This window comes from Janthinobacterium sp. GW821-FHT03A03 (assembly GCF_059421435.1).
On sequence record NZ_JBWKUZ010000003.1, the window covers coordinates 114,155 to 229,497 of the forward strand.

83 protein-coding genes, 1 tRNA gene and 1 pseudogene (2 of these 85 running past the window's edge) are annotated in these 115,343 nt (G+C 61.9%); 30 read left to right on the plus strand and 55 right to left on the minus strand.

Annotation, left to right across the window (positions count from 1 at the left end; all coding sequences use genetic code 11):
• From murI to AC07VI_RS10125, 4 genes and pseudogenes are all read left to right on the plus strand, one after another.
• Positions 1-699, plus strand: partial view of a glutamate racemase gene (gene murI, locus AC07VI_RS10110; protein WP_086145077.1) — the 3' portion only. It extends 102 nt beyond the left edge of the window; the window shows 699 of its 801 coding nt (coding positions 103-801); its start codon lies off the left edge, out of view; its stop codon occupies positions 697-699.
• A gap of 133 nt (positions 700-832) precedes the next feature.
• Positions 833-908 (plus strand) — tRNA-His (locus AC07VI_RS10115).
• Between the two features lie 289 nt (positions 909-1,197).
• The gene (locus tag AC07VI_RS10120) at positions 1,198-1,410 is read left to right on the plus strand and encodes a type II toxin-antitoxin system RelE/ParE family toxin (RefSeq protein ID WP_494808790.1); all 213 of its coding nucleotides are present in this window, start codon (positions 1,198-1,200) and stop codon (positions 1,408-1,410) included.
• A pseudogene (locus tag AC07VI_RS10125) lies at positions 1,410-1,707 on the plus strand (addiction module antidote protein). Before AC07VI_RS10120 ends, AC07VI_RS10125 begins: the two are co-directional and overlap by 1 nt.
• Positions 1,708-1,735: 28 nt before the next feature.
• On the opposite strand, the gene AC07VI_RS10130 reads toward AC07VI_RS10125, so the two are convergent.
• Positions 1,736-2,182 carry a response regulator gene (locus AC07VI_RS10130; protein WP_157792379.1) on the minus strand — a complete coding sequence of 149 codons (447 nt, stop codon included), beginning with the start codon at positions 2,180-2,182 and terminating at the stop codon, positions 1,736-1,738.
• Between the two features lie 286 nt (positions 2,183-2,468).
• On the opposite strand from AC07VI_RS10130, the gene AC07VI_RS10135 reads away from it, so the two are divergent.
• From AC07VI_RS10135 to AC07VI_RS10145, 3 genes are all read left to right on the plus strand, one after another.
• On the plus strand, positions 2,469-4,589 hold the full coding sequence (locus AC07VI_RS10135; protein WP_492992742.1) for a TonB-dependent receptor family protein: 2,121 nt from the start codon (positions 2,469-2,471) through the stop codon (positions 4,587-4,589).
• Between the two features lie 328 nt (positions 4,590-4,917).
• Positions 4,918-5,583: an FxDxF family PEP-CTERM protein gene (locus tag AC07VI_RS10140; RefSeq protein WP_099374711.1), complete on the plus strand. Its 666-nt coding sequence runs from the start codon at positions 4,918-4,920 to the stop codon at positions 5,581-5,583.
• A gap of 260 nt (positions 5,584-5,843) precedes the next feature.
• Positions 5,844-6,293 carry a hypothetical protein gene (locus AC07VI_RS10145; RefSeq protein WP_086144991.1) on the plus strand — a complete coding sequence of 150 codons (450 nt, stop codon included), beginning with the start codon at positions 5,844-5,846 and terminating at the stop codon, positions 6,291-6,293.
• A 320-nt stretch (positions 6,294-6,613) separates the two neighbouring features.
• On the opposite strand, the gene AC07VI_RS10150 is transcribed toward AC07VI_RS10145, so the two are convergent.
• From AC07VI_RS10150 to AC07VI_RS10245, 20 genes are all read right to left on the minus strand, one after another.
• Positions 6,614-6,997 (minus strand): hypothetical protein, encoded by a 384-nt coding sequence (locus AC07VI_RS10150; RefSeq protein WP_086144990.1) that lies wholly within the window; start codon positions 6,995-6,997, stop codon positions 6,614-6,616.
• A gap of 176 nt (positions 6,998-7,173) precedes the next feature.
• Positions 7,174-7,746, minus strand: a complete 573-nt coding sequence (locus AC07VI_RS10155) for a hypothetical protein (RefSeq protein ID WP_099374712.1) — start codon at positions 7,744-7,746, stop codon at positions 7,174-7,176.
• A gap of 167 nt (positions 7,747-7,913) precedes the next feature.
• Positions 7,914-8,240, minus strand: coding sequence for an energy transducer TonB (locus AC07VI_RS10160; RefSeq protein WP_086145075.1), 327 nt, complete (start codon positions 8,238-8,240; stop codon positions 7,914-7,916).
• A 148-nt stretch (positions 8,241-8,388) separates the two neighbouring features.
• Complete coding sequence (locus AC07VI_RS10165; protein ID WP_099374713.1) at positions 8,389-10,140, minus strand: methyl-accepting chemotaxis protein; 1,752 nt, start codon at positions 10,138-10,140, stop codon at positions 8,389-8,391.
• 534 nt (positions 10,141-10,674) lie between these two features.
• On the minus strand, positions 10,675-11,139 hold the full coding sequence (locus AC07VI_RS10170) for a hypothetical protein (protein WP_492992739.1): 465 nt from the start codon (positions 11,137-11,139) through the stop codon (positions 10,675-10,677).
• Positions 11,139-12,134: a tRNA dihydrouridine(20/20a) synthase DusA gene (gene dusA / locus AC07VI_RS10175; protein ID WP_086144986.1), complete on the minus strand. Its 996-nt coding sequence runs from the start codon at positions 12,132-12,134 to the stop codon at positions 11,139-11,141. The genes AC07VI_RS10170 and dusA overlap by 1 nt, the downstream gene beginning before the upstream one ends.
• 119 nt (positions 12,135-12,253) lie before the next feature.
• Positions 12,254-14,086, minus strand: coding sequence for a translational GTPase TypA (typA, locus tag AC07VI_RS10180; RefSeq protein ID WP_086144985.1), 1,833 nt, complete (start codon positions 14,084-14,086; stop codon positions 12,254-12,256).
• Positions 14,087-14,441: 355 nt separating this feature from the next.
• Positions 14,442-15,377 carry a tRNA pseudouridine(55) synthase TruB gene (gene truB, locus AC07VI_RS10185; RefSeq protein ID WP_492992736.1) on the minus strand — a complete coding sequence of 312 codons (936 nt, stop codon included), beginning with the start codon at positions 15,375-15,377 and terminating at the stop codon, positions 14,442-14,444.
• A 2-nt stretch (positions 15,378-15,379) separates the two neighbouring features.
• Entirely contained in the window at positions 15,380-15,796 is a 417-nt protein-coding gene (gene rbfA, locus AC07VI_RS10190; RefSeq protein ID WP_076569135.1) for a 30S ribosome-binding factor RbfA, read from the minus strand.
• A gap of 116 nt (positions 15,797-15,912) precedes the next feature.
• Positions 15,913-18,771 carry a translation initiation factor IF-2 gene (gene infB / locus AC07VI_RS10195; RefSeq protein ID WP_086144983.1) on the minus strand — a complete coding sequence of 953 codons (2,859 nt, stop codon included), beginning with the start codon at positions 18,769-18,771 and terminating at the stop codon, positions 15,913-15,915.
• Between the two features lie 46 nt (positions 18,772-18,817).
• The gene (gene nusA / locus AC07VI_RS10200; RefSeq protein ID WP_086144982.1) at positions 18,818-20,383 is read right to left on the minus strand and encodes a transcription termination factor NusA; all 1,566 of its coding nucleotides are present in this window, start codon (positions 20,381-20,383) and stop codon (positions 18,818-18,820) included.
• The gene (gene rimP / locus AC07VI_RS10205; RefSeq protein ID WP_086145074.1) at positions 20,380-20,868 is read right to left on the minus strand and encodes a ribosome maturation factor RimP; all 489 of its coding nucleotides are present in this window, start codon (positions 20,866-20,868) and stop codon (positions 20,380-20,382) included. The genes nusA and rimP overlap by 4 nt, the downstream gene beginning before the upstream one ends.
• Positions 20,869-21,210: 342 nt before the next feature.
• Positions 21,211-23,271 (minus strand): 23S rRNA pseudouridine(2605) synthase RluB, encoded by a 2,061-nt coding sequence (gene rluB, locus AC07VI_RS10210; protein ID WP_193068903.1) that lies wholly within the window; start codon positions 23,269-23,271, stop codon positions 21,211-21,213.
• Complete coding sequence (scpB, locus tag AC07VI_RS10215; RefSeq protein WP_086146826.1) at positions 23,264-24,052, minus strand: SMC-Scp complex subunit ScpB; 789 nt, start codon at positions 24,050-24,052, stop codon at positions 23,264-23,266. Before scpB ends, rluB begins: the two co-directional genes overlap by 8 nt.
• Before the next feature lie 398 nt (positions 24,053-24,450).
• A complete protein-coding gene (locus tag AC07VI_RS10220; RefSeq protein ID WP_086146827.1) occupies positions 24,451-25,470 on the minus strand; it encodes a glucokinase in 1,020 nt (339 codons plus the stop codon).
• Between the two features lie 350 nt (positions 25,471-25,820).
• Positions 25,821-26,783 carry a VTT domain-containing protein gene (locus AC07VI_RS10225; protein WP_086146828.1) on the minus strand — a complete coding sequence of 321 codons (963 nt, stop codon included), beginning with the start codon at positions 26,781-26,783 and terminating at the stop codon, positions 25,821-25,823.
• A 27-nt stretch (positions 26,784-26,810) separates the two neighbouring features.
• Positions 26,811-28,502 (minus strand): ABC transporter ATP-binding protein, encoded by a 1,692-nt coding sequence (locus AC07VI_RS10230; RefSeq protein WP_086146829.1) that lies wholly within the window; start codon positions 28,500-28,502, stop codon positions 26,811-26,813.
• 9 nt (positions 28,503-28,511) lie between these two features.
• Positions 28,512-29,621 (minus strand): ABC transporter permease, encoded by a 1,110-nt coding sequence (locus tag AC07VI_RS10235; RefSeq protein WP_492992732.1) that lies wholly within the window; start codon positions 29,619-29,621, stop codon positions 28,512-28,514.
• A 9-nt stretch (positions 29,622-29,630) separates the two neighbouring features.
• A complete protein-coding gene (locus AC07VI_RS10240; protein ID WP_076569117.1) occupies positions 29,631-30,569 on the minus strand; it encodes an ABC transporter permease in 939 nt (312 codons plus the stop codon).
• 28 nt (positions 30,570-30,597) lie between these two features.
• Entirely contained in the window at positions 30,598-32,424 is a 1,827-nt protein-coding gene (locus AC07VI_RS10245; RefSeq protein WP_492992730.1) for an ABC transporter substrate-binding protein, read from the minus strand.
• 677 nt (positions 32,425-33,101) lie between these two features.
• Here AC07VI_RS10245 and AC07VI_RS10250 point away from each other — a divergent pair.
• From AC07VI_RS10250 to AC07VI_RS10260, 3 genes are all read left to right on the plus strand, one after another.
• A complete protein-coding gene (locus AC07VI_RS10250; RefSeq protein WP_492992728.1) occupies positions 33,102-35,831 on the plus strand; it encodes a TonB-dependent receptor in 2,730 nt (909 codons plus the stop codon).
• A 179-nt stretch (positions 35,832-36,010) separates the two neighbouring features.
• Entirely contained in the window at positions 36,011-38,689 is a 2,679-nt protein-coding gene (locus AC07VI_RS10255) for a TonB-dependent receptor (RefSeq protein ID WP_492992726.1), read from the plus strand.
• 356 nt (positions 38,690-39,045) lie between these two features.
• Positions 39,046-41,697, plus strand: coding sequence for a TonB-dependent receptor (locus tag AC07VI_RS10260; RefSeq protein WP_492992724.1), 2,652 nt, complete (start codon positions 39,046-39,048; stop codon positions 41,695-41,697).
• A gap of 74 nt (positions 41,698-41,771) precedes the next feature.
• Here AC07VI_RS10260 and aroG read toward each other — a convergent pair whose 3' ends face one another.
• Positions 41,772-42,836 carry a 3-deoxy-7-phosphoheptulonate synthase AroG gene (gene aroG / locus AC07VI_RS10265; RefSeq protein WP_086146852.1) on the minus strand — a complete coding sequence of 355 codons (1,065 nt, stop codon included), beginning with the start codon at positions 42,834-42,836 and terminating at the stop codon, positions 41,772-41,774.
• 497 nt (positions 42,837-43,333) lie between these two features.
• On the opposite strand from aroG, the gene AC07VI_RS10270 reads away from it, so the two are divergent.
• Positions 43,334-46,180 (plus strand): TonB-dependent receptor, encoded by a 2,847-nt coding sequence (locus AC07VI_RS10270; RefSeq protein ID WP_492992722.1) that lies wholly within the window; start codon positions 43,334-43,336, stop codon positions 46,178-46,180.
• 171 nt (positions 46,181-46,351) lie between these two features.
• On the opposite strand, the gene tldD is transcribed toward AC07VI_RS10270, so the two are convergent.
• Genes tldD through AC07VI_RS10285 form a run of 3 tightly spaced genes read right to left on the minus strand, consistent with a single transcriptional unit; the run spans position 46,352 to position 52,831 of the window.
• A complete protein-coding gene (gene tldD / locus AC07VI_RS10275; RefSeq protein ID WP_086146834.1) occupies positions 46,352-47,812 on the minus strand; it encodes a metalloprotease TldD in 1,461 nt (486 codons plus the stop codon).
• Between the two features lie 24 nt (positions 47,813-47,836).
• Positions 47,837-48,637 (minus strand): carbon-nitrogen hydrolase family protein, encoded by an 801-nt coding sequence (locus AC07VI_RS10280; protein WP_086146835.1) that lies wholly within the window; start codon positions 48,635-48,637, stop codon positions 47,837-47,839.
• A 36-nt stretch (positions 48,638-48,673) separates the two neighbouring features.
• Entirely contained in the window at positions 48,674-52,831 is a 4,158-nt protein-coding gene (locus AC07VI_RS10285; RefSeq protein WP_492992719.1) for a YhdP family protein, read from the minus strand.
• Between the two features lie 285 nt (positions 52,832-53,116).
• On the opposite strand from AC07VI_RS10285, the gene glnE reads away from it, so the two are divergent.
• The 4 genes from glnE (at position 53,117) to AC07VI_RS10305 (ending at position 57,580) form a co-directional block, all read left to right on the plus strand.
• On the plus strand, positions 53,117-55,873 hold the full coding sequence (gene glnE, locus AC07VI_RS10290) for a bifunctional [glutamate--ammonia ligase]-adenylyl-L-tyrosine phosphorylase/[glutamate--ammonia-ligase] adenylyltransferase (RefSeq protein WP_086146836.1): 2,757 nt from the start codon (positions 53,117-53,119) through the stop codon (positions 55,871-55,873).
• Between the two features lie 99 nt (positions 55,874-55,972).
• Positions 55,973-56,449, plus strand: a complete 477-nt coding sequence (locus AC07VI_RS10295; protein ID WP_086146837.1) for a cache domain-containing protein — start codon at positions 55,973-55,975, stop codon at positions 56,447-56,449.
• A gap of 27 nt (positions 56,450-56,476) precedes the next feature.
• Entirely contained in the window at positions 56,477-57,253 is a 777-nt protein-coding gene (locus AC07VI_RS10300; protein WP_086146838.1) for a YoaK family protein, read from the plus strand.
• A gap of 138 nt (positions 57,254-57,391) precedes the next feature.
• Positions 57,392-57,580, plus strand: coding sequence for a hypothetical protein (locus AC07VI_RS10305; protein WP_086146839.1), 189 nt, complete (start codon positions 57,392-57,394; stop codon positions 57,578-57,580).
• A gap of 67 nt (positions 57,581-57,647) precedes the next feature.
• Here the strand turns inward: AC07VI_RS10305 and gap are convergent, their stop codons facing one another.
• The 3 genes from gap to AC07VI_RS10320 all read right to left on the minus strand — a co-directional run bounded on the left by gap (position 57,648) and on the right by AC07VI_RS10320 (position 63,716).
• Positions 57,648-58,658: a type I glyceraldehyde-3-phosphate dehydrogenase gene (gap, locus tag AC07VI_RS10310; protein ID WP_010395244.1), complete on the minus strand. Its 1,011-nt coding sequence runs from the start codon at positions 58,656-58,658 to the stop codon at positions 57,648-57,650.
• Positions 58,659-58,736: 78 nt separating this feature from the next.
• Positions 58,737-60,734 (minus strand): transketolase, encoded by a 1,998-nt coding sequence (tkt, locus tag AC07VI_RS10315; protein WP_492992716.1) that lies wholly within the window; start codon positions 60,732-60,734, stop codon positions 58,737-58,739.
• Between the two features lie 243 nt (positions 60,735-60,977).
• Positions 60,978-63,716 (minus strand): TonB-dependent receptor, encoded by a 2,739-nt coding sequence (locus AC07VI_RS10320; RefSeq protein WP_086146841.1) that lies wholly within the window; start codon positions 63,714-63,716, stop codon positions 60,978-60,980.
• Between the two features lie 537 nt (positions 63,717-64,253).
• Between AC07VI_RS10320 and AC07VI_RS10325 the strand changes: the two genes are divergently transcribed.
• Positions 64,254-64,979 (plus strand): 16S rRNA (uracil(1498)-N(3))-methyltransferase, encoded by a 726-nt coding sequence (locus tag AC07VI_RS10325; RefSeq protein ID WP_086146842.1) that lies wholly within the window; start codon positions 64,254-64,256, stop codon positions 64,977-64,979.
• 119 nt (positions 64,980-65,098) lie between these two features.
• Here AC07VI_RS10325 and AC07VI_RS10330 read toward each other — a convergent pair whose 3' ends face one another.
• Together AC07VI_RS10330 and AC07VI_RS10335 are read right to left on the minus strand one after the other, a co-directional pair.
• Positions 65,099-67,774 carry a TonB-dependent receptor gene (locus AC07VI_RS10330; protein ID WP_492992713.1) on the minus strand — a complete coding sequence of 892 codons (2,676 nt, stop codon included), beginning with the start codon at positions 67,772-67,774 and terminating at the stop codon, positions 65,099-65,101.
• A gap of 963 nt (positions 67,775-68,737) precedes the next feature.
• Positions 68,738-71,743 (minus strand): TonB-dependent receptor, encoded by a 3,006-nt coding sequence (locus AC07VI_RS10335; RefSeq protein WP_157792381.1) that lies wholly within the window; start codon positions 71,741-71,743, stop codon positions 68,738-68,740.
• A 1,100-nt stretch (positions 71,744-72,843) separates the two neighbouring features.
• Here AC07VI_RS10335 and AC07VI_RS10340 point away from each other — a divergent pair.
• Positions 72,844-74,475 (plus strand): NAD(P)/FAD-dependent oxidoreductase, encoded by a 1,632-nt coding sequence (locus AC07VI_RS10340; protein ID WP_086146845.1) that lies wholly within the window; start codon positions 72,844-72,846, stop codon positions 74,473-74,475.
• A gap of 88 nt (positions 74,476-74,563) precedes the next feature.
• Here AC07VI_RS10340 and AC07VI_RS10345 read toward each other — a convergent pair whose 3' ends face one another.
• From AC07VI_RS10345 to glnA, 7 genes are all read right to left on the minus strand, one after another.
• Entirely contained in the window at positions 74,564-77,371 is a 2,808-nt protein-coding gene (locus tag AC07VI_RS10345; protein ID WP_492992711.1) for a TonB-dependent receptor plug domain-containing protein, read from the minus strand.
• A 295-nt stretch (positions 77,372-77,666) separates the two neighbouring features.
• A complete protein-coding gene (locus tag AC07VI_RS10350) occupies positions 77,667-79,034 on the minus strand; it encodes a GAF domain-containing sensor histidine kinase (protein ID WP_086146846.1) in 1,368 nt (455 codons plus the stop codon).
• A gap of 133 nt (positions 79,035-79,167) precedes the next feature.
• The gene (gene corA, locus AC07VI_RS10355) at positions 79,168-80,133 is read right to left on the minus strand and encodes a magnesium/cobalt transporter CorA (protein WP_086146847.1); all 966 of its coding nucleotides are present in this window, start codon (positions 80,131-80,133) and stop codon (positions 79,168-79,170) included.
• Positions 80,134-80,289: 156 nt separating this feature from the next.
• Positions 80,290-81,780 carry a nitrogen regulation protein NR(I) gene (gene ntrC, locus AC07VI_RS10360; protein ID WP_086146848.1) on the minus strand — a complete coding sequence of 497 codons (1,491 nt, stop codon included), beginning with the start codon at positions 81,778-81,780 and terminating at the stop codon, positions 80,290-80,292.
• Between the two features lie 49 nt (positions 81,781-81,829).
• Complete coding sequence (gene glnL, locus AC07VI_RS10365; protein ID WP_086146849.1) at positions 81,830-82,918, minus strand: nitrogen regulation protein NR(II); 1,089 nt, start codon at positions 82,916-82,918, stop codon at positions 81,830-81,832.
• Positions 82,919-82,923: 5 nt separating this feature from the next.
• Positions 82,924-83,412: a DUF4124 domain-containing protein gene (locus tag AC07VI_RS10370; RefSeq protein WP_319017192.1), complete on the minus strand. Its 489-nt coding sequence runs from the start codon at positions 83,410-83,412 to the stop codon at positions 82,924-82,926.
• A 175-nt stretch (positions 83,413-83,587) separates the two neighbouring features.
• Positions 83,588-85,003, minus strand: coding sequence for a type I glutamate--ammonia ligase (gene glnA / locus AC07VI_RS10375; RefSeq protein ID WP_070219258.1), 1,416 nt, complete (start codon positions 85,001-85,003; stop codon positions 83,588-83,590).
• 386 nt (positions 85,004-85,389) lie between these two features.
• On the opposite strand from glnA, the gene AC07VI_RS10380 reads away from it, so the two are divergent.
• The 3 genes from AC07VI_RS10380 to AC07VI_RS10390 all read left to right on the plus strand — a co-directional run bounded on the left by AC07VI_RS10380 (position 85,390) and on the right by AC07VI_RS10390 (position 86,639).
• Entirely contained in the window at positions 85,390-85,851 is a 462-nt protein-coding gene (locus tag AC07VI_RS10380) for a rhodanese-like domain-containing protein (protein WP_492992707.1), read from the plus strand.
• A 156-nt stretch (positions 85,852-86,007) separates the two neighbouring features.
• Complete coding sequence (locus AC07VI_RS10385) at positions 86,008-86,358, plus strand: type II toxin-antitoxin system RelE/ParE family toxin (RefSeq protein WP_099374725.1); 351 nt, start codon at positions 86,008-86,010, stop codon at positions 86,356-86,358.
• Positions 86,355-86,639: a helix-turn-helix domain-containing protein gene (locus AC07VI_RS10390; RefSeq protein WP_076569079.1), complete on the plus strand. Its 285-nt coding sequence runs from the start codon at positions 86,355-86,357 to the stop codon at positions 86,637-86,639. Before AC07VI_RS10385 ends, AC07VI_RS10390 begins: the two co-directional genes overlap by 4 nt.
• A gap of 13 nt (positions 86,640-86,652) precedes the next feature.
• Here the strand turns inward: AC07VI_RS10390 and AC07VI_RS10395 are convergent, their stop codons facing one another.
• Positions 86,653-88,011, minus strand: a complete 1,359-nt coding sequence (locus tag AC07VI_RS10395) for a TAXI family TRAP transporter solute-binding subunit (RefSeq protein ID WP_099374783.1) — start codon at positions 88,009-88,011, stop codon at positions 86,653-86,655.
• 131 nt (positions 88,012-88,142) lie between these two features.
• Here AC07VI_RS10395 and AC07VI_RS10400 point away from each other — a divergent pair, with 131 nt between their 5' ends.
• Positions 88,143-88,748, plus strand: a complete 606-nt coding sequence (locus tag AC07VI_RS10400; protein ID WP_086145162.1) for a glutathione S-transferase family protein — start codon at positions 88,143-88,145, stop codon at positions 88,746-88,748.
• A 7-nt stretch (positions 88,749-88,755) separates the two neighbouring features.
• On the opposite strand, the gene AC07VI_RS10405 is transcribed toward AC07VI_RS10400, so the two are convergent.
• From AC07VI_RS10405 to AC07VI_RS10435, 7 genes are all read right to left on the minus strand, one after another.
• Positions 88,756-89,136: a hypothetical protein gene (locus tag AC07VI_RS10405; protein ID WP_143450670.1), complete on the minus strand. Its 381-nt coding sequence runs from the start codon at positions 89,134-89,136 to the stop codon at positions 88,756-88,758.
• Between the two features lie 63 nt (positions 89,137-89,199).
• Complete coding sequence (locus AC07VI_RS10410) at positions 89,200-92,328, minus strand: transglycosylase domain-containing protein (protein ID WP_099419593.1); 3,129 nt, start codon at positions 92,326-92,328, stop codon at positions 89,200-89,202.
• Positions 92,329-92,692: 364 nt separating this feature from the next.
• Positions 92,693-93,478, minus strand: a complete 786-nt coding sequence (locus tag AC07VI_RS10415; protein ID WP_086145159.1) for a competence/damage-inducible protein A — start codon at positions 93,476-93,478, stop codon at positions 92,693-92,695.
• Positions 93,479-93,509: 31 nt separating this feature from the next.
• On the minus strand, positions 93,510-94,337 hold the full coding sequence (locus AC07VI_RS10420) for an EI24 domain-containing protein (RefSeq protein WP_086145158.1): 828 nt from the start codon (positions 94,335-94,337) through the stop codon (positions 93,510-93,512).
• Positions 94,337-95,377 carry a sterol desaturase family protein gene (locus AC07VI_RS10425; protein WP_086145157.1) on the minus strand — a complete coding sequence of 347 codons (1,041 nt, stop codon included), beginning with the start codon at positions 95,375-95,377 and terminating at the stop codon, positions 94,337-94,339. The genes AC07VI_RS10420 and AC07VI_RS10425 overlap by 1 nt, the downstream gene beginning before the upstream one ends.
• Positions 95,374-96,216 carry a polysaccharide deacetylase family protein gene (locus AC07VI_RS10430; RefSeq protein WP_413465898.1) on the minus strand — a complete coding sequence of 281 codons (843 nt, stop codon included), beginning with the start codon at positions 96,214-96,216 and terminating at the stop codon, positions 95,374-95,376. The genes AC07VI_RS10425 and AC07VI_RS10430 overlap by 4 nt, the downstream gene beginning before the upstream one ends.
• A gap of 11 nt (positions 96,217-96,227) precedes the next feature.
• On the minus strand, positions 96,228-97,199 hold the full coding sequence (locus AC07VI_RS10435; protein ID WP_086145177.1) for a YVTN family beta-propeller repeat protein: 972 nt from the start codon (positions 97,197-97,199) through the stop codon (positions 96,228-96,230).
• 197 nt (positions 97,200-97,396) lie between these two features.
• On the opposite strand from AC07VI_RS10435, the gene AC07VI_RS10440 reads away from it, so the two are divergent.
• The 3 genes from AC07VI_RS10440 (at position 97,397) to AC07VI_RS10450 (ending at position 98,725) form a co-directional block, all read left to right on the plus strand.
• Positions 97,397-97,753 carry an FKBP-type peptidyl-prolyl cis-trans isomerase gene (locus AC07VI_RS10440; RefSeq protein ID WP_034760263.1) on the plus strand — a complete coding sequence of 119 codons (357 nt, stop codon included), beginning with the start codon at positions 97,397-97,399 and terminating at the stop codon, positions 97,751-97,753.
• A gap of 200 nt (positions 97,754-97,953) precedes the next feature.
• A complete protein-coding gene (locus AC07VI_RS10445; protein ID WP_070219266.1) occupies positions 97,954-98,208 on the plus strand; it encodes an acyl-CoA-binding protein in 255 nt (84 codons plus the stop codon).
• Between the two features lie 46 nt (positions 98,209-98,254).
• On the plus strand, positions 98,255-98,725 hold the full coding sequence (locus AC07VI_RS10450; protein ID WP_086145156.1) for a GNAT family N-acetyltransferase: 471 nt from the start codon (positions 98,255-98,257) through the stop codon (positions 98,723-98,725).
• A gap of 91 nt (positions 98,726-98,816) precedes the next feature.
• On the opposite strand, the gene proX is transcribed toward AC07VI_RS10450, so the two are convergent.
• From proX to AC07VI_RS10470, 4 genes are all read right to left on the minus strand, one after another.
• The gene (gene proX, locus AC07VI_RS10455; RefSeq protein WP_099374729.1) at positions 98,817-99,875 is read right to left on the minus strand and encodes a glycine betaine/L-proline ABC transporter substrate-binding protein ProX; all 1,059 of its coding nucleotides are present in this window, start codon (positions 99,873-99,875) and stop codon (positions 98,817-98,819) included.
• Positions 99,876-99,887: 12 nt separating this feature from the next.
• Complete coding sequence (gene proW, locus AC07VI_RS10460) at positions 99,888-100,994, minus strand: glycine betaine/L-proline ABC transporter permease ProW (RefSeq protein WP_086145155.1); 1,107 nt, start codon at positions 100,992-100,994, stop codon at positions 99,888-99,890.
• Complete coding sequence (proV, locus tag AC07VI_RS10465; RefSeq protein WP_086145175.1) at positions 100,991-102,223, minus strand: glycine betaine/L-proline ABC transporter ATP-binding protein ProV; 1,233 nt, start codon at positions 102,221-102,223, stop codon at positions 100,991-100,993. Before proV ends, proW begins: the two co-directional genes overlap by 4 nt.
• Before the next feature lie 589 nt (positions 102,224-102,812).
• The gene (locus AC07VI_RS10470) at positions 102,813-103,097 is read right to left on the minus strand and encodes a polyhydroxyalkanoic acid system family protein (RefSeq protein WP_086145154.1); all 285 of its coding nucleotides are present in this window, start codon (positions 103,095-103,097) and stop codon (positions 102,813-102,815) included.
• A 198-nt stretch (positions 103,098-103,295) separates the two neighbouring features.
• On the opposite strand from AC07VI_RS10470, the gene AC07VI_RS10475 reads away from it, so the two are divergent.
• From AC07VI_RS10475 to AC07VI_RS10490, 4 genes are all read left to right on the plus strand, one after another.
• Positions 103,296-104,693, plus strand: a complete 1,398-nt coding sequence (locus AC07VI_RS10475) for a gluzincin family metallopeptidase (protein WP_086145153.1) — start codon at positions 103,296-103,298, stop codon at positions 104,691-104,693.
• A gap of 79 nt (positions 104,694-104,772) precedes the next feature.
• Positions 104,773-105,060, plus strand: coding sequence for a protealysin inhibitor emfourin (locus tag AC07VI_RS10480; RefSeq protein ID WP_086145152.1), 288 nt, complete (start codon positions 104,773-104,775; stop codon positions 105,058-105,060).
• 332 nt (positions 105,061-105,392) lie between these two features.
• Positions 105,393-105,716: a ferredoxin FdxA gene (gene fdxA, locus AC07VI_RS10485; RefSeq protein ID WP_010395176.1), complete on the plus strand. Its 324-nt coding sequence runs from the start codon at positions 105,393-105,395 to the stop codon at positions 105,714-105,716.
• 273 nt (positions 105,717-105,989) lie between these two features.
• Positions 105,990-107,210 (plus strand): polyhydroxyalkanoate depolymerase, encoded by a 1,221-nt coding sequence (locus AC07VI_RS10490; RefSeq protein ID WP_086145151.1) that lies wholly within the window; start codon positions 105,990-105,992, stop codon positions 107,208-107,210.
• Between the two features lie 67 nt (positions 107,211-107,277).
• Here the strand turns inward: AC07VI_RS10490 and AC07VI_RS10495 are convergent, their stop codons facing one another.
• The 3 genes from AC07VI_RS10495 to AC07VI_RS10505 all read right to left on the minus strand — a co-directional run bounded on the left by AC07VI_RS10495 (position 107,278) and on the right by AC07VI_RS10505 (position 111,429).
• Positions 107,278-107,955: a DOPA 4,5-dioxygenase family protein gene (locus tag AC07VI_RS10495; RefSeq protein WP_086145150.1), complete on the minus strand. Its 678-nt coding sequence runs from the start codon at positions 107,953-107,955 to the stop codon at positions 107,278-107,280.
• A gap of 42 nt (positions 107,956-107,997) precedes the next feature.
• Positions 107,998-110,562, minus strand: a complete 2,565-nt coding sequence (locus tag AC07VI_RS10500; RefSeq protein ID WP_492992698.1) for a TonB-dependent receptor plug domain-containing protein — start codon at positions 110,560-110,562, stop codon at positions 107,998-108,000.
• A gap of 126 nt (positions 110,563-110,688) precedes the next feature.
• Positions 110,689-111,429: a substrate-binding periplasmic protein gene (locus AC07VI_RS10505; RefSeq protein ID WP_492992696.1), complete on the minus strand. Its 741-nt coding sequence runs from the start codon at positions 111,427-111,429 to the stop codon at positions 110,689-110,691.
• A 330-nt stretch (positions 111,430-111,759) separates the two neighbouring features.
• Between AC07VI_RS10505 and rsxB the strand changes: the two genes are divergently transcribed.
• Both rsxB and nth read left to right on the plus strand, forming a co-directional pair.
• Positions 111,760-112,518, plus strand: a complete 759-nt coding sequence (gene rsxB, locus AC07VI_RS10510) for an electron transport complex subunit RsxB (RefSeq protein WP_099374732.1) — start codon at positions 111,760-111,762, stop codon at positions 112,516-112,518.
• Positions 112,515-113,162 carry an endonuclease III gene (gene nth, locus AC07VI_RS10515; RefSeq protein WP_086145146.1) on the plus strand — a complete coding sequence of 216 codons (648 nt, stop codon included), beginning with the start codon at positions 112,515-112,517 and terminating at the stop codon, positions 113,160-113,162. The genes rsxB and nth overlap by 4 nt, the downstream gene beginning before the upstream one ends.
• Positions 113,163-113,219: 57 nt before the next feature.
• Here nth and proB read toward each other — a convergent pair whose 3' ends face one another.
• The 3 genes in view from proB to obgE are tightly spaced (at most 27 nt apart) and all read right to left on the minus strand, a layout consistent with a single transcriptional unit that may run on beyond the window.
• On the minus strand, positions 113,220-114,338 hold the full coding sequence (proB, locus tag AC07VI_RS10520; RefSeq protein ID WP_086145145.1) for a glutamate 5-kinase: 1,119 nt from the start codon (positions 114,336-114,338) through the stop codon (positions 113,220-113,222).
• Positions 114,339-114,365: 27 nt separating this feature from the next.
• Positions 114,366-114,776: a hypothetical protein gene (locus tag AC07VI_RS10525; protein ID WP_086145144.1), complete on the minus strand. Its 411-nt coding sequence runs from the start codon at positions 114,774-114,776 to the stop codon at positions 114,366-114,368.
• Positions 114,777-114,789: 13 nt separating this feature from the next.
• A protein-coding gene (obgE, locus tag AC07VI_RS10530; protein ID WP_086145143.1) for a GTPase ObgE crosses the window boundary here: on the minus strand, positions 114,790-115,343 show its 3' portion. 556 nt of this gene lie beyond the right edge of the window; the window shows 554 of its 1,110 coding nt (coding positions 557-1,110); its start codon lies off the right edge, out of view; its stop codon occupies positions 114,790-114,792.

Sequence of the window (115,343 nt, forward strand, 5' to 3'; positions counted from 1 at the left end):
TATGGCGACAAGACGGAACAGCAAGTGGTCGACCGTTCGCTAGCGATCACCGCCTTTTTGTTGCAGCAAGGCGCGAAAGCGTTAGTCGTGGCCTGCAACACGGCCACCATCGCCGCCATCAAGGCGCTGCGCGCGCGCTACCCGGACCTGCCCATCGTCGGCGTCGAGCCGGGCCTGAAACCGGCGGCAAGCATCAGCCGCAACGGCAAGATCGCCGTGCTGGCCACGGAACGCGCCTTGCGCGGCGACAAGCTGCTGGCCCTGCGCGAACAGGTCAGCAGCGCGACCGGCGCCACGTTCATCCTGCAGCCCTGCATCGGCCTGGCCGACCGCATCGAGCAATGCGAGCTGGGCAATGATCCGCTCGACGCCACCAGCGCCATGCTCGAACGCTATATCGCCCCCATGCTGGAACAAGGCGTCGACACCCTGGTGCTCGGCTGCACGCACTACCCCTTCGTGCAGGACGCCATCGAACGCACGGTGCGCGCGCATACGCAGGAAACGATCACCCTGGTCGACACGGGCGACGCCGTGGCGCGCCAGCTGGCCCGCCTGCTCGACGCTGCCAGCTTGCGGCGCATCAATAACGACGCGCCGCGGCTGCAGGGCTACACGACGGCCAAGGTCGAATCCCTGGCGCAAGCCTTCGCCGGCTTGCTGGACTTGCAGCCGCCCGTGGCACACCTGTCCGTGTGAGGGAAAACGGGGCTTTTCAGGCAATCTTCCGATTCTTTGAAAAAGACTGCATTTAGATTTGCCACTTTGCCGAGTTCTTTGTATAATTCGGCACCTGTTCAGCAAAACAGCTAAACAGGCAAGTAAGACAGTGGTGGCTGTAGCTCAGTTGGTAGAGTCCAGGATTGTGATTCCTGTTGTCGTGGGTTCGAGCCCCATCAGCCACCCCACAGAATTAGCGGTAAATAAAAGGGTTACATGCTTCGGCTTGTAACCCTTTTTTCATTTCCGCGCACTTGCATGAGGCAGCTGCAGCCCTCGCCTGCGCGGCATGCCAGGCAAACGCATCAGCTAACAAAGCCAGCCTGCGCGCGGCAGTCAAACTTGATGCATACACTGAATTTTCCGTATCCCGAAAAATACACTGGTATGTGTGAAAAACCTCCATACCACCGCCACGTTCGATGACCGGTTCAGCAAGCTGAAGGATCGGAAAGCTTTTTCCGCATTCAGGCCCGTATTGATCGTGCCGAAGATGGCAACTTCGGTGATTGCAAGCCTGTCGGTGGCGGTGTTTCGGAAATGCGCATTGATTGTGGTCCCGGCTACCGCGTTTATTTCACTCAACGCGGCATGGAAATCATGATCCTGCTCGCTGGCGGCGACAAGTCAATGCAGGCGAAGGCTATCAAAACGGCGCAGCAGCTCGCGCAAGCACTCCAGGAGGTCTGATGGCACAGAAACTCAACCAATGGGATAGCGCACAGCATCTCAAAACCGAAGAGGATATCGTCGCCTACTTTGAAGCTTGCCTGGAAGAAGCTGGCGACGACGCATCCTTCATCGCCAAAGCGCTAGGCAATATTGCCAGGCGCACGCGGCATGACGCAACTTGCCAAAGACACGGGACTGGGACGGGAAAGTTTGTACAAGGCGCTGTCCGGCGAAGGCAAGCCGCGCTTCGACAGCGCTTGGAAGGTGACGCATGCACTCGGTTTGCAATTTCGCGCCGCAGCGCTGACCACTTGAGCAGCCATCAGCCTGGGCAGCGGAAAGGCTACCCCGCCAGCACCGACTGCACCGTCGTCGCCAGGTCTTCCATGCGCACGGGCTTCACGAGGAAGTGGCGAAAGCCCACGGCCAGCGCGTCGTCCATGTACATGGGCAAGCTGTGGCCGGTGACGGCGATCAGCACGGCGTTGGCCGTGTCGGGATTGTTGTGCAGGCGGCGGCCGATTTCGATGCCGCTGATGCCGGGCATTTCGATGTCGAGGTAGACGGCGTCGGGCACGCACAGCTTGACTTGCTCGACGGCCATCTGCCAGTTGCGCACCACCACGGCGTGGTGGCCCAGCGCTTCGAGCAGCATGGCCAGCGATTCGCCCACTTCCTGGTTGTCGTCGACCACCAGCAGATTGAGTTTGCGCGCGGCCGTGGCCGGCCTGTCGCCCTGGCGGCGCTCCACGGAGGAACTACCTGGCGTCGTTTCAGTTGTCTGGCTCATTGTACGTTCACGTCTGAGGGCTGCAAAAGCGGCAGTATACAAGAAGCGCGCGCAATGCCGCCGCACCCCAGCAATGGCGCCAAGCAACAATCCGGGCAACGGCTGTACCGCGCCAACAACACTTCCCCGCCCCATCGGCCATGCGCCTGCCACTACGCGGTATGCGCAATTGACGAATAAAATGAGAATCATTATCATTCTTATCCCCTTGCGCCGGATGCCTACGCCACGATGTTGTCGCGCCGCCTGAGCGAACGCGCAAACCTTGTCATTAGGAGATCCACGCATGGCCGCCACTTGTTCCCCACTGCCGTTTTCCCTGCGCCCATGCGCGCTGGCCATCGCCCTCGCCAGCCTGGGCGCTTCCCTCGCCGCGCAGGCGCAGGACGCCAATGGCGCCAATAGCGCCGATAACGCCGGCCCCATCCTGGAATCGATCCAGGTCAGCAGCAACCTGCTGGGCACCAGCATGGCCGCCAGCACGAAGAATTTCGCCGGCGCCCGCACGCTGGTGCAGAAGGACGACATCGAGCGCTCGGGCGCGTCCAGCGTCAGCGACGTGATGCGCCGCATTCCCGGCGTGCAGATCAGCGACAACTCGGGCAGCGCCGGCAGCGCCGTGTCGCTCAACATCGGCGTGCGGGGACTGGCCGGGCGCTATTCGCCGCGCAGCACGGTCTTGCTCGATGGCATACCGATGTCGGTGGCGCCCTATGGCCAGCCGCAGCTGTCGTTCGCGCCTGTCAGCCTGGCCAATATCGAGACGGTCGACGTGGTGCGCGGCGGCGGCGCCGTGCGCTTCGGCCCGCAGAACGTGGGCGGCATCATCAACTTCAAGACGCGCCGCGTGCCCGCCACGGCCGGCGTCACGGGTGACGCCACCGTGCGCTACAACGCTTACAGCGAAGTGGGCCACAATACCCAGGCCAGCGTGTTTGCCGGCACCCAGCTCGACAATGGCCTGGGCCTGGCCGTGCTGTACTCGGGCATCCGCGGCAGCGACTGGCGCGTGGCCAGCGACGAGAAGGTCAACGACTTCGCGCTGAAGTTCCGCTACGACCTCAGTCCCACGGCCGAGATCTACGGCAAGCTGTCCTACTACGACGTCAATTCGCGCACGCCGGGCGGCCTCACCGCCGCCCAATACCAGCAGGACCCGTTCCAGAACACGCGCCGCGGCGACTTCTGGAGCGGCGAGCGCAAGGCCTTCGACATCGGCTACCTGAATGCCATCTCGGGCACCCAGGAAGTGGAAGTACGCGCTTACTACAACAAGAGTTCGCGCCAGAGCACGCTGGTCAACGCCACCGGCACCGGCATGGGCCACCAGCCGCGCAACTATGAAACCATGGCCGTCGAGCCGCGCTACACGCAGCGTTTTACTACGGGCAAGGTCACGCAGGACCTCACCGTCGGCTACCGCTACCTGGCCGAACGGGCCGACGAGAGCGTCTACAACGTCGTCATCGCCACGGGCGTGCAGCAGGCGCCCACGCGCTTTGCCGACAATGCCACCGATGCGCAAGCCGTCTACATCGACAACAAGATCGCCATCGACGCGTGGCGCATCACGCCGGGTGTGCGCTACGAGCACATCAGGACGGAGCGCATCAACCACCTGCCGGCCGATGAAAGCATCGAGTTGATCAATAACAAGGCCCTGCCCTCGCTGAACGTGGCGTATCTGCTCAACAGCAACACGACCCTGTTCGCCAACTACAACAGTTCCTTCGGCGCCGTGCAAAACACGCAGCTCAATGCGCAATCGGGCAAGAACCCGCTGCAGCCGGAACTGGCGAAAACGGCCGAGCTGGGCGCGCGCTGGAAGAGCGGCCAGCTCTCGGCCGAGGCGACCTTGTTCAACATCAAGTTCGACAACCAGATCCAGTCCGTGGGCAGCGGCAGCAACGTCACCTTCTACAACGTGGGCGCGACGCACCACCGGGGCCTGGAAACGGCGCTCGACTACCGCTTCGACCAGTCCGGCCCGCTGGCCGGCTTGAATGCCTACGCCACCTACACCTACACCAAGGCCACCCTGCAGGATGGCGCGAACGCGGGCAACGACGTGCCTTACTACTCGCGCAACACGGATACAGTGGGCGCCCACTACCAGCTGGGCGCCTGGGGTGTTGATTTGTCGAGCAGCCACCAGAGCCGCCAGTTCGCCGACGACGCCAACACCGTGGCGGAAAGCGCCAAGGGCGACGTGGGCCTCATTCCCGCTTTCCGCACATGGAACGCGCAAGTGAAATGGAAGGTGCCGGGCCAGGCTGGCCTGGAACTGCTCGCCGGCGTCAACAACCTGGCCGACAAGCGCTATTTCACGCGCACCAACGACGGCAACCTGGGCAAGATGGTGGGCGCGCCGCGCATGGTTTACCTGCAGGGCCGCCTGGCGTTCTGATGGCCGCGCGCGGCAGCGCCTATCGAATCGATATGCCGCCGCGCCCCCAGCGGCATGCAAGAACCTGCATCGTTGTTGTAACGATGCAGGTTTTTTTTCACCCCGATGTCACAAAAATACTCTGATGCAAGTACAGCCCAGGCCCGCTTCGCCCCGGTCGAATATTGCAATGAGTTTATTTCGTCAATAACTTGCATTGTGGGTATAACTAATTTCACAATCGCATCTTTTTTTAGCGAGCGCTTGTTCTTTGTGTGAGTTTTGGTGATATTCTTTAAATGTCATTTAGGAAATAAAATTAACTTTTAACCAAGCAAATGGATCACACATGAAAACGCCTGCCACTCTCTGCAAGATCGCCGCACTGGCCGCCCTGCTCACCACTGGCGCCGCCAACGCCGCGAGCGAACTGGTGGTCAATGGCAGTTTTGAAAACAACGTCATCGCTTCCGCCTGGGCGCCCGTCAGCAGCGTGACGGGCTGGACATCGTCGGCCAGCGGCAGTTCCGCCTTTGAAATCCAGAAGGGCGCCACGCAAGGCGGCCTGGGCGGCTTCAACCCCGTTGCCGCCAACGGCGTGCAATACCTGGAACTCAATACGGACCGCCTGACGTCCGTTTCGCAAGCGATCGCCACGACGGCCGGCGGCACGTATGCGCTGTCGTTTGCCTACTCGGGCCGTCCCGACACGCCGGGCGGCGCCAACAGCCTGATGAATGTCTACTGGGGCTCCACCCTGCTGACGCCGACGGCGCTGTCCGGCAACACGGGCGGCATCTGGCAAGCCTACAGCCAGAACGTGACGGCGCTGGGCGCCTCGACCCTGCTGCGCTTCGAATCGGTGGGCCCCGTTTCCGCCCCCACCTACGGTTCCTACCTGGATAAGGTCTCGGTGACGGCCGCCGTGCCGGAACCGGAAACCTACGCCATGATGCTGCTGGGCCTGGGCATGCTCGGTTTCGTGGCACGCCGCAAGGCCGCCGCCAGGGTTTGATCCCCGCCACGTCGCCTAAGCCGTCCCGCCGCAAGGCCGGGCGGCTTTTTTCATGGCGCCGCCCCTGTAGAAAGTTTCACGGAGTGTTGCCCAAAAGAATTAAATTGGGACTACAATAGCGTTTCTTATATCAAGCAATGCCCAGCATCGCTCCGCCAAGGCCCCTACCCCGCCTTGATCATCAGCACGCATTTATTGAACAGGAAGGCTGGCGCTGCCGGGTCCGTTTCTGCGCCTGGCGCCGCCACCAAGCACGCACCATGTCTGAAGAAAAAACCATCACTGAAACAAGTTCCTACGGCAAGGAAACGCCCGTCGGACGTCCCGATATCGATGGCCGCGCCGGCATTTTCGTGCCCACGGCCGAATTTGACATCGACAATACCACCACCATCCGCAAGGGCGCGGGGATCGTCGGCTTCGGCAACCTCGATGGCAGCCTGACCGTGTATTTCGAGGCGAACCGCTTCGATGAAAGCAACCTGCACAAGTGGGAACACAAGGCGCGCAAGGCCTATGACCGCATGGTCATGGGCGCGCCCACGGTATCGAAGGCGAAGATCGATGCGCGCATGCTGGAACAGGTGGGCATCATCGATGGCATGGGGATCAATCTCAAGCATCCGGAGCGCCTGCGGCACTGGCTGGCCATCTCGAACGTGCCCGACACGGCGCCGGAAGAGCCCGTGGTACGCTGGAAGAACCGCTGATCGGCGGAAACGCGGGCCTGGCCGCGTGACGAGGTGTTGTCCTACAAGGTGTCGGACAGTCATCCGATGCCCATGAGCATCAACTCGTCCTATGATGCAAGCATGCCCACCGCATCCACACGCCGCCTACCACTCAGGAGTACGACATGTCCCGCCTCATCCCGATCAGCTTTGGTGCCTTGCAAATAGGTCTGGCCGCGGCGGCGATGTATCTCCTGTGCTCGGCGGATGTGCTGCACCAGGCGTCCGTATATTTCCACTAGCAAAAAAGCCGGGCAAGCAAAGCCAGCCCGGCTGTGTCATGCATCCAGAACCATAGCCTAGCGGCGGCCGTAGTAACGTCCGTGCCCGCCCCAGCCGCCGCGGTGTCCACCGTAGCGGCCAAAGCCGAACACGAAGTCCAGCCCGATCGATACGGGCGGGTTGTAATAATACGGCTGCGGCGCATACACGGGCGCCGGCACATACACGGGCTGTTGCACGTAGATGGGCTGTTGCTGCACGTACACGGGTTCATTCGTGTACTCGACGCGCGGCGCGCTCACCACGCCGCCTGACTGCACCGGTTCGGATGACACCGTGTGCCACTCATACGGATTGTAGGCCGCCTGCGGCGCGCGCGAGCCGTAATACGCGGGACCGGGCGGCGCCACGGCGCAGCCACCCAAGGCTGCCAGTGAAATTACTGCCAACAGGGTTTTCATCGCAATTCTCCTCTTGTACTCATTCTGTGTACTGCTGCTCTTGTACGACTTCTAATTAAGTACTATAAGAAATTACGCCGCGCTTTGCTGCCCTTTTACCGATTGTTACACCCCGACGCACGCCGCAACATGGAATGTGGCAAAGCCGCCACACCCAGCCCATGCGGCATGTTTCCTCAAATAAATGGAATGTCGCAGCTGTCGATCGCCTTGCCGGCCGCGTCGTAGCGCTGCACGCACACCTGGTAGCGCACGCCATAATCGAGGTCCACCTGTTCGACCTTGCCATACTTCAATTTCCAGCTCGGCTGCACGCGCTGCTTGCCCGCCAGGGCCACCACGTCCTGCGGGATCGCCATGGCCGTTTGCGTCTCGCCCTGGCGCGCATCCTGACGCCGCGCCACGTCGATGGACACGCTCAGCGCCACGTCGACGCCGCCCTGCGCATACGCAAGCGCGGGGGTGCCGCGCTGCGCGCGCATCACGCCCCAGGCGCAAGCCTTGCCGCCGGCGTCGCACTGCTTCAATTGCGCCAGTGGAAAATACTCGGCGGCAATCTTGCCATCCTTGATGGGCCAGCTGGTGCGCACGCCATCGCGCTTGCCGCTCAGGGGATTGTCCCAGCTCAAACTATTGACGATGGCGACGGTTTGTCCCGGCTGCAAGCCCGTGGGCGTGCCCGGGGTGGCGCAGGCGGCAAGCAGCAGGCTGGCGGCGGCGACGGTGGAGAGCATCAGGGTGCGTTGCATATTAAACCTCTTCTGGCGGGAACCGCGATGATATGCCCCGAGGGTAACAGAATCGGGCGCGATGGCGCCGTTGCCTGGCGCACATAACAATACGGGCAGCGCCTTCGCAAGCGCTGCCCGTACGGGATAAGCCAGGCGCGGGAGACAGGCTCCCGGCAGCATGTGGATCAGTCCAGCTTCCAGGCGTAGTCCACCTTGGTCCAGGTTTGCGCAGGCGAACCATCCTTGGTGCCCGGCTTGAACTTGCACGCGGACAGGGCCTTGATGGCGGCCTTGTCCAGGTTCTTGAAGCCGCTGCTCTTTTCGACTTTCGAATCGGCAACACTACCATCGGCATTCACCAGGAAGGACATCGACACGGTGCCCTGCTCCTCGTTCATCAGCGAGGCTTTCGGATAGTCGGCCTTGCAATTCTTGGCATCGAACGACGCCGGCACTTCGGCAGCAAACGCCGAGGAGGAGACGGAAACCAGCAAGGCTGCTGCAACACTCATAAAACGCTTATTCTCAAACATGTGCTTCCCCATGATTATCAGATACGGTCATTACAATTTCTGCCTACTACGCTGGGCGCTGCCGTCGAGGTGGCAATTCGCCGATTCCCTGCCTGGACACAGCCGCCCTCCTCACGCCGGCTGGCGCTTAAAACTCTTCCCACTCATCATTGCTGCTGGCTGCCGCCGCCTTGCGTGGCGCCGGGGCGGCCGCGGGGGCGGCCGCTTCGGTATTGCGCGTCAGCGACTTGACCGGGCGCAATGCTGGCGCCGGCTTGCGCGCGGCGGCCGGCGCCGCGACGGCTGCGGCAGCCACGGGGGCCGGCGCGTACGCCGCCGGCTTTTCCTCGCCTTCGACCAGCTTGAAAATGCTGACCACGTGGGCCAGTTCGGCCGCCTGGTCCTGCAGGCTTTGCGCCGCGGCGGCGGCCTGCTCCACCAGGGCCGCATTCTGCTGCGTCATGCCGTCCATTTCGATGATCGACAGGTTGACCTGTTCGATGCCGGCGCTCTGCTCCTGGCTGGCGCTGGCGATCTCGCTCATGATGTCCGTCACGCGGCGCACGCTGTCGACCACCTCGCCCATCGTCACGCCGGCCTGGCCCACCAGGCGCGTGCCGCGTTCCGTCTTCTCGGCAGAATCGTCGATGAGGATCTTGATTTCCTTGGCGGCGCCAGCGGAGCGCTGCGCCAGGTTGCGCACTTCGGACGCCACCACGGCAAAGCCGCGGCCTTGTTCGCCGGCACGCGCCGCTTCCACGGCCGCATTCAGCGCCAGAATATTCGTCTGGAAGGCGATGCCGTCGATCACGCCGATGATGTCGACGATTTTCTTCGCCGATTCATTGATCGAGCTCATGGTATCGACCACTTGCGACACGACGGAGCCGCCCTTCAGCGCCACGTCCGAGGCGGTGGCGGCCAGTTTATTGGCTTCGCGCGCATTGTCGGCATTCTGTTTCACGGTCGAGGTCAGCTCTTCCATGGCCGACGCGGTTTTTTCCAGCGCGCTGGCCTGCATTTCCGTGCGCGACGACAGGTCGATATTGCCGTCGGCGATCTCGCGCGAGGCAGTGCCGATGGTTTCCGTGCCCACGCGCACCTGGCCGACGATGCCCACCAGGCTGTTGCGCATTTCCTTCATTTCCGCCAGCAGGCTGGAATTGTCCGATGGCTGGGTGTGGATGCCGATCGACAGGTCGCCGTTGGCGATGCTGCCGGCGATCGACGCCGTGTAGTCCGGCTCGCCGCCCAGCTGCTTCAGCAGGCCGCGGGTAATCACCAGCGCCGCCGCCACGCCCATCGCCACGGCCAGCACGCCGAGGATGATCATGAACAGGCGCGCGCTGTCGAAGGCCTTGCGGGCATCCGATTGCATCTGCTCGTTCAGCTTGTCTTCCAGGGTGGCCAGCTGCTCCAGCGCTTCCATCCATTTTTTCTGTACCGGGCGGATTTCCTTGATCATCACGCGCGTGGCGCCTTCCGCATCATTGGCCATCCACAGCGCCGACGCCTTGGCAATGGCCGGCATGGCGGCCGCTTCGTATTCCTTGATCGAAGCGAGCAAAGTCTTTTCTTCGGCAGTCGACTCGATGGCGAATTTCTCTTCGAGCTTTTTCTGCGTTTCCTGATAGGTGCTGGTCTGCGTCTTGATGCGCGCCATTTCCGGCTCCATATCGCTTGCGTCCGTCATCAGGGTGAGGATGCGCAGCGAGGTGATGCGGTCGCTGACGTTGCCACGCATATCGATCACCAGGCGGGTGACGACGTTGTTGACATTGATCACGTGATCGAGACGTTCCTGGATTTGCGCCATGCGCGCGATGCCGAGGACGGTCACGGCCACCAGCAGAACCAGTACCAGGGCGAATCCCAGGCCCAAGCGAGTACCAACCTTCATTTTTGCTAAATTCATTTCGGCTCTTCGTAAATGAAACTATTGATGAGAATTTTGCCCGGCACGACAAGACGAAGGCCGCGGAACACCGGTATCCGCCCTAAGCCATTGGTATGCTGGCGGTATCCGGCCGCACGCAGCCCGAGGTACTTCCTGGTCTTTCGCCAGCCCTGAAACACCCAGTGACTGCGAATGCAAACTTGCTCCACACGCTGAAGTTTTGACACTGATGATGTGAGATCAACATCAAACATTCATATGAGAAATATTTGTCTATAATCAATTATAGGTGTAAATTTTGCCTCAAAGCAAGCAATAAGTACCTGAATAAATAGCAGATTAACTTTCTTCGGGGAAATGGCAACAACGCCGATTCTTGCGCCTTAGAAATGCCCCATCGCAGTGCGGGCGTGCGCCGAAACAGCGCATTTACAACACATGGCGTTGCCATATTGCAGCGTTTTGGAAGAGGTGCTCAGAGGAAGGGGGCGTGCGGACAATACCACTGCGCAGGGGCAGCGGTATAGACAAGTTCGATCAGCTGTCCCAGCTGCAATGCATCACATAGGCGTGGCACTCTGTACCAAAGACAAAGACGCTCCAGATGGCGCCCAATTGCCCGGCCAGGCTGCGCTGGCCAGACGATACCAGTTGATACCAGCGGGGCTCGCCGCCCAGCAGTTCGGCCAGTTCGCGCTCGAAACCGTCATATAAACGCGCGTCGAGCGGCTGGCGGTCCGCCTCGCTCATGGGACGAAACCGTTCCAGCAGCCACTGGCGCGGCGTGCAGGCGACGCCGCTGCACGCCACGCTCTCGAGCGGCTGCAAGGACAAGCCTTCCGGCGCAATCCGCAGCGCGCGGCACAGGACATCGAGCGACGCCTGCGGCGCCGCGAACCCCAGGTACTCGCAAAGAAACAAGCTGCCGTCATCCTTCAGGGCGCTGACGGCCAGCAGGTAGCCATGCAACAGCTGTGCATGGGCGCGGCAGTCGCCGCTCATCAGGCAGGCAGCGACAGGCGCGCCGCCGCTTCCAGCAGCAAACGGGGGTCGCCCGAGGCCAGCTTCTTCGAGTCCGACAGGGTCTGGCGGAAGCCGCGCGCGCCGGGCAGGTTTTGCATCAGGCCCAGCATGTGGCGCGTGACGCTGTTCAGCTTCAGCCGCCCCGCCTCTTTCTCCAGCTGCGCACGAATATACGGAATCATCGCCTCGAGCACCTGCTCGCGCGTTTTCACGGGCGCGTCGTCGCCATAGTAGCGCTGGTCGAACTGCGCCATCAGGTACGGATTGTGGTAGGCCTCGCGGCCCAGCATCACGCCGTCCAGGTGCTGCAAATGCAGGTCGATTTCATCGAGCGTCTTGATGCCGCCATTAATAATGAACTCGAATTGCGGAAAATCACGCTTCAAACGGTAGGCATAGTCATACTTGAGGGGCGGCACTTCGCGGTTTTCCTTCGGACTCAAGCCCTTCAGGATGGCGTTACGCGCATGCACAATAAATGTCTTGCAGCCGGCATCGGCCACCGTGCCGACGAAATCGCGCACGAAGTCGTAGGACTCGCTGTCATCGATGCCGATGCGGTGTTTCACGGTGACGTCGATGTCGACCACGTCGCGCATGGCTTTCACGCAGTCGGCCACCAATTGCGGTTCGGCCATCAGGCAGGCGCCAAACGCGCCCTTCTGCACGCGCTCGGACGGGCAGCCGCAATTGAGATTGACTTCGTCATAGCCCCACTGCTGGCCCAGCCTGGCGCTGGTGGCCAGGTCCTGCGGATCGCTGCCGCCCAGCTGCAGCGCCACCGGATGCTCTTCCTCGTTGAAGCGCAAGTGGCGCTCCACGTCGCCGTAGACGAGCGCGCCCGTGGTGACCATTTCCGTGTAGAGCCAGGTATGGCGCGTGATTTCGCGGTGGAACTTGCGGCAATGGCGGTCGGTCCAGTCCATCATCGGGGCGACGGACAGGCGGCGGGAAGGCAAAGAAGAGGAAGTCATGGTGTCTACAAAAAACAGGAGCTGCAAATGACAAACCCGCTGCGCGCCTCACCGGTGAAGGAAAGGCGGAGCAACGGGCTTGAGCGTGGCATGGCCCGCAGGCCATGCGCTACAACAGATTACGAATCACGCGACGCTTTTTTACGCTCGTGCTCTTTCAGGAAGCGCTTGCGCAGACGGATCGATTTCGGCGTGATTTCCACCAGCTCGTCGTCCTCGATGAATTCAACGGCGTATTCCAGCGACATCTGGATAGGCGGCACCAGGCGCACCGCTTCGTCGGTACCCGACGAACGCACGTTGGTCAGCTGCTTGCCCTTGATCGGGTTGACGACCAGGTCGTTGTCGCGCGAGTGAATGCCGATGATCATGCCTTCGTAGACAGGGTCATTGTGCGACACGAACATGCGGCCGCGGTCTTGCAGTTTCCAGATAGCGTAGGCAACAGCGGCGCCGTCATCCTGCGAGATCAGCACGCCGTTGCGACGGCCAGCCATTTCGCCACGGGTGTTGTCGACTGGCGCGTATTCGTGGAACACGTGGCTCATCAGGCCGGTGCCGCGGGTCAGGGTCATGAATTCGCCCTGGAAGCCGATCAGGCCACGCGCCGGGATCAGGTACTCGAGACGCACGCGGCCCTTGCCATCCGATTCCATGTTTTGCAGGTCGCCGCGACGACGGCCCAGTTCTTCCATGACGCCGCCCTGGTTGACTTCTTCCACGTCAACCGACAGGTTTTCAAACGGCTCGTGGCGCACGCCGTCAACCATCTTGAACACCACGCGTGGACGCGACACGGCCAGCTCGAAGCCTTCGCGACGCATGTTTTCGATCAGAATCGTCAGGTGCAGCTCACCGCGGCCCGATACTTCAAAGATCGTGTCGTCGTCGGTCGGCGCGACGCGCAGAGCAACGTTGGCTTTCAATTCTTTTTCCAGACGGTCACGCAATTGACGCGAAGTAACGAACTTGCCTTCGCGGCCAGCCAGCGGCGAGTTGTTGACCATGAAGTTCATGGTCAGGGTCGGCTCGTCGACGGTCAGCATAGGCAGCGCTTCCGGCGTGTCCACTGCGCACAGGGTCGAACCGATGCCGATTTCATCGATACCGTTGATCAGGCAGATGTCGCCGGCGACGGCTTCGTCCACCAGCACGCGCTCCAGGCCCTTGAAGTTCAGCACCTGGTTGATGCGGCCTTTGATTGGGGTCGCGCCTGGGCCATTGATGACCAGCACGTCCTGGCCAACCTTGACGGTACCGCGGTTGACGCGGCCAATGCCGATCTTGCCCACGTACGACGAGTAGTCCAGCGAGGTGATCTGCATTTGCAGCGGGCCTTCCGGATTGTCGTCACGTACTGGAACGTGTTCCAGGATGGCGTCGAACATCGGCTTCATGTCGCCGCCGCGCACGTCTTCGGTCAGGCCGGCATAGCCGTTCAGGCCCGAAGCGTAAACGATAGGGAAATCCAGTTGTTCGTCGGTGGCGCCCAGCTTGTCGAACAGTTCGAAGGTCTGGTTGATGGCCCAGTCCGGACGTGCGCCTGGACGGTCGATCTTGTTGACGATCACGATAGGCTTCAGACCCAGTGCCAGCGCCTTGCGCGTGACGAAACGGGTTTGCGGCATCGGGCCTTCCTGTGCATCGATCAGCAGCAGAACCGAGTCCACCATCGACAGAACGCGTTCCACTTCGCCGCCGAAGTCGGCGTGGCCTGGGGTGTCGACGATGTTGATGTGGGTGCCTTCGTACTCAACGGCGCAGTTCTTCGACAGAATCGTAATGCCGCGCTCCTTTTCCAGGTCGTTCGAGTCCATGACTCGGGTGTCGACCGCTTGGTTTTCACGGAAGGTGCCGGACTGGCGCAGCAGCTGATCCACCAGCGTGGTTTTGCCGTGGTCAACGTGGGCGATAATGGCGATATTACGAATTGCGCGTTTTGTATTTGACATGGTCGTAGTAGTTACTGAAAAACTGCGGAGTGCGTACAAGATGTACGAGATACCCGAATGCTAATCTATTTCCGGAACCGCGTAGTATAGCATGTTGCGTTGCAACGCTATCTAAAAATGCTGGCGGCTCCCGCAGTCGGGGACGGATTGTTTAAAAATACGACACCGGGTTAGCAGTGTCGCTGATCAATATGACTTGACCATGACTTACCTATGACTTAACGACACCTGACAAAACCGTAGCGAGCGGAAGGGAGTTGTGGCTAAGAAGCGCAGCTGTGTGCGGCACGGGGCCGCCGAGGCAGTGAGCATCGCAGGCCGCAAATCACGACGCGCAGTAGGTTTGGTCAGGTGGTCACTGATGTGCCGTGGCGATCAGGCGTTCCGGGGCCAGGATGCTGTATTCCTGCAACTGGCCCGTGCCCAGCAATTTGGCGTCGTGATACACGCGCACCCGGCCCGGCTCGGCCGGCACGGCGACGTCTTCCTTGCCCAGCGCGATGCGCTGGCCGTGCAGGAAGCGCTTGGCCAGTTCTTCCGTCAGCTGAACGGCGGGGAAACTCGACAGCAAGGCATCGACGGGCGCCAGCAAGCTCAGCGGCGCGGCATGCGCCGTCAGCTCGTCGAGCGTGACGACGCCGTCCAAAGTCAGGTTGCCCACCTGCGTGCGGCGCAAGGCGTTCAGATGGGCGCCGCAGCCGAGCGCCTGGCCGATGTCCTCGCCCAGCACACGGATATACGTGCCCTTGCTGCACATCACGGACAATTTCAGGAACGGGGCTTCATAGCCGAGAAACTCGAGCTTGTGGATGGTCACCGGACGCGCTTCGCGCTCCAGCGTGATACCCGCCCTGGCATACTCATATAAGGGCTTGCCATCCCTTTTCAAGGCCGAGTACATGGGCGGCGTCTGCAAAATCGGCCCGCGGAACCGCGCCAGCACGGCTTCGATCTGCTCTTGCGTGACGTTGACGTCGCGCGTTTCCAGCACGTCGCCTTCCGTGTCGCCCGTATCCGTCATCTGCCCCAGGTGCACCAGGGTTTCGTAGGTTTTGTCGGCTTCCAGCAAGTCCTGCGAGAACTTCGTCGCCTCGCCAAAGCACAGCGGCAGCAAGCCCGTGGCGAACGGGTCCAGCGTGCCCGTATGGCCGGCTTTTTTCGCATTCAGCACGCGCTTGGCCTTGATCAGGGCGTCATTGCTGGACCAGCCCACGGGCTTATCGAGCAGCAAGACGCCATCGACCAGGTCGCGCACCCGCTTGATGCCGGGCGGTTTCTTCGGACCGGCCACTGTTATTGCTCGTCCGCTTCTGGTTTGACATCCGGCTCGGCGTCAGCCGCGCGCGTGGCGTTGGCCTTGTCGATCAGCAAGGACATTTCCATGCCGCGCGAGGTCGAGCTGTCGTGCACGAAATGCAGCATCGGCAAGGTGTGGATGTGCAGGCGCTTGCCCAGCAGGCCACGGATGAAGCCGGCTGCGGCCATCAAACCTTCCGTGGTGTTCTTGATGGCTTCCTTGCTGTCTTTCAACATCGTGAAAAACACCTTGGCGTGCGCATAATCGGGGGTGATCTGTACTTCGGTGATGGTGATCATCGTGCCCACGCGCGGGTCTTTCAGTTCGTAGGCGATGATTTCGGCCAGATCGCGCTGGATCTGGTCAGCCACGCGCAAGCCGCGCGCCGGCATGGTTTTGCTATGTTTAGCCATGATAGTAAGTGCTGTCCTAAGTGCCGCAGGGCGCATGGATCAAACGGTTGCCCGTTGACCAATGCGCCCCACGTGTTTGCGCGGACAACGATATGTCCGCGCCATTACTTCTGTGATTACAGGGTACGAGCGATTTCCTGGACTTCGAACACTTCCAGCGTGTCGCCAACCTGAATGTCGTTGTAGTTCTTCAGCGACAGGCCGCACTCCAGACCGGCGCGAACTTCTTTCGCATCGTCCTTGAAGCGTTTCAGGGAGTCGATCTCGCCGCTCCACACCACGATGTTGTTGCGCAACAGGCGGACGGAAGAAGCACGCTTGACCACGCCATCGGTGACCAGACAGCCGGCAATCGCGCCGACCTTCGAGACCAGGATAACCTGGCGGATCTCGACCTGGCCGATGACGGTTTCGCGTTTCTCTGGTGCCAACATGCCCGACAACGCCGATTTGATCTCGTCGATCGCATCGTAAATGATGTTGTAGTAGCGAATGTCCACGCCGTTCGATTCGGCCAGCTTGCGCGCCTGGGCGTCGGCACGGGCGTTGAAGCCGATGATGACCGCTTTCGAGGCGACTGCCAGGTTGACGTCCGATTCCGTGATGCCGCCGACGGCTGCGTGCACAACCTGTACGCGCACTTCGGAGGTCGACAGTTTCTGCAGCGAACCGACCAGCGCTTCCTGCGAACCTTGCACGTCGGTTTTGATGATCAATGGCAAGTTTTTCACTTCGCCTTCGGCCATCTGGTCGAACATGTTTTCCAGCTTCGCGGCTTGCTGCTTGGCCAGTTTCACGTCGCGGAACTTGCCTTGACGGAACAGACCGATTTCACGCGCCTTGCGCTCGTCAGCCATGACGACGACTTCTTCACCGGCGACCGGCACTTCCGTCAGACCCTGGATTTCGACCGGAATCGAAGGACCCGCTTCAGCGATGGCTTTGCCGTTCTCGTCCAGCATGGCGCGAACACGGCCATACGAAGAGCCCGCCAGAATCACGTCGCCGCGGCGCAAGGTACCGGACTGCACCAGGATCGTCGCGACAGGACCACGGCCCTTGTCCAGACGCGCCTCGACTACCAGGCCGCGCGCTGGCGCATCGACCGGTGCCGTCAGTTCCAGCACTTCGGCTTGCAACAGCACTTGTTCCAGCAGGTCGTCGATACCCTGGCCCGTTTTGGCCGATACCGGCACGAATGGCGATTCGCCACCGTATTCTTCCGGCACGACTTGCTCGGCGACCAGTTCCTGCGTCACGCGGTCCACGTTGCCGCCCGGTTTGTCGACCTTGTTGATCGCCACCACCAGCGGTACGCCGGCTGCTTTCGCATGGGCAATCGCTTCTTTCGTTTGCGGCATCACGCCATCGTCGGCGGCAACCACCAGAATCACGATGTCGGTTGCCTTGGCGCCACGGGCACGCATGGCGGTAAACGCTTCGTGGCCCGGGGTGTCGAGGAAGGTGATCATGCCGCGCGGCGTATCGACGTGGTAAGCGCCGATGTGCTGCGTAATGCCGCCCGCTTCGCCGGAGGCAACCTTGGCGCGACGGATGTAATCGAGCAGCGAGGTCTTGCCGTGGTCGACGTGACCCATGACGGTGACCACCGGTGCGCGTGGCTTGGTCTCGAAGTGCGCGTGTTCGCCCACGTCGGCCAGCAGCGCTTCCGGATCGTCCAGTTCGGCGGCGAACGCCTTGTGGCCCATTTCTTCCACCAGAATCATGGCGGTTTCCTGGTCCAGCACCTGGTTGATCGTGCACATCTGGCCCAATTTCATCAAATGCTTGATGACTTCGGATGCCTTGACGGACATTTTGTGCGCCAATTCGGCCACGGTGATCGTTTCCGGAACGTGCACGTCCTTGACGACGGCTTCGGTCGGCGCCTGGAAGTTCGATTCACGGTCGTCATGGTGCGTCGGGCGACGGCCCTTCGCGCCACCGCGCCAGCTGTCACGGCCGCCTGGGCCGCTGTTGCCGCGTGGCTTGGGACCACCGGTGGTGCCGCGTTTTTTCGCGTCATCGGACCAGGTGGACGACACATTGGCCGACTTGATGGATTTCTTGTCTGCAACAGCAGGCTTCTTGTCGCCCGGCTTGTCGCCAGGTTTCTTGTCAGCAGGCTTGTGCAGGGTGCCTTCCGGCGCCTTCGGCTTGACGGGAACCGGTACGGGTTCCGGTGCCTTGATGGCGCGGCGTGGCGCGTTCATCATGGCCTTGATCTGGGCGACTTCGTCGGCAACGGCCTTGCGTGCGCGCTCGGTGGCTTCCGCCTTGTCAGCGGCTTCCTTGGCAGCAACAGCAGCGGCAGCGGCTTTTTTCTTCGCTTCTTCAGCGGCAGCAGCTTTTTTCGCTTCGGCGGCGGCGTCGTCAACGACAGGCGCGGCGGCGCTGGCGGCAGGCGCGGCGGCAGCCTTGGCGGCCGCTTTCTTCGCTTCCGCTTCAGCTTCTTTCTTCGCAGCAAGTTCAGCCTGTTGCGTGGCTTTCGCCTGGGCTTCTTTTTCCGCGTCCAGCTTGGCCAGACGTTCCTGTTTTTCGCGCAGATCGGCTTCCTGGCGGGCGATCAGTTCAGCCTGTTTACGGGCTTCTTCTTCACGGCGCGCCACGTCGGCGGGATCGATCACCGGCGCGGCAGGCGCGACCGGCTCGGCAGCAACCGGCGCCGCTTCGTCACGCTGGACGAAAGTGCGCTTCTTGCGCACTTCCACCTGGATGGTGCGCGACTTGCCGGTGGCGTCAGCTTGCTTGATTTCAGTCGTTTCCTTGCGGGTCACGGTGATTTTTTTCTTTTCTGTGTCAGCCGCTGCGCCATGGGTGCGGCGCAGATGATCCAAAAGCTTGTCCTTATCATCTTTCGACAATGGATCTGACGTCGAACTTTTCTCGACGCCGGCAGAACGCAGCTGCGTCAGCAGCAAATCTGCAGGCATCTTCAGTTCGGTGGCAAATTGGGCTACGTTGTTACTCGCCATTCAGTCCTCTTTTCTATGTGTCGCGGAGATGATAAAGATACTCAAATTAAGCCTTTGCGGATTCGGCCAGACTCCATGCCTTGGCTTGCAGCGCCTTGGCACGATCGTCGTATTTCGAGTCAACCAACTTCATCTCATCGTCGGTCACATCTTTAAATTCACTTGTAATCAGTTCACGCGCACGGTCCGCAGACAAGGCCAGGATTGCGCCAAATTCGTCGTATGCCAGTGCTGCAAATGCTTCAACGGTCTTGATACCAGCCAGACCCAGCTTGCCGGCGGTAATGCGGTCCATGCCTTCCAGACCCACCAACGCCTCGTCCATGCCTTCCAGACCCTCTTCCGAAGCGATCGCCTCGGTCACAAGCGCATCACGCGCACGGGTACGGAGTTCATTGACGGTATCTTCGTCAAACGATTCGATTTCCAGCATTTCGGAAATAGGCACGTAAGCGATTTCTTCCAGACTGGCGAAACCTTCTTCCACCAGAATATCGGCCACTTCCTGGTCGACATCGAGCTTTTCCATGAACAGGATGCGCACGGCAGCCGTTTCCTGGGCAGCTTTGTCGGCCGATTCTTCGGCCGTCATGATGTTGATCTTCCAGCCGGTCAGGTCCGACGCCAGGCGCACGTTCTGGCCGGAGCGGCCGATCGCGATTGCCAGGTTTTCTTCATCGACGACGACATCCATCGCATGTTTCTCTTCGTCAACCATGATCGACGACACATTCGCCGGCGCCAGGGCGCCGATGACGAACTGCGCCGGATCTTCCGACCACAGCACGATGTCGACGCGCTCGCCGCCCAGCTCACCGGTCACGGCCTGCACGCGCGAACCGCGCATGCCGACACAGGTACCGATCGGGTCGATGCGCTTGTCGGCCGTGTAGACGGCGATCTTGGCGCGCACGCCGGCATCGCGGGCTGCGGATTTGATTTCCAGCATGCCTTGTTCAATTTCCGGCACTTCCAGCTCGAACAGCTTCATAATGAATTCCGGAGCCGTGCGCGACAGGATCACTTGCGGGCCGCGCATATTGCGGTCGATGCGCAAGATGTATGCACGGACACGGTCGCCGATACGCAGATTCTCTTTCGGGATCATCTGGTCGCGTGGCAGACGCGCTTCGATCTTGCCCGATTCGACGATGGCGTCGCCGCGTTCCATGCGCTTGATGGTGCCGGTGACGAGCGAATCGCCGCGTTCCAGGAAGTCGACCAGGATCTGTTCGCGTTCGGCGTCACGCACGCGCTGCAGGACGACCTGTTTGGTATCCTGGGCGAAACGGCGGCCGAATTCGACGGATTCGATCGGTTCTTCGATGTGGTCATCGACTTCGATATCGGGAATCTGTTCTTTTGCCTCGAAATGCAGGATCTCCTGATCCGGCAATTGCAGGCCCGCTTCATCGGGCACCACGTGCCAGCGGCGGAACGATTCGAATTCGCCCGTTTCGCGGTCGATCGAAACGCGGATGTCTACCTCACCCTCATACCGTTTCTTCGTGGCTTGCGCCAACGCGAATTCGAGGGCGCCGAAGACGACATCTTTATCGACGTTTTTTTCGCGCGCCAGCGCGTCAACCAATAATAAAACTTCGCGGCTCATGCTTTGCGTCCCTTAAAAACCACCTGCGGCACCAAGCGTGCCTTATCCACATCGGCGAGCGTAAACTCCAACATCGCCGGACCATCCTTACCTTCAAATTCCAACGACAAATTGTCGCCCACGGGTTCTTGCAAGATCCCCTGGAACGACTTCCGGTTGTTCGTACCCGGCATCGCCACGCGCAGCTTGACGATGATTTCATGGCCTGCGAAACGGACGAAGTCTTCCAGCTTGCGCACCGGACGATCGAGACCCGGGGAAGAAATCTCGAGACGCTCGTAAGGAACGTTTTCTACCGTCAACACATGCGATAACTGGTGACTGACCGTGGCACAGTCTTCGACCGTGATCGGACCTTTTTCAGCGGCATCGGCGGCGCTGAAATCAATAAAGACGCGCAGCAGCCCGCGCTCGGCACGTTCGACATCAACGAGCTCATAGCCCAGACCAGTGACTGTCTTTTCAATTAATCCCAACTGCTGCAAGAAATTCTCCAGAAAAAGGCCTGTTTTCGGCATCGCGGCCCTGAAACAGCGCCGGCGGCATGCAAAAAAACACGCACAAGTCATATATGGCGCCTTGCCGGCGCCATCACAAACGGTTCAACAAAAAAAAAATGGGCATCTGCCCATCTTCTTGTATTTCCCCAACCAGATGAAAGCACTCCCCACCAAACAACCCTGCGGAGAACTTTTATTAGGCTGCAGATTATAACCTCTTATTAACTTCGCCGCAATGCCGCACACAAGGAGCGGCCCGGCTTACAACAGTTACAAGAGCGCGCGCCCGCAGCAGATTAGCGGGCGTGCAAGAAGAAAACCCCTGAATTAACCTTTGCTGCGGCGGCGCGGCATGCCGTCCATGCCGCCACGCGGCTGGCCGCCGGAACGCGCCTGGCCGCCGGCGCCGCCGCCCGCATTGCGGCGCGGCCCCGTGTTGGCGAAGCCGAAGGCCGTTTGCAGCGGATCGGGCTGGCGCGGACCGCGCTGCGGCGCGCGGCCTTCGCCACCGGGACGGCCCTGGCCGGCCGCGCGCGGCGGACGACCCTGGCCTTGCGACACACCGTCGAACGATGCCGACGAGCGCGGCTGACCGCCCTGGAACGGACCTTGCGGCTGGCCGCGGCCAGGACCCCGGGCATCGCCAGGACGGCCGGCGCCGCCTGGACGGCCCTGGCCTTGCGGACGGGCAAACTGGCCTTGCGGCTGGCCACGGCGCGGCGCGACAGGGAACGGATCGGCGTTGCGGTTGCTCACATCGATGCGGTTGCCATTCGGCTCGTCATCGCGGCTGGCCTTGCGCGCTTCGCGGCCCTTGGCGGCGCCGGCGGCGCGCGGGTCGCCCGAAGGCGGCATTTTCTTTTCGATGCCGTAGGCGGCCAGCAGGTCGCGCACGGTGTTTTCATCCATCTCTTCCCAGCGGCCGCGCTTCAGACCGCTCGGCAGGGTCATGGCGCCGTAGCGGGTACGGATCAGGCGCGACACGGTCAGGCCGATGGCTTCGAACATGCGGCGCACTTCGCGGTTGCGGCCTTCGCCGATCACCACGCGATACCACTTGTTGATGCCTTCGCCGCCGCCATCGGCGATCTTCGAGAACTGCGCCATGCCGTCTTCCAGCTCGACGCCGGCCAGCAGCTTCTGGCGCATGCCCTCTTCCAGCTCGCCCAGGGTACGCACGGCGTACTCGCGGTCGATGCCGTAGCGCGGGTGCATCAGGCGGTTGGCCAGGTCACCGGAGGTGGTAAACAGCAGCAAGCCTTCCGTATTGAAGTCGAGGCGGCCGACGGCCAGCCACTTGCCCGCCTTCATGGTCGGCAGGCGGTCGAACACGGATGGACGGCCGTCCGGGTCGTTGTGGCTGACGATTTCGCCGGCCGGCTTGTGATAGACCAGCACGCGCGGCGGTTTCTTGCTCACGCGGCGCTGGATCAGCTTGCCGTTGATGCGCACGTGGTCGGTCGGCAGGATGCGCTGGCCGATGTGGGCCGGCTCGCCGTTGACGGACACGCGGCCCGAGATGATCAGGTCTTCCATGTCGCGGCGCGAACCGAGACCGGCTTCGGCCAGCACCTTGTGCAGCTTCGGCGCGTCGTCGTCGGACGTCAGGTCGCGGCGCACGGCCGCTTTCTGCACGCGGCCCGTGCCGCCGTCTTCGCTGTCGAACGCGTCGGAGGTAACGAACGAGAACACGGCGTCGGCATCGCTGACCTTGCCGGGCGCAGCCTGGCGGCCCTTGCCCTTCTTGCGGCTCTTGCCCGCATTCTTGCCGGCGCCCGGCACGTCGTTGCGCGGACCGCGCGGCGCGCGTGGCGCGGACACGAGGTTGCCTTCGGCATCGAATACGTCGGCGGCCGGCGCGGCAGCTTGTCCTGCGGCCGGCGCGGCATCGGCTGCCTGCGGCGCCTCGGCGCGCGGCGGCTGGCGCAGCGCGCGTTCGGCCTGCACGCCGCGCATCTGGCGCGGACCGCGCGTCGGGCGTGCTTCGGCCGGCTTGTCAGCGACAGCTTCCGGCGCAGCTTGCGCCTCGGCAACGGCGGCCTTGGCGGCGGCGCGGGCGCGCGGCGGACGAGGCGCAGGGGCGCTGGCAACTTCGGCAACCGCCTCGGCAGCCGCTTCGGCGGCATCGGCGACAGCCTTCAGGGCCGGCTTGGCGCGGGTTTTCTTGACGGCTGGCGCAGCTTCTACAGCAGAATCGGCAGCGGCGACGGGCGCGTCGGCGGCCACGTCGGCTTTCGTGCGGCGCTTCGGCTTGGCGGCGACAGCGTCGCCAGCAGTGCCTGCAGCCGCCGCGTCGGCTTCGATCTGGGCCTTGGTGCGGCGCTTGGGCTTGGCAACGATGGCTTCGTCGCTGGCGGTTACTGTCTCGGGTGTGTTCGGATTATTCATTGTTCGTTTCTTGGCTGTGCTGACCTGGCGCAGCGTCAACCGTTAGTTCTGGCGCAGGGTCGTGAGTGTAGGCTTCGTCCATGGGCGAAGCATCGGGGCCGGCATCAAGGCTTGCTGTCACATCTGTCACAGCCGTATTGCTACCTGCACCAAGCTGGGGGGCAAGCTCATTGCTTGCCTTGTCAAAATTTTCCTGCAGGGCCGCTTCCAGGGCTTCGAGCCCATTGCCCTGCATTTCGCTGATTTGCTGCAAAGGCGGCAGCTGGGACAGCGAATGCAAACCCAGGTCATCCAAAAATTGCTTGGTGGTGGCCAGCAAGGCCGGCCGTCCCACCACGTCGCGGTAGCCGATGGCATCGACCCAGCCGCGGTCTTCGAGCATCTTGATCGTCTGCGAATTGACGGCAACGCCGCGAATCTCCTCGATATCGCCGCGCGTCACCGGCTGGCGGTAGGCGATGATGGCCAGGGTTTCCAGGGTCGCCCGCGAATACTTGGGCGGCCGCTCGGGCGTCAGGCGATCCAGATACATCTTCATTTCCGGCCGGCTTTGAAAGCGCCAGCCCGAGGCGAGGCTGACGATCTCGATGCCGCGCCCCTCCCACTCATCGCGCAACTCTTCCAGCAGTTGCTTGATCGTGTCGGCGCCAACGCCGACGCCGCGCACGCGACCGTTCTCGTCCGCATCGACGAACAGCTTTTTCAGGCTGTGGATCGTCAGCGACTCACGAGCGCACAGCAACGCGGTTTCGAGGACTTTTTTAGCCTCAATTGTATTCATAGCAATTCTGTGCGGATGTGTGTTGCAATTCGTATGCAGAGAAAGAAATCAAAACGTTCATTTCAACGTAACGGATGGCAGACATCGGTGACGACGCCATGCTGGTGTTACAAGTTGAGGCTGTTTTTCCGACGCCTTGGCCGATGCGCGCAAAGCGGGACTGATGCGGATGCAGTGAAAGTCCTGCGATCCATGGTGCTGGCCTTAAATAACCAGCAATGAAACGATATCCGGAGCAGCTGCTTCTCCCGTGGCGGCGGACCAGCCAGACAGGTGAGCGACAGTCGTCGTTTCATCCAACGATGCCAATTGTACCTGATAAAAAGAGGAAAAGCGCAAAACCGGGCAAAACACGCGTTTTACCCGGTCCTGTAGCGACACATCGCCCTGCCTGCGCATCACAGGGAGGCGAGTTTCTCCGAGAGAATGGCCGATGCCCCCAGGAAAGCTGGGTATTGGGCCGTAATCACGAAAGTCGGCACTTGCGACACATAATTGGCAAAACGCCCCTTGCGCTCGAAGCGGGCGCGGAAACCGGAGCGGTCGAAGCGCTGGCCCAGGCGCGGCACGATGCCGCCGCCTATATAGATACCGCCCAGGGCGCCCAGGGTGACGGCGACGTTGCCCGCCACGGTGCCCAGCATGCAGCAGAACGCTTCGATGACGTCGTCGCACAGCGGGCATTCGCCGGCCAGCGCGCGGCGCGTGATTTCCGCCGCCGGCAAGGCTTCGGCCGGCACGCCCGCGCGGTCGGCCAGGGCGCGGTAGATCAGTTCCAGGCCATCGCCGGAAATCAGGCGCTCGGCCGAGACGTGTTCGTATTCGCGCCAGGCAAATTGCAGGATGCTCACTTCCGTTTCATTGAACGGCGCAAAGCTGACATGGCCGCCTTCGCTTTGCAGGGCGATCCAGCCGCCGTGCGACGGGATCAGGCCCGACACGCCCAGGCCCGTGCCCGCGCCGATCAGGCCGATGGCCGTGTTCGGACGGGCCGTGCCCGCGCCCACCTGGTGCTTTTGCTCGCTCGACAGCTGCGGCAAGGCGCGCGCCAGGGCCGTGAAATCGTTGACCACGTCCAGGGTCGTGAAGCCGCACTCTTCGCGCATGGCGCGGATCGAGAACGACCAGTGGTGGTTCGTCATGCTGAGGAAATCGCCGTCGACGGGGTTGGCGATGGCGATCATGGCATGGCGCACGGCTTGCCCGCCTGCGGCCGCCACGTGCGGCAGGGCCAGGTAGGCTTGCAGGGCGGCGGACAGGCTCGGGTAATCGGCACAGGGCAACACTTCCACCAGGGTGATGTGGCCGGCGGCCACTTCCAGGGCGAAACGGGCATTGGTGCCGCCCACGTCGGCCAGCAGGCGCGGTCCATCGGCGAAGGCGGAAGTCGGCAGTACGGGAGAAGACGAAGCGCTCATGATTTTAAATGATGAAGTGGGACGCATGGGACGCCAAGCTTAAAGGATGAATGCGCCCGGAGGCAAGCAAAGTTTGTAGTTTAAGTACATCAAAACAAGCCTTTATTGGTAGTTCCACTCCAAATGCAACAGGCAAGGCTAAAGTTGCTCACAAACAATGATTTATAGTAAGTACTTGCACTCAGCAGGCACGCGAGAAGCATGCTGCATAGCAGCAGGAATCGCCCGAAAAGAAGAGTATGCCGCAGTTTGCGCAAAGCCGCTTTGTAAGGGGCGGCACAGGCGTGGCGCTGCCGTCCCGATGGCACGGCGACGGTGTTTTCGTATTATTACTACCGGTTTTTTACTGATCAGGAAGGCAAGCCTTCGCCCAGCAGGCTGGCCGGCGAAGGCTGGTCCGAGCGGTAGGCGGCGTTCCATGCGTCAAGGCCGCCATGCAGGGGCTTGGCGCGGTGAAAGCCGTGCTGGTGCAGCAGCTTGGCCACCTGCGCGGCCGTGACGTCGTTGGGACAGCTGCAATACACGATGATGTGGCGGTCCTTGTCCATGGCGATCATGGCAGGCACCGGTTCCTTGCCATTGAAGAACAAGGCGCCCGGCACGGCCGGCTCCAGCGCCTGCGCCGTGGCGCTGCGCGCGTCGACCATCAGCGGTTCCTCGCCCAGCTCTATGAGTTCGAGCAATTCATCGATGCCGATGCGCTCGATCTGCAGGGCCTGGCGGAAGCGCCGGCGCTCCAGGTATTTATACAGCAGGAACAGGCCCAGCAAGGTGGCCAGCATCAGCAAGGCCGTGCTGCCCATGGTGCTGAGCAAGTCCAGCACCTGCTGCACGCTGGAATGGAAAATCACGCCGACGACGATGCCCGTGCCGCTCCACAGCAAGGCGCCCAGGCCCGCATACAGGAAGAACAGGCGCGGCGGCGTGCCCAGCGCGCCCGACATGGGCGCGGCCACGGTATTGAATCCCGGCACGAACTTGGAAACGATCAGGGCTTTCGGGCCCCAGCGCTTGAACTTGTCTTCCGTCTGGCTGACGCAGTAATCGGGCGACAGCGAGATGCGGCACAGCAGGCGCAGGATGCGCTTGCCGAAATGGCGGCCCGCGCGAAACCACGTAAAGTCGCTGATCAGGCAGGCGCCCAAGGCGGCGGCCAGCACCAGCCCCCCGTTCATGTCGCCATCGACGGCCAGCGCCCCCGCCACCACGAGGATGGGAAAGGCGGGAATCGGCAGGCCGAGCTGCTCCACCAGCACGATGCCGAAGACAATCAGGACACCGTAATGTTCGAGCAGGTAAATGAGGTTGGGCATGGCCGCTATCTTACCGTAAAAATGCCCCTACACCTGGACGCCCTTCGGTATGGCGCTCAGTAGGGTGCGCGTGTACGGATGCACGGGATTGCGGTACAGTTCGTCCGAATCGGCCAGCTCCACCACCTGTCCCTTGTGCATCACCATCACCTGGTCGGCGATGTATTTGACGACGGACAAATCGTGCGAGATGAAGATATACGACAATCCAAATTCATCCTGCAAGTCCTGCAACAGGTTCAGTACCTGCGCCTGCACCGACACGTCCAGCGCCGAGACGGACTCGTCGCAGACCAGAATTTCCGGCTGCATGGTCAGGCAGCGGGCAATGGCGATGCGCTGGCGTTGGCCGCCGGAAAACTCGTGCGGATAGCGGTGGAAAGCCTGTTCCGGCAAGCCGACTTTATCGAGCAGCCAGTAGGCCTTGGCGATGCGTTCCTTGTCATCGGCGCCGATTTTGTGGATGCGCATCGGTTCGAGCAAAATCTGCCCCACCGTAAAGCGGGGATTCAAGGAGGCGTACGGATTCTGGAAGATGATCTGGATGCGGCGCTTGTACGGCAAATACTCCTTGTCCGGCATGGCAATCAGGTCCTTGCCGTGGAACATGGCCGTGCCGCCCGTGGCCTGATGCAGGCGCAGCAGGGTCAGGCCCACCGTCGTCTTGCCGGAACCGGATTCGCCCACCACGCCCAGCGTTTTTCCGCGTGGCAAGGTAAACGATACATCCTTGACGGCCTGGAATTCGCGCTTGCCGAACAGGCCCTCGCGCGTATAAAAGCTTTTACTGAGGTTGTTGACCACCAGCACGGGTTCGTCGCCCGGCGTGTAGCCGCGCGTGCGCTGTTTCATTTCGATACCGGGGCCCGCCTTGCCGTCCATGTAATCAGCGATCACCGGCAGGCGCCACGGGCGCTCGTCCAGCGAAGGGCGACAATGTAGCAATGCTTTGGTATACGGGTCTTGGGGGCTGTCGAACACTTGCCGCACCTCGCCCGTCTCGCGCACTTCGCCGTGGCGCATGACGATCACCTGGTCGGCGATCTCGCCCACCAGGCCCAGGTCGTGGGTAATGAAGAGCACGGACATCTGGTGCTTCTTTTGCAGCGCCGCGATCAGGTCCATGATCTGCTTCTGGATCGTCACGTCCAGCGCCGTCGTCGGTTCGTCCGCGATCAGCAGCTTCGGTTCGCAGGCAATCGCCATGGCGATCATCACGCGCTGCTGCTGGCCGCCCGACATCTGGCTCGGGTAGGCGTCGATCTTGGTGGCGGGGTCGGGTATGCCCACCTCTTCCAGCAGCGCCAAGGTGCGCGCGCGCGCCTGCTTGCGGTTCATGCCCATGTGCTGGCGCAAGACTTCGGCGATCTGGAAGCCGACGGTAAACACGGGATTCAGCGACGACATCGGCTCCTGGAAGATCATCGAGATATCCTTGCCGCACATGGTGCGCCGCTCGGCGATCGACAATTTGAGTAAATCTCGCCCGCCAAAATGGATGCTCGATTGCTTGTCGATGATGGTGTTATCCGGAGGCAACAAGCCCATCACGGCCAGCGAGCTGACGGACTTGCCGCTGCCCGACTCGCCCACCAGGGCGACGGTGCTGTTGCGCGGCACGTTGAACGAGATGCCCTTGACGGCTTCGAACGTGGTCTTCTTGTCCAGGCGGAAGGTGACGCGCAGGTCGCGCACTTCCAACAGGTTATTCTGGTCCATGAGCAACTCCTATTTCACTTTGGGGTCGAGCGCATCGCGCAAGGCATCGGTAAACAGCGAGAACGCCGTCACCAGCACGGCCATCGCCGTGGCGGCGGCCGTCAGCTGCCACCATTTGCCCAGGATCAGTTCATTTTGTGCCTCGTTGAGCATGCTTCCCCACGAAACGGTGCCCACCGGCACGCCAAAGCCGAGGAAACTCAGGATCACTTCCGCCTTGATGAAGCCCACGACCAGAATCGACATTTGCACCAAAGCAACGTGACTGACGTTCGGGAAGATGTGCGAAAACATCTTGCGCCAGTGCGAGGCGCCGATGGCGTCGGCCGCCATCACGTATTCGCGCGCCTTGTGCTTGATGTATTCGGCGCGGATCAGGCGGTACGGCCCCGTCCAGCCCGTCAAGCCGAGGATCAGCACGATGGTCAGCACGCCCTTCTGCTGCAGCACGGCCGCGACCGTCAAGATCATCAGAATCGATGGAATTGAGGTAAAAATGCTGTAGAACCAGTTAAAAAAGTCATCGACGATGCCGCCGAAGTAGCCGGACACGGCGCCGAACAAGGTGCCCAGCACGACGGCCAGCAAGGCCGCCACCAGGCCGACGACGATCGACGTTTCGCCGCCCTTGATGGTTTTCTGCACAATGTCGTGGCCCCACTTGTCGGCGCCGAACGGCAAGGTCGCCGCCTTGTGCGCGATCAGCTTCTTCGTCTTGCCCATGCCGGCGCGCAAGGCCGTCAAGTGCTCGGCCAGCGGGTCGGTGACGCCGTACATCTCCACGCCGGCAGAGGGGTTGCTGCCCATCTGCGCGCGCAGTTCCGCAATATCGTCGGCCAGCGGGTCGAGCACGTTGACCGGTGTCGGCGCGCTGCGCTCGTCGGACTGGGGAATGGCGCCGTCGACTGGCGCGTCGTTGTCGGCGCCGACAAAGGTGGGCGGCGCATAGCTGACGGCCACTTCGTCTTCCCAGTTCGCCGCCACCAGGCCGCTGGCCGAGGCCAGCACCAGCAGGAAAAAGGCGCCGACCACGGCCAGCGATACCATTGCAATCTTGTCGCCGCGCAAACGGCGCCACGCCAGGGCCCACAGGCCGGGCGATGTATGAGGTTTCGACATCGTCTCTTTCTACTTCAGTTGTACGCGAGGATCGACCGCCTGGTACAGCAGGTCGGTGAGCAGGTTGAAGAGCATGGTAGCGGCGGCAACATACACGGTGATCGCCTTGATCACCGGAAAGTCGCTGCGCTCGACGGCCAGGATCACTTCACGCCCGATGCCGGGGATGCCGAAGAAGCGCTCGAGCAGGAAAGCGCCGATCAGCAAGGCCGGCAAGTTCGACATCACATAGGTAATGATGGGAATGGCGGCATTGCGCAGCACGTGCACCCACATGATGCGGCCTTCCTTCAAGCCCTTGGCGCGCGCCGTGCGCACGTAATCCTGGTTGGCCTCGTCCAGCACGAAGGTGCGGAACAGGCGCAGGGTCGGCGCGATCGACACGGCCAGGCCGATCAGAATCGGCAGGGTCGAATAGCGCAAGAGGTTTTCCCAGAAGCTGTCGCCCCAGCCCTGCACGGGGAACAGGCCCAGCTTGTAGGCGAAGCCGTACTGGAAAACGATAATGTAGACGAGGATGGAAATCGACATGCCCACCGTGCAGGCGATCATCACCATGCGGTCCGTCAGCGAGCCGCGGACAAACGCGATGGCCAGCGCCAGCGCCACGCCGAAAAACGTTTCGAGCACGGTCAGCGGGATCAAGACCATCATCGACGGGCCCAGGCGCGAGGTGATGATGTGCGACACGGTTTCGCCCGTGGCCCAGCTTTGACCGAAATCAAAGGTGACGATCTGCTTGATGAAGATCCACAGCTGTACATAGTATGGCTGGTCGACGCCGAGCTGGCGGCGGATGTTGGCGATGCTTTCCGCACTGGACATCTTGCCGGCCAGGATGTAGGCGGGGTCGCCGCCCACCCAGTTAAACAAGATAAAGACCAGCAGGACCACGCCCAGCATGGTGGGCAGCATCTGCCACAGGCGGCGCAGGATATAAGCAAACATAATGATTCCTTGTTGTTATAAGCTGCGCTTATTTGGCGGCTGGCGCAGGAACTGGTGCGCCATTGCTGTCGATATCCATATACGCCCATTCCTGGAACAGGATAGGGTGTTTCTTGTAGCCCAGCACCGACTTTTGCGCCAGCATGTTGCGGTAGCGCGCATAGCCGATCAGGGCGCCCGCATTGACTTCCAGGCGGCGCGCCATCTTGTGGAACAGCTCGTCGCGCTCGGGGCTGGCCGGCATGGCCTGGCTGGCCGCGTACCATTTGTCGTACTCGGGGTCCTGGTAGCAGCCGTTGTTGTTCTGGTGCGTGTTCGGGCCATAGAACAGCTGCATGAAGTTGTCGCCGTCCGGATAGTCGGCCAGCCACGGCGCCGTGCGCGTCTGCATCTTGCACTGCTTTTCCGTCTTCAAAATGTCGGAAAAGATCATGCGGTCGTTTTCCATGCGGATGCCCAGCGAGTTGTACGTCTTGCGCCACATTTCCGCCTGCAGCACGCCGTTGGCTTCGTTGCGCGAAGCGTAGCGGATCAGCAGCGGCTTGCCGTCCGGCAAGGTACGCCAGCCGTCGGCGCCCTTCTTGTAGCCGAACTTGTCCAGCAATTTGTTTGCCAGCACGGGATCGTATTGCAGCAGGGATTTATAGTGCGGGTCATAGCCGACGACACCAGGCGGTATCGGATAGTCGAGGCGCTTGGCCTGGCCATTCCAGATGATGCGGATTTCCTCGTCGATATTGTGCGCCATGGCAATGGCGCGGCGCAGGGCGATCTTTTCCTTGCTGAAGCCGCCCAGGGTCGGATCTTCCATGTTCCAGTAGTAATAGCTGATTTCCGGGTCCAGCAAGCGCGACAGTTGCACGCCCTTCTCCGCCAGCTCGGGCCGCAGTTTGCCGTTCAGCAATGCCTTCGGCGCCAGCGGGCCGTCGAGCCAGAACACGTCCGTGCCGCCGCTCTGGAAGGACAGCCAGCGCGACTGGTCTTCGATCATCACGGAAATTTCGATGCGGTCGATGGCGGGAATGCGCTTGCCCTGCATCTGGCGCACGATGCGCTGGTCGTCCGGGTCGTCGCCGGCCATGAAGTTCCACGTTTCCGGCAAGTGCTGCGGGTTGCGGTTGAGGACGATGCGGTTGCCGCGCGTCCATTCACCGAGCGTGTAGTAGCCGGTGCCGACGGGATTCGAGCCCACTTCGCCCTTCACGTCGCCGTATTTGTCCACCACTTCGCGCGCCACGGCGGCCGTCGGCACGTAGGCGAGGATCATGGGGAAATTGAAATCGGTCTTGGTCAGCGTGATGCGCAGGGTGTAGGGGTCGAGGATTTCCAGGCCGGCCACCTTCTTGCCGTAATCGAGCTTGTTCGACTTGGCCGCCTCCTTGGCCACCTCGTCCAGGCCCACCACCTTGCCTTCGAACAGCCAGCTGTGCGGCGACGCCAGGCGCGGGTCGAACAGCCGCTTCCACGAATACACGTAGTCGGCCATCGTCAGTTCGCGGCGCTTGCCGCCAAACGCGGCGTCGGGCGTGTACAGGATGCCTTTTTTCAGGCGGATGGTGTAGGTCTTGCCGTCGGCGGACACTTCCGGCATGGCGGCCGCCGCGCCGGGCACCACCTTCACGGGGCGCGCCAGGTAGTCATAGGTGTACAGGGTGTCGAAGACGGCCTGCGTGATGTGGTTCGAATACAGGTCGCGCGCGGTGGCCGGGTCAAAACCCGTCTCGGCGGCCGGCAGGATATAGCGCAAGGTTTTGACCGGCGCGGCCGCGGGGCCAGCGTCAACGGCAGTGGCGGCCAGCGGCAGGGCGGCCAGGCAGGCGAGCAGCGCCACGCGCCGCATCCATGGTGACTTCATGTAATACCCTTCATCTCGATTATCCGTCGCACCGTATTGGTGCGCTTGTACTGGCTTCCTCCTGGGGTACAGGAGTCCACCGCCAAAACCAGTCCATCCTCGCAAGATCTATGCCTTGTTAGCAGCCAGCCGCGCCTGTGCTTTGACGTGCTGGAAAACGCGTAACGATAACGCATATTTTGCATGCCGGGCGAAAAGCCGCGGCACTTCTGGCGTGCGCAGCAACAAGCACCCGCGCCACCTGAGAAATTTTCCGCACCGCAACATAGCGGCGCCGATGCCACGCAAAAGCGCATTGGTAGAAACCCTTACGTCCACGAATGAGCGCATTTTTTAGCGGCGGGAGGAAAACGCATAGCGCAGCGCAACATTGAAATAATTACCAATATGAAAACATCGCAACATTATAAAAAACACTGTTGTTTCCATGCTGAAAGTCCAGATGTGCGCGTTGACAAGGCTTCTCGGCAAATGATCTTATCGGTTGCGGCCACACAAAATGTGCCGGAGTACCCACAGCGATTGCCGACGCAGCAATCTTATTCAGACTAGCGACGTTGTGCCTTAAAACGGCCAACCTGGCTTTTTTCGGAGTTTCGAGAATGATGATGGAAACAGTTATATCCCGCTCCGTACGCCTGATTTTTTCGGGTAGCGTAGCAGCGCTCAGCCTTGGCATGATGGCTGCGCCGGCAATGGCGCAGGACGCCAATGTGCAGCGCGTGGAAATTACAGGATCGAGCATCAAACGGGCCACGGCCGAGACCGCATCGCCGGTACAGCTCATCACCCGGGACGACCTGATGAAATCGGGCAAGGCCACCGTCGCCGAATACCTGCAAACCCTCACCGCGGATGGCGCCGGCTCCCTGCCGACGGGCTTCGGCAACGGTTTTGCCGCCGGTTCGACCGCCATCTCGCTGCGCGGCCTGGGCGCCACCTCGACCCTGGTCTTGCTCAATGGCCGCCGCATGGCGCCGTTCGCGCGCGCCGATGACGGCCAGAAGAGCTTTACCGACCTGTCCACCGTGCCGATGCAGATCGTCGAGCGCATCGAAATCCTCAAGGACGGCGCTTCGTCGACCTACGGCGCGGACGCCATCGCCGGCGTCGTCAACATCATCCTGCGCAAAGACTTCGAAGGCCTGACCCTGAAAGCCGACACGGGCATGTCCGGCGACCGCGACGCCAAACAGCACCGCGCCTCGCTGACCTTCGGCAAGGGCAACCTGGATACGGACAAATTCAACGTCGTCGTCAATGCCGAGTACAGCAAATCGGACATGCTGATGAACAGTGACCGCGCCGGCCGCAAATGGATAGGCAAGGCCGACCTGCGTCCGTACGGCTATGCGATCAACACCCAGTTCGCCGGCGGCTACATCAACAGCAACAACGACGCCAATCCCTCGCCGACGGGCCTGATCCGCGACCCCGTCACCAACAACTATGTGTCCCTGCCCGGCTGCTCCAACTTGTCCGTGTCTTCACCGCAAGATCCGAAAGGCGGCTGCCTGTGGCACCATGACCAGTTCCGCTCGATGCAGCCGAAGATCGAATCGGTCAACCTGTACACGCGCGGCACCTGGCAAGTCAATGCCGATACCCAGGTGTATGCGGAAGCGGGCTACTCGAAACGCGATACGGCCTTCACCATGATCCCGCCATCGGTCACGCCCACCGTCGCCTTCCCGCCGAACGCCGGCAACAAGGCGGGCGTCATCAACTACGCCAGCGGCACCGGCACCAGCATCGTGCTGGCGGCCAACCATCCGCAAAATCCCTATGGCGTGCCGGTGCGCGTGCGCTACCAGGCTTTCGACGTCGGCCCCAGCACGCGCCAGGCCAACAACGAGTTCAACCGCATCGTGCTCGGCGTCAAGGGCAATGCCATGGGCTGGGACTACGATGCCGGCTACACGCATTCGGAATCGAAACTGCACCTCGATTACAGCAACATGCTGAACATGGCCGTCGTCAGGGATGCCCTGGGCGATTCCAGCCCACAGAGCAAATATTTCCCCTACTACATCGGTGCACAGGCAAGCAAGAATCCCGCCTCGCTGTACGCGGCCATGGTCACGAACGCCACTTCCGATTCGACGACCAAACTCGACATTATCGACGTCAAGGCGACGCGCGAGCTGATGCAGTTGCCAGGCGGCGCCCTGGGCCTGGCCGTGGGCGCGGAACACCGTCGCGACAAGCTCGACAATCCTTCGCTGTCGGGCACGCAAGACGGCTCCATCAACGCCAGTTACGTGGCGGCCAAGGGCGACAGCAAGGTCTCGGCCGTGTTCCTGGAAGTGCTGGCGCCCGTCATCAAGACGGTGGAACTGTCGGGCGCCCTGCGTTACGACAAATACGACCGTTTCTCGTCGACCACGCCGAAACTGGGCGCCAAATGGACGCCGCTGAAAACCTTCGCCGTGCGCGGCACGTACTCGGAAGGCTTCCGCGCGCCGGGCCCGGCCGAAAGCAATGCCGATTCGCAATCAACGGGCACCTCGACCGTGACCGACCCCGTGCGCTGCCCGGGCGGCACCCGTTTGCCGGGCGCCAATGCCAGCGACTGCGAACTGCAGGTGGCGGCCGTCAAGGTCGGCGACCCGAGCCTCAAGCCGGAAAAGTCCAAGGGCTACACCCTGGGCATCGTGTGGGATCCGTTCAACGATACCAGCCTGTCGCTCGATGGCTGGAAGATCAAGCGCGAAAACGAGATCAATCCGCTGCCGTACAACGAAGCGGCCGCCCTGCCGACGGCCATCCGTTCCGACAACAACCTGACCATCAATGGCGTGGTGGTGCCGAACACGGGCACCTTGCTGATCACCAAGGCGCCGTACCGCAACTCCAGCTACACGGAGATCAAGGGTATCGACCTGGACGTCAAGCAGCGCGTGCGCCTGGGCGAATACGGCCGCGCCACGTTCGGCCTGACGTGGACGCATATCGCCTCGTGGGTGCGCGCCGAATCGGCCGCCGTGCGCTACCAGTTCGCCGGCACGCACGGCAATTGCGATACGTCAAACTGCGCCGGCACGCCGAAGGACAAGATCAATCTGACCGGCTCGTGGGACCTGGGCAACTGGAACGTCAGCGGCGTTGTGAACTACCGTTCGGACATGAAAAATATCAAGTTTGAGGGCGACCCGTGCGCCTCCAAGCTGGCCAACGGCACGCCGGCGCCGAACGGCTGCAAGCTGGCCTCGTTCACCACGCTCGACCTGTCGACCCGCTGGAACGTCAGCAAGCAGCTGCAGCTGTTTGCCTCGATCAACAACGTGACCGACAAGATCGCGCCGCTCGACCCCCTGACCTACGGCGGCATGAGCTACAACCCGATGGACGCCAGCGGCGCCATCGGCCGCTACTTCAAACTGGGCGCCAGCTACAAGTTCTTCTAAGCCGACACCCGCATCCTGACGCCAGGCGGTGAGCAATCACCGCCTTTTTTTTCGTCGGCGACTGTGGCCCAACGTCGCTCATCCGCACGTCTATTGCGCCAGCGCAAACCTGACCTCCCGCCCGCCTGTAAAACTCCCTTGCAGGCCATTTGGCCGTGACCACGCCACAGGAGTGTCAGATGACGCACACCCGCAGTCCCTCCCCTACCTTGCGCCTGCTGTGCGCAGCCCTGCTCGGCGCGTATGGCCATGCGGCCATGGCGCAGGATACCGGCGCCGCCGGCGCGCCGCCCGCCATGCAGCGGGTCGAAGTCACCGGTTCCTCCATCAAGCGCCTCGTGTCGGAAACGGCCACGCCGCTGTCCGTCTTCAAGGCCGAAGATTTTGCCAAACAGGGCCTGACGACGGCCCAGGAAGTACTCAGCAAGATACCCGCGAATGCCTCCAGCATGGGCAGCGGCAATGCCGTCGGCGGCAACACCAGCGGCTTGCCCACGGGCGGCCAGGCCAGCGCCGACCTGCGCGGCCTGGGCGGTGACAAGACCCTGGTGCTGCTCAATGGCCGGCGCATCGCCAACCACCCGTATGACGGCGCCAGCGTCGACCTGAACATCATCCCCATCGCCGCCCTGGAGCGCGTCGAAGTGCTGCGCGACGGCGCCTCGGCCATCTACGGCACGGACGCCATCGGCGGCGTCATCAACTTCATCACCAAGCGCTCCGTCAACGTCACGAACATCACGGCCGAAGTCATCGCTCCCCAGCACAAGGGCGCGGGCGAGCACCGCCTCAACCTGTCGACGGGCTTCGGCAAGCTCGACGCGGATGGCTACAATCTGTTCGGCGTGCTCGACTACCACAAGCAAAATATGCTGACTTCGCAAGACCGCGACTTCTCGGCAACCGGCATCATCCCCTCGCGCGGCCTGTCCATTACCAGCGGCACTACCTTCCCTGGCAACTATTTTGATGCGGCAGCCAACGGCGGCAAGGGCCTGGCCGGCAATCCGTATGCGGCCAGCGGCTGCCTGCCGCCGCTGTCGGTGCCGGCCGTGCCGGCGAACGGCACCTGCCGCCAGGACTACACGCGGCAGATCGACGACTTGCCGGCGCAGGAGCAAGTCGCCTTCTTCGGCAAGGGCGCTTTCAAACTGGGCGGCGGCCACCTGGCCACCGTGGAATACCTGCATTCGGAAAACAAGGTCAAGGCACGCACGGCGCCGCCGCCGCAAACGGGATTGATCTTGCCCAATACCAGCAAATACTATCCGGGCAATGCGGGCGGCGTGCCGGCCCAGCCGGGGCTGTCGGGGCAGCCCCTGAGCGTCAACTGGCGCCCCGTGGAGGCGGGCCAGCGACAGATCGATTCCGACGGCAAGGCCGACCGCCAGGTGCTGGCGCTGGAGGGGGAGCTGGCGGGCTGGGATTACAAGACTGGGCTGAGTCATGCCATCAGCAAATCGTCGGAAAAATTTACCAACGGTTACGTGCAGGACGCCTCGTTTGCCGCCGGCGTGCTCAACGGCGTCCTGAACCCGTTTGGCGAGCAGGATGCGGCCGGCAAGACCTACCTGGCCAGCACGGCGCTGCGCGGCGAAGTCCAGAACGCCAGGGTCACCACCACGGGTTTCGACGTCAAGGGCAGCCGCGACCTGACGCAGCTGGCCGGCGGCCCGCTGGCCATCGCCGTGGGCGGCGAAGTACGGCGCGAAAAGGCCGACTTCAACGTGAACCGCGACATCGCCGGCCAGGCTGCCAGTTCCGGCCTGTCCGGTTCGCTCTCGAAGAGCGGCGGGCGCACGATCCAGGCCGTCTTCGGCGAAGTCAACTTGCCGCTGATCAAGGACCTGGAAGTGCAGCTGGCGGCCCGCTTCGACCATTACAGCGACGTGGGCAGCACCACCAATCCGAAGCTGGCCCTGCGCTACCAGGCCAGCAGCGCGCTGGTGCTGCGCGGCTCGGCCAGCACGGGCTTCCGCGCCCCGACCCTGTTTGAAAAGAACGCGCCGCCATCGAAGAATGATACCAACGATACCTACAACGACCCCATCCTGTGCCCGGGCGGCGTGCCCCAGCCGGGCGCCAATCCCCTGCGCGACTGCGACCTGCAGCAGTTCAAGCTGCAAGGCGGCAACGAGAAGCTGAAACCGGAAAAATCCACCACGTTTGCCGTGGGCGTGGTGCTCGAACCGGTCAAGGAAGTCACCGTCGCCATCGACTACTGGAACATCCATTTGAAGGACAAGATTTCTTCCCTGCCCGAACAATCGATCTACGGCAACTACGAGAAATACAAGGCCTTGTTCCTGCGCAATCCCGACGGTTCGCCATTCGCCATTCTCGACATGAACGACAACATCGGCGAAGTGAAGACGGACGGCATCGACGTCAGCCTGAATGCCCGCCTGGGACGCGGCGCCTACGGCGACTTCAGCGTGTCGGCGGACGGCACCTGGACCCACAAGTACGACTACCAGAACGAGCGCGACGGCCCGTTCATCGCCAACGTGGGCCGCTATGCGGACAACAATCCCGTGTTCCGCTGGAAGCATACGGCCGCGCTGAACTGGCGCATGGGCAACTGGGGCGCCACCGTGTCGCAATCGTTCAAGTCCGGCTATACGGACCAGAACAATGTTGCTGACCAATACAAGCACGATGTGCCGTCATACAGCCTGCTCAATGTGTCGGGCAGCTACGCATGGAAGGGCCTGCTGCTGACGGCCGGCGTGAAGAACCTGCTGGACAAGGAACCGCCGTTCTCGAACCAGGGCACCTTGTTCCAGAAAGGCTATGACCCACGCTACACGGACCCGGTCGGGCGCGCCTGGTACTTGCGCGGCAGCTATACGTTTTAAGGGGGGTTTTCAGATCACTAGATAAAACAGGCAGCGCTGGCAACAGCGTGCCAGCAACAGAAGAGCGGCGCCATCAGCGATGATGTGCGCCGTTTTATTTTACGCATCTGAGCACGGCTGACAAGGGTCCACGATATTTTATTCCTGAAGCAATGCAAAAAAAATAGCAATATGTTGCATTTCGTCCAAAAAGTCTGCACGAAATTGACAATCTGAATCATGAATGTTTTGATGAGGGCCCGGAAAATTTACAGAATTTTCATTGGTGGATTTTCAAAAAGGCAAATAAATTGTTGGTAAGCAACAAGTTATTTCAAAATAATTGCCGCCTTTATCACAATAACAAGGAATTTCAGATGATGATAGAAAATGTAATATCGCGGTCGCTGCGCCTGATGTTTGCTGGCAGTTTGGCCCTGGGCATGCACGCCGCGTACGCACAAGAAACAACAGATGGCACCATGCAGCGCGTGGAAGTCACGGGTTCGAGCATCAAGCGCCTGGCATCGGAGACAGCGCTGCCGATCACCTCGATCAAGGCTGACGATTTCGCCAAGCAAGGCTTGACGACGGCGCAGGAAGTCCTGTCCACCATTTCCATGAATCAGAGCTCGCAAAGCAGCTCGCAATCGGTCGGTTCGGGAACGGGCGGCCAGTCCGTCGCCGACCTGCGCGGCATCGGCGGCGACAAGACCCTGGTCCTGCTGAACGGCCGCCGTATCGCCAGCCACCCGTTCAACGGTTCGTCCGTCGACCTGAACATCATCCCAATTTCTGCCCTGGAACGTGTCGAAGTGCTGCGTGACGGCGCCTCCGCGATCTACGGCACGGACGCCATCGGCGGCGTGATCAACTTCATCACCAAGCGTTCCGTCAAAGGCGGTTCCGTCACGGTCGAACATTACGAGCCACAGAAAGCGGGCGGCGGCGACGAGTCGCGCCTGAACCTGTCCGGCGGCTATGGCGACCTGAACAAAGATGGCTTCAACGTCTTCGGCGTTGTCGACGTGCATCGCCAGTCGGCGCTGAGCACGGCCGACCGTTCCTTCTCGAAGAGCGGCTACATCCCGAGCAAGGGCGTGGATAACCTGAGCGGCACCACCTTCCCGGCCAACTTCTACGATACGGGCAATGGCCTGATCGGCAACCCGGCCTTCGCCGGCGGTTGCGTGGGCGAGAACCTGTACAAGAATACCTCGGGCAAGAGCACGTGCGCCATGGATGTCACGCCATTCATCCAGGCCATTCCGAAAACCCAGCAGGAATCCTTCCTGGGCAAAGCCAGCTTCAAGCTGAACCAGGATCACCTGGCCACCATCGAATACCTGCACTCGCGCAGCACCAACGAAGCACGCATCTCGCCGCCGCCGATGTCGAACATCGGCATCCTCATGTCGTCGAGCTCGCCTTACTACCCAGGCGGCAGCGGCGGCGTGCCGGCCGTGGCAGGCCTGTCGGGCGAGCCGCTGGACATCAGCTGGCGTCCAGTGGCGTCGGGCCAGCGCAGCGGCTTCGACACCAGCACCTCGGACCGCCTGGTACTGGCTTCCGAAGGCGTTCTGGGCGCATGGGACTACAACGTCGGCCTGAGCTACTCCGTCAGCAAGGCCACCAGCGCCTTCACGGGCGGCTACCTGAATGACCAGCGCATCATCGACGGCATTGGCAATGGCATCCTGAACCCGTTCGGCGAACAGAGCACCGCCGGCGCGGCATACCTGAAGGATTCCGTCCTGAAAGGCGAGTACCTGAGCGCGAAGATGACCAGTACCGCGGTCGACGCGAAGATCAGCCGCGAGCTGTTCAACTTGCCGGCTGGCGCCGTCGGTTTCGCCGTCGGTACGGAATTCCGCAACGACAAGGCGGAATACAACGTGAACCGCGACCTGGCCGGCCAGGCATCGAGCTCCGGCTACGCCGAAGCGCAGAACCAGTCGGGCAGCCGCAACATCTCCGCCATCTTCTCGGAACTGAGCATTCCTGTCGTGAAAGACCTGGAACTGTCGCTGGCAGCCCGTTATGACCACTACAACGACGTCGGCGGCAGCTTCAACCCGAAAGTCGGCGTACGCTGGCAGCCAACGAGCCAGGTGCTGCTGCGCAGCTCCTACAACACAGGTTTCCGCGCGCCAACGCTGTATGATCTGCATGGTCCGCAAACCAAGACCTTCACGGCCAACAAGTACGACGATCCACGCCTGTGCCCAGGCGGCGTACCAATTCCTGGCGCCAACAGCAACGTGGCCTGCGGCGCGCAGCAATACATCCGTTCGGGCGGCAATCCGGACGTCGGCCCGGAAAAATCGAAAACCTTCAGCGCCGGTATCGTCATCGAGCCAACCAAATCGCTGACCGTCTCGCTCGATTACTTCCAGATCAAGCTGCGCGACAAGATCGGCACCGTGGCCGAACAGACCCTGTTCGACAACTATGCCAAGTATCAAAGCAACTTCATCTACACCGCTGACGGCAAGCTCGATTACGTGCTCGCCACCCTGGGCAACCTGGGCGAAATGCACACCTCGGGCATCGACCTGGGCCTGAACTGGAAATTGCCACGCAGCCAGTATGGCAACTTCACGTTCAACTTCGATGGCACCTGGGTGCAGAAGTATGAGTACCAGAACGAACGCGGCGGCGAATTCTTGCAAAACGTGGGCGTGTATGGCGACAAGGCACCAGTATTCCGCTGGAGACATAATGCATCGCTGCAATGGAATCTGGACAAATGGAACGCCACGCTGTCGAACAAGTACATGAGCGGCTACCGCGACCAGAACTATGTCGATCCGCAATTCGAGCAAAGCGTCAAGGCTTACTCGGTATGGTCGCTGTCGGGCGCGTACTCGGGCTTCAAGAACACCGAAGTCACCGTGGGCGTGAAAAACCTGCTGAACGAAGATCCACCGTTCAGTAACCAGATCGGCACCTTCCAGTCTGGCTACGATCCGCGCTACGCCGATCCGCTGGGCCGTACTTTCTACGTGCGCGCCACGTACAAGTTCTAAGCCCGATAGGCGCTGAAAACTGAAAAGCCCGGAAAGCTTAGCTTTCCGGGCTTTTTTTCATGCTGCGCGCCACCCTATTCCGCGTCGCCCTGCAAGCGGCGCTGCTTCACGGCCGCCGCCAGGTTTTCCAGCACGGCCACGCTGGCGCTCCAGTCGATGCAGCCGTCCGTGACGGATTGGCCATAGATCAATTCCTTGCCCGGGATCAAATCCTGGCGCCCTGCCACCAGGTGCGACTCCACCATCACGCCAACGATGCGGCCATCGCCGCCCGCCACCTGGCTGGCGATGTCGGCGCACACGGGGATCTGGTTTTCCGGTTTTTTCGAGCTGTTCGCGTGCGAGGCGTCGATCATCAGGCGCGCCGCCAGGCCCTGCGCCGCGATGGCCTTGCAGGCCTCGTCCACGCTGGCCGCGTCATAGTTCGGCGTTTTGCCGCCGCGCAAGATGATATGGCAATCCTCGTTGCCGTTGGTCGACACGATGGCCGAGTGGCCGCCCTTCGTGACGGAGAGGAAATGGTGCGGCTGCGAAGCGGCCTTGATGGCTTCCACGGCAATTTTGACATTGCCATCCGTGCCATTCTTGAAGCCGACCGGGCACGACAGTCCCGATGCCAGCTCGCGGTGCACCTGCGATTCCGTCGTGCGCGCGCCGATGGCGCCCCAGCTGATCAGGTCGGCGATGTATTGCGGGCTGATCACGTCGAGGAACTCGGTGCCGGCCGGCAAGCCCAGCTCATTGATATCGCGCAACAGTTCGCGCGCCATGCGCAAGCCGTCGTTGATGCGGAAGCTGTTGTCCATGTACGGATCGTTGATCAGGCCCTTCCAGCCCACCGTGGTGCGCGGCTTCTCGAAGTAGACGCGCATGACGATTTCCAGTTCGCCCGCAAAACGCGCGCGTTCCTTGACCAGCAGGCGCGCATATTCCATGGCCGCCTTGGTGTCGTGGATCGAGCAAGGCCCGATCACCACCATCAGGCGGTCATCCTGGCCGTGCAGGATGCGATGCAGGGCGATACGGGCGCTGGCGGCGGTCTGTTCGGCTTGCTCCGAGCAGGCAAATTCGCGGATCAGGTGGGACGGCGGAGTCAATTCCTTCATTTCGCGAATACGCAAATCATCTGTGCGGGGCATCATTTTCTCCAAAATTTAAGGAAGGGTAAAACATCTGGGTAAAAAAAAACCGCCATCAGTGGCGGTTTTTCAGAATTTGCTGGGATCTCGTTTTGCTGCTACGTGAACCGACCGCTACTCCACCGCCTTTGGGTTGGAATTGCTAAAGTAAAAATACGCGGTAAAAAAGTGGCGAGCGAACATGCGATTCATCCGTAAGTGATGAACGACTATAAACCTAAATTGCAAGGGTTGGCAAGCATATTTGTCGGCAAAGCCGCATGCCGCTGCCGTTTTACACTGCAAAGTGGGGGAAAAAGCATAAAAAGTTGCGCGCCGTTTATCCCGCAAGCGTGCGCCAGCGCTGTGTCCGTCGTGGCGCACGCGCCACGCAAGCCCCTTTGCGGCGGCGGCAAGCGACACACTACTGATCAAGATCTAATCCCGGGCAGACCGGACGGACAAGACTCAAGAGTGCATCGACGACCTTTGTGTGCTTGACCTTTCCGGAGAACAACATGACCCCTAGACCTTCCTTACACCCCGCCGCCTTTGCGCCGCCACGCCTGGGCCTGGCCCTGGCGGGCGCACTGCTGAGCCTGCCCGTGCTGGCGCAGGACGCCGCCCCGATTGCCCGCGTGGAAATCACCGGCTCCAACATCCGCCGCGCGCAGGCGGAAACGGCATCGGCCGTGCAAACCCTGAACGCGGCCGACATTGAAAAATCGGGCAAGTCCAGCGTGGCCGAACTGCTGCAGACCCTGGCCGTCGACAACCAGGGCTCCGTCCCCACCACCTTCGGCAACGGCTTTGCCGCCGGTGCTTCCGGCGTGTCGCTGCGCGGCTTGGGCACGGCCTCGACCCTGGTGCTGCTCAATGGCCGCCGCGTGGCGCCGTACGGCCTGGCCGACGACGGCCAGAAGGTGTTCGCCGACCTGAACATCATTCCCCTGGAAGCGGTGGAACGGGTGGAAATCCTCAAGGATGGCGCCTCGGCCATCTACGGCTCGGACGCCATCGCCGGCGTGGTCAACGTGATCCTGCGGCGCGACTACCAGGGCACGGCCATCAAGGGCAACTACGGCAAGACCAAGGACTGGGACGGGCGCGACGCGCGCGCGGCCATCACGCATGGCTTCGGCAACATCGACAGCGACCGCTACAACGTGCTGCTGAACCTCGAATACAGCGAAAAGGCCGCCATCTGGAACCGCGACCGGGCCGGACGGGGCGCCGTCGGCCGCAGCGACTTGCGCGACCTGGGTTTCAGCGCGCAGGAGTCCCTGAGCGGCGCCGGCGCCATCACCACCAACAACGCGGCCGGCAGCGCCGTCAACGGCAACGTGCGCAACCCCGACACGCTCGACTACTACAACCGTGGCAACCTGGCCGGCGTGGGTTTTACGCGCACCTTTCCCGGCGCCGCCTGCGGCAACTTCACCAGCCATCCGCAAGGCGACCCGGGCGGCGGCTGCCTGACCGATGCAGCGCAGCAATACGGCCAGATCCAGCCCAAGCAAAAAAACATCAACTTCTTTGGCCGCGGCGCGTGGCAGCTGACGCCGGCCCTGCAGACGTACGCCGAGCTGAATCTGTATCACAGTGAATCGAACTCGGCCACCACGCCATCGACCGTCAGCGGCTCGGTGGGTTTCCCTGGCGGTCCCGTCAGCAACGCCGGCGTGGCGCTGGGCGCCGAGCATCCGGACAACCCGTATTTCGGCACGGCGGCGCGGCTGCGCTACCTGGCGGCCGATGTGGGGCCGCGCCTGTCCGAGGTCGATTCCACCTTCACGCGTTTTGTCGCCGGCATCAAGGGCACCGTGGCGGGCTGGGATATCGACAGCGCGCTGCTGTACTCGCAAAACAAGGTTTCGAACAAGCTCGACGGCTACCTGCAGCGCGACGTGGTCTTCGCCCTGCTCAACCCCACCGCCGCCAATGTGGCGGCCGCCAGCGCAAATCCCGCCTATGCCGCCCTGCCCGCCGGCAGCCTGTGGCGCATCGCGGAAAACGCCAGCCTCAATTCAGCGGCCCTGTACGCGGCCCTGTCGCCGCGCATCTCCAACGACGCCAGGACGCACATTGCGCAGATCGACTTCAAGGCCAACCGCGAAATGGGCAAGCTCGAGGGCGGCGCACTGGGCGTGGCCGTGGGCGTCGAACTGCGCCACGAAGCGACGGAACTCAAGCCCACCACGGGCACGGAGCGGGGCAATATCATCGGCCTCGGCTACTCGGCCTACAAGGGCAGCCGCGACGCCTCGGCCATTTATGCGGAAGTGCTGGCGCCCGTGCTGAAGACCCTGGAACTGTCGGGCGCCCTGCGCGCCGACCATTTCACCGACGTGGGCAACTCCTACACGCCGAAAGTGGGCGTGAAATGGACGCCCGTGCGCGAACTGGCCCTGCGCGGCACCTTCGCCAAGGGTTTCCGCGCCCCCAGCGCGGCGGAAAACGGCGTCGGCGGCCTGGCCGCATTTTCCACCGCCAGCGATCCCCTGCGCTGTGCGCTGGGCGTGGAAGCGGCCTGCGATCCCGCGCCGATCGCCGTCATCACCTCGCCCAATCCGCGCCTCTCGCCCGAGCGCTCGCGCAGCTATTCCGTGGGCGCCGTGTGGGACCCGCTGCCGCGCACCAGCATTTCCCTTGATCTGTGGCAAATCCGTCGCAAGAATGAAATCAACCAGGAGCAAACGGACGCGGCCATTGCTGCCGGCAGCGTGGCGCGCGACCCGTCGACGGCCACCGCCATCCCCGGCGATCCGGGCGCCATCACGGCCGTGCTGGCCAGCTATGTGAATTCCGCGCAAACGACGGTGCGCGGCCTCGACGTCGACGCCCGCCAGCGCTTCAACCTGGGCAGCGACTACGGCAACCTGGTGTTCGACCTGAAGTGGACGCATTTGTACAAATGGCTGCGCACGGAACAGGATGGCACGCAGCGCGATTTTTCCGGCACGCATGGCAATTGCGATGTATCAAACTGCATGGGCACGCCGGCCGACCGCATCAACCTGGGCGCCACCTGGGAGCGCCAGAACTGGCGCGTGTCGCTCAACGTCAATTACCGCGCCCACCTCGACAACGTGCTGTTCAAGCATGACCCGGACGGCTGCGCCACGCACTTTGCCGACGGCACGGACGCGCCGCGTGGCTGCCGCATCGCTTCGTTCACCTCGATGGACCTGACGGCCCGCTGGCTGGCCACGCCCAAGCTGGAAGTATTTGCTACAGTGCAAAATCTGTTCGACAAGATCGCCCCGCTCGACCCGCTCACGTATGGTGCGACGGGCTATAACCCGCTCGATTACGCGGGCGCGGCGGGGCGCTTCATCAGTGCGGGGGTGAAATACAAATTCTGAGAAATCCAGCAGCTTTGTCGGCACGGCCGCTGGTCTTGGCATGCTGGTGGTGTCGGGTTACGCGCTTTGCGCTAACCCGACCTACGCGAGCGCCATCTTAGAAAAAAGTAGGTCGGATGAGCCCTGAGGGCGTCATCCGACAATCGCGTTGGCCTCACAGTGCCCAAAAAATCAGGCCGTGCCGCCGACCGTGATGCCATCAAGGCGCAAGGTCGGCTGCCCCACGCCCACGGGCACGCTTTGTCCCTCCTTGCCGCACACGCCCACGCCCGAATCGAGGCGCATGTCGTTGCCGATCATGGAGACGCGGTTGAGCACGTCCGGGCCATTGCCGATCAGGGTCGCGCCCTTCACCGGGTAACTGAGCCTGCCATTTTCGATCATGTACGCCTCGCTGGCCGAGAAGACGAACTTGCCGTTGGTAATGTCGACCTGGCCGCCGCCGAAGTTGACGGCATACAAGCCATTTTTCACGGAAGCAAGAATTTCACCCGGATCCCTGTCGCCGCCCAGCATATACGTGTTCGTCATGCGCGGCATGGGCAGGTGGGCGAACGATTCGCGGCGCGCATTGCCCGTCACGGGCATCTTCATCAGGCGCGCATTCATGGTGTCCTGGATGTAACCCTTGAGAATACCGTCCTCGATCAGGGTCGTGCACTGCGTGGGGTTGCCCTCGTCATCGATATTCAGCGAGCCGCGGCGGCCCGCCAGGGTGCCGTCGTCGACCACGGTGACGCCCCTGGCGGCCACGCGCTCGCCGATGCGCCCCGAAAACGCGGACGAGCCCTTGCGGTTGAAATCGCCCTCCAGGCCGTGGCCGATGGCTTCATGCAGCAGGATGCCGGGCCAGCCCGGCCCCAGCACGATGGTCATGGGGCCGGCCGGCGCCGGGCGCGCTTCCAGGTTGACCAGCGCCGAATTGACGGCGTCCGCCGCATATTGTTCCAGCACGGCATCGCTGAAATAGTCATAGCTGAAACGCCCGCCGCCGCCGGCCGAGCCCGTTTCGCGGCGGCCGTTCTGCTCGGCGATGACCGTCACCGACACGCGCACCAGCGGACGGATGTCGGCCGCCAGCACGCCGTCGCTGCGCAGCACCAGCACCACGTCGTATTCGCCGGCCAGGCCCGCCATCACCTGCACCACGCGCGGATCTTTCGCGCGGGCCATCTTTTCCACGCGTTCGAGCAATTGCACCTTGGCCGTGGCGTCCAGCGAGGCGAGCGGGTCATCGGGCAGGTACAGCGAGCGCCCGCCCTGCGCAAGCGTCCGGCCCGCCACCTTGACCTTGCCGGCGCCCATGCGCGCGATGCTGCGCGTGGCGGCCGCCGCTTCCAGCAGGGCCCGCTCTGAAATATCGTCGGAATAGGCAAAGGCCGTCTTGTCGCCGGACACGGCGCGCACGCCTACGCCCTGGTCGATGGAAAAACTGCCGGTCTTGACGATGCCCTCTTCCAGGCTCCAGCCTTCGCTCCTGGTCGACTGGAAGTACAGATCGGCATAATCGACCTTGTGCGTAAACATCGTGCCCAGCGCTTTCAACAGCTTGTCTTCGTCCAGGCCGAACGGCGTGAGCAGGATGTCGCGCGCCACGGCCAGGCTGGACAGATTGGGTTCAAATGGAATCATGGCTATCTTTTCTCAACATTCAATTTACATCGTCCGATGGCTTAGCGCTGGCAGCGATTCGCGCACGCCGGCCAAAAACACCAGGTCGATCCCGCCGCTGACCACGCCCTCGCCTTCGGGCAGCACGGCCTTCACTTCGCCCCAGGGGTCGATCAGCATGCTGTGGCCCCAGGTGCGGCGGCCGTTCGGATGCAGGCCGCCCTGCGCCGAGGCCAGCACATAGCACTGGTTTTCGATGGCGCGCGCGCGCAGCAGCACTTCCCAGTGGGCGCTGCCCGTCGTGTGGGTAAACGCGGCCGGCACGACGATCAATGCGCAATCGCCCATGGCGCGGTACAGTTCCGGGAAGCGCAAGTCGTAGCAGACGGACAGGCCGACGCGGCCGAACGGCGTCTCGATGGCGCGCACTTGCGCACCCGCCACGATGGTGCGCGATTCATTGTAGGATTCGGCGCCGCGCGTAAAGCCGAACAGGTGGATCTTGTCGTAGCGGCCGGCCGGCTGGCCTTGCGGGTCGTACACGAGCGTGGTGTTGAGCACTTTGCCTTCCTGGTCAGAGCTCAGGGGCAAGGTGCCGCCGATCAGCCAGATGCCGTGCTGGCGCGCCATCCGCGCCATGCCATCCTGGATGGGGCCGCTTCCGGGCTGTTCCGCGTGGGCCAGCTTGTCCGTTTCCTGCCTGCCCATGATGGCCCAGTATTCGGGCAACACAACCAGTTCGGCCCCGCCGGCGGCCGCCTGCGCCACCAGGCGCTGCGCCGTGGCCAGGTTGTCCGCCACGGAAGGCGAGGAAATCATTTGTATTGCTGCAACTGTATGCATCATTTCACCTCTTGTACATTCGACCTTGCCGAATGGCACTTATTTCGCCACGGCATCGCTCGCCGCCGCTGCAGGCATGGCGACAGGCTCCAATTTACCACCATCGAGCTTGGTCACCACGGGCGCCTTCCACGGCCCCGCGATCCGCATGTGGTAAGTGAGCGCCTTCATCACGGGCGCGCGCAGGAACAGCTGCGCCAGGAAGCTGCCCAGGCCGATGACGGGGTTGACGGCCAGTGCATACACGAGGGGTCCCGTGCCCAGGTTGAATTCGGGGATCACCACCACATGCAGATTCGTCGTTTCATTGGCGATATCGGCCGTGCCATCCATCAGCACGGTGGCCGCCACGCCGTGCATTTTCAGGTTATCGGTAGTTACCACGCCGCGCTTGATGCTGGCATTGGCCGTGATGCCGTCGAAGGCCAGGCCTTCCGAAAACACGTCGTGGAAATCGAGTTTCAGCAAGCGGGGCAAGGCTTGCAGGCTCAGCACGCCCAGCAGCTTGGCCGCGCCCGGATCCTGCTTGAGGAACTGGCCCGACTCCACGTTCATTTCGATCTGTCCCGACAAGGTGGGGATGTCCAGCGAATACGGCAAGCCATTCCAGGCGATATCGCCGCTCAGGCGGCCCTTGCCGCGACGCACCGTATCGGCAAAGCCGAAGCGGTCCAGCAACTTGCCCGCGTCGACGATGTCGAGGCCGAATCGCAGGCTGGTCGTGCTTTGCCCATCCTTGATGACCCATTTGCCGCTGCCGCTCAGGGCGCCGTCGGCGTTCGATAATTGCAGCTTGCCCACGCGCCACTCGCGCCCGGCGGCCGCCATGGTGTTATAGGCCTGCAACTCCAGCCGGCCGATCTTCTTGTTGAACAGCTCGAACTGCTCGGCGACGATATCGAGCGAAGGGATGGACTGGGCGCCGCTCTTGCCTTCGAGCAGATTTTTCACGTCATTGGCGGCCGATTCCGGAATGATCAGCGATGACAGTCTGGCCGTCATCTTGCCCAGGCCGGACGGCGTTTCCAGCCATGTCACATAGCCCGACACTTGTTTCGCATCAATATTGGCTTGCCACACATCCTTCTGGTGGGTGGCGCCCACGACCACGTTTTCCAGCTTGCGCTCACCCAGCATCAGTTCGCTGGCACGGGCCGCCATCATGTCCGGCACCACGTATTGCGCAATATCGGGCGCCTCGTCGGCGCCGCCGTCGGCGGACGCCGCGCCGCTGCCGGCGATTTCGCTGCCGGCAGCGATCCAGCTGTCCACGTCCAGCGTCTTCATATTCACGTTGAGCATCATGCCGCTGTCGGGCTCGGGCGCCGGCGCGTTCACGCCGATGCCGCCGCGCACCAGGCGCCACGCGTCCTTGCCCTGCTTCTGGCGCTGGTAGCGGGCGGCGATGCCGGCACCGAGCGCGATGCGGATATCGTCCGTGCGCAGGCCCGCGCCATTGGCCGCGTTGCCCGTCAGGGTAAATTTCACGGGCAGGCTGTCGGCCGCCGGTTTTTTCAGGGGGGCGGGGAAATCCAGGCCCAGCCCCGTCAACGGCGACTCCACATTGACGACCACCTGGTGGTCGCGCGCCGTGATCAGGCCGTTGTAGCGGGCGCCGCCGCTCAAATGTTTCGCCAGGCGCTGCAGCACGGGCGCCGGATACGTCTTGCGCAAGCCGTCGACGGTCATGTTGCCGGCGATTTTCACCTGGATGGAATTGTCGGGCTGGCTGCCGCCCGAAATGGCCAGCGGCCCGCCCAGCAGGCTGCCATTCAAGCCATTCAGGTTGACGCCCTTTTCATTGAACTCGATCTTGCCCTGCGTGCCCAGCACGGGCGGCATGTCGTGGAACAGCACCACGTCGTTGCCCGCCAGTTGCAGGCTGCCCTGCACGGTCGCTTCCAGCATGCGCTCGATGGGCAAATGCAATTTCAGCGCCAGCCTGGCGTTGCCCGTGGCTGTCGTTTCATCGGTGAAATGCTCGATCCAGCCCAGCACGGGGCTGGCCGTCACGTACTTGAGGAATTCCTGCATGGGGCCGGCAGCGCTGCCCTCGATATCGAGCAGGGTGTCGAAGACGGTCAGGTCGGGGATCACGGCTTTGACATTCGTCAATGCCACGCCGCCCGTGGTGGCCGTGTCGCCGCGGATTTCCATGCGCGCCCGCTCGAAGACGAAGCTGCCCTTGATCTTTTCCGCCTGCGGCCACAGCGGCGCCTTGCCCGCCTGCGGCCCGTTTTCCGCGAATTCGCCGGGAGCGTAGTTCAGCTTGCCATTCTCGAGCTTGCCGGCCACGCGGAATTCGCCGCGGCTGCGCTGGGCCGGAGTATCGGCCTTGAACGGAAAATGTTCGAGTTCGCCCCGCAAGCGCAGGCTGGCGTCGCGCGCCACGCCGCCTTCCAGCGCGCCCGTCAGCCAGTGGCGCAGGTGCTCGGGCGTCTGCACGGGCAGGTAGCGGCCGATGGTGTTGATTTCAAAATTGTCGATGGACCCCGTCAAGTCCACCTGCCCCAGGTTCTTGCCGTCGAGCGGCATGCGGTGCGTGCCGTGCAAGGCCACGCGCAAGCCCTGTTGATTGAAATCAAGCTTGTCCAGCGCGACCTGCAGCATATTGTCCGCTTCGAAGGTCCAGCGCGCCTGCATCGCGAATTGCTCGAATGGCAAGGCCGGTTCGCTCAGGTAGGAAGGGAACTGCAGCACCAGGTCCTGCGCATCGATATGGATGCTGCCGCCCTTGTCGCTGGCGTCGATGCTGCCGCTCAAGTGGTCGAAACCGGGGATGGCGGGGGCGGCGGCCTGCGCGGGGCTGGTCGCCGTCTTCGCCACGGCCAGGCGCGCCGGCTGGGCATCGAGACCCAGTTCGATGAGCTTGCCGCGCAGGCGGTAGCTGGCGGGCGTCGCCATGTCTCCCTCCCATTGCGCGGAAAAATCCTGCAGGCGGCCGCGCGGCGCCAGGGCGTCGAGGCGCTGGCGCTGCTGCGCGCCCAAGGGCAATTTGTCGGCCAGTGCGGCCAGGGTCTGCAAATCGAGGGACTGGGCCGTGACTTCCGTCTGCGCCGGCTTGCGCCTGGTGGCGGCGACATAGCGTTCGGACAGCGTCGTCGGCGGCAGGCTGAGGCCATCGCGTGTTTCCAGCGCGAAATTCGTCAACGCCACCTGATGGCCGTTCGCGCCAAACGTCGGCTTGCCGGACGGCACCTCCACCGACAGGTCTTCTTTCGCGGAAATACGCCCGCTGGCCGTCAGCAGGTCGAGCGGGGCGATATGTGCACCCAGCTGCGCCTGCACATCGGTCAGGCTCACGTCGGCCGTGAAGCCGGCCAGGCGCGCATGATCCAGGCTCAGCCAGGCACGCAGGGCGCCCTTGCCCTGGCTCAATTCAAATGGATAGTCGAGATAGCTGCGCCAGGCGGCCAGGTCGGCGTTTTTCAGGTCCGCATACAGCTCGCCCCGCCACATCGACACGTCCGAGATGCGCGTGCTGAAAGGCGGATGCATGAAGTGAGCGCGCACATCGATGGGCGCGGCCAGGCTGGCCGGCGGCGTCGCCTGCAAACCCAGGCGGTGGCTGCGCCAGCGATTGCGCAGCAGGAGGTTGACCTGTGTCAAAGCAAGCTCGGGTGTGCCGCGCGCCTCGTCCGTCCAGCGCACCTTGCCGTCGCGGATGACGATGTCGTGCTGCGACAGCAGCCAGTCGGCGCCCTTGCCATCGCTGCCTTGCGTGTTGTCGACCAGCACGCCGGCCACGTACAGCTTGCCATCCTTGCTGCGCCGCACATCGAGGTCGGGCCGCGTGATTTCCAGCGATTCGAAACGCACGGAACCGAGCACGCTCCACCACGACACGGTGGCCGACACGCTCGGCAGGCTCAGCGCCTGGCGGCCCGCCTGGTCGCGCAGGGTCACGTCGCCGAGGAACAGATTCGGCCGCACGCCGTGCCAGGAGGCGTAAATGCGCGCGATACTGACGGGATTGCCCAGCGCGCGGCTGGCCGCCCGTTCGATATCGCCCTTGTAGTAATCGATATTCGGCAGGATGGCGTAGCGCAGGAACAGGAACAGGACGGCGAAGACGAAATACGCGAGCAGCACGCCTTTGATGGCAAAGCCCAGCACGTGGTGGGTGGCCAGGTTGGCCAGGCGATAGGCGGCACGCAGCCGCTGCCAGCGCAGAGCCAATGGCACATGTTCTGTCACGCTTGCTTCTGGCGGTTTTTGCATCAATACGCTAATAAACTGGCCCGGCACCAAATAATGGCAAAAATCGTCTGAATTCGTGGGGTAGCGGCGCGTCCGAATCGTGCGCGCCTGCATCCTTGCGCTTGCGTCTGAACAAAGCCTCCCTTACCATCGTCCGGGAGGTCGCGCAAACTGCCAGGCAGCATTATCGCCTGCAGCACAATTTTACCGCATCCCCCGCCGTTCGCATCCAAGTTAAACAAGAACCATGCACGCAGCATCCACGAGACACTGACCGACACCATGAGCCAAACGCCTTTGATTTCCGCCTCCCGTTTCTACCAGCGCTGGCTGGACGCCGCCCCCGAGCGCGCCGCGCAGGTAGCGCAACTGGTGCGCGCGCCGCTGGACGGGCTCGACTTTGCCGCCGAGTTGGCCGCCCAGGCGCACGCCGCCACGCCGCCGCTGCCCGCGGAACGGGCCATGCGCCGCCTGCGCAACCTGCTCGTCTGCGGCCTGATCGCGCGCGATCTGGCAGGCCAGGCGGACTTGAACGAAGTCGTCACGGCCATGACGGGCTTCGCCGATTTCGCCATCCGCACGCATGTGGACGCCATCATGGCCGAGATGGTGGCCCTGCACGGCGTGCCTGTCGGCGAGGAATCGGGCCAGGAACAGGCATTGATGGTGTTGGCGATGGGCAAGCAAGGCGGCGGCGAGCTCAACGTCTCGTCCGACATCGACCTGATCTTCGTCTACCCGGAAGACGGCGACACGCGCGTGAGCGAGCCGGGTCAGCGCAGCCTGTCCAACCATGAATTTTTCATTCGCATGGGCAAGAAGCTGATCGCTGCCCTGGCCGAGATCACGCAGGACGGTTTTACTTTCCGCGTCGACATGGCTTTGCGGCCGAACGGCAACTCGGGGCCGCTGGCCGCCAGCCTGGGCATGGTCGAGCAATACCTGATCGTGCAGGGCCGCGAATGGGAGCGCTACGCCTGGGTCAAGGCGCGCGCCGTGACGGGCAAGCCCGAGGACATCGCCGCGCTCGACGCCATCGTGCGCCCTTTCGTCTTCCGCCGCTACCTCGATTTCGGCGTCATCGACGCCATCCGCACCATGCACGGCCAGATCCGCGCCGAGGTCAACCGCCAGGAGCGGCTGCACCCGGACCGCAGCAACAACGTCAAGCTGGGCCGCGGCGGCATCCGCGAAATCGAATTTCTCGCGCAAGTGTTTCAATTGATACGCGGCGGGCGCGACGCCGAGCTGCGCGACCGTTCCACGCGCGCCACCCTGCGCACGGTGGCGGACAAGGGCTTGCTGGAAGGGGCCATCGTGGAACAGTTGCTCAATTCATACACTTTCCTGCGCAACCTGGAACATCGGCTGCAGTATCTTGATGATGCGCAAACCCACACCCTGCCCGCCAGCGACGCCGACCGCCTGACCGTGGCGCAGATGATGGGCTTGCCCGACACGGCCACCCTGCTGGCCCGGCTGGAAGCGCACCGCGTGTTTGTCGCCGCTCAATTCGACGAAATGTTCAGCGACAAGAGCAACGGCGCGCCGCCGGCCGACACGGGCATCGACCCGCAAACCTCGAACGACTGCGCCGCCTCGGACCAGCAGGAAGCCATCGAAGCCCGCTTTGCCGCGCTGGGCTTTGACGAGCCGGCCGCCTGCGCGCGGCGCTTGCTGGCCACGTGGCAGGCGCCGCGCCTGCAATCGCTGCCCGAGGCAAGCCGCACGCGCCTGGTGGCCCTCGTCAATTCCGCCCTGCCCCTGATCGCCGACTGCTCCGTCACCTCAGGCAAGGCCAGCCAGCTGGCCACGCTGGGACGCCTGCTCGATTTCCTGGAAGCCATCGCGCGGCGCTCGGCCTATCTGTCATTATTGACAGAATATCCACACACGCTGGAACGCGTCGTGCGCATGGTGTGCGCCAGCGGCTGGGCCGCCACCTTCCTCACGCAGCACCCTATCCTGCTCGACGAACTGTTAGACGAGCGCATCCGCAACACGGTGCCCGATCCGGCCGCGCTGGCGCTGGACCTGCAGCGCCAGCTCGACGACGCGCCCGGCGACACGGAGCGGCAGATGGATATCCTGCGCGAAATGCACCACGCGCAACTGTTCCAGTGCCTGGCGCAAGACCTGGCGGGCGACCTCAGCGTGGAAAAACTGGCCGACTACCTGTCGCAACTGGCCGACATCATCGTCGCCGCCACCGTGCAAGCCGTCTGGCAAACGTTGCCGACACGCCACCGCGACGTGCCGAAATTCGCCGTCATCGCGTATGGCAAGCTGGGCGGCAAGGAACTCGGCTATGTCTCCGACCTGGACGTCATCTTCCTGTTCGACGACGACGATCAGGACGCGCCGGGCCTGTATGCCAAGCTGGCGCAGCGTTTCATTACCTGGATGACCTCGCACACCTCGGCCGGCATCCTGTTCGACATCGACATCGCCCTGCGCCCCGACGGCGCCTCGGGCATGCTCGTTTCCAGCGTACAGGCGTTCGAGCGCTACCAGGGCAGCGCGGCCTGGGTATGGGAACACCAGGCGCTCACGCGCGCGCGCTTCTGCGCGGGCGACGTCAGCATCGGCAAGCACTTCGAGCGCATCCGCGACACGATCTTGCGCAAGGAAAGACCGGAAAACGGCCCGCTCAAGGGTGAAGTCGTGGCCATGCGCAAGAAGATGCTCGACGCCCATCCGCCCCGCCCCGACAGCTTTGATCTGAAACAAGATCCGGGCGGCATGATCGACATCGAATTCATGGTGCAATACCTGGTGCTGCAGCATGCGGCGCAATATCCGCAGCTGACGGCCAACTCGGGCAATATCGCCCTGCTGCGCCTATGCGGCGAACTGGGGCTGATCGACGCGCAACTGGCGGCCCTGGTCGCCGATGCCTACCGCGCCTTGCGCAAGCTCCAGCATCAATTGCGCCTGCAGGGCCAGGACCTGGCCCGGGTGGCGCCGGAGCGCGTGCGTGCGCATGCGGACAATGTGATGCGCCTGTGGCACACGATCTTTCCCGCAACGATTGCATAAGCCCGGCGGCGGCGTATGATACGTACAGGCAACTCCACTTCCAAGTAGTGCCGTAGAACAGGCCGCGCCGGGGTTGCCTATCATCCCAGGAGACAGCGTATGAAGACTAGTGTAAAAACGGGCATCAATGCCCTCGTTGCCAGTTTCATCATCTGCGCCATGCCGGCAGCGGCATGGGCCGCCCCCAGAGGCAGCGCGGACGAAGCCATCGCCATGACCAAGCGCGCCGTGGCCATGATCAAGGCCGATGGCAAGGAAAAAGCCTTTGCCGCCATTGCCGATCCCGCCAACACCAGCTTCCATGACCGCGACCTGTACATTTATGTGTACGACATGAACGGCGTCACCCTGGCGCACGGCAACAATCCCAAGATGGTCGGCAAGAACCTGATCGACCTGAAGGACAATGAAGGCAAGGCCGTCATCAAGTCGCTGATCGCCACGGCCAGCACGCCGGCCGGACGCGGCTGGGTAGACTTCAAGTGGCCCAATCCGCTGACCAAGGTGGTCGAACAAAAATCCGGCTACATCGAACGGGTCGACAATATGATCGTCGGTTCCGGCATCTATAAATAAGCCACGGCAAGAGGAAACCGCACCCGCATGCCGCTCCACTACCTGTCCCGCCTGAGCGGATCGGCGCGCGATACGCAAGCCAACCTGCAGCTGGGCTGCGTGCTGGCGCTGGTGGCCGGCGCCGTCAACGCGGGCGGTTTTCTCGCCATCGGCGGCTATACCTCGCACATGACGGGCATCGTCTCGGGCATGGCCGACGACCTGGCACTGGGCAACGTGACCGTGGCGCTGGCCGCGCTGGGCGCCTGGCTGGCCTTCGTCAGCGGCGCGGCCGTCACGGCCATCATGGTGAACTGGGGCAAGCGGCGGCGCCTGCACAGCCAGTTCGCCGCCAGCCTGCTGCTGGAAGCGGCCCTGTTATTGCTGTTCGGCCTGGCGGGCAACTACCTGGCCGCCATGCCGGACGTGCTGGGTCCCGTCACCATCTTGCTGCTATGCTTTGTGATGGGTTTGCAAAACGCCATCATCACCAAGATTTCCGGCGCCGTCATCCGCACCACCCACGTCACGGGCCTGTCGACCGACATCGGCATCGAACTGGGCAAGATGGCGTATTACAACCGCAGGCAATTGCCGGACCGCGTGGTGAAGGTCAACCGGGGCAAGCTGAGGACGCACTGCCTCTTGATCAGCTGCTTCTTCATCGGCGGCGTCAGCGGCGCGCTGGCTTTCAAGCATATCGGCTTTCCCGCCGCCACCATCATTCTTGCCGGCGTGCTGTCCCTGCTGTCCGGCGTGCCCGTGCTGCGCGACTTGCGCCTGCTGTGGCGCTTCTACCGGCGCCGGCTGCGCATCTTGCGTTAGTGAAAATATTTTTCTTTGTAGCAACAATCGACTGGCTTTAGTGCTAATATTTTTCTGCGCCTGGCCGGTTCACCATGCCTGCCCTGGCGGCCTTTTGATACGACACCCTACCGTTGTCCAATTCTGAAAGCGAGAAAAATGACTTCCATCAAAAAAGCCCTGTTTGTCTTTGCCGCCGCCGTCGGCATCGCCGCCTCGTTCTCCAGCAGCGCCGCCGTGCGCGCGTGGATTCCGTCGGAAAACTGCGACTACATTCTCAGCATGTGCCACCAGGGCGTCGAGGCGTCGTGCGAGCAATGGCGCAACCAGTGCGAACCTAAAGAGTAAGCGCAGGCAACAGACGAAAAAAAACGCCCAGGCAACTACCTGGGCGTTTTTCTTATGCGGTCAACAATTACTTGGCCGACATCAGTGCAACGGTGGTGTCCAGCATGCGGTTCGAGAAACCCCACTCGTTGTCATACCACGACGATACTTTCACCAGGCGGCCCGACACTTTGGTCAGGGTCGAATCGAAGTTCGACGAAGCCGGGTTGTGGTTGAAGTCGATCGATACCAGCGGTTCGGTCTGGTACGTCAGGATGCCTTCCAGCGCGCCTTCCGACGCCGCTTTCATCAGCGCGTTGACTTCTTCCACGGTGGTGTCGCGCTTGGCGATGAAGGACAGGTCGACCAGCGACACGTTGATGGTCGGCACGCGGATGGCGAAGCCGTCCAGCTTGCCATTCAGCTCAGGCAGCACCAGGCCCACGGCGGCAGCGGCGCCCGTCTTGGTCGGGATCATGCTCATGGTGGCCGAACGGGCGCGGCGCAGGTCTTCATGCATCACGTCGGACAGCACCTGGTCGTTGGTGTAGGCGTGCACGGTGGTCATCAGGCCCGTTTCGATGCCGATGGCGTCGTTCAGTGGCTTGACCAGCGGTGCCAGGCAGTTGGTGGTGCACGAAGCGTTCGAGATGACGGTGTCGGTCGATTTCAGCACGGAGTGGTTGACGCCGAACACGACGGTCGCGTCGACGTCCTTGCCGCCTGGCGCCGAGATGATGACTTTTTTCGCGCCGCCCTTCAAGTGAGCCGAAGCTTTCTCTTTGGTGGTGAAGAAGCCCGTGCATTCCAGCACGACGTCCACGCCCAGCTCGCCCCATGGGATTTCAGCCGGATTGCGCTGTGCAAATACGCGGATCGGATCGCCATTGACGATCATGTTGTCGCCTTCGACGGTGACCGTGCCCGGGAACTTGCCGTGCGCGGTGTCGTAGCGGGTCAGGTGGGCATTCGACTTGGCGTCGCCCAGGTCGTTGATGGCAACGATCTGGATATCCTGTTTCTTGCCGCCTTCGTAGAAAGCGCGCAACACATTACGGCCGATGCGGCCGTAGCCATTGATTGCAACTTTGATCGTCATACTCTGCTCCTGATTAAAAAAAAAGGTATCAGCACAGCCCCCCGGCATTACCTTGCCGGGGTCTGCTCAAAATCAATATTAGCCAGCGATAACGGCTTTAACCTTGGCTACGACGTTCTCGACCGTGAAGCCGAAGTGCTTGAACAGTACGCCGGCCGGGGCCGATTCGCCGAAGGTATCGATACCGACGACGGCGCCTTCCAGGCCCACATACTTGTACCAGAAGCTGGTCACGCCCGCCTCGATGGCCACGCGCGGCACGCCCTTCGTCAGCACGCTGGCCTTGTAGGCGGCGTCCTGGCGGTCATACACGTCGGTCGACGGCATCGACACGACGCGCACATTGATGCCTTCCGAGGCCAGCGCGCTGGCGGCGGCGACGGCCAGTTCCACTTCGGAACCGGTGGCGATCAGGATCGCCTTGGCATCGGCCACGTCGTTCAGCACATAGCCGCCGCGGAAGATGTTGTCGATCTGTTCGGCGCTACGCTCCTGGTACGGCAGGTTCTGGCGCGAGAAGATCAGGGTCGACGGGCCATCCTTGCGGCGCACGGCGGCACCCCAGGCTGCAGCCGACTCGACGGTGTCGCATGGACGCCAGTTGTCCAGGTTCGGGATCAGGCGCATCGACGAGACGTGCTCGACCGATTGGTGCGTCGGGCCGTCTTCGCCCAGGCCGATCGAATCGTGGGTAAACACGAAGATCGAACGCAGCTTCATCAGGGCGGCCATGCGCAGCGCATTGCGGCTGTAGTCGGAAAACGTCAGGAACGTGGCGCCGAACGGGATGTAGCCGCCGTGCAAGGTGATGCCGTTCATGATGGCGCTCATGCCGAATTCGCGCACGCCGTAGTTGATATGATTGCCAGGCTGGCCCGAACGCACGGCCACGCATTCTTTCCAGTTGGTCAGGTTCGAACCGGTCAGGTCGGCCGAGCCGCCGAGGAATTCCGGCAGGGATGAAGCCAGCGCCTGGATGGCGTTCTGGCTGGCCTTGCGGGTGGCGATGTTTTCTTTCTTTTCCACGCAGGAAGCGATGGCGGCGCTCAGGGCCGCTTCGAATGCCTGTGGCAGTTCGCCCTGCATGCGGCGCGACAGTTCAGCGGCTTGCTGCGGGAATTCGCGGCCGTAGGCGACGAAACGCTCGTTCCAGTCCGCTTCCAGCAGGGCGCCCTGTTTCTTGGCGTCCCACGCGGCGTACACGTCGGCCGGCATCTCGAACGGCGCGGCGTCCCAGCCGATGTATTCGCGCACGGCGGCGATTTCCTTGTCGCCCAGCGCGGCGCCGTGGACCTTGTCGCCGCCCTGCAGGTTCGGCGAACCCTTGCCGATGATGGTCTTGCAGCAGATCAAGGTTGGCTTGCTGGCGGTCTTGGCGGCGGCGATGGCGGCAGCCACGGCGGCCACGTCATGGCCGTCGACGGCGCGGATGACGTTCCAGCCGTAGGCTTCGAAGCGCGCCGGGGTGTCGTCCGTGAACCAGCCTTCCACTTTACCGTCGATGGAAATGCCGTTGTCATCGTACAGGGCGATCAGCTTGTTCAAGCCCAGGGTGCCGGCCAGCGCGCACACTTCGTGCGAAATACCTTCCATCAGGCAACCATCGCCGACGAAGGCGTAGGTGTAATGGTTGACGATGTCGTGGCCAGGCTTGTTGAATTCAGCGGCCAGCAATTGCTCCGACAGGGCCATGCCGACGGCGTTGGCGATGCCCTGGCCCAGCGGGCCGGTGGTCGTTTCCACGCCTGGCGTGATATCGACTTCCGGGTGGCCCGGGGTTTTCGAATGCATCTGGCGGAAGGCCTTGATGTCATCCATCGACAGGTCGTAGCCGGTCAGGTGCAGCAGCGCATAGTGCAGCATGGAGCCGTGGCCGTTCGACAACAGGAAACGGTCGCGGTTCTGCCATTTCGGGTTCGCGGGATTGTGGCGATAGTGACCACTCCACAGGGCGACTGCGATCTCGGCCATGCCCATCGGCATGCCTGGATGGCCGGAATTGGCCTTTTGTACAGCGTCCATTGCCAGTGCGCGGATCGCATTGGCCATTTTGGTAGTCGGGAGCGTAGTTGTCATGATGGTGTGGGTCAGTCGCGAGTTTGGAATTCGTTTGCAGCGCAGCTGGGCGCAGTCAGAGCTATGTATTTTACCAGACCAACAAGGGGAAAAATCAAACCGCGCAACGCCGCCGCCGCAGCTTGTGCCACTTGCGCCCGGCAGGGGCGAAAAAAAACCGGGCCAGGCCCGGTTTTTCGCGACGTACGCCGCTGCGGAGCGCGCCGCAAATCGGCCCGCCCCACCCGTCAATCTACCCTCACGTCATTTGAAGGAGTACGACGCCGACACGTAGATGTAGCGGCCACGCGGATTGCCGTAGGCGGTATCGTAGCCGATGTTCGACGATGGATCGAACGCCGGCGCACGGTCGAACACGTTATTGACGCCGCCACGCAGCACCAGGTTCTTGAAGCCGCTGTAGGACAGCGAGGCGTCAACCAGGGTCGCGCTCGGGATCATCAGGCCGTTCGCGTACTCATCGTAGTAAAGGTTGATCGTCGCCGACGGTGTCCGGTCCACGTGGTAATGCGAGGTGAAGTTGGCGCTCGTCGTCGCCGCCCAGGCACCGCGGTCCCAATTGACACCCAGCTTGGCCAGCAGCTTAGGATAGCCGTATTCACCGGCCTCGCAGGCCGTGTTGTTGGCGCAATTGATCGCCGGATCGTCAGGCAGCAGCGTGCGGTTGTAGGACAGTGTGTAGCTCGCCTCGCCGAACACCTTGAAACGCCCCATCTCGGCCGTGCGCAGCGTGTACGACGCTTCGGCATCCAGACCGTCGGTGACGACCTTGCTGCGGTTGATCAGGCCAACCTGCAGCTGCTTCAGGCGGCCTACCAACGGACCCAGCGTCGCGCGCTGGGCGGCGCTCAGCGCGTTGTATTTCTCTTGGTCTTCCGCCGTCACGGCGTAGCGCGTGACGGCGTCCTTGTACTGACCATCCTCGCCCGCCAACACGGTTTCATTGTCAAGATTCTCGACCCGATCGTTCCACTTGATGTTCCAGTAGGTTAAACCCAGCGTCAGGTTCTTGATCGGTTCGGCGACCACGCCCAGGTTGAACTGCTTCGATTTTTCGGGCTTCAAATCCTTCGTGCCGGACAGCAGAGACAGCGCCGAACCGCTGCAAGCGATGTCAAAATACGCGTCACCGACGATGCAACGCTTCGGATCCTTGGTCGCGACGAAACCGCCGCGGCCTTCGTTAAAGCGCTGCGACAGCGTCGGCGCGCGGAAACCGGTGCTGTAGCTGGTGCGGAACATCAAGGTCGGCAAGGCGGTCCAGCGCAGGCCAAGCTTCGGGTTGGTGGTACCGCCAGCCAACTGGTAGCGATCATAGCGGACGGCCGCCTGCGCTTCCAGGTTTTTCAGCAGCGGCAAGGCCAACTCGCCGAACACGGCGCCGAGCGACTCAGAACCGTCGATGCCGCGCAGGGTCGAATAGATGCCGATCGCGCCATCGCGCCAGGCCTGCGACGGATCGTAGCTGAGCTTCTCGCGCTTGTACTCGGCACCGACGGCCACACCGATCTTGCCACCGGGCAATTGGCCAAATTCGCTGGAAGCAGTCACCTTGGCAAAGTCCGTCGAGGACTTGGTCTTGGTGTACTGGTCGGCCGTCAGTTCGTTGATGATCTGCTCCGAATTATGATTGCCGCCGAAGGGGTTGAACTTGCCCTGCGCCAGGTAACTCTGCAATTTATCGTGCATGAAGGAGCCGTACACGCGCGTTTCGCCCTTCTCCTGGCTGTGGCCCACAGACACGGTCCAATCCCAGTTGGCTGCGCGGCCGGTGGCGCCGCCGACCAGCCAGGTGGTGTCAACATTGGTGCCCGTCCCCCCCTCGGCGGCAGGGAAGAGGCGGCGGATCGTGACCGGCACGCCGTAGGTGTTGAAGGGGTTGTTCGCCGCCACACGCAGCACGCTGGAGCGGTCGGCATTTTGGATCCAGGCCGGCGAACCCTGGATGCGCGTGTCGAAGTGGTTGTAAAACAGATTGGCGAACAGCGACACATCCGGCGTCAAATCCCAGTTCGCCGTGACCGCGCCGCCGTAGCGCGTGGACGGGCGCACCAGGTCGATCGACTCAGCGGCGGCATACATGCAGGAGCTGCGATTCGGCGCAGCCACCCATTCCGGCGCATCCGGATAGGGCTTGCTGTGGGCCGCGTCGCACTCCGGATCGGGCATGCGCTGCGAACCGCCCAGCGATATGGTGCCTGGATCGCGGCCCTTGGCGCCGTACACGCCCCCCTGATACAGGCCGCCCTTGTGGCCGGTGAAATCGGTACTGTTCGCCCAATCGCGGTCGACGCCGTGGATGGCCTTGGTTTTTTCGTACGAGGCCGAATAAGTCACGTTGAATTTCTGTGCGTCACGGTCGCCGAAGCCGCCGGACACGGACACCTTATGGTTTTGCCCGTCACCATAGGTAGTCGAACCGGTGCTGGCGTCGAGGGTCAAGCCCTGGTAATCCTTGCGCAGGATGAAGTTGATGACGCCGCCGACGGCATCGGTGCCGTAGATGGCCGAGGCGCCGTCCTTGAGCACATCGATGCGCTCGATGGCCGACAGCGGAATGGCGTTCAGATCGACCGAGGTCTGGCCGCTGTACTCGTCCGAACCGGACGCCGGCAGGCGATAGCCGTTCAACAGGATGAGGGTCGGCAGACCGCGCAGCGAGACGCTGGTGGCGCCGTTTCGGAAGGAACCCGATGTCGCCAGCTCACCGCCGTTACCGCCCGCAGAAGTCAGGTTGCGCATCAGATCCAGCACCGACGTCGCGCCCGAACGGGCAATCGATTCGCGCGTCATCACGGTGATCGGGGAAATACCTTCGGCTTCGATGCGTTTGATACTCGAACCGGTGATTTCGACGCGCTGCACCTTAGGCACCGGCGCATCGACCGCGTCCTGCGCGTGCACGCTCATCGTTGCGACGCCAGCGAACGCGGCCAACGCCAATCTCACCACCTGCACACTCTTTTTTTCGCGAAACATCATAACTTATTCCTTTTCGTGATCCCTGATAAGCGATTAGTTTGTATTTTTATAATCACTTAAATCTCGCGTGGTCTTGCGAAAAACTGCAAGACCCCTCCCGTTACAGCGACAGTGCCATGCTTTTTCAACCAATTTAAGCTGGCCGCAACGCGCCCAGGGTCATAGGCCCAGGCATTGAAACGTGCGGCGTCTCCCCATACCATACCGAATCACATCACGGACGATACTGCCGGAAACAATTGATGTCGTTCAACACAACTTGTATAGTCATCAAACCACGCTAAAAGTATCACTGTCAATAATGCAATGATTTACGAAATCAAAAAACAACATTTCGTTTTTAGTCAGCTTGTTATCGTCAGCTTGTTATCTCCACGCAATTTCCCGCCCCGGATGCGCCGCGCGCAGGCCCGGCGGCAAGAATTTCACCCGGCCGCGCGCAGCGGCACTAAAATTGCACCCTCGAGTCGCAGCCGCGCGCGCCCTACCCGCGCGCGGCGCGGCACCTCCCATTGATTCTCTCCGCCAGGATGTTGCATGCCGCGTTTTTTCTGTCCCCAGCCACTCGCCATAGGCGCCACCATCGCTCTGCCCGACGCCGTCGCCCACCACGTCCATGTGGTGCGCCTTATGCCGGGCGAGGCCATCACCGTCTTCAACGGCGAGGGCGGCGAGTACGCGGCTGTCTTGTGCAACGTCGAGAAAAAACGCGCCAGCGCCGAACTGAAGTCCCACACGGCGCGCGAAGCGGAACTGCCCTACGCCGTGACTCTGGCGCAGGCGCTGCCGGAAGCATCCAAAATGGACTGGATCATCGAAAAAGCCATCGAGCTGGGCGCGGCCGGCATCGTGCCGCTGGCGGCGCAGCGCTGCGTGGTGCGCCTGTCCGCCGAGCGGGCGGAGAAGAAACTGGCCCATTGGCAAGCGATCATCGTGTCCGCCTCGGAACAATGCGGGCGCAACCGCCTGGCGCAGCTGGCGCCGTTGCAAGAGTTTAATAGCTGGAGCAAACAACAGGATTTACATAAGCGCATCATTTTGACGCCGCGCGCGGAGCAGTCGCTGGCCGACTGGGCGCGTCACCAGCCGCCGCAGGCGATCACCGTGATGGTGGGGCCGGAAGGCGGATTTTCGGAGGCGGAAGAAAAAGCGGCCCTGGCCGCCGGCGCCATCGGCCTGTCCATGGGGCCGCGCATCCTGCGCACGGAAACGGCGGGCCTGACGGCGCTGGCCACGCTGGCTGCCCTGTGGGGCGGGATGTAATACGCACACAATAAAAAAGCGCAGGGCGGTTACCCGCACTGCGCCAGAGCTTGCGCGTAGCAGCTACGCGCAAGCAAGTCATCAGGCGGCCCGTTCCGGCGCCGCCCTGCTCTTTCCTATTAGAACGTGTACTCGGCACCCAGTTTCAGGGTACGTGGACGCATGGCGTAGCCGTCACGCACGTTGATAGGACGCGGCTGATCGAAGACGTTGTTGATATTCGCCAGCAAACGCAGGTTTTTGAAGCCCGTGTATGCAAAGTTCAGATCCGTACGTACATCGCTGGCCACCTCGCATGGCAGATCGGCACCCTTGAGTGCGGCACGGCAACCAGCCTCGCCCCAGCTTGTGGCTTCGGTGGCGGTCTCGTTCTTGATCAGTTCCTGCTTCGAGATATAGTTCACGCGCACGCCGGCAGTCAACGGACCCTTGCGCCATGCGGCACTCAGTACCGACACCACGCGCGGGTTGCCCAGCTTGCCAACCTGGTTAGGACGGTATTTATTGGCATCGATATCCCAGGAACGCAGTTTCAACGCAACAGTCGTAGCCAGGCCCAGGCTGACAGTACCGTACTCGCCAGCCGAAACACGGCCGTTGACGTCGATATCGACGCCTTGCGAATCGGTCTTGCCGAAGTTTTCATAGCTCATCAGCATGGATTGCAGCGAACCTGCGGTCCAGTCCAGGCCGGTGGCGCCAGGGGCCAGTTGCTTGGCGCGGGTGCTAAAGCGGCGATCGGCGTCGCTGATGCTGTTGCGCACCATCTTGTCCGCATAGCCCGCAGCGCCTTCGCGTTCGAGCACATACGATACATCGCGCGTGCTGATTTCATCCTTGCGTTCGATCTTGAAGTAATCGACAGCCACGCTCAAGTTCTTGATCGGTTCGGCCACGAAACCCAAGGTCAGGCTGCGCGAGGTTTCCGGCTTCAGGTCCGGGTTCGAGGAAATCATGACAGGGATCGATACCGAGCAGCCAGCGTTATAGGCCGTTGCCGCATCGAGCTTGTCAGTGGCATTGCCGGTTTTCAAGACATCGCGCAGCGCGGTAGCCGTGGCACAACGCTTCGGATCGATCTGACGGTTGTAGAAACCGGTCAGGCCCACTTTACCCAGCGTCTCTGGAATGTTCGGGGCACGGAAACCACCAGCGATAGTACCGCGCAGCAATAACTTAGGTGTGATCGTCCAGCGCGCGCCCAGTTTAGGCGAGACGTGGGCCGAGAAATTCGGCGCCTTATCCATGCGCAAGGCACCGTTCAGCTCCAGGCCTTTCAGCACTGGCGCGTTCACTTCCATGAACGCGGCGCTCAGGTTGCGCTGACCATCGATCCACAGCGAACCAAGACCGATGATTTCCGCGTTCATCACATTGTCAAGCGACTTGATGGACATTTTTTCCTGGCGCAACTCAGCACCGAATGCGAAACCCATGGGGCCGCCTGGCAGTTGCATGATTTCGCCGCTCAATTTTGCATCGATGAAATTGGTCGACAGGTCGGCATCCGTGCCGACCTCCGGGAACATGCTTGCCAACAGCGCGTCGCTGTTGCCGCCACCGAGCTTGTATTCGCCGCTGACGATAGCCGCTGGCATGCGGTCGCGGTGTGCGCCGCGGTTGCGCGATTTGCCGTCGCCGCCGGTGCGGCCGATCGTGGCTTCCCAGTCATAGGTGCCGACCGTCCCTTCCAGGCCCGCCATGACCCGGTACTGGCTCGCTTTCGATGGCGCGGACCAGTCCAGGTTGTCATCCATGAAGCGGTAGTCAATGCCAACCGGGAAGTTATACGGATTGTAGGCGGAATTGGCCGGCAGCTTGGGTTTTTGCACCGTCTGCGATTTCTTGGCATTGCCGTCGAACCAGCTCCACGGCGAACCTGCGGCCATACCGAACGGCAATGGATGGTAATCGGTGCGGGTTTGCGAATACGACACTTCGGCGTAGCCACGCGTGGTCTCGTTCAGCTTGAAATGCAGCGCGCTGTACAGATTGAGACGTTCGGCAGGATCGGACTGCTGGTTGATGCCATTCAGATCGCTGGCGCACAAGCCAGTGGCGTTGAGCGTGGTACAACCCTTCACGGCCTGGCGGATGCCCTTGGTCGATTCGTTCAGATTGCCAGGGAAGGAGGTCAGGCTTGGATCGCCAAACGCTGTATTGGAAATCTGCTTGTGCCAAGCCGGATATTCATTGAGGACGTCACGCAGATTGTAACCCTGGCGCTTGTAGCCTTCGACGTTGAAGAAGACGTTGTAGCGGTCCTTTTCCAGGTCGCCATAGCCGGCCAGCAAGCCAACAGTTTGCTGTTTGCCAATGTTCGGATCGATGCCTTGCTGGTAATTGGCGCTGACGCTCACGCCTTGATAGCTCTTGCGGGTAATAATATTGATAACGCCGGCCAGTGCATCGGAACCGTAAATGGCGGAGGCGCCGTCCTTGAGCACTTCGACGCGGTCGATCACGTCGGCGGGAATCGAGTCAACGTTGACAAAGGTATCCTTGCCGCCGTCGGCGAACGCATAGTTGGAAATACGGCGGCCGTTCAGCAACACCAGGGTCGCGCCCGTTCCCAGGCCACGCATCGATGCGCCGGACGCGCCACGGGCAAAGCTGCTGGTATTGCCGTCATCCTTGATCGCGCTCGTGTCGAACGAGGTCAGCGTATCGAGAATCTGGCGCACGGTATTGGCGCCAGTCGCCTTGATTTCATCACGGCGCAATACGGTCACTGGCGAGGCAGTCTCGGTATCCATGCGCTTGATGTTCGAACCAGTCACTTCCACACGTTGCATGACCGGCTCTGCGGCAGCTACCGTGTTTTGTGCGTGGGCGGAGGCAGCAATGGCGCTCAAAGCAAAAAACACCGCCTTACTGATAGGGCTTAATTTTGGTTTACTCTGCATCATGTTTAGCAATCTCAACTTGTAATTTTTTTAATGAACACCAAGCGACTGGATCACAGTGACTCACGTGGCACTTTATGCATCAAAATTTTTGACACAAGTAAGTATCTGTAACAAGAGAAACATTGTCAATTAACATGGCCCATTCCTTAATGCATTAACGAAAAAACTGTGGGTTTTTTCCTTTTTGTTGTTTTTTGACATTACAATTCGGAAACATTTTTGTATTTTTATAACGTTTTACCCTATCCCGCCTCGATTCACGCGCACTGCCACGGCAGCTCGCCGGCGACCAGTTGCGGCAGCCCCATCGCCTATTTCCCCTATGAGAAGCGCAAAAAGACATGGTGCGGACGTGGTGCGGCGGCGCCGCGCCGCCGCTGCGCCGCCGCGCCAAAAAATGTAAAAAAATAGCGCATTGATGTAGAACAAGATTTTTGCCGGATAAAGGAGAGACTATCAAAATGAAATGCTGTTCGCGCCAGATTTTCCGTCAAAAGATCCGTATCTGGAAAGTGAATTGTTAAATCGCCCGCCTGCCGCAAGCTCCCCGGCCTTGCCAGTCAGCGCGGACCGGCAAGAAGATTATTGACTGGGTGCAACATCGCTTCAGCTTTGCAACAGGGGCATCTGCATGGCGGCGCCGGATACCCGGCGCCGGGCGCATCCGTGCTCCAGAACATAATTGAAAGCAACGCTGAGAGCGCTCCCACTGCTGGCGCTGACATAACCCAAAAAAAATGCCCCGCAAGCTATGCAGCTTGCGGGGCACCAGACCGGCATGGACTGGCCGGTCTGTGCATTCCAGCTTCCGCCAGTTGACTATCGTCAACCGGCGAAGGCAGAGTCACATCAGAACTTGTGGCTGTACTGGGCCGACAAGCGCACGGTACGGGGGCTCGAGTAGGAATTGATCATGCCGGCGGTTGGGCTGACAACGGTGCCAGCGGCAGTCGTGTTGTAGGCTTCATCGATCGATTGCGCCACCTGACGGTTGGTGGCATTGAGTACGTCGACTTTAAACACGATGCCCTTGATCTGCTCTGGCTTGTAGATGAAGTTCAAGTCCAGGCGCATTTCCGTAGGCAAGGTGCCGTAAGCGCCACGGCCGTTCGGACCGGTTGGGCACAGGAAGAAGATCGAGCCGTATTGGAACAAACTCAGGCCCTGGTTATCCATTGCCGCCGGGATATTGCAGGTACGCGACATCGGACGGCCCGTCGCCACCAGCAAGTTGCCGCCAACGCCAAACTGGCTCGTGAACTCGTAGTAGCCGTAGGTTTTCAACTGATGCGTACGGTTGTTCGGCAACAAGCCACTGCCGTTGATCATCGTTTCCGGGAAGTCCCAGCTCGAGCTGAAGCCCACGTCGGCCTGGCCGTTATCCGACTTGGTCTGGCCTTCCTGATTGCCTTCGCTGCGCGACCAGGTGTAGTTCATCTTGCCATACCAGCCATTGCGCATCGGATGTTCCAGCATGAATTCCAGCGACGTATAGGTACGCTTGGCTTGCTCCGGGAAACCGGCATCGGCAGCCGTAATCGTCACCGCGCGCTGCGCGCCGTTCGGTCCCACCGGGATCATGAAGGTATTGTCCTTGCCTGGATTGAACAGGGCGCCGTTCCAGCCATGATCATCGAAGTAGGCTTTTTCAGCGCCCGTCAGCTTGGCGGAAATGGCGCGCGGATCCGAGTAGTCATCGATCGTGTTTTTCAGCTTGCGATACGTGAACTTGACGCCGCCGTTGAAATCAGGCGTCAGCGCCTTCTCGAAGCCCAGGTTGATCTCATCCTGGAAGTGGGCCTTCAAGTTGGTCGAAGCCAGTTCATTGGCGCGTTTTTCCTGGCCAAATTCATTATTCGCCGAAAGCACATTGCTGATCGGGCTCAAACCCAGCGGTGCACCGGTGGTCGGATCAACGCCGGTATAGGTATAGAAGCGGTCCGTATTGAGCGAAGCGCCGGCAAAACGCACGGCCATATTGGCCGGCAATTGCATGAAGTAGCGGCCAGCCGTACCAAAGACTTTCAGGGAACCGTCGCCATACACATTCCAGGCCGCATTCAAGCGCGGCGCCAGCATGTTTTTCTGCTCCACGAAGGTTTCGCCGATGCCGTTCATGTTCTTGAACGATTCATTGCGCAAGCCCAGGGTCACGACCAGGTTTTCGGTGGCTTGGTAACGGTCCTCGATGTACTGCGCCGATTGCACGACGGACGGGGTCGAACCGCCGCGTTGCAGGTTTTCACGCACGTAGTAACCTTGCGTACCGTAACCGCCGCCGGCCGCAGGGGAAATATTATGTCCTGCCATGACGGTATTGGGGCTGGCCGCCTTGTCGATTCTCAGATAGGTCCAGGTACCGCCGCCGGCCGCTTCCGTGCCGTTCAGGGCATTGATCTTGTTATGGTCAAGACCGCCGCGTATCGTATGCTGCTTGGCCAGTTTGTATTCCAGGTCCAGGCGATAGCCGCGGTTGGTGTCTTGCGCGCCGTCGCGCAGCAGCGCCGAGCTGAAGCCCTGCACCTGGCTAGGCGAATAATTCACGCCTGGCGCCCGGTTTTCTTCAATGGCAACGATTGGGCGCAAGCCGGGAATGTAGCCGAACGGGTTCTGCTCGCGCTGGGTCTTCGCCTGTCCAACCAGGGCCTGCACGGTCAGATCATCGTTCACATAGCTGGTCAGCTTGAGGATATCGATGTTGGAACCCTGGGCTGCCGCCAGCGCGGCGCCAGTGGCGTTGAGGAACAGCACGCCCGCCGAATAGTTCTTGAATTTGGCGCCGCCCTGCTGCACATAGCCACGCTGCTTGGTGGCATAGTCAAAGCTGTAGTACTGATCGTCGACATTCGACTCGTCCGAGATGTGCGTGTATTCGAGGCGGTTGTTGTCGGTGATATTCCAGTCGATCTTGGCGATATAACGCGGCACGTCGGATTTCTGTACCAGCCAGCCGGTCTGCTTGTTCACCGTGCTGCTCGATCCCAGGCGCGCCGTTTCGCGGTCCATCTTGGTAAATTCGCCACCCAGATAGATGAACAGCTTGTCCTTGATCAGCGGGCCGCTGACATAGGCGTTGTAGACTTTCTCGGTCAGCTTGTCGCCTTCACGGTAGTTGAAGATCGTGCCGTCCGTCTTATTGGCGCCCGTGTTCGGGAACATGATGTTCTTGGCCTTGCCGCGCAGCGAATCAGGCGCATAGGTAAAGCCGGCGCCGAACTCCCAGTTATTCGTGCCGCTCTTGGTGGTGATATTGACCACGCCGCCCGTCGAGCGACCGAATTCGGCGCCGTAGCCGCCGGTGATGATTTGCGCTTCAGCAATCGAGCCGAAAGGCAAGGAAGAGTAGCCAACCTGGTACAGGCTGTTGGTGACAGGGAAACCGTTGATATACGCCGCATTTTCCGACGCGCTCGAGCCGCCGAAGCTGGCGGCGTTGTTGCCGTAGCGCGAGTCAGCGCGCGTGGTGCCGCCTGCCAATTGCACGATGTTGGCAACCGTAGGCGCCAGTGGCAGGGTAGCCAGCTCGCGCGAATTGAAGGAAGAACCGGAGTTGGAACTGGTGACATCGATCGCGCGGCGGCGGCTCGTCACGTTCACGGTTTGCACCTGCTGCAGCGCCACTTCGCTTTCCTGGCCGATGCGCACTTCCACGTCCTGCGTGCTGACGACGGAAGAACCCTTCATCAGAGTCACTTTGTAGTTGCCGACCGGCAGCGAGGTGATACGGAAAGCGCCGCTTGCATCCGGTGAAATAGTCCGTTTCAGACCATTGTCTGCACCGACGATCGACACCGAGGCACTGGCATCAGGCGCAATCTTGCCGATGATGTTGCCGGTGGCGTTCGACTGTGCCATTACCGCTGGAACAATCGCAACGCTCAATACCGATGCGCTGAACGCTATCGTTAATGCGCGTGCTATTACAGTTTTTCTCAACATGTCATTCCCTATTATTTATATGAGCGCAGTATTACTGCTTTGGTAAAGGAGTTTTTCACTCACGCTTATGCGTTTTTAAACGCTTTCTACTCTCATCGCCTTGCTATCCCACCACACAAGACATCCTCTCGGTCTCCATTTTGCATACGCAAAATAAAACAGAATGGCACATCGGAACATATTGAATCGGGCTGGTCAATAAAATTAGAGAAACTGTTATGTTGACGCAACACTTCAATTAAACAAACAAACAGGCGCAAAAAATCCCGCCCCGGCTAAATGAAAACATTCGCGGGCGACAAGGACATTGCTTGAAATAGCTGCAAACGCTGGCTTCAGGCCAATGAAAGCAAAAAATACCGGATGGGAATAGCGTCTTGAGAACGATTAACAGGAAGAGCCGGAAAATAAATGACAGACAAGAAAAACTATTTCTCCACGAGAGGCAACATATATGGCAAAGCTACTGCGCAACAGATTAACAGCACTTCATTTCAGAAATGCGGTCTTATTAAAATAAAATCCTCGCCATGAGTAAAAACAAAACCCCTTCCTCCATTGAGACATTCACAGGTGACAAAAGACAACGCTGCTCACTTCCCAAAATGGATGCGGGAGAAAGATACACAATTGCATCTGCAAGAAGCAAAATGCTATCAAATCACACGCAATGGCAAGGCGTCAACAAAATCAGGTGACCACAACAAAAAAGCAACACAAATTCGCCTGAAAAATGAGGCCCGGATTGGCGCGCCCCGACATGGACAGGCAAACGCACCAGCAGCGCGCCGATGTGCACCACTATGGGGCGGCAGGAAAGCGCCTCTGCGCCGCCACCGTGGCGCGGTGGCGAGAAGGTTCGCCAGGCGGCCTTGCCGCCGCTTGCATCCCGAAGACCGCTCAGGCAAGCGATACGGTGAGCCATGTGGAGGTAAAATAGCGGCCTGATGCCCTCACGCGGCACGACACACTCTCCGCTAGATACGGAGCCCGGCAATTTTTAAAAAATACACACCATGTTGCGACTCAACGAAGTAAAACTCCCCCTCGAACACGACGAAGCGGCCCTGCCCGCCGCCATCCTGGCGCGCCTCGGCATCGCTGCTGCCGACCTGCTCGGCTTTACCGTCTTCAAGCGCAGCTATGACGCGCGCAAGCGCAGCGCCGTGGTGTTGATTTACTCGCTGCATGTTGAAGTAAAGAACGAAGCGGCCGTGCTGGCGCGCCTGCGGCACGATGTGCACCTGATGCCCGCGCCCGATACCGAGTACAAATTCGTCGCCGGCGGCGAACAGCTGGCCGGCCACACCAGTGAGCCGCGCCCCATCGTCATCGGCACGGGGCCCTGCGGCCTGTTCGTGGCATTGATCCTGGCGCAGATGGGCTTGCGCCCCCTCATCCTGGAGCGCGGCAAGCAGGTGCGCGAACGCACGGTCGACACCTTCGGTTTCTGGCGCAAGCGCGAACTGAACCCGGAATCGAACGTCCAGTTCGGCGAAGGCGGCGCCGGCACCTTTTCGGACGGCAAACTGTACAGCCAGATCAAGGACCCGAAACACTACGGCCGCAAGGTGCTGACGGAATTCGTCAAGGCCGGCGCGCCGGAAGAAATCATGTACGTGAGCAAGCCCCACATCGGCACCTTCCGCCTCGTCAAGATGGTGGAAGAAATGCGCGCCAATATCGAGCAGCTGGGCGGCGAATACCGCTTCGAGAGCAAAGTGGTCGATCTCGACATCGCGCCCGGCCCGGACGGCGGCCAGGTGCGCGGCGTGGTGCTGGCCAATGGCGAAACCATCGCCAGCAACCACGTCGTGCTGGCCATCGGCCACAGCGCGCGCGACACCTTTGAAATGCTGCACAAGCGCGGCGTGTACATCGAAGCGAAACCGTTCTCGATCGGTTTCCGCGTGGAACATCCACAATCGCTGATCGACAGCTGCCGCTTCGGCCCCAGCGCCGGCCACCCGATTCTGGGTGCGGCCGACTACAAGCTCGTGCACCACGCCAGCAATGGCCGATCCGTCTACAGCTTCTGCATGTGCCCGGGCGGCACCGTGGTGGCGGCCGCCTCCGAACCGGGCCGCCTGGTGACGAACGGCATGAGCCAGTACTCGCGCAACGAGCGCAACGCCAACAGCGCCATCGTTGTCGGCATCACGCCGGCCGACTACCCGGGCGACCCGCTGGCCGGCATCGCGCTGCAGCGCGAACTGGAAGAACGCGCCTTCGCCCTGGGCGGCGGCAACTATGATGCTCCAGGGCAATTGGTCGGCGATTTCGTCGCGGGCCGCGCCTCGACCGAGTTCGGCAGCGTGATTCCATCCTACAAGCCTGCCGTGCATCTGACGGACCTGGCGCCGTCCCTGCCTGAGTACGCAATCACGGCGCTGCGGGAGGCATTTCCTGCGTTCAACAAGCAGATCAAGGGCTATTACAAGGCCGACGCCGTGCTGACGGGCGTGGAAACGCGCACCTCGTCGCCGATCCGCATCAAGCGCCGCGACGACGACCTGCAAAGCCTGAACACGCGGGGCCTGTTCCCCGCCGGCGAAGGGGCCGGCTATGCGGGCGGCATCCTGTCGGCGGCCGTTGACGGCATCAAGGTGGCCGAAGCGGTTGCCCTGTCGATGGCGGCGCGCGGCTAAGCAGCCAGGCGCCGCGCCGGCACATAAAAAAACCGGCACAGCGTGCCGGTTTTTTTGCGGCTGCGCAAGACGCAGCCATATTTCCCGTTTAAAACTTGTACGAGGCGTTCAGATAACCCGTACGGCCGCGCGGATCATAGTAGCGGTCGTCATACCCGAATTGCTGGCCACGGTTGGCGCCGGACGTCGATGGCACGAATGGAGGGCTCTTGTCGGTCAGGTTCAGCACGCCTGCGGTAAGCACCCAGCTCTTGCTCGGCGTCCACACCGTTTGCCAGTCGAGCGTCGAATAGAAGCCGACACGCATGCGGATATCTTCCTGGCCCGTCACGGCGCCGGAGGAGTCGAGCACATCGACCGTCGTTTTCTGGTCCTTGTAGCCGGACACGAAGTTGACCGTCAGCGAATTGGCCCAGTTGCCCGTTTTCAAAGTATTCGTCCACTGGCCGCGCGTGCGGAAGGTAACGGTACCGAGCTCGGCGAAGTTACCCAGCGCCGAATAATAGTTGCCGTTGCGTTCCAGCTGGATATCTTCGCGCAGCATCTGCGTCGCGTTCAGCTGCGAGGTGAACAGGCCGATACCCGAGCGGTAACGGGCGCTGACGTCGATATCGACACCGGTGGCGAACGACTTGCCCAGGTTCTGGTTGTCGGCCAGGAAGGCCAGATAGGTCTTGCCCGTGCCCACGTCCGTGTTGACGCTCCACGCTTTCGGATAGGCGGCGGGATTGGCGAACACCAGCTGCTCGGTCAGCTGGCCGAAAGAATCGCGGATTTGCACATGCCACAGGTCGGCGCCCAGGGTAATGGCGCTGATCGGCTCGTAGCGGAAGCCTATGGTTGCCTGTTTCGACTTTTCAGGCTGCAAATTGCGATTGCCGCCTGCCAGCTGGTCGTACTGGTGGTTGCCTGGCTGGCATTGCGCGTTGAGGCGCGTGGCGATGGCTTGCAGGGCCGGCGTACAGGTGTACTTGTCGCTGGTGACGCCATAGCCGCGCTGCAGGGCATTGACTTGCGGTACCGTTGGCGCATGGAAGCCATTGCCGACGGAACCGCGGATCAGCAAGGTGGGGGCTGGCGTCCACTTGAAGCTGGCCTTGGCCGTGGTCGCGCCGCCAAAGTCCGAGAACTCGTCGAAACGCAGGGCCGCGCCCAGTTCCAGCTCTTTCAGCACGGGCGCGATGACTTCGCCAAAGATGCCCTTCGAGGTGCGGCTGGCGCTGTACGGCTTGCTGCTGGCCGCATCACCGAAACGCTGGTCGCACTCCAAGCCGGTCGTGCCGCCGCACAAGGTACCCTTCACGGGGTCGGCCAGGATGCCTTGCGCAAACGGGCTCGGTTTCGAAGAAAATTCCTCGCGGTTGATGTTGGCGCCCACGCCCAGCATCATCGCACCGCCCGCCAGGCGCCGCAGTTCCGTCGAACCGTTCAGGTTGATGGTTTGCAGGCGCGAGGTGCCGCCGTCCCAATAGCCGGTAAAGGTGGCCGCCTTGATGGCGTCCTGCGCCGCGGTGGACTGCTTGCCTGGTCCGACGAAGGGGTCGAGCAAACCGCTCGCGGTGAGGTTGCTGACGGCAATCGCGCCAGGATAACCGGAAATACTGCCTTTTACACGGCTTTCCGAGAAGTTATAGGATGCGTTGTAATCCCAGCCGGCAGCCACGCCGCGCGTGCCTACCACCACGCTGGCGAAGTCCGCCGTATCCTTCGAGGTGCGCTGGCCCATGTCGAACAGACGATAGGCCGCCAGGCTGTCGCCAGTAATACCGATTGGCAACAAATACTTGTCGTGCAGCGGCGTCCCCGCGTCAATGGCGATCTCGCCCGGCACGGGGGCGATACGCGACGTTTGCTTGGTGCGCGACAGGAGCACATCGGCATACACCTCGTGGCCGGCGATCTTGAAGGTGCCCGACGCCATGAAATTGTCACGCTTGCGTTCCGGATAGATTTCCAGGTCCTTGACGAAATCATAACCGCAGTAATCATTCAAGCGCGGGGTGCCGTCCAGATCTTCATACGGTTCCAGCACGCGGAAAGTCTTGGCGGGACAGGAGCCAGTGGTTTTTTGATATGGACTGATCAGTTGGCCATTGTCATCGATGGCATTGGCGGGAATCGGGCTGACGGAAAACTGCTGTTTCTGATAGCGCTTGCCATTGGCCGAGAACTGTACCTGGCCCGTGCTGGCGAATTTGCGGTCAACCGAAGTCAGCTTGTCGCGCTCGTCGTGGCCAAAGGTCAGCACCACGTTGTAGCCATCGTCGTCCAGGTTGCCGAAGCCCTTGGTGGCGCTGAGACGTTTCTCGCGTGCACCATTTTTCGGCGCGGAATAGCCGATGCTCACATCGCCCATCGTCGTATCATGCTTGGTGATGAAGTTGACCACGCCGGCGATGGCGTCGGCGCCGTACAGGGCGGAGGCGCCGTCGGTCAGCAGCTCCACACGCTCGATGGCCGAGATGGGAATGGAATTCAAATCGAAGCCGGCCGCAAAACCTGTCAGCGTCTGGCCGCCGAACTGGGCCAGGCGCTTACCGTTGAGCAAGACCAAAGTGCGCGTCTCACCCACGTTGTGCACGGAAATACCGGAAAAACCAAAGGTGCTGCCACCTACTGAAGAGCTTTCCGTCGTGGCCCCCTGGGCGGAAGACAGTTTTTTGACCAGGTCGGTGACCGAGGTCGCGCCCGACGTGCGGATGGCTTCGGCGGTCAGCACGGTGACAGGCAAGGCGCCTTCGGCGGCGATGCGCTTGATCGACGAGCCGGTCACTTCCACACGCTGTATCGGCGCATCTTGTGCCACTGCGGACTGCGAAGCAACGGACAAGGCCGCTGCCATGCCGCCGGCGCAGACAACGCGAACGGCACGGGAGATGACGGTTTCTTTAAGCATGGTAAACCCTTTTCAATTGTACTTTTATTAAGTTACGGATCGACTATCCGGACTTCAATCGTTCATTTCAAGGTATTGCACTGCAGGTTTTAAGGTTGGACGTCCAGAAATGGCGCTGCGATGCTTGCATGGCAAAAAGACGGATGCCAGCCAACTGAAAGTTAGCTAGACAACTACATAGAATCACGGGGACATTCTTGATGTCAACAGAACTCACGATGTGTATGGTGTACATACAACATTGTGAAAATAAAAAGAGCGCCCGGGAGAACGCACTCCGCCGAAGACGGCGCCGTCAGTGTGTCAGCGGCAAGCGGATATGAATGTGGCAGCCGGGCGTGGCATCGATGGCGCTGACCTGGCCGCCCAGTTGCTGCACGATGGTGTAGACGATATGCATGCCCAGGCCGGAGCCGCCCTGGCCCCGCTTGGTGGTAAAAAACGGTTCAAACATATGCTCGCGCACGGCGGGCGCCAGGCCGACGCCGTCGTCGGAAAACTCCAGCAGCAGCCATGGCGCCCCCGCATCGGCCGCCTCGATGCGCGCGCGTATCGTGATGCGCCCCGGCCCGCCATGCGGATAGCCGTGGCGCGCACTGTTCATCAAGAGGTTCGAGAGGATTTGCGACAGCTTGCCGGCCGCCAGGCGCACCTGGCAATCGGGCGCGATGTCGAGCTCCACGCCCAGCGCCGCCTTGCGCAGTTCCGGGCTGTGCGCCGACACCAGGCCGTGCACATAGTCATGCAGCGCCAGGTCGGCCACGTATTCGCTGACCTGATCCACGGCCAGCTGCTTGAAATTGCCGATCAGGTCGGCGGCACGCGCCAGGTTGCGCTCGATCAAGGCCGCCGCGCCCTTGAGCGCCTCGGCAATGTCGACCAGTTCGGTGCGGCTGACCTTGGCGCCGCCCAGCAGGTGCACCAGCTGGTCGGCATAGCTGCCCATGCTCGACGCCGCCGTCAGGGCCACGCCGATGGGCGTATTGACCTCATGCGACACGCCGGCCACCAGCGAGCCGAGCGCCGCCATCTGCTCCTGCTCGATCAGGTTGGCCTGCGCCGCCAGCAGCGACTCGGTGCGCACGCGCACGATTTCTTCCAGTTGCTGCGTGCGTTCCTGGTGCTGCAGCTCGGCCGCGCTGCGGGCCGAGAAGATCGACAGCAGCAGCAAGGCCAGCAAACGCTTGTTTTCGTCGATGGGACGCGTGTCGATGGCCGACAGGATGCCCAGGGTGCGGCCTTCGGTATCGATCAGCGGCATGCCGACATAGCTTTCCGCGTGCATGTCGACGAGGAGGGTATCGAATGGAAAGCGACGCTGGATATCACTGCCATGAAAACACATGCTCTGGCACGTCACATCCTGGCAAGGCGTGTGCTGCAGGCTGTATTCGATGTTGGGCTGGTAGCTGTCGCCGCCCCACAGGGCCAGGGTGCGGATGCCTTCGCTGCCGTCGTCCATGCTGATCAGGCGTCCGGCGATCACGTATTTGACGTCGAGCGCTTCGGCCAGGTCCTTGACGAGGATGCGCAGGAAGTCGTCGCCGCGGGCGCGCGCCGTCGAGGCGGTAATCGAGCGCAGGGCCGCTTCCGCCAGCGTACGCCGCTGCTCGGGATCGAACAGGGGTTCTTGCGAATTCACATCAAACAACGGAATACTCATGAATGCTCCTGCGCAGCACGGAAAGCGCAGGCACGGCTGCCGGCGCGGCGATCCTCAGCAAAAGCCCGTGTCAACGGACTTGCCGCGATTGTACCCCTGGCTATTGTTTAATAATACAGATCTGTGGAAATTTTTATAGCCAGCCCGAGCGCTTGAACAGGTAATACATGTAGCCGCAGACGCAACTCATCAATCCCACGGCCACGGGATAGCCGTATTGCCAGTCCAGTTCCGGCATGAACTTGAAGTTCATGCCCCACACACCGGCAAACGCCGTGAAGACGGCGAAGATAGCCGCCCAGGCCGCCAATTGCTTGTTCACTTCGCTCTCGTCGATGGCCACCATCGACAGATTCACCTGGATGGCCGTGCTGATGGTGTCGCGGATGGTGTCGAGCGTGCCGTTGATGCGCGCCAAATGGTCGTGCACGTCGCGGAAATACTCCTGGGTATCGTGGCACAGGGGCGGCACCCGGCCGCCGTGCAGCTTGCCCACCGCTTCCATCAGGGGCGCCACCACATGGCGCAAGACCATGACCTTGCGTTTCAGCTGGTACAGGCGTTCGATATTGTCGCGCTCGGTGCCGCGGTCGAAGATACGGTCTTCGATCAGTTCCAGCTCCGATTCCAGCGCGTCGAGCACGGGGAAATAACGGTCGACGACGGCATCCATCAGCGCGTACAGCACAAAGGCGGAGCCCTGGCGCAGCAAGTGCGGTTCGCGCTCGGCGCGCGCGCGCACGCCAAGAAAACCCTGCGAGCTGTTGCTGCGCGACGAGAGCACGTAATTGGCGCCAACGAAAATATCGACTTCGCCCAGCACCAGTTCGTTCTCGACCATTTCCACGGTTTTCACGACGGCAAACAGGGAATCGCCATATTCCTCGATTTTCGGGCGCTGGTGGCCCCGCTGCGCATCCTCGACGGCCAGTTCGTGCAGGCAAAACTCGTGCTGCATCTGTTTCAGCTCGTCCGGCGTGGCGTCGAGCAGGGCGACCCAGACGAAGCAGTCGGGCCGCTCCACGTAATCGCTGATATCGTCAATCGGCAAGTCGGCCAGTTTTTTGCCATCCTGGTAGGCCACGCAGTTAATCAGCATACAGTTCCACAATGAAAGTTAAAACCGGACGAAACCATCCGGCAAGCGCCAGCTTACCTGATTGCCCCCCTTCATTGTGTTTTGTCGCGTGCAACAGACGCCGCGCGGGAACGGAAGGAAAAGCGGCCGGGGCGGCTGCCCCGTCCGCAGGATCGATCAATCGTCCTTGGCGCCGTCGATGCCCAGTTCGGAAATCTTGCGCGTGATGGTGTTGCGGCCTATGCCCAGGCGCACGGCCGCGTCATTCTTGCGCCCATGCGTATGCTTGAGCGCCGTCTTGATCAGGGCCGACTCGAATTGCCGCCCCAGCACGGCCATGACTTCCTGCTGCCCCGCGCCCAGCATGCCGGCCGCCTGCAATTCCAGCAGGCCGATCCAGCCCGGCGGCGCGCCGTTGGCGGGCGCGGCCGCCTCGAACACCTGGCCGCCCTGCGCGTGCGCCACGGCGGGCGCCGCGCCCTCGCCGGAGACGACGGCGGCAGCGCCATCGCCCTGCCCCTGCGTCAATTCCAGCGGCAAGTCCTTGATTTCCACCGTCTGGCCCGGCGCCATGACGGTAATCCAGTTGCACAGGTTTTCCAGCTGGCGCACATTACCCGGCAAATCGAGGCTGCTCAGGAACTGCATCGTCGGCTCGCTCATGCGCTTGGCTTCCACGCCCAGCTGGCGCGCGCTTTGCACCAGGAAGTGGCGCACCAGGATGGGGATATCCTCGCGCCGCTCCCGCAAACTGGGCAGGCGCAGGCGGATCACGTTCAGGCGGTGATACAAGTCTTCGCGGAACAGGCCGTCGCGCACGCGCTGCTCGAGGTTCTGGTGCGTGGCGGTAATGACGCGCACATTCGCCTTCATGGGCTGGTGGCCGCCGACGCGATAAAAATGCCCGTCGGACAGCACGCGCAGCAAGCGCGTCTGCAAATCGAACGGCATGTCGCCGATTTCATCGAGGAACAAAGTGCCGTTTTCGGCCTGTTCGAAACGGCCCCGGCGCGTCGTCTGCGCGCCCGTAAACGCCCCCCGTTCATGGCCGAACAGTTCCGACTCCAGCAAATCCTTGGGTATCGCCGCCGTGTTCAGGGCAATGAAAGGCTGCGCCGCGCGCGGGCTGTGCTTGTGCAGCGCGCGCGCCACGAGTTCCTTGCCGGAACCGGATTCGCCCGTGATGAGGACCGTCACATTCGATTGCGACAGGCGGCCGATGGCGCGGAAGACTTCCTGCATGGCCGGCGCCTGGCCAAGGATTTCCGGCGTTTCCGACGGTCCCGATTCGACGCTGGTCTCGCGCAGGCTCTCTTCCAGCGCACGACGGATCAGCTCGACGGCCTTGTCGATATCAAAAGGCTTGGCCAGGTATTCGAAGGCGCCGCCCTGGAAGGCCGCGACGGCCGAATCGAGGTCGGAAAAGGCGGTAATAATGATCACTGGCAAGCCGGGAAAGCGCGACTTGACCGTCTGCAACAATTCCAGGCCGGATGCGCCCGGCATGCGGATGTCCGACACGAGCACTTGCGGCGTGTCAAATTCCAGTGCGGCAATGGCGTCGCGCGCATTGGCAAAACTCTTGGTGGCGAGGTTTTCCCGCGCCAGGGCTTTTTCCAGCACCCAGCGGATTGATTCGTCGTCGTCAACTATCCAGATTGGCTTCATTAGTGTGTGCGTCCCGCAATGGATTTCATGGGTGGGATACTCCCCCCGCTTATGGCAAGGGTAAAACGATCCTGAAATCGGTGTATCCAGGCCGGCTTTCGCACTCGATCACGCCCAGGTGCTGTTGCACGAAGGTTTGCGCCAAGGTCAGTCCCAGCCCGCTGCCGCCTTCCCTGCCCGACACCAGCGGGTAGAAAATCCGGTCGCGGATCTGGGGTGCGATGCCCGGTCCGTTGTCAATGATATGCAAGTCTAATGCCAGGTTGTAGCGGACCTTGGCCAGGGTCACCTGGCGCGCCACGCGCGTCTTGAACGTCAGCTCCGCGTCGCCTGCCTCGATGCGTTCGGCCAGGGCCTGCGCCGCGTTATGTGCGATATTGAGCACGGTCTGTATCAATTGCTCCTTGTCGCCGCGAAACTCGGGGATCGAGGCATCGTAATCGCGCGAAATGGTCAAGCCGCTGGGAAATTCGGCCAGGATCAGGCTGCGCACCCGCTCGCACACTTCGTGGATATTCACGTCGCCCACGATGTGCGGACGGCGGTGCGGCGCCAGCAGGCGGTCGACCAGCGTTTGCAGGCGGTCCGCTTCCTTGATGATGACTTGCGTGTATTCGCGCAGCTCGCTCAGATGCAGGGCCGGCAATTCCAGCTCCAGCAGCTGGGCCGCGCCGCGGATGCCGCCCAGCGGATTCTTGATTTCATGCGCCAGGTTGCGGATCAGCTCCTTGTTGACCTGGCTCTGGTCGAGGATGCGCTCCTCGCGGTCCAGCTTGAGCTGCTGCACGTTTTCGCGCAGCTCGATCAGCACGCCGTCGCGCGGCGCGTCGAGCGCGCTGACGATGCTGTGCACGCGCAGCGGCTCGCGCCCGAGGCGTTCCAGGCTCAGGTCCTGGCGCAGGTCGGAAAATTTATGTTCGAGCGCCTGCGCGCAGATGCTCGCCAGCTCGTCGGGGTTCAAAAACAGCGCCGTCAGTTTTTGCCGCGACAGGGCTTTGAGCGAACTTTCCAGCAGGTTTTCCGCCGCCGCGTTGGCATAGCCGATGCGGCCGTCGCCGTCGAGCAGAATCACGGCTGAAGCGAGCAGATCAAGGCCGGCCAGGTGCGCGGGGCGGCTGGAATGGTTGTCTAGTGTCATGTGCTTTACCGAATATTCGCGATCTCGCGTTTCAGGGCGTCAATGTTTTGCTGCGTGCGGCTGATGTTGTCCTTCAACTGCGCCACTCTTTCCTGATATTTCGCATAGTTGCGCTCATTGCCCTGGCGTTCGGGCTGGCCCTCGTTGAATTCCAGGCGCTGCGCCGCCAGCTTCTGCTCTTCGCTGCGCAATTCATCCTGCAGGATCTGGCGCCGGTCCAGGTCGCGCGCGCGCTGCTCGGCGCCATCAACCCTGGGAAACGCGCCAGCGGCCGGAGCCGCCGTGGCCGCCGCCTGCGTGGCGGGCCGCGCGGGGGCGGCCAGCGGCGCCGTCCTGCGCGGCGGCTCCGTCATGGCGCCGGGCAAATCGAGCAGCTTGCAGCCGGCGCCGGCCCGCTTGTCCGTATAGGTCTTGTGTCCCTGCGCATCGGCGCACACATACAGCTGTCCGTGCGCCTGTGCCGCCGCGCCCAGCAATCCTGCCATCAACGCCATTCTGTAATGCTTGGTCAATCTTCACTCCTGTCGGCTCCTGCCGCATCGATCCTGGGCCGACTATACAACACCGCACCGGCGCCGCATGGGCGCAAAGCATAAAAAAACGCGGGCAAGACCGATCGCCTCACCCGCGTTTTTTACTCACTACCGGCAGGTTGCCGGCATGGCGCCATTACAGCGAGTAGTACATGTCGAACTCCGCAGGATGCGTGGTCATGCGCATGCGCTGCACGTCCTGCATTTTCAGTTCCAGGTATGCATCGATCATGGAATCGCTGAACACGCCGCCACGGGTCAGGAACTCGCGGTCCTTGTCCAGGGCTTCCAGGGCTTCTTCCAGCGAAGCGCAGACGGTAGGGATCAGCGCGTCTTCTTCCGGCGGCAGATGGTACAGATCTTTCGAGGCGGCTTCGCCCGGATGGATCTTGTTGGCAACGCCGTCCAGGCCGGCCATCAGCAGTGCGGCGAAGCACAGGTACGGGTTCGCCAGCGGATCCGGGAAGCGCGCTTCGACGCGGCGGCCTTTTGGATTGGCCACGTGCGGGATGCGGATCGAGGCGGAACGGTTTTTCGCCGAGTACGCCAGTTTGACCGGCGCTTCGTAGCCTGGCACCAGGCGCTTGTACGAGTTGGTGCCCGGATTGGTGATCGCGTTCAGTGCCTTGGCGTGCTTGATGATGCCGCCGATGTAGTACAGGGCGAAATCGGACAGGCCGGCATAGCCGTCGCCGGCGAACAGGTTTTTGCCATCTTTCCATACGGATTGATGCACGTGCATGCCCGAACCGTTGTCGCCAACGATAGGTTTCGGCATGAAGGTGGCGGTCTTGCCATAGCTGTGCGCCACGTTCCACACCACGTATTTCAGGTTTTGCGTCCAGTCGGCGCGCTCGACCAGGGTCGAGAACTTGGTGCCGATTTCATTCTGACCGGCGCCGGCCACTTCGTGATGATGTACCTCAACCGGGATGCCCAGCGATTCCAGAATCAGGCACATTTCCGAACGCATGTCCTGGAAGCTGTCCACTGGCGGCACGGGGAAGTAGCCGCCCTTGACGGTAGGACGGTGGCCGCTGTTGCCGCCTTCGATGTCCTTGCCGGTCGACCACGAACCTTCGTCCGAACCGATCTTGACGAAGCAGCCCGACATGTCGATCTTCCAGCGCACGCTGTCGAAGATGAAAAATTCCGGCTCAGGGCCGAAGTAGGCGGTGTCGCCCATGCCCGACGATTTCAGGTAGGCTTCGGCGCGTTTCGCGATCGAGCGCGGGTCGCGGTCGTAGCCCTTGCCGTCCGACGGTTCGATCACGTCGCACTGCATGAACAAGGTCGTTTCTTCCATGAACGGGTCAATATTGGCCGTGTTTGGATCCGGCAGCAGGATCATGTCGGACGCTTCAATGCCTTTCCAGCCAGCGATCGAAGAACCGTCAAAGGCGTGGCCCGACTCGAATTTGTCCATATCGAAGTGCGACACGGGAACCGTCACGTGCTGCTCTTTACCACGGGTATCGGCAAAGCGGAAATCAACGAATTTGACTTCGTTTTCTTCTACCATCTTCAAGACTTCTGCGGCTGTCATTGCCATGCGTATCTCCTAAATGAATGTGGGGTGAGGCGACCTAAGTGCGTCTGGGCTGATGAAGCGAAGCAAACATTGCGTGCCACCAAAACTCATAAGGATCATAGCAGATTCCATGCCAGCCCCAGGAGAGACCTGGCCGCCAGGGGCAAAACCCGGCTATCCCCATGAAAGTTTTCCTGCCCACGATTTTCAGGCAAGGTTTGCGTCAAATCAAGAATGCACTATGCAAGTGCAAAAAAACGAATAACGCACCATTATCGTGCATTTTGTGCGCATTCTTGAAAAATGCCTCGTTGTGGTGCATCGGGTCTGCACCGTGGTTTCCCGTTTGCGGGGCGCGGACGGCGCACTATAATCGACCATACCATCCCACTTTCTTCGAGGACGCCATGACCACCGCCGCCGACATCCTGAATACCGCCCGCAGCCGGGCCAATGAGGGCACGCCGTATGCCGGCGCCGTCACGCCGCAGGAAGCGTACGAACTGCTGCAACGCGATGGCACCGTCAAGCTGATCGACGTGCGCACGAATGCCGAGCGCGACTGGGTCGGCCGGGTGGACATCGCCGATACCCAGCATGGTGCGGTGCAGTGGGCCACCTACCCGGGCGGCGTGCCGAATCCCGATTTTATGCAGCAACTGGCCGCCCAGGCCGGCAAGGACGAGGTGCTGCTGTTCCTGTGCCGCTCCGGCGTGCGCTCGCGCCATGCCGCCAAGCTGGCGACCGAGCACGGCTACAGCAACTGCTTCGACATCCTCGAAGGTTTTGAAGGCGACAAGGATGCGGACGGCCACCGCAAGCAGATCGGCGGCTGGTGCAAGGCAGGCTTGCCGTGGCTGGGCGCCTGACGCTGGCCGCTTGACTATCTGAACCGTGTTTGATCTGGCGGGCCACGCGATGGCCCGCCATCGGCTACAACCATCCATGCGCGCCCGATTTTTCAACTGCGGCGCCGATTCTCCTTGAAATAATGTACCTTATATAGTACAACGTAGAGGTGCGTCATGGATGCTTCCGGCTTGCGGCAGATTACCCTGCTGTTCTACGCGAACGGCAATGGCGGCGAACCCGTACGCGACTGGCTCAAGTCGCTCCCCATCGAGGAACGCCATGTCATCGGACAAGACTTGATGCATGCGCAATGGCGCTGGCCCGTGGGCATGCCCCTGTGCCGCCATCTGGGGCAAGGTTTATCGGAAATTCGCAGCAGCTTGCCCGGCAAGCGCATCGCGCGCGTGCTGATCTGCCATCACGGCGATTGCCTGGTGGCGCTGCACGGCTTTATCAAGAAAACCCGGACGACGCCGGACGACGACCTGGCGCTGGCCCGCAAACGCGACAAGGAACTGACATGAACGCCACCGCCCCCCACCTCGGCAGCAGTCTCGACGACTTTCTCAAGGAAGAAGGCATCTTCGAGCAAACGCAAACCCGCGCCATCAAGGAAGTGATCGCCTGGCAACTGACGCAGGCGATGCAGGAACAAGCGATGTCGAAGACGCGCATGGCGGCCCTGCTGCAGACGAGCCGCTCGCAGCTCGACCGCCTGCTCGATCCCGGCAGCGACGTGACGCTCTCCACCCTGGAGCGGGCCGCCGCGCTGCTCGGGCGCAAGCTGTCGGTCACCCTCGTTTAAGCGAGTTAAGCGCTCAGGCCGGCTCTCCCGACTCCGGCGCCGCTATCGGATATTCGCCCATCAGCGTCAAGATGCGCTTGCGCACGAAATTGATGTGGCTGCGCAAGCCATACAGGCCATCGGCAAACGACAGGGGTATCGAGATCTGGTTGACCATGTCCTCGATCTGGTCCAGCCGCTTCAATTGCTCCGCATATACTTGCGCGCGTTGCGCTTGCGGCACGTCTTCCAGCGCCTGCTCCACCGTGCGCAGCTGGCCATACCAGCGGTACACGCGCGAGCGGATGCGCCACACGTACAACGGCGGCACGACGCGCGACAGGGGCAATATCAAGGCACCGAGCGCCACCACCAGCACCCACATGCGATCGAAGAAATTGGCCAGCCAGAAACTCATGTAGCGCTGCAGCACGGGCGCGCCATCCTTGTAGAATTTCAGCGCTTCGGGCGCGACGGGAATTTCCGTATAGCGCGCGGACGGGAACTGCCCCTGCTGCTGGAACCAGCCCGTGCCGCCGTGAATACTGGCCGCCGCCTGCACGAACAGGTCGACCAGGGCCGGATGCAAGTCTTCGCGCGCGACCAGGGTGGCGGTCGGCGCGATCAGGTGATAATCCTGCGCGGGGATGTTCTGCCCCAGGTCGACGATACCGCGCGGCAAGACCACATGCGTGAGGAAGGGCAAGCGCCGCGTGTACGCCTCCGCTTGCGAAAAATCAAACAGCTTGATGCCCGGCGTCTGCAGCAGCATCTGGATCAGCGGCGCTTCCGGCGCCGAGCTGAACACGAGGCCGTCGATGCGCCCTTCCAGCAGCGCCACCGTGGCGGGCGTATTTTGCAAGTCGCTCACCGTCAGCTCCTTCGCCTCCACGCCATTGACTGACAGCAACTGCCGGAACAGGCTGGGCACGCCCGTGCCTTCCGGCCCCAGATTGATCTTCATGCCCTTCAATTGCGTCAGCTCCGTCACCATCTTGTCTTCGCGCAGGAACAGCCACACGGGTTCCGTAAACAGGCTGCCCAGGGAAATCAAGCCATGGCGCTCGGCATCGGCGTGCTCGGTCGAGCCGCTTTGCACGAAGGCGATATCGGTCTTGCCGTTATTGAGGCGCTGCAGGTTGTCCTGCGAACCCAGCGATGGTTGCAGGGTTACCTTGATGCCGTGTTTGGCCAGGGTGGCCGCGTATTTCTTGCCGAATTCTTCATACGCGCTATTGTCCTGCCCCGTCGACAGGCTCACCTGGCGCGGCGGCGCCGGGTCGACCAGCCAGTAAGCAAGCGCGCAGAATGCGCCGACCAGCAGCAAGGTGGGACCGGCGGTGGCGAGGAAATCGCGCACGGAAAAGCGGCTGAACGCGAGGATTTTGGACATGTGGTGGCGCATAGGTTTCATGGGTGGCTACGATGCCAAGAAAACCTCAACTATGCAAGGCACTTTCACAGGCGCGGCGTGGCCAAATCCGCTACAGTAGCAGATCGATCACCTGCCCTCTGGAGCCCCGCATGCTGAAAATTCTTGGAAAAGCCGCCTCGATCAATGTCCGCAAAGTCTTGTGGACGTGCGAGGAACTCGACCTGCCCTACGAACGCGAAGACTGGGGCAGCGGCTTTCGCGCCACCGACGACCCGGCCTTCCTGGCCCTGAACCCGAACGCCATGGTTCCCGTGCTGCTGGACGGCGACCTGGTGCTGTGGGAATCGAACACGATATGCCGCTACCTGTGCGCCCAGGCGGGCCGTGAAGACTTGCTGCCAAGTAATCCCCGTGCCCGCGCGGAAGTGGAAAAATGGATGGACTGGCAAATGGGCGATTTGAACAACAGCTGGCGCTACGCGTTCATGTCGCTGGTGCGCCACAGCCCCGCGCACCAGGATGCGGCGCAGCTGGCGGCCGGTATCGCGGGATGGAACAAGATGATGGGCGTGCTGGAGCAGCAGTTGCAGCGCACGGGCGCGTTTGTGTGCGGCGAGCAATTCACTCTGGCCGATATCGTGCTGGGCCTGTCCGTCAAGCGCTGGCTGATGGCCCCGATGCAACGTCCGGCATATCCGGCCATTGCCGCGTATCACGCGCGCCTGGAAGATAAAACGGCTGCGTTTGCCGGCTAATGCATTCCTAGTCCAGCTCGATTGCCTCGACCGTGCCGCCGATGACATAACAGTCGCCATCGCGGCGCACTTCGTCCAGCGAGCCGGGATCATCGTGCGTATAGGTGCCGTCGACATCGACGCACCACACATCGCCAAAACGCAGCAGCTTCACGCCGCAGCAGATGCGGTTGATGAAATTGCCCGGCGTCCGGACCAGCACTTCGCGCACCGCGCCCACCGTGATGGCGACCTGGCGCCAGACGTCGCCGTCCAGCGCATGATTTCTTGCGTACACCACGATACGCACGGCTTGCACGCCCTGCGGTCCGTACACCTGCTCGAATGATACGAGCGCGCCATCGTCAAAGCGATGATATTGCGCAAAGAGCTGCTGCGTTCTTTCCATAGCCACTTTCTCTTCCATAAAAAAACCGGCCCATTCAGGCCGGCTTTTCATTGCAGCAACGATTTAATTCGTACACTGCTTCGCCACGCCCTCGGCCGGCGCGGGCGGCTCGATCAGCGGCATCAAGCTCGGCGCCAGCGACACGAGCAATTGCACCGGCAAGGCGCTGGTGAAATCGTAGTTCTTCGATTCCGGGCCCCGCACATACGCCGTCATGCTGCCATAGAAGCGCTCGCCGATATTGAAGACGAACGTGGCCGAGCGGTTCACATAGCGCGACTCGATCAGGCGGCCGCCGGCTCCATACACGTCGAAGCGCTGGTCGCCCGTGCCCGTCTTGCCGCCCATCGGGATCGGCACGCCGTCGGCGCCGACAAACGCCGTCTTCGCCCGTTTCGCCGTGCCGTCGGACACGACTTCGCGGATGGCCTTGGCGACAGCCTTGGCCACGTCCGGCGACAGCACCTGTTCCGCTTCCACCTTGCTGCCCCGCTTGACCATGGTGTCGTACGGCGTGTTGGCGGCGAAATGCATGGAATCGATGCGCACGCTCGGCTTGCGCACGCCATCGTTGATGATGATGCCCATCAACTCGGCCAGTGCGGCGGGACGGTCTGCCGAAGCGCCCAGGGTGGTCGCATACGACGGCACCAGCGAATCGAACGGATAGCCCATCTTCTTCCACTGGCGGTGGATTTCCAGGAAACCTTCGACTTCCAGCAAGTTGGCGATGCGGCGGTCCTGCGCGTGCTTGCGGTGCGTGTTGAACAGCCATTTGTAGACTTCCTGGCGCTCCTTCTCGCTGGCCGCCACCATCTGCGACAGGGTGGAACCTTCGTGCTGGCGCAGGTACGCCACCATCCACAGTTCCAGCGGATGCACATTGGCCAGATAACCGCGGTCGGCCAGCGACCAGTTTTCCATCGCGTACTGCTGGTACATCCTGGCCACGCGCTCGGGCGGCACTTCGTTTTGCGACGGCAGGTTGGCGTTGAGGAAATCGCCGAATTCCGCCACCGTGCCCTTGGGATTGATGGTGCGGAAGATGTTCGCCAGGCGCACAGGCGTCGGGCGGATGCTGGCCAACAGAATCTTTTCCTGCTCGTCGACGCTCTTGCCGCGGTACTTCTGGTAGAAGCGGTGCAGGAATTCACGCCCTTCCTTGTCGGCAAACCGGCTCAGGTACTGGGCGCGGCGCGGATCGTCCGCATCCGCCAGCAGCGAGGCCGAGGAATCGGGGCGCGAAAACATGTAGTAGCGGGCCACGTCGCGCATCAGGCGCACGAACACCAGGTTGGTCGACTGGCGCAAGGCCTGCTGCACCGTCATGATGCGGCTGTCGTCGAGCTTGGAGAAGTTGCCGAAATGGTGCAAGCCGCCGCCCGTGAAGAAGCCTTCGCCCGGATTGCCCGAGTATTTGCGCTCCATGGCGGCCGCCAGCATGGCCGGCAGCTTGCGCGCCTCGCCGAGCGGCAAAGGTTTCAGATAGGCAATCGCCCACTGCGACAGCATGTCCTTCGGATCGACGGCGATCTTGCCCAGCTCGGCCGCGTCCATGCCCTGGTAGCGCTGGTGCAGCTGGTCGATGATGTCCAGGTACGTCACCAGGGTGCGCAGCTTGGCCGTGGAACCGAGGTCCAGCTTGGCGCCCTCGTTGATGTCGAGCGGCTGGTCGAAATTATCCGTCTGCACGCGCAGCAAGTTGGCCTGCTCACCCTTTTGCAGCAGGGTAAAGCTGTACACGACGTTGGCCGGGTCGCCATTGCCCAGCATGCCCTTGCCCGTCAAACCGGCCGCTTTCGCCACTTCCGGGTCGCGCAGCTCGCGCAAGACCTTGGTGACGGCGTTTTGTGCCTGCGCATCGAGCGTGCTGACCACTTTCAGGTCCAGGCGGTCCAGGTTGTACAAGCGCGGATCGCCGAGCATGCTGGCCAGGTGGTTGCGCACGGCATTCGAGGCCTTGCGCGTGACGAACGAGGTCGACGCTTCCGACTGCACGCCCGACGCCGCTGACGGGCGCAGCTTTTCGGCGATGGCGGCATCGCGCAGCTGCGCCGAGATCACGCCCGCCTGCGCCAGCAGGCGCAGATGGCTGTTGGTCAGCACTTCCAGGTCGGCGCCGCCGGCTACCAGGTAGTGGGACGGACGGCGCTGCGCGATCAGCAGGCTCAACGCCTGCTTGTAGGCCAGCGCGCTGCCGGGTTGATCCATTTTTCCACTGAGCAAAGTTTTCACTTCGGCAAACGGGCGGCCATACCAGACCCACATGCCGTCGCCGATGCCGTTGACCTCGCCAAAGCCGCTCTTTGCCGACAGCGGCACGGTATTGAGATAGTTGACGACGATCTTGCGCCGCGCTTCCATGGTGTTTTCGCCATCCTGGTACGAGCGCAGGCTGGCCGACATCATCTGCAGCAGCTTGTCCTGCATGGAGCTGGTGCGGCCGTCTTCCGAATGCCGGTACTTTTCGATCTGCGTGGCCAGGGTGCTGCCGCCGCCGCCCCGGTGGCCGCCGAACAGGTTCAGCGCCTTGTCCAGAATCGCCTTGCTCAGGCGGTCCCATTCGACGGCGGGATTGCGCCCGGGCGTGCCAGGATCGAGCAATTCGCGGTTTTCGATGAACAGCAGGCTTTGCACCAGCGCCGGCGGCGCATCGGCAAAGCCGTCGAACATGCGCTCGGGATAGCTGGCCGCGAACAGGGGCGCGGCGCGGCAATCGAGGATGCTCAATCCCGCGCGGTTTTTCTCGTGATAGGTGGCAAAGATGCCCATGTCGACCAGTTGCACCATTTTCGGCGACATGCGCGCCTGCGCCGTGACCGCATAGTCGCGCGCATTGAGCTTGGTGATGAAGTCGGGCAGGCTGGCATAGCCGAGGCGCTCGTCATAAGGGCCATGCTGCGGATAGCGGATGGCGCCGGCAGGCGCGGGGCCAGGCTCGACCTTGTATGTCAGCTGGCGGTCCAGGCGCGAGAAAAACTCCGCCTGCAGGGCCGAGGTGCGCACTTCGCGCATGACGAACCAGGCCACGCCGGCGATCAGCGCCAGCACAATGATCAGGAAAATGGGCCAGATGCGCGAACGGCGCTTCTTCGGCGGGCTTGCCGGCGGCGGCGCCTCGGGGCCGGCTTCGGCCGCCGGGTCGGTGGGGAGCCGCTCTTGCGCGGCCAGGTTGACGCCTGTGTCTTTCATGGGATGCTGGGGTAAGGTTGGGTTTGGACGGCGCGGAAAATGCGGCAGCGATACCGCTCCGCGCAGGATAAGACGAGGGCCAGACAGGCCCGGTCACAACAAAGCTTGCTTAACATGATGTCCATACCGGTGAATCAAAAAAACGCTCTACTGCACAGGCAGGCAACCCCGTGTCTGACACGCGGAGTCCCTGTTCACCATTCCACCACATCGGCATGAAAACGACTGACGAGCGCGCACAAAAATCTTGCTTCATTGAAGATTTTCGCAAAAAAACAACGACCGGGACTGTCCACTGTCGAACATGGGCCTAAGGCGGGCTGGGCGATGGCGAAAAAGCCGCCGGCGCCGGGCTGGCAGCAGCTCAGATGGTGACGTATTCCGCCTGCATGGCGTCGAGCGCGGCGCACATGTCCGCGAAGGCGGCCGCCGCTTGCTTCGGCTCGCCCTTGACGCCCAGTTCGATATGCCGGCGCGTCTGTGCGTCGCCCACGCTGGGCAGGCTGAAAACCTTGATCAACGGAAACTCCGCCTCGAGGCGCACCATCAGCGGCGTCAGCAGCGATTCCGCCGTTTCATACACGAGCAAGGCATGTTCCGCATGCGGCACCTGGTTGAACAAATGGCTGTAATGCGTGTCGAGCACCCATTCGATCATGGGCCAGGACATGACGGGAAAACCAGGCACGAAATAGTGCTCGCGCACGGCAAAGCCGGCAATCTTGTTGTACGGATTCGGAATCAGCTCGGCGCCTTCGACAAATTCCGCCATTTTCAGGCGATGCAGGTTTTCCGGCGAGTTCAGGTCCGCCGGCGCGCCCGCCTCTGCGCCCATTTCCGTGATCCGTTGCTGGATGTTCGCCTTGCCCTGCGGATGCAGCACCAGCGGCAAGCCCAGCGCATCGGCCGCCGCCTGGCGCGTATGGTCATCCGGCGTGGCGCCGATGCCGCCAAAGCTGAAAACGATGTCGCCGCTGGCAAAGCTGCGCTTGAGCAAGGCCATCAGGCGCGCCGGCTCATCGCCCACGTATTCCGCCCAGCTCAGCTGCAAGCCGCGCTGCTTGAGCATTTGCACCACTTTCGGGAAATGCTGGTCAGTGCGCTTGCCCGACAGGATTTCGTCGCCGATGATGATCAATCCGATAGCCATGAAATTTCCTTCTTTGATTCAATAGTTAAGCTCAGGCATCCGCCGGCGCCACGTCCGTCATGCCGCGCTGGCCCCGCAGGCGCGCCAATGCTTCCAGGCAGTAATACTGGAACCACAGGCCCGTAAAGATAAAGATCAGCACATACAGCCAGATGGCGAACGCCGCCAGGAAGGGGAAAAACACCACCGACATCGCGCCGCCCATCCACAGCAGGCCAGGCACGGCGCCGGCCGCGCCGGAGACCATGCCGATGGCCAGCAGGGGCCAGCGCTGCGTGCGCATGACGGCGTGGCGCTCGTCCACGCTGGCATAATCGGCCATGGCGTCATACGCCATCACGCGGTAGGTCAGCCAGCCCCACAGCACGGCTTGCCCCGCCAGTGCGGCGGGCGGAAACGCGTACAGGGGCAGCAGGATGACCCAGGCGACGATGAACAGCAAGAAAGTGGCCAGCGAGGTGCCGACGCTGCCAAGCAGGCTGCCGCCATGCTTCTTTTCCAGCTGCGCAAAGTGCCGCCCGCCCACGTGGCGGCCGATGGCCGGCATGGCGAACAGGCCCATGAAGATCAGCGCCGTCAGGATCATCAGCGGCAGCAGCATGAACATGGCGATCAGGGGCACGATGACGGCTTTGAGCACGCCCAGGCCGAAGGTGGCCAGCACCTGGCCGCTGGTGCGGAAGAAATCGTACTGCGTAAACAGCGCATGCAGGCTGTCGATCAGCGGCTGCAGGCCCACGTACAGCAGGGCGCCCCACACCACCACCGACAGGATGAACGGCACTGCGCTCAGCAGCAGTATCCTGCCGTGCCATTGCGACAGGAAAGCACGGCCATACGAATTCAACACATTGCGCATCAGCGGCGTCCTTTTCGTTTAATTCTTGCAAATTCCACCATGCGGCGCAGGCCCAGCCATTGCTGCTGCCAGAAGCCGCGGCCATAGTTGCGCCCGGGGCGGCCCACGCCTTGGCTGTCGATGCGGGCCAGCTGGTCGCGCACGCCCGTGCGCGCATAGCCGGCCGAGAAATTCGCGGTACCCAGCAGCATATCCCAGATCGGCAAGACCACGCCGAAGTTGCAACCGCCCAGGCTGCCCTTGCCTGCCGACTCATGCCCCACGCCAATGGCGTGATGCGTGCGGTGGAAACGGGGCGAAATCAGCAGCCGCTCGCCGATGCGGCCGAAGTGTATCCTCACATTTGCGTGCTGCAAGCTTTGCAGGATGCGCGAAATCGACACGAGCAGCACATACTGGCCCGGCGGCACGCCGATACCGAGCGCCACCAGCGCCATCACCACGTCGCGCAGGAAGTCGTCGAGCAGGTGGTTGCGGTCATCGCTCCACAAGTTCATGTTCTGCTGGCTGTGATGCAGGCTGTGCAAGCCCCACCACCAGCCGAAATGGTGCGAAGCCCGGTGGTAGCAATAGTCGACGAAGTCCAGTATCACAAAATAAATGATAAAACTGAGCAGCGGACTGATGCCGGGCAACAGTGATTCCAGGTTCAATGGATGGATATTGTCGAAACGCAAAGCGCCCGCCAATGCATCCATCAGCGGATCGAGCGTGAAGAAGACCAGCACGGAAAACAGGCCGATGCGGTGCAGCACGGTATAAATAAAATCGTTCCAACGGGCACGCGGGTCGGTGATCTTTTGCGCGGGAATCAAGGCTTCGAGCGGACGCAGCACGAGAAACAGCAGCAGCAGTTCGCACAGGCCGATCAGCAGCCATTCCGTGCCTTCGAACGCCTCTTCCGTGAATTCGCCAAAACCCAGGTGGTAGACGAGGGGATTCACCACAGTCTGGAACAGCCAGCCTTGCGCCACGCCAAACGCGTCGACCACGGCGTCGATGGCCGGCGTGACGAAGTTGAGGATATCGGCGGCGATCATGGCTGGCCCTTCTTCTGCGCGTAGGCGGGATGCGCGCGCAGGGTGGCAAAACAGAAACCCTTGTCTTGCAGGCCAGAAATCAGGGCATCGAGGTTGGCGGGCGCCCACGGCTCCTTGCGCGACCAGATGCCCATGTGCGCAATGAAAATGTCGCCGCTGCGCAAGTTCGCCAGCGCTTTCTTCAGCAGCATGGCGTTCGGGTACTTATCGCTGGGCAGTTCATCGCCCGAATACCCGGCCGGTGCCCAGCCCGCGTGCTGGTAGCCGCAGGCGCTGCCGGCCGCCAGGGTGCGCGGCGACGTGTAGCCGCCCGGCGCGCGCCAGAACGGGTCGAGCTTGCGGCCCGTCAGTTCCTGGAAGCGCGTATCGACGCGGCGCAATTGCTCGCAGAACTGCTTATCGGTGAAGGAGGCCAGCTTGCCGCCGTCCTTGCCGAACTGGGGCTTGACCTGGATCAAGCCGTTGGCCAGATCCTTCTTCCAGTACACGTGGTCAAACGTATGCGTGCCGAACGCATGGCCTTCGGCGACCCTGGCTTTCCAGTACGGCGCCCACGACGGGTCCAGCGAGTAGTCGCCGCGCGTGGTCTTTTCGTTGGCCAGGAAGAACGTGGCCTTCACATGGCGTTGATTGAGCACGTCGGCAATCAGTTGCGCTTGCGACTGGCTGCCCGTGTCGAAGGTCATGTAGATCGTGCCCTTGCAGGCGGCAGGCGCTGAAGCTGCGGCTGATACAGGAACAGGTGCGACAGGGGCGGCGGCATGCGCGGTCGACAACATCGCGCTGGCGCACAGCAGCATGGCGGGCACATGGCCCGCAAAAGTGAGGCGTTGCATCATCACACCCGTCATCACATGCGTGGCGAGTGGGTGGCGAAATACACGCCATGGGGCGAGCGGCCCACCGGTATCGTCTTGATCACCTTGCGCGTGGTCAAATCGATCACGGCCACTTTCTTGATCCAGCGCAAGGTGACCCACATGGTCTTGCCATCGGGCGTGATTTCCATGCAATCGGGGCCACCGGGCACGTTGATGGTGCCCACGTTTTCCAGGGTTTGCTGGTCGATGATGTTGATGGTGTTCGACACGCGGTTCGACACGAACGTCATGCGCTTGTCACCGAGCGCGCGGAAATTATGCGTGCCGGCGCCCGCCTTGATGCGCTTGACGGTCTTTTGCGTGCGCCAGTCGATCACTTCCACGTAATCGCTGCCCATGATGCCAACCAGCAAATATTTACCGTCGGGCGTCATCGTGATGCCGGCCGGCGCGGGACCGACGGGCATGGTCCATTTCACCGTCTGCGTGGCCAGGTCGATGGCGCTGACCTGGTTGCTGCCCTGCTGCGTAATGAACGCCATGCTGCTGTCGGCCGTGAAGGCCATGTGGCTGGGCAGCTTCGGCAGCGCGATGCGCTTGGCCAGGGTCAGGTTCTTGCCGTCGTAGCGGTACAGGTCGATGCGGTCCAGACGCAGCGAATTCGAGATGAACCACTTCTGATCCGGCGAAAAGCCGATCTGGTAGGGGTCGAGGATGTTGCTGATGCGGCGCTGGATCTGGCCCGACACGGGGTCAAGGAAGATCAGCTCGTTGCCGACGGAGCTGGCGACGATCAGCGACTTGCCGTCCGGCGTCTCCATCAGGTGATGCGGTTCCTTGCCGACGGCAAAGGTGGACAGGGGAGCATAGGTTTTCTGGTCCAGCAGTTGCACCGTGGCATCACGGGAATTGAGCACGACCACCACTTCGGCTTGCGCCGTAGACATTGCGGAAACCAGGCACAGCGAGGAAAAAACAAGGCGGCGTAGACTGCGGAACATGGCAAAAATCACTGTTAAATACAAAACAGGCATTTTACGTGGAAACACTGTATTGATTGTATTAAATCCCCCCTTAAATACGACCATCGGTCACATCGTGCCGCAATTTTCCCTTTTTCCTGCGCCGGGCCTGGAATGGCGCTTTGCAACTCATTGCTCTACAATCTGAAGCTTTCATCGCCTACACAAGGATAATCATGACCACCACCACTACCGCTTCCGGCCTGCAATACATCGATACCGTCGTCGGCGAAGGCGCTGAAGCGCAAGCCGGCAACAATGTTGTCGTGCATTACACGGGCTGGCTGCAAAACGACGACGGCAGCGCCGGTTCGAAATTTGATTCGAGCAAGGACCGCAACGACCCGTTCGAATTCCCGCTGGGCGCAGGCCGCGTCATCCAGGGCTGGGACGAAGGCGTGCAAGGCATGAAAGTGGGCGGCAAGCGCCAGCTGATCATCCCGGCAGCACTGGGCTATGGCGCACGCGGCGCCGGCGGCGTGATTCCACCGAACGCCACCCTGATTTTCGACGTCGAACTGCTGGGCGTATAAGCACCGACCAGGCTGCGTTCGCATGACCGCGCCCGGCGCCGCCCCTGTTCACGCAGCGGCGGCGCTTTTGTTTTGAGTATGTCCTCTAATGCACGGCGCGCTTTTTTCACTATGATGTCAGGCACTGCAGCACGCACGGTGGCCACTCCGCCGTGCCTGCCGCACTTTTCCAGCGATTCCCTCAGCACACAGGAGCCATCATGAGTTTACAAGAGCAATTCGACCAAGCGCAGCTCGATTCCAAGACCCTGTCCGAGCGTCCGGACAATATGACCTTGCTGAAAATTTACGCCTTGTTCAAGCAAGCGTCGAGCGGCGACGCCACCGGCGAACGCCCCGGCATGACCGACTTCGTCAACCGCGCCAAGTTCGATGCCTGGGCGGCCCTGGCCGGCACGTCGAAGGAAGATGCGCAACAGCAATACATCGACCTGATCGAAGACTTGAAGGACTGATTCTTCCCTGCCCCGGCGCCCGCCGGGGCAATGTTATTATTTCCGCATGACACTATCACCGCTTTCCCTTGTTTCCCTGGCGCACGCCGCCGACCTGCCCCGTTTGTTCGACGTCTGGCACCTGTCCGTGCGCGCCACCCACGATTTCCTCGCCGACAGCGATATCGATTTCCTCTGCCCCTACGTGCGCGATGAGCTGGCCAGGGTGGCCGCCGAAGGCCTGCTGCACGTGCTGCGCGATGCCGATGGCAGCGCTTACGCCTTCCTGTGCGTCGAGCATGCCAAGATCGAAATGCTGTTCGTGCATCCCGATCAGCGCGGCAGCGGCGCCGGCCGCACGCTGGTCCAGTACGCCATCACGGCCTTGGGCGCCAGGGTTGTCGACGTCAACGAGCACAACACGCAAGCGCACGGCTTTTACCGCCACCTGGGCTTTGTCGGGGAAAGCCGCTCGGAATGCGACCCGTTCGGCAAGCCTTTCCCCATTTTGCACCTGAAACTGGCCGAAAACGGCTGAAAACTCACCAAAAACCACCAAAACAGGCCGTTAACGCAAAAGTGGCTACCAAATCGGTAGCCACTTTTTTTACGCCGGTATCAGCCGTAAATTACTTTTTCGCTGCCGCCAGCGCCTGCGCGATCCAGCCGTCAAACGTCTGCTGGTGGTACTTGATCCAGCCGGCCGTATGGCGGGCAATATCGGCCTGCGTGTTTTCTCCGCGGCGCATGCGCTCGTTCTGCGCATTGATGTCGGCCACGGGCAATTGCATCACCTCGAACAGCTTGGCCGCGGCCGGATTTTTCTCCGCCCAGGCTTTGTTCGATACGATGCGCGCCGTGTTGACGGCAAAACCGTAGTCGCTGCCATCGTCGAGGCGGGTATTTACCTTATCCGGATTGGCCGAGAACGGCACTTTGAGCCAGACCACGTCCTTGCCCGGCACCAGCACGCCGCTGACCCAGTATGGCGTCCATGTGTAGTACAAAATCGGTTCGCCACGCTTGTAGCGGCCCAGGGTATCGGCGATCAGGGCCGCATAGCTGCCCTGCACGTGCGTCACCGTCTCGCGCAATTTGTACGCATCCATGTGGTTCTCGATCAGTGCTTCGCAGCCCCAGCCGGGGTTGCAACCCGTCAAGTCGGCCTTGCCGTCGCCATCGTGGTCGAACAGCCTGGCCAGGGTGGGATCGCGCAACTGGTCGATATTCGTGATGTTGTACTTCTCGGCAGTGGCCTTATCGATCAGATAACCTTGCGCCGCAGGACCCGCATACTGGCCCGTGCGCAGCAGCTTGGCGTCGCCGCCCGCATTGTTATAGAAATCCTTGTGCATCGGGTCCCAGTGCACGGCCATGAAGGTGGCGTCGCCGTTGGCGATGGCGATATGCGCCGTCGGATACTCCACTTCCTTGATCGGCTGCACTTCATAGCCGAGCTTTTCCAGGGCCTTGTCGACCAGCATGGTCTGGAAGGTTTCTTCCGCGATCGAGCTTTGCAGCGGCTGTACCTTGACGCCCTTGCCGGGCAGCGCATCGGCCGTTGCGGCCGGCGCCTGCGCCATGGCCAGGCTGGTGGTCAGGGCCATGGCGGCGATGGCCAGGGCGGAAAACAGCTGGAACTTGCGTTGCGATTTTTGCGTTTCTTTAAAATGTGCGATTTGATGCATGTAAATCCTTTCTTATTGTGCGTTGGCCAGCGTTGCTTGCTGTTCAACATTATTTTTCTCCGTATTGCCGCGCACCAGGCGCAGCACGAAACCGGCAGGACCCGTCTGGTACCAGTGGCGCACGCCGCGGCGTGGCTGGCCCATCGCTTGCGTCAGGCGGTCCAGGGTGATGGCCAGCAGCACGATACCGAGGCCGCCGACCGTTGCCAGGCCCATGTCCAGGCGGCCGATGCCGCGCAATACCATCTGGCCCAGGCCACCGACGGCGATCATCGAGGCGATCACGACCATCGACAGCGACAGCATCAGCGACTGGTTGATACCGGCCATGATGGACGGCATGGCCAGCGGAAACTGCACGCGGGTCAGCAACTGCCACGGCGAGGCGCCGTAGGCGCGGGCCGCTTCGATCAGGTCGGGACGCACCTGGCGGATGCCGAGGTTGGTCAAACGCACCAGCGGCGGCAGGGCAAAGATGATCGTCACGATCACGCCCGGCGCATTGCCGATACCGAACAGCATGACCACCGGCACCAGATAAACAAAGGCGGGCGTCGTCTGCATGGCGTCGAGCAAGGGGCGCAGGATATTCTGCGCGCGGTCGCTGCTGGCAAGGAAAATACCCAGCGGCAAGCCGATGGCCAGGCAGAACGCCAGCGACGTCAGCACCAGCGACAGGGTGGTCATGGCTTCCGGCCAGATGCCCAGCATCGACACGAGCAGCAGCGCCAGCACGGTGCCGATGGCCAGGGTGCGGCTCGTGAATTGCCACGCCAGCAAGCCGATGATGGCGATCACCGTCAGCGACGGGGCCGCCAGCAGCACGCCTTCCACGCCGGACAGCACGCTGTCGATGGGTGCGCGCACGGCCTGGAAGAAGGGGCGGAAATGCGCGACGACCCAGCCCAGGCCCTGGTTGATCCAGCTTTCCAGCGGCAGCGAGCCGTCGAAAATCTGCGTCAGGTGAAAGCCGGCCGCATGTTCCGGCTGCACGGCGGGCGCGGCGGCGTCCAGCCAGGCGGTGCTGGCGTCGGTGGGCGGCGTCAGCGCCCAGGGATTGATCTGGGCGGCCGGCTGTTCAACAACAGCTTCTACTGTGGAAACGGTGCTTGGGTTCATGCTTGTCCTTTCTGTTGTTGTTCGGCAATGGCTGGCGTGTCGCGGTCGAGGAACTTCAGCAAGGTCGTCTTGCTGATGGCGCCGCGGAAGCTGCCGTCATTGGCTACCACAGGGACGGCGTAAGGCAGTTGCGCCACCTGGCCGAACAGGCCGGCGACTGGCTCGTCTGCATTGATGGTCTGCACGTCGGGCAAATAGGCATGCGCCAGGCCCAGCGGTCCGACATGGCCGTCGAGCGCACTGCGCAGCGAATCGGCCGAGACGACGCCGAGGAACTTGCGCTGCGGATTGACGACATACGCAAACGCGCGATCCTGCTCTTCCAGCATCGACAGCGCGGCGCGCGAACCGCGGCTCGGCGACTCGGACACGACGATCTGGCTCTTGCGGGCAATATCGCTGGCCTTGAAGACGGCCGCCGCATCGACGCCGCGCACGAAGTTGCGCACGTAGTCGTTGGCCGGTTTGCGCAAAATCTCTTCCGGCGTGCCCACTTGCACCACGTGGCCGTCTTTCATGATGGCGACGCGGTCGCCGATGCGCATGGCTTCGTCGAGGTCATGCGAAATGAAGACGATGGTGCGGCGCTTGATCTGCTGCAAACGCAGCAGTTCCGATTGCATTTCTGTACGGATAATCGGATCGAGCGCGGAAAACGCCTCATCCATCAGCAAAATCGATGGATCGCAAGCCAGCGCGCGGGCCAAACCCACGCGCTGCTGCATGCCGCCCGACAATTCGTCGGGATAGCTGGCGCCGTAGCCGTCCAGGCCCACCTGCTCCAGCGCTTGCTGGGCCAGCGCATGGCGCTCGGCTTTCGGCATGCCGGCCAGTTCCATGCCGAAGGCAGTGTTGTCGAGCACGGTAATTTGCGGCAGCAGCGCGAACGACTGGAACACCATGCTGATGTCCTTGCGGCGCAGGGCGCGCAGCTGGGCGTCCGGCAGGGTATTGATGTCGTTGCCGTCGATCAGGATGCGGCCGGCGGTCGGCTCGATCAGGCGGTTCAGCATGCGCACCAGGGTCGACTTGCCGGAACCGGACAGGCCCATGATGACGAAGATCTCGCCCGCTTCAATGGTAAAGGTGGCGTCGAAGACGCCGATGGTGCAGTCGGTCTTGGCCAGGATGTCCTGCTTGCTGGCGCCCTGACGGACGAGTTCAAGTGCTTCTTCTGGCTTGTCGCCGAACACTTTGAACACATGGTCGATAATGATTTGTTTTGCCACGATGTGGTTCTCCCTCGATTTGACGAATGGATTGAAACCCAGCAAGCTGCCAGCTTGCGGCGGGAATCAGCAAACCCTGTTGCGTCGGCTGCGCCACGGCGCGCAATGCGCACGGGAGCGACAATAAACAGGGGGTGACACGCGATGACCAGCCGATGGCCTAAGCCGATGCCGGGGTGCCGTGTGCGTGCTAAAAGAGGCTGTGGTTCAGGACTTTTAACAACGCTAGCGCCATGCAAATACATGGCACCAAATGTATTTGACCGAAAAAACGATCAAGGTACTTTTAACTGGATGCAGGTGTAAAACCTGAAGAATGATTCACCACTCAGCGAGTGGGGAGTACTGCGAAGCAGAAGGTGAAACGCGGTGTAGCTGTTGTAAATATGACTCAAGTATAACGCAAAAAGTCACAAAAGTCCAATGGCTTTCCAAATAGAAATGTGCTAGCAATGTTCGCCAGCGCACGGTAAAACGTCAAACAGGGGCTAAAACGGCGAAAAGCGACGTGGTGTCATCGTCTTTTCGCCCGCCGCCGCACGCCTTCCCTAGCACCAAACCCGGCGCCAGACAAGTTGCCGGTCATGCATCAGACTTGCTCGGTAAACACCTTGCGCATCTTTTCCGCGATCTTGCCTTCGATCGTGGGGGCAAAGGCGCTCAGCAGGAAGCCCAGCTTGATTTGCAGCTGCGCCTGCTCAGTTTCCAGTGTCAGCGAACCATCGACGCCGCTGCGCTCGAAGCGCAGCACGTCGCCATCCCAGGCGCAGGCCAGGTCGTATTCCTGGGCCAGCTTGTCGGCCACTTGCTGCGCCGCTTCACGCGCTTTTACCGCTGTCAGCTTATGTTGCTGAACTATATTTATATCCGCCATCAAACGATCCTTTTATTAAAAACGGGGGCAATACGGCCAGCATCATACCAGCCGCCATGCGGCGACCCCGGCCACGAATAGGGCCAGTACGCGGAAAAAAACCGCCCTTTCCCACGCATCGCTTGCGCCGCATCAAACCGCAGCCACCAAAGCAGGCCGACTATTTCAGTTCCAGTTGCGAGTTCTTGGAGAACCACCATGGACCAGAAAGTCATCGTGCCGGTCGAAGCCGTGCTGACCAAATGCGTATCGCTGCCCGTCGGCTACGTTCCCACCCCCTCGGCGCCATACCGCCAGCACCGCAAGAATGCGCAGCTGACCCTGCAGCCGGGGCCGCCACGCCTGATCGAGGCGACAGCGCGCAATCTGGCCGCCGTGCCCGTCGGTTCGCGCGTGCTGATCTGGAAGCAGGACCCGTCCGTCAGCGACCTGGGCACGCGCAAGGCCTTCCTGCCCGGCCTGATACTGCAAGGCCCGCGCGACGCGCGCATCACGTTCGGCGAGCCGGGCATCGCCCAGGTCAGCCCGAACGCCTTCGGCGACTTCATCGTCTCGCCCAATACCGACCAGTTCGATGCAGTGCACACGTTTTCCATCGTGCGCATGACGCTCACCATGTACCAGCGCGCGCTGGCCAGCAACGGCACGGCGCCGCCGCTGCCGTGGCAATGGAACAGCGCCAGCAACACGGCGCCCCTGCGCGTGTTTCCGCACGGCTTGCCCAATGTCATGAATGCCTATTACAGCCGCAGCGACAAGGCCCTCAAGTTCGGCGACTTCGTCCCCAGCGGCGCCACCGAGCGCGTCTACACCTGCCGCTCGCTCGACATCGTCTCGCATGAAACGGGGCACGCCGTGCTCGATGGCCTCAAGCCAAATTGGCTGCTCAGCAACAATCCGCCGCAAACGGGCGGTCTGCACGAATCGTTCGGCGACCTGACGGCCATCTTCCTGGCCCTGTCGCAGCTGGACCAGGTGGAAGCCGTCATCGCGCAAACGAAATCCGACCTGCACGACAAGACCTTCCTGGCCGACCTGGCGGAACAGTTCGGCCTGGCCCTGGGCCGGCCCAACGGCTTGCGCAATGCCGACAACGACATCAAGCTGTCCGAGGCGGGCACGGAAGTGCATGCCATCTCGCAAGTGTTTACGGGCGCCATCTACGACATCCTGGCCGACATCTTTGCCCACGAACGCCAGCCCCAGCTGGAAGACGACGCGGCCGTGCTGCACCGCTGCGGCGACTACCTGCGCAGCCTGGTCCTGCGCGCCCTGGTGGCGTCGCCCGACCAGGCTGCCACCTATGCCGACGTGGCCGGCCACATGCTGACCATCGCCCAGTCCGACGGCAACGACGCCTACCTGGACTTCATCCGCAACAGCTTTACCGTGCGCGAAGTGCTCAAGGCCAATGCCATGACGGAGGGCGGCCAGATGACGTTCGCTCCCGATGTCGTCGACGAAGACGGCGCCGTGCAGGACAGGCGCGCCTGCTGCGGTACCATGAACCATGCGGAATACAGCGAATCGGACCAGTTGCTCGAAGCGGAGCGCGAAGCGCTGGCCGCCTGGTGCCGCAGTTACGGCCCCCGCTAAGGGCCGCCACATGCGGCGACACTGGCCCGCGGCGGCAGGCCGCGTCGCGGCCCCACCATCATCCACAGCAGGGAGCACCATGAAAATTTCAGCGCGCAGCAGCGGCGGCTATGCCGGCCTGAGCGAACATTATGAAATCGATACGCAAGTCCATCCGGCCGGCCCCCGCCTGGAAGCGGCACTGGCCAGCAGCGGCTTTTTCACGGACAACCATGCCATGGGCGAGCAAGTGGGCGCCGACATCCCCCAATGGCGCATCACAGTCGAGGCTCCCACCGCGCGCCGCACGCTCACCTTTGCCGAAGACGGCAGCGCTGAAAATGCGCGTTGGCAACAGCTGGTGGCGCAAATCCGGGCCAGCGCCTGACTTTTTCTGTCGCTGAATTGGTGCCTGTCTTGATTTGAATAAAGCAAAAACGCCACACGGCCAGGCCCTGCGGCGTCCACCCTGCTCCCAGCCGCGGCAGGCGACTGTCGCTTTCTTGCCGCGTTCTCCATGCCAACGTCCCGGATAGTCGCTGAAATGCCCATTCTGCGCGCCAGCACCGCCGCCAAAAAATGAATTTGCTTATACGTATTGTATATAAGCGGGATTTGTGAGAAATAGCGAATTGCCTTAAAATACAATGCTTTGCTTTAGTATGCGCCGCCGAGGTTCCTGCAGGCGCTACAGCACCTCCCCATATTGATAGGACTGTTATGACCCACGTTGTCACCGAATCCTGCATCGCCTGTCGCTATACCGACTGCGTCGATGTCTGCCCGGTAGATTGTTTCCGGGAAGGCCCGAACTTCCTGGCAATCGATCCGGACGAATGTATTGACTGCGCAGTCTGCGTGGCAGAGTGCCCGGTGAACGCGATTTTCGCGGAAGAGGATGTGCCGGGCGACCAGCAAGCCTTCATCAAGATCAACGTCGATCTGGCCCGCAACTGGCCGTCGATCACCAAGACGAAGGCGGCATTGCCGGAAGCCGAGCAATACAAGGACGTCAAGGACAAGCTCGACATGCTGGTGCGCTGAGCGCGCAGCATACCCGGCCTGGCGCGCAGCGGGGCATGCCCCCGTGAGCGCCGGCACATGGCCATCGATACGAAAAAGGCAGCGGCAACGCTGCTTTTTTGCTTTTCAAACATGTTTAATCATCTGGCCACGCGAGTGTGGCGCGAATGAACACCGGCACGCAAACTGTGGCCCTGTGCGCGGTAAAGCACATTTTGTCCTCAACAAATATCGTAAAATTGGATTATGATATTTGAGCCGATATTGGCGCTTGGAATTAAACAAGGACTCTATATGCTTTACCAACTGCACGAACTGCAACGCTCTTTCCTCACTCCGGTGATGCAATGGGCAGACATGTCCTCCAAGTTATTTACCAACCCGGTTTCTCCACTGGCCCACACCCCGTTTTCGCAACGCATCGCAGCCGGCTACGAGCTGATGTACCGTCTTGGCAAAGACTACGAAAAACCACAATTCGACATCAAATCCGTTCTCGTCCAGGGCGAGAGCGTCGACATCCGCGAACACGTTGTCGTCACAAAACCGTTTTGCCGCCTGATCCACTTCAAAAAAGAAAGCACAGGCTTGCAACAGCCCAAAGTTTTGCTGGTTGCCCCCCTGTCCGGTCACCACTCGACCCTGCTGCGCGATACCGTGCGCGGCTTGCTGGCCGAGCACGATGTCTACATCACCGACTGGACGGACGCGCGCATGGTACCGCTGACGGAAGGCCCGTTCCACCTGGACGACTACATTTATTATGTGCAGGAATTCATCCGCCTGCTGGCGCCGGACCTGCACGTCATTTCCGTCTGTCAACCGACCGTGCCCGTGCTGGCGGCCATTTCGCTGATGGCGACGGCCAAAGATCCGCACATGCCGAAAACCATGACGATGATGGGCGGCCCCATCGATCCGCGCCGCTCGCCCACGCAAGTGAACAACCTGGCGACGGAAAAGAAATTCTCGTGGTTTGAAAACACCGTCATCTACGCGGTGCCGCCGAATTACCCGGGCTTTGGCCGCAAGGTGTATCCGGGCTTCCTGCAGCACGCCGGCTTCATCGCCATGAACCCGGGCCGTCACGCGCAAAGCCACCGCGAGTTCTACATGCACCTGGTGACGGGCGACGACGAACCGGCGGAAGGCCATCGCCAGTTCTACAACGAGTACAACGCCGTGCTGGACATGCCGGCCGAGTACTACCTGGAAACCATCAAGACCGTGTTCCAGGAATTCAGCCTGCCGAAGGGCACGTGGAAAGTGGGCGGCCAGCTGGTGCGTCCGCAGGACATCACGAATGTGGCGCTGTTCACCGTGGAAGGCGAACTGGACGACATTTCCGGCGCCGGCCAGACGCAAGCCGCACACGACTTGTGTTCCGGCATCCCTGCCGACATGCAGCAAGATTTCGTGGCGCCGAAATGTGGCCATTACGGCATCTTCTCGGGTCGCCGCTGGCGCGAGATCATTTGCCCGAAAATCGGTGAATTCATCCAGAAGCATTCCTGATCCGGAGTGTTCCAGCAAAAACGCCACGCCAGCTTCCACTGGCGTGGCGTTTTCTTTTATGCCCGGCTCATGCGCGCTCGATTTTCACCGACGGGCGCGTATTGACAAAGATCTGCTCGACTCTTGGCTCGCCCGGCCCCGGCTTCTTCATCGCGTAGCCATTCACGGGCTGCGAACGGTTCACCCACAGCGCGTAATACAGGTGGTCGGCGCGCGGATCTTCCGTGTTGGGATGGATCAATATCGTCAATCCCAGGCTGTTGAGCTGCAGCCACGGCACGATCACGGGCAGCAAGTCATTCGTAAAACCAAAGTAAAACGACGGCGTCACGTGCGGGCCGCGCGGCTCCAGGTTCCAGTCGCCCAGTTCGATCCGGAAGCGCTCGGCCGCCCACTTGCGTATCAGCGCCGCTTTCTGGTAGCTGTCTTCGTCAAAATAGATATGCGCGTGATAACTCTCGATATCCGTATAGGCGCGCGGTGCCGAAGGCAAGGTTTCCTCGCCGGGCCGCACGCTGACGGGACGCGGCGTGGGCGCCGTGTCCGTATGCTCGCCCCACGGGCTTTTCCCGGGCGCTGGTGTCGCGCGTTTGACGCCGCCGTCCTGCGCCAGGGCCGTGCCCGCCAGGCCCGAGGCGGCCAGCGCCGCCACCAGGCCGCCGCCGCGCAAGACCGTGCGGCGCTGCGGCGAGAGGAGATTGGCCCATTCCAGGTCGATGGCCGCGTGTTGATTTTTGTCAGACATAGGATTTCCTGTTATTGATAATAGCTAGAGGGATGCGGCAAATCAGAATGACAATGTTGCGCGGGCGTAGTAATAGCCACCGAGCACGCCCAGCGGGCCAGAGTTGTCGTAAGCCCCCGTGTACTGCGCCAGATTCGCGGCGCTGCGCGCCTCGCGCGGCAGCTGGTTCGGTTTCTGGTCAAAGACATTGTTGGCGCCCACGGTCACATTGATGCGCTTGCTGATGTCGTAGCCGACGCTGACATCCGTCACGAAGGCCGCTTTCAGCTGGTAGTCGCCGCCCGTGGCGGCGTTCAGGCGCTTGAGCTTGCCGTAGCGCGTCTCGCGCAGGTTGAAAGTCCAGCCCGCTTTTTCGTATGCCAGCGTGAGAATTTCCTTGTCGCGCGGAGCCCGGTACAGCAAGTCGTACTCGGCCGATTTGCTCAGGGTGCCGATGTTCGGCAGCCCTTGCAGCACGGCGGGAAGGTCCGCCTTGCCCACCAGGCTCGTGTGGTTGAAATTCGCCGCCGCCGTCCAGCGCAGCTTGCCGTCGGCCACGCGCAGCACATCTTCCGCCGTGAAATCGACGCCGCGCGTGCGCGTGTCGCCCACGTTGGCAAAGTAATGCGCGACGAGGCCATTGCCCACTGTCAACCCAGCCGAACGCAGCAGGTTTTCAATGACGCCCGCCTGCGCCGCCGTCAGTGGCCGGCCGCTGCCGTCGAGCGCCACGCCCGAGCTGCGGTCGATGCCGATGTTCGACGACACGCCCAGGCGGTCGCTGACCTTGATTTGATACGCATCAACGGCCAGGCGCAGGGTGGGCGTAGGATTGAAGGTCAGCCCGGCGGACAGGTTCGTCGACTTTTCCGGCTTCAACGCTTGCGCGCCCAGGGCCCGCGCAGCGGCCGAATTCGGCTGCGCCAGGGTATAGGGCACGCCCGCATGGTCGGAGGTGTTCGAATATGATTGCGTCACCAGGCTGGGGGCGTGGAAGCCGTTGCTGACGGTGCCGCGCACGGCCACGGCGGGCGTGACGTCATAGCGGGCCGACAAACGGCCCGTCGTCTTGCTGCCGAAATCGGAGTACTTTTCGGCCCGCAAGGCCGTGTCGAGCAGCCATTGCGGCGTCAGTTTGGCGCCCAGGCCGATATACGCCGCATAGCTGTGGCGGGCCGTGTCGGATGCATCGACGGGCAGGTAGCCGGCCAGGGCCGACGAGCCGCTGCCCTGGTACGACGCAGGCTCGCCCGGGCTGCGTTGCTGCGTTTCATGCGAATACTCGAGGCCGACGCTGAGGTCGGCCGGTTCCCTCAGGCCCAGCTGCACGGGGCGGCGCGCGTCCGCATTCGTCGTCGAGCGGCTGTAGCGCTGATTGCCGATATCAAAATCCGTCTTGCCTCCCGGATAAGCCAGCGAGTAGTTGGCCGAGTGTTCCACGCCCACGTCGATAGCGTCGCGGCCATACGTCGTGCTCAGGTCCCAGGACCAGCCGGCCGTCTCGCCCTTGATGCCGCCCGTCAAGGAAAAGTCGTTTTCGCTCGTCGTTTCATACGGCGTGAAGCCGTCGGGATACACGGCCAGCAAGCCCTTGTTGTTATTGAAAATGGTATTGGGCAGGCGGAAATTCTGCGCCGAGCGGGCATTGCGGTGCGCATACGTGCCGAAGCCATACAGCTGCACCTCGTTCGACACGTCATAGCCGAGGTTGGCGCTGAGCGAGGCGGTCGTGCTCTGCGGCACACCCGTATTGCGCCAGGGATTGCTGTTGCGCGTTGCTTCGGCCGGGTTCGGCGAGGCGCCGGCCGGCAAGCTGTTGTTCGCTCCCAACTTCACCAGCTGGCCATCGCTGTTGCGCACGGCCGGATACGACAGGTAGCCGGGATTCAGGCCGAAATTGCGCACGGCGATGCCCTGGCGCTGGACTTCGGCGCCGAAGTGGGCAAAGCCGTGCTCGCCCAGGCGGGTGCCGCCATCGATGCGCGCGGAACCGTTGCTGCCGTCGCCCGCATAGGTGGAGCCGAGCTGCGTGCTGAAGCTGCCCTTGTCATCGGCTTTCAGGATGATGTTGATGACGCCGGCGATGGCGTCGGAGCCGTAGATGGCCGAGGCGCCGTCGCGCAGGATTTCCACGCGGGCAATGGCGCCCGTGGGAATCAGGGCCAGGTCGGTGGCGACGGAGCCGGGAAAACCATCCTCATTGACGATGGCCGTCGTATGCCGGCGCTTGCCATTGACCAGCACCAGCGTATGCGACGGGTCGAGGTTGCGCAACTGGCCGGCGCGCACGATGCTGCCCAGGTCAGGCTGCACGCGGGCCGGCAAGTTAAACGATGGCAAGGCCGTGTCCAGCGCATCAAGCAGGTTCAACTTGCCCGTCGCCAGCAATTGCTGCGCGCTGATGACGTCGATGGGCGCGGCGCTGTTGGCCACCGTGCGGCCCGTGCCGCGCGCGCCCGTGACGATGACGGCGTCGAGCGGGGCGGCGGCCAGCGCCGCAGCGCCATCCGGCGCCGCCTGCGCATGGGCCGCTCCGGGCGCCGCCAGCACGAGCACGGCCACCGAGACGGCGTGCGCCAGTTGCCGCAAGCGCGGTGCAGGATCTTGCTTGTGAATCAGTTCCAGCATACGAAAACATCCTTTCAAAGTCATCAGCACAGTGGCTGCAGACTAAAGGATGGCCAAACAAACAAGAACGAATGGTTTCGTATTTAGATATTTCGTTTTGGCAACTAACAACAGTGCGGCGGGACGTCAGGGAGCGGGCGGCGCGGTGGCCAGGCTCTGGTCGAGGCGCTTCCAGTAGTCGCGCTCCAGCCTGGCCGTATCGATTTCGCGGGCCGCGTCATTGAAGCGCTTTTGCTGCGCCGCGCCGTCTGGCGTACGCTGGAAGCACACATGCACGGGGCGCTCCTTGAACACCGTGTCGACGATGGCGATGCGGTCCCGCTCGGCCTTGCTGAAATTACGCCCCATCAGCAGATGCTGCAACACGTGGCGCTCGATGACGATCACGCGATAGCGCCTGATCAACAGTTTTTTCAGATTCGTCGCGTCGTTCAAGCCCTCTTCCGTCTTCAGCTCGCCGCGCGCCACCATGCCATCGAATTGCTCCCCGTTCGAATAGCCGGCCACGGTGCCGATGCGCAACTTGCCCAGCTCGGCCAGCGTGGCGCCGGGGGCGCCATCTTCCTTCAGGTAGGCCAGCACGCTGTGGGTATTGCCAACAGAAACAGAAAAATGACAGAGTTTTTCCCGCTCGGGCGTGCGCCAGACGGCCAGCAGGCCAGCGTAGCGGGGACTGGCCAGGCCGAACTGCATCGCGCGCTTCCATGGGAAATACTCATACTTGACCACGTAGCCAAGACGCTCGAAGACGGCGCTGACCATGGCGCCCGACATGCCGTCGGCAGGCAGGCTGGCGGAAATGAACGGCGGCCAGTCTTCCGCGGCAAAACGCACGATGCGTGTAGCGGAAGCGCCGGGCGCCGCCATGGGGGAAGCCGCCTGGCCATGTGCAAGGGCAAGCGAAGATGATACGAATAAACAGAAGGGCAAACCAACTGTCCGAAGGAAACGCATGCTCTGCTCCTATGGCCCGGCGCGCTCCGGCTGACAGGCGCGCATACAGGACTGGCGGTCGGCTTTCTTGATCTTTCTTGATAAAAATCATGCTCCCATAAAAAAAAGGAAATGCAAAGTTGTTTATTTGCACTTTGACATTCCTACGGGAAATAAAATACGATTGCGGCGCGTCCGCAACAGGCAGTCGCGCCGCACGCTATCCCCTGCCGGGAGGCAGGTTTTTACTTGTGCGCGCGCCGGATGGCCGATAATGGCGTTTTACCGTGGAAGAAGACCGTGCCGCACCCTGCCCCTCCCTCACTTGCCGACCAGATCGAAGACCTGCTGCCGCAAACGCAATGCACCAAATGCGGCTACAACGGCTGCCGCCCGTATGCGGAAGCGATCGCTGCCGGCAGCGCCGACATCAATCAGTGTCCGCCCGGCGGTGCGCACGGCATCGTGCGCCTGGCCAACTTGCTGGGCAAGAAAGTCATTCCGCTCAATCCCGTCAACGGCCTCGAACGTCCGCGATCTGTCGCCTACATCGATGAATCGCTGTGTATCGGCTGTACCCTGTGCATCCAGGCCTGTCCCGTCGACGCCATCGTCGGCGCCGCCAAGCAGATGCATACGGTGGTGACCAGCCTGTGCACGGGCTGCGACCTGTGCGTGGCGCCCTGCCCCGTCGACTGCATCGTCATGTACCCCGTCAGCGGCGACGCCACGGGCTGGGATGCCTGGAGCCAGGCGGAAGCGGACGACGCGCGCGCGCGCCATGATTTCCGCGCGCAGCGCCTGCGCCGCGAAAGCGAGGAAAACGAAGCGCGCCTGGCCGCCAAGGCCGTCGCCAAGATGCGGGAAGTGACGCAGGAAACACCCGTCACGCCCGACGAACAGGCGGAAAAGGAGCGCAAGCGCGCCATCATCGCCGCCGCCATGGAGCGCGCGCGCGCCAAGGCCGCCGCCAGCACGGATACCGCCCCGCCAGCCCCCTCGACACCGGAAAAAGACGCATGAACGCCGCCAAACGCCTGGAAATCTTTAAGCGCTTCCGCGCCGCCAACCCGTCCCCGAAAACGGAACTCGACTACACGACGCCGTTCGAGCTGCTGATCGCCGTGCTGCTGTCGGCGCAGGCGACGGACGTGTCCGTCAACAAGGCGACGCGCCTGCTGTATCCGGTCGCCAATACGCCGGCCCAGATACTGGCCCTGGGCGTCGACGAGCTGGCCAGCTACATCCGCACCATCGGCCTGTTCCGCACCAAGGCCAAGAACGTCATCGCCACCTGCCAGATCCTGCTCGAGCAGCACGGCGGCGAAGTGCCGCGCGACCGCGCCTCGCTGGAAGCCTTGCCCGGCGTGGGCCGCAAGACGGCGAATGTGGTCATGAACACGGCGTTTGGCGAACCGACCATGGCGGTCGACACGCACATCTTCCGCGTCTCGAACCGCACGGGCATCGCGCCGGGCAAGAATGTCGATATTGTCGAACAGAAACTGCTCAAATTCGTGCCCAAGGAATTCCTGCACGACGCCCACCACTGGCTGATCCTGCACGGCCGCTACACGTGCACGGCGCGCAAGCCGCAATGCTGGAACTGCATGATCGCCGACCTGTGCGACTACAAGGACAAGTCGCCGATGCCGGCCGTCGTATAGGCAAAAAAAAACGGCCCGCGAGGGCCGTTTTAGCAGGTCACCGCCGCAGGCTGGCGCCTACAGCAAGACCATATTGTCGCGGTGGATCAGCTCATGGCCTTCCATGTAACCGAGAATCGCTTCGATCTCGGTGGACGGCTTGCGCATGATGCGGCGCGCTTCGCCGCTCGTATAGTTGGACAGGCCGCGCGCCACGGGCATGCCATCCACGTCGACGCAGGTGATGACGGCACCGCGGCCGAACTCGCCATTCACGCCCGTCACGCCGATCGGCAGCAGGGACTTGCCCTCCTGGCGCAGCTTTTGCACGGCGCCCGCGTCGAGCACGACGGCGCCGGCCGTATGCAGATGATCGGCCATCCACTGCTTACGTGCCGTCAACTGCCCCGTTTGCGCCCGCAACTGCGTGCCGATCGCTTCGCCCTGGGCGAGGCGACTGAGCACGTCACTGTCGCGGCCCCAGGCGATGATCGTATGGGCGCCGGACTTGGCGGCGCGCTTGGCGGCGAGGATTTTCGTCAGCATGCCGCCACGGCCCAGGCTGCTGCCTGCGCCGCCGGCCATCGCTTCCAGGGCCGGGTCGCCCGCCACGCCTTGCGTGATCAGGCAGGCGTTCGGGTCCTTGCGCGGATCGGCCGAAAACAGGCCATGCTGGTCCGTCAGGATGACCAGCGCATCGGCCTCGATCAGGTTGGCCACCAGGGCGCCCAGGGTGTCGTTGTCGCCGAACTTGATTTCATCGGTGACGACGGTGTCGTTTTCATTGATGATGGGCACCACGCCCAGGCGCAGCAAGGTGGTCAGGGTGGAGCGGGCGTTCAGGTAGCGTTCGCGGTCGGCCAGGTCGGCGTGCGTGAGCAGCACCTGCGCCGTGCCGAGGCTGTGGGCGCGGAAGCTGCTTTCATAGATTTGCGCCAGGCCCATCTGGCCGACGGCCGCGCAGGCCTGCAATTCGTGGATATCGGTGGGACGCTGCTCGAAACCGAGGCGCAGCATGCCTTCGGCGATGGCGCCGGAACTGACCAGTACCACTTCCTTGCCCAGCGCGCGCAAGCCGGCGATCTGCGCTGCCCAGCGGGCGATGGCGGCATGGTCGAGCCCGCGGCCATCGTTGGTGACCAGCGAGGAGCCGACTTTGATGATGATGCGGGTAGCGTTTTGAATCACGGAATCCATGGGGCGGCGCTCTTCACTTTATAGACGTCAGCGCGCAGGACGCAGCAGCAGCAAGGCCAGCCCCGCCGTCAGCTCGATTGCGCACATGAACAACACAAAACCCTGGGGCAAGCCGAAGCTGATGGCCGCGAACAGACGGCCGGCGGGCTGCGCCAGGACCAACATTGCAGTGATATCGCCGAGGATGGGCGGTTCGCCCTGCCGTGCCGCGAACAGCGCCAGCAGCGCGGTAGCGCCCCAGACACCGACATGGGAAGCGTAGAACTGGCTGTAGCCGTTGACGCCGTTGAGAAAGATGCCCATGCCGGCCGCCATCTCGTCGGCGAACAGCAAACAGGCGACCGCGCTCAGCCCGTAAGCATACGCGATCAGATGCAATACACGGCGCTGCCACGCTTGCTTGCGCGCGGGCGCGACAGCGATCGTCTGTACCGGCATCAGGGTAAGGCTCTTAGTCGAGAATCTTGAAACGCGGGTCATCCGGGTCGATCGACGAGATACCGCGTGCTTCTTCGGTCATCTGCGTTTCTTCGGCACGGCTTTCGCTGTGTTTCTTCTCTTCCAGATGTTGATAAATCGCATTGACCAGTTCCGGGCAACCCTGATGGTTCAGCGCGGAAATCTCGAAAACGGGACCTTTCCAGGCGAAACGCTTGAGGAAGTCCTTGACGAGCTTCTTGCGCTCTTCTTCCGGCACCATGTCGAGCTTGTTCAACACCAGCCAGCGCGGCTTGTCGACCAGCGACTCGTCGTACTTTTTCAGCTCCTTGACCAGCGCCTTGGCTTCCTTGACAGGATCGACGTTGGTTTCAAACGGCGCCAGGTCGACGATGTGCAACAGCAGGCCCGTGCGCTGCAAGTGGCGCAGGAATTGATGGCCCAGGCCCGCGCCTTCGGAAGCGCCTTCGATCAAGCCGGGAATGTCGGCGATCACAAAGCTCTTCTCGTGCGACACGCGCACCACGCCCAGGTTCGGGTGCAGGGTGGTAAATGGATAATCGGCAA

Excerpts from the sequence above, each read along its gene's own strand:
- AC07VI_RS10305 (WP_086146839.1), top strand. The coding sequence starts at position 57,392 with ATGACTTCCATCAAAAAAGCCCTGTTTGTCTTTGCCGCCGCCGTCGGC.
- AC07VI_RS10445 (WP_070219266.1), top strand. The coding sequence starts at position 97,954 with ATGAGTTTACAAGAGCAATTCGACCAAGCGCAGCTCGATTCCAAGACC.
- AC07VI_RS10230 (WP_086146829.1), bottom strand. The coding sequence starts at position 28,502 with ATGGACCAGAATAACCTGTTGGAAGTGCGCGACCTGCGCGTCACCTTC.
- scpB (WP_086146826.1), bottom strand. The coding sequence starts at position 24,052 with ATGAATACAATTGAGGCTAAAAAAGTCCTCGAAACCGCGTTGCTGTGC.
- AC07VI_RS10410 (WP_099419593.1), bottom strand. The coding sequence starts at position 92,328 with ATGAAAGACACAGGCGTCAACCTGGCCGCGCAAGAGCGGCTCCCCACC.
- AC07VI_RS10225 (WP_086146828.1), bottom strand. The coding sequence starts at position 26,783 with ATGCCCAACCTCATTTACCTGCTCGAACATTACGGTGTCCTGATTGTC.
- AC07VI_RS10380 (WP_492992707.1), top strand. The coding sequence starts at position 85,390 with ATGACCACCGCCGCCGACATCCTGAATACCGCCCGCAGCCGGGCCAAT.
- AC07VI_RS10505 (WP_492992696.1), bottom strand. The coding sequence starts at position 111,429 with ATGGCGGCGCCCGGCGCTTCCGCTACACGCATCGTGCGTTTTGCCGCG.
- AC07VI_RS10155 (WP_099374712.1), bottom strand. The coding sequence starts at position 7,746 with ATGCAACGCACCCTGATGCTCTCCACCGTCGCCGCCGCCAGCCTGCTG.
- AC07VI_RS10300 (WP_086146838.1), top strand. The coding sequence starts at position 56,477 with ATGCCGCTCCACTACCTGTCCCGCCTGAGCGGATCGGCGCGCGATACG.
- rsxB (WP_099374732.1), top strand. The coding sequence starts at position 111,760 with ATGGCCGATAATGGCGTTTTACCGTGGAAGAAGACCGTGCCGCACCCT.
- AC07VI_RS10440 (WP_034760263.1), top strand. The coding sequence starts at position 97,397 with ATGACCACCACCACTACCGCTTCCGGCCTGCAATACATCGATACCGTC.
- AC07VI_RS10370 (WP_319017192.1), bottom strand. The coding sequence starts at position 83,412 with ATGGCGTTGATGGCAGGATTGCTGGGCGCGGCGGCACAGGCGCACGGA.
- fdxA (WP_010395176.1), top strand. The coding sequence starts at position 105,393 with ATGACCCACGTTGTCACCGAATCCTGCATCGCCTGTCGCTATACCGAC.
- AC07VI_RS10395 (WP_099374783.1), bottom strand. The coding sequence starts at position 88,011 with ATGTCCAAAATCCTCGCGTTCAGCCGCTTTTCCGTGCGCGATTTCCTC.
- AC07VI_RS10295 (WP_086146837.1), top strand. The coding sequence starts at position 55,973 with ATGAAGACTAGTGTAAAAACGGGCATCAATGCCCTCGTTGCCAGTTTC.
- AC07VI_RS10220 (WP_086146827.1), bottom strand. The coding sequence starts at position 25,470 with ATGAGCGCTTCGTCTTCTCCCGTACTGCCGACTTCCGCCTTCGCCGAT.
- glnE (WP_086146836.1), top strand. The coding sequence starts at position 53,117 with ATGAGCCAAACGCCTTTGATTTCCGCCTCCCGTTTCTACCAGCGCTGG.
- rbfA (WP_076569135.1), bottom strand. The coding sequence starts at position 15,796 with ATGGCTAAACATAGCAAAACCATGCCGGCGCGCGGCTTGCGCGTGGCT.
- AC07VI_RS10470 (WP_086145154.1), bottom strand. The coding sequence starts at position 103,097 with ATGGCGGATATAAATATAGTTCAGCAACATAAGCTGACAGCGGTAAAA.
- proB (WP_086145145.1), bottom strand. The coding sequence starts at position 114,338 with ATGGATTCCGTGATTCAAAACGCTACCCGCATCATCATCAAAGTCGGC.
- AC07VI_RS10170 (WP_492992739.1), bottom strand. The coding sequence starts at position 11,139 with ATGAGCGGCGACTGCCGCGCCCATGCACAGCTGTTGCATGGCTACCTG.
- AC07VI_RS10340 (WP_086146845.1), top strand. The coding sequence starts at position 72,844 with ATGTTGCGACTCAACGAAGTAAAACTCCCCCTCGAACACGACGAAGCG.
- AC07VI_RS10280 (WP_086146835.1), bottom strand. The coding sequence starts at position 48,637 with ATGATGCATACAGTTGCAGCAATACAAATGATTTCCTCGCCTTCCGTG.
- infB (WP_086144983.1), bottom strand. The coding sequence starts at position 18,771 with ATGGCGAGTAACAACGTAGCCCAATTTGCCACCGAACTGAAGATGCCT.
- glnA (WP_070219258.1), bottom strand. The coding sequence starts at position 85,003 with ATGGCAATGACAGCCGCAGAAGTCTTGAAGATGGTAGAAGAAAACGAA.
- AC07VI_RS10525 (WP_086145144.1), bottom strand. The coding sequence starts at position 114,776 with ATGCCGGTACAGACGATCGCTGTCGCGCCCGCGCGCAAGCAAGCGTGG.
- tkt (WP_492992716.1), bottom strand. The coding sequence starts at position 60,734 with ATGACAACTACGCTCCCGACTACCAAAATGGCCAATGCGATCCGCGCA.
- gap (WP_010395244.1), bottom strand. The coding sequence starts at position 58,658 with ATGACGATCAAAGTTGCAATCAATGGCTACGGCCGCATCGGCCGTAAT.
- proW (WP_086145155.1), bottom strand. The coding sequence starts at position 100,994 with ATGAACCCAAGCACCGTTTCCACAGTAGAAGCTGTTGTTGAACAGCCG.
- AC07VI_RS10240 (WP_076569117.1), bottom strand. The coding sequence starts at position 30,569 with ATGTTTGCTTATATCCTGCGCCGCCTGTGGCAGATGCTGCCCACCATG.
- AC07VI_RS10130 (WP_157792379.1), bottom strand. The coding sequence starts at position 2,182 with ATGAGCCAGACAACTGAAACGACGCCAGGTAGTTCCTCCGTGGAGCGC.
- typA (WP_086144985.1), bottom strand. The coding sequence starts at position 14,086 with ATGTCAAATACAAAACGCGCAATTCGTAATATCGCCATTATCGCCCAC.
- AC07VI_RS10350 (WP_086146846.1), bottom strand. The coding sequence starts at position 79,034 with ATGAGTATTCCGTTGTTTGATGTGAATTCGCAAGAACCCCTGTTCGAT.
- AC07VI_RS10345 (WP_492992711.1), bottom strand. The coding sequence starts at position 77,371 with ATGCTTAAAGAAACCGTCATCTCCCGTGCCGTTCGCGTTGTCTGCGCC.
- AC07VI_RS10160 (WP_086145075.1), bottom strand. The coding sequence starts at position 8,240 with ATGAGTGTTGCAGCAGCCTTGCTGGTTTCCGTCTCCTCCTCGGCGTTT.
- AC07VI_RS10495 (WP_086145150.1), bottom strand. The coding sequence starts at position 107,955 with ATGTCTGACAAAAATCAACACGCGGCCATCGACCTGGAATGGGCCAAT.
- AC07VI_RS10425 (WP_086145157.1), bottom strand. The coding sequence starts at position 95,377 with ATGATCGCCGCCGATATCCTCAACTTCGTCACGCCGGCCATCGACGCC.
- AC07VI_RS10390 (WP_076569079.1), top strand. The coding sequence starts at position 86,355 with ATGAACGCCACCGCCCCCCACCTCGGCAGCAGTCTCGACGACTTTCTC.
- AC07VI_RS10480 (WP_086145152.1), top strand. The coding sequence starts at position 104,773 with ATGAAAATTTCAGCGCGCAGCAGCGGCGGCTATGCCGGCCTGAGCGAA.
- ntrC (WP_086146848.1), bottom strand. The coding sequence starts at position 81,780 with ATGAAGCCAATCTGGATAGTTGACGACGACGAATCAATCCGCTGGGTG.
- AC07VI_RS10405 (WP_143450670.1), bottom strand. The coding sequence starts at position 89,136 with ATGGAAAGAACGCAGCAGCTCTTTGCGCAATATCATCGCTTTGACGAT.
- rluB (WP_193068903.1), bottom strand. The coding sequence starts at position 23,271 with ATGAATAATCCGAACACACCCGAGACAGTAACCGCCAGCGACGAAGCC.
- tldD (WP_086146834.1), bottom strand. The coding sequence starts at position 47,812 with ATGATTCCATTTGAACCCAATCTGTCCAGCCTGGCCGTGGCGCGCGAC.
- AC07VI_RS10335 (WP_157792381.1), bottom strand. The coding sequence starts at position 71,743 with ATGGCACAGTCGAACGCCACCGGCAACATCATCGGCAAGATTGCGCCT.
- AC07VI_RS10400 (WP_086145162.1), top strand. The coding sequence starts at position 88,143 with ATGCTGAAAATTCTTGGAAAAGCCGCCTCGATCAATGTCCGCAAAGTC.
- AC07VI_RS10260 (WP_492992724.1), top strand. The coding sequence starts at position 39,046 with ATGATGATAGAAAATGTAATATCGCGGTCGCTGCGCCTGATGTTTGCT.
- nth (WP_086145146.1), top strand. The coding sequence starts at position 112,515 with ATGAACGCCGCCAAACGCCTGGAAATCTTTAAGCGCTTCCGCGCCGCC.
- glnL (WP_086146849.1), bottom strand. The coding sequence starts at position 82,918 with ATGACACTAGACAACCATTCCAGCCGCCCCGCGCACCTGGCCGGCCTT.
- proX (WP_099374729.1), bottom strand. The coding sequence starts at position 99,875 with ATGCATCAAATCGCACATTTTAAAGAAACGCAAAAATCGCAACGCAAG.
- AC07VI_RS10490 (WP_086145151.1), top strand. The coding sequence starts at position 105,990 with ATGCTTTACCAACTGCACGAACTGCAACGCTCTTTCCTCACTCCGGTG.
- AC07VI_RS10330 (WP_492992713.1), bottom strand. The coding sequence starts at position 67,774 with ATGCAACGTGTGGAAGTGACTGGTTCGAACATCAAGCGCATGGATACC.
- AC07VI_RS10500 (WP_492992698.1), bottom strand. The coding sequence starts at position 110,562 with ATGCTGGAACTGATTCACAAGCAAGATCCTGCACCGCGCTTGCGGCAA.
- nusA (WP_086144982.1), bottom strand. The coding sequence starts at position 20,383 with ATGAGCCGCGAAGTTTTATTATTGGTTGACGCGCTGGCGCGCGAAAAA.
- AC07VI_RS10245 (WP_492992730.1), bottom strand. The coding sequence starts at position 32,424 with ATGAAGTCACCATGGATGCGGCGCGTGGCGCTGCTCGCCTGCCTGGCC.
- dusA (WP_086144986.1), bottom strand. The coding sequence starts at position 12,134 with ATGACTTCCTCTTCTTTGCCTTCCCGCCGCCTGTCCGTCGCCCCGATG.
- AC07VI_RS10135 (WP_492992742.1), top strand. The coding sequence starts at position 2,469 with ATGGCCGCCACTTGTTCCCCACTGCCGTTTTCCCTGCGCCCATGCGCG.
- AC07VI_RS10385 (WP_099374725.1), top strand. The coding sequence starts at position 86,008 with ATGGATGCTTCCGGCTTGCGGCAGATTACCCTGCTGTTCTACGCGAAC.
- AC07VI_RS10475 (WP_086145153.1), top strand. The coding sequence starts at position 103,296 with ATGGACCAGAAAGTCATCGTGCCGGTCGAAGCCGTGCTGACCAAATGC.
- AC07VI_RS10430 (WP_413465898.1), bottom strand. The coding sequence starts at position 96,216 with ATGATGCAACGCCTCACTTTTGCGGGCCATGTGCCCGCCATGCTGCTG.
- AC07VI_RS10270 (WP_492992722.1), top strand. The coding sequence starts at position 43,334 with ATGACCCCTAGACCTTCCTTACACCCCGCCGCCTTTGCGCCGCCACGC.
- AC07VI_RS10145 (WP_086144991.1), top strand. The coding sequence starts at position 5,844 with ATGTCTGAAGAAAAAACCATCACTGAAACAAGTTCCTACGGCAAGGAA.
- AC07VI_RS10255 (WP_492992726.1), top strand. The coding sequence starts at position 36,011 with ATGACGCACACCCGCAGTCCCTCCCCTACCTTGCGCCTGCTGTGCGCA.
- AC07VI_RS10140 (WP_099374711.1), top strand. The coding sequence starts at position 4,918 with ATGAAAACGCCTGCCACTCTCTGCAAGATCGCCGCACTGGCCGCCCTG.
- AC07VI_RS10150 (WP_086144990.1), bottom strand. The coding sequence starts at position 6,997 with ATGAAAACCCTGTTGGCAGTAATTTCACTGGCAGCCTTGGGTGGCTGC.
- AC07VI_RS10165 (WP_099374713.1), bottom strand. The coding sequence starts at position 10,140 with ATGAAGGTTGGTACTCGCTTGGGCCTGGGATTCGCCCTGGTACTGGTT.
- AC07VI_RS10325 (WP_086146842.1), top strand. The coding sequence starts at position 64,254 with ATGCCGCGTTTTTTCTGTCCCCAGCCACTCGCCATAGGCGCCACCATC.
- AC07VI_RS10415 (WP_086145159.1), bottom strand. The coding sequence starts at position 93,478 with ATGGCTATCGGATTGATCATCATCGGCGACGAAATCCTGTCGGGCAAG.
- AC07VI_RS10235 (WP_492992732.1), bottom strand. The coding sequence starts at position 29,621 with ATGTCGAAACCTCATACATCGCCCGGCCTGTGGGCCCTGGCGTGGCGC.
- AC07VI_RS10450 (WP_086145156.1), top strand. The coding sequence starts at position 98,255 with ATGACACTATCACCGCTTTCCCTTGTTTCCCTGGCGCACGCCGCCGAC.
- aroG (WP_086146852.1), bottom strand. The coding sequence starts at position 42,836 with ATGCCCCGCACAGATGATTTGCGTATTCGCGAAATGAAGGAATTGACT.
- AC07VI_RS10420 (WP_086145158.1), bottom strand. The coding sequence starts at position 94,337 with ATGCGCAATGTGTTGAATTCGTATGGCCGTGCTTTCCTGTCGCAATGG.
- AC07VI_RS10320 (WP_086146841.1), bottom strand. The coding sequence starts at position 63,716 with ATGATGTTTCGCGAAAAAAAGAGTGTGCAGGTGGTGAGATTGGCGTTG.
- corA (WP_086146847.1), bottom strand. The coding sequence starts at position 80,133 with ATGCTGATTAACTGCGTGGCCTACCAGGATGGCAAAAAACTGGCCGAC.
- AC07VI_RS10250 (WP_492992728.1), top strand. The coding sequence starts at position 33,102 with ATGATGGCTGCGCCGGCAATGGCGCAGGACGCCAATGTGCAGCGCGTG.
- AC07VI_RS10435 (WP_086145177.1), bottom strand. The coding sequence starts at position 97,199 with ATGTTCCGCAGTCTACGCCGCCTTGTTTTTTCCTCGCTGTGCCTGGTT.